The 104101-nt window shown below is 54.9% G+C and carries 95 protein-coding genes, 5 tRNA genes, 1 pseudogene and 1 riboswitch; of the genes and pseudogenes, 57 read left to right on the plus strand and 44 right to left on the minus strand.

Features of this window, described 5'->3' with window-relative positions; translation table 11 throughout:
* Position 1: 1 nt before the first annotated feature.
* From cydA to pnuC, 18 genes are all read left to right on the plus strand, one after another.
* Complete coding sequence (cydA, locus tag OGX81_RS05740; protein ID WP_024130525.1) at positions 2–1570, plus strand: cytochrome ubiquinol oxidase subunit I; 1569 nt, start codon at positions 2–4, stop codon at positions 1568–1570.
* Positions 1571–1585: 15 nt separating this feature from the next.
* Entirely contained in the window at positions 1586–2725 is a 1140-nt protein-coding gene (gene cydB, locus OGX81_RS05745) for a cytochrome d ubiquinol oxidase subunit II (protein WP_012133250.1), read from the plus strand.
* A gap of 14 nt (positions 2726–2739) precedes the next feature.
* Complete coding sequence (gene cydX, locus OGX81_RS05750) at positions 2740–2853, plus strand: cytochrome bd-I oxidase subunit CydX (RefSeq protein WP_003022970.1); 114 nt, start codon at positions 2740–2742, stop codon at positions 2851–2853.
* Positions 2853–3146, plus strand: a complete 294-nt coding sequence (gene ybgE / locus OGX81_RS05755; RefSeq protein WP_012133248.1) for a cyd operon protein YbgE — start codon at positions 2853–2855, stop codon at positions 3144–3146. The genes cydX and ybgE overlap by 1 nt, the downstream gene beginning before the upstream one ends.
* Before the next feature lie 149 nt (positions 3147–3295).
* Positions 3296–3694 (plus strand): tol-pal system-associated acyl-CoA thioesterase, encoded by a 399-nt coding sequence (gene ybgC, locus OGX81_RS05760; protein WP_012133247.1) that lies wholly within the window; start codon positions 3296–3298, stop codon positions 3692–3694.
* Positions 3691–4383, plus strand: coding sequence for a Tol-Pal system protein TolQ (tolQ, locus tag OGX81_RS05765; protein WP_024130524.1), 693 nt, complete (start codon positions 3691–3693; stop codon positions 4381–4383). The genes ybgC and tolQ overlap by 4 nt, the downstream gene beginning before the upstream one ends.
* A gap of 3 nt (positions 4384–4386) precedes the next feature.
* Complete coding sequence (gene tolR, locus OGX81_RS05770) at positions 4387–4815, plus strand: colicin uptake protein TolR (RefSeq protein ID WP_012133245.1); 429 nt, start codon at positions 4387–4389, stop codon at positions 4813–4815.
* Between the two features lie 63 nt (positions 4816–4878).
* Entirely contained in the window at positions 4879–6105 is a 1227-nt protein-coding gene (tolA, locus tag OGX81_RS05775; RefSeq protein WP_047458058.1) for a cell envelope integrity protein TolA, read from the plus strand.
* Positions 6106–6237: 132 nt separating this feature from the next.
* Positions 6238–7530, plus strand: coding sequence for a Tol-Pal system beta propeller repeat protein TolB (gene tolB / locus OGX81_RS05780; protein ID WP_024130523.1), 1293 nt, complete (start codon positions 6238–6240; stop codon positions 7528–7530).
* Between the two features lie 34 nt (positions 7531–7564).
* Entirely contained in the window at positions 7565–8083 is a 519-nt protein-coding gene (gene pal, locus OGX81_RS05785; RefSeq protein ID WP_003022983.1) for a peptidoglycan-associated lipoprotein Pal, read from the plus strand.
* 9 nt (positions 8084–8092) lie between these two features.
* Positions 8093–8881 (plus strand): cell division protein CpoB, encoded by a 789-nt coding sequence (cpoB, locus tag OGX81_RS05790; protein ID WP_012133241.1) that lies wholly within the window; start codon positions 8093–8095, stop codon positions 8879–8881.
* Positions 8882–9045: 164 nt separating this feature from the next.
* A tRNA-Lys gene (locus tag OGX81_RS05795) sits at positions 9046–9121 on the plus strand.
* 36 nt (positions 9122–9157) lie between these two features.
* Positions 9158–9233, plus strand: a tRNA-Val gene (locus OGX81_RS05800).
* Between the two features lie 3 nt (positions 9234–9236).
* Positions 9237–9312 (plus strand) — tRNA-Lys (locus OGX81_RS05805).
* A 145-nt stretch (positions 9313–9457) separates the two neighbouring features.
* A tRNA-Lys gene (locus tag OGX81_RS05810) sits at positions 9458–9533 on the plus strand.
* Positions 9534–9665: 132 nt separating this feature from the next.
* Positions 9666–9741, plus strand: a tRNA-Lys gene (locus OGX81_RS05815).
* Between the two features lie 397 nt (positions 9742–10138).
* Positions 10139–11182, plus strand: a complete 1044-nt coding sequence (gene nadA / locus OGX81_RS05820; RefSeq protein ID WP_104868908.1) for a quinolinate synthase NadA — start codon at positions 10139–10141, stop codon at positions 11180–11182.
* 24 nt (positions 11183–11206) lie between these two features.
* Positions 11207–11926 carry a nicotinamide riboside transporter PnuC gene (pnuC, locus tag OGX81_RS05825; protein ID WP_104868907.1) on the plus strand — a complete coding sequence of 240 codons (720 nt, stop codon included), beginning with the start codon at positions 11207–11209 and terminating at the stop codon, positions 11924–11926.
* On the opposite strand, the gene zitB is transcribed toward pnuC, so the two are convergent.
* Together zitB and OGX81_RS05835 are read right to left on the minus strand one after the other, a co-directional pair.
* The gene (gene zitB, locus OGX81_RS05830) at positions 11923–12864 is read right to left on the minus strand and encodes a CDF family zinc transporter ZitB (RefSeq protein WP_104868906.1); all 942 of its coding nucleotides are present in this window, start codon (positions 12862–12864) and stop codon (positions 11923–11925) included. The genes pnuC and zitB overlap by 4 nt on opposite strands.
* Before the next feature lie 112 nt (positions 12865–12976).
* On the minus strand, positions 12977–13351 hold the full coding sequence (locus OGX81_RS05835; RefSeq protein ID WP_047458049.1) for a YbgS-like family protein: 375 nt from the start codon (positions 13349–13351) through the stop codon (positions 12977–12979).
* Positions 13352–13666: 315 nt separating this feature from the next.
* Between OGX81_RS05835 and aroG the strand changes: the two genes are divergently transcribed.
* The 5 genes from aroG to OGX81_RS05860 all read left to right on the plus strand — a co-directional run bounded on the left by aroG (position 13667) and on the right by OGX81_RS05860 (position 19921).
* Positions 13667–14719, plus strand: a complete 1053-nt coding sequence (aroG, locus tag OGX81_RS05840) for a 3-deoxy-7-phosphoheptulonate synthase AroG (protein WP_012133235.1) — start codon at positions 13667–13669, stop codon at positions 14717–14719.
* 183 nt (positions 14720–14902) lie between these two features.
* Positions 14903–17071, plus strand: a complete 2169-nt coding sequence (locus OGX81_RS05845) for a TonB-dependent receptor (RefSeq protein WP_104868905.1) — start codon at positions 14903–14905, stop codon at positions 17069–17071.
* Positions 17072–17082: 11 nt separating this feature from the next.
* Entirely contained in the window at positions 17083–18069 is a 987-nt protein-coding gene (locus OGX81_RS05850; protein WP_012133233.1) for an ABC transporter substrate-binding protein, read from the plus strand.
* A complete protein-coding gene (locus OGX81_RS05855) occupies positions 18066–19148 on the plus strand; it encodes a FecCD family ABC transporter permease (RefSeq protein ID WP_104868904.1) in 1083 nt (360 codons plus the stop codon). Before OGX81_RS05850 ends, OGX81_RS05855 begins: the two co-directional genes overlap by 4 nt.
* Entirely contained in the window at positions 19145–19921 is a 777-nt protein-coding gene (locus OGX81_RS05860) for an ABC transporter ATP-binding protein (RefSeq protein ID WP_012133231.1), read from the plus strand. Before OGX81_RS05855 ends, OGX81_RS05860 begins: the two co-directional genes overlap by 4 nt.
* A 102-nt stretch (positions 19922–20023) precedes the next feature.
* Here OGX81_RS05860 and gpmA read toward each other — a convergent pair whose 3' ends face one another.
* From gpmA to modE, 7 genes are all read right to left on the minus strand, one after another.
* Positions 20024–20776, minus strand: coding sequence for a 2,3-diphosphoglycerate-dependent phosphoglycerate mutase (gpmA, locus tag OGX81_RS05865; protein WP_104868903.1), 753 nt, complete (start codon positions 20774–20776; stop codon positions 20024–20026).
* 221 nt (positions 20777–20997) lie between these two features.
* A complete protein-coding gene (gene galM, locus OGX81_RS05870; RefSeq protein ID WP_286487533.1) occupies positions 20998–22038 on the minus strand; it encodes a galactose-1-epimerase in 1041 nt (346 codons plus the stop codon).
* Positions 22032–23180 (minus strand): galactokinase, encoded by a 1149-nt coding sequence (gene galK, locus OGX81_RS05875; protein WP_047458033.1) that lies wholly within the window; start codon positions 23178–23180, stop codon positions 22032–22034. Before galK ends, galM begins: the two co-directional genes overlap by 7 nt.
* 3 nt (positions 23181–23183) lie before the next feature.
* A complete protein-coding gene (gene galT, locus OGX81_RS05880; protein ID WP_104868901.1) occupies positions 23184–24230 on the minus strand; it encodes a galactose-1-phosphate uridylyltransferase in 1047 nt (348 codons plus the stop codon).
* 9 nt (positions 24231–24239) lie between these two features.
* Positions 24240–25256 carry a UDP-glucose 4-epimerase GalE gene (galE, locus tag OGX81_RS05885; protein ID WP_024130520.1) on the minus strand — a complete coding sequence of 339 codons (1017 nt, stop codon included), beginning with the start codon at positions 25254–25256 and terminating at the stop codon, positions 24240–24242.
* A 218-nt stretch (positions 25257–25474) separates the two neighbouring features.
* On the minus strand, positions 25475–26947 hold the full coding sequence (gene modF / locus OGX81_RS05890) for a molybdate ABC transporter ATP-binding protein ModF (RefSeq protein ID WP_104868900.1): 1473 nt from the start codon (positions 26945–26947) through the stop codon (positions 25475–25477).
* A gap of 67 nt (positions 26948–27014) precedes the next feature.
* Positions 27015–27803 carry a molybdenum-dependent transcriptional regulator gene (modE, locus tag OGX81_RS05895; RefSeq protein ID WP_012133223.1) on the minus strand — a complete coding sequence of 263 codons (789 nt, stop codon included), beginning with the start codon at positions 27801–27803 and terminating at the stop codon, positions 27015–27017.
* A 128-nt stretch (positions 27804–27931) separates the two neighbouring features.
* Here modE and OGX81_RS05900 point away from each other — a divergent pair, with 128 nt between their 5' ends.
* The 4 genes from OGX81_RS05900 (at position 27932) to modC (ending at position 30845) form a co-directional block, all read left to right on the plus strand.
* On the plus strand, positions 27932–28081 hold the full coding sequence (locus OGX81_RS05900; RefSeq protein ID WP_024130518.1) for an AcrZ family multidrug efflux pump-associated protein: 150 nt from the start codon (positions 27932–27934) through the stop codon (positions 28079–28081).
* A gap of 240 nt (positions 28082–28321) precedes the next feature.
* A complete protein-coding gene (modA, locus tag OGX81_RS05905) occupies positions 28322–29095 on the plus strand; it encodes a molybdate ABC transporter substrate-binding protein (RefSeq protein WP_012133221.1) in 774 nt (257 codons plus the stop codon).
* A complete protein-coding gene (modB, locus tag OGX81_RS05910; RefSeq protein ID WP_012133220.1) occupies positions 29095–29784 on the plus strand; it encodes a molybdate ABC transporter permease subunit in 690 nt (229 codons plus the stop codon). Before modA ends, modB begins: the two co-directional genes overlap by 1 nt.
* A gap of 2 nt (positions 29785–29786) precedes the next feature.
* Positions 29787–30845, plus strand: a complete 1059-nt coding sequence (modC, locus tag OGX81_RS05915) for a molybdenum ABC transporter ATP-binding protein ModC (RefSeq protein ID WP_012133219.1) — start codon at positions 29787–29789, stop codon at positions 30843–30845.
* On the opposite strand, the gene OGX81_RS05920 is transcribed toward modC, so the two are convergent.
* Entirely contained in the window at positions 30846–31664 is an 819-nt protein-coding gene (locus OGX81_RS05920; protein WP_012133218.1) for a pyridoxal phosphatase, read from the minus strand.
* A 163-nt stretch (positions 31665–31827) separates the two neighbouring features.
* Here OGX81_RS05920 and pgl point away from each other — a divergent pair, with 163 nt between their 5' ends.
* Positions 31828–32823 (plus strand): 6-phosphogluconolactonase, encoded by a 996-nt coding sequence (pgl, locus tag OGX81_RS05925; protein WP_104868899.1) that lies wholly within the window; start codon positions 31828–31830, stop codon positions 32821–32823.
* Between the two features lie 59 nt (positions 32824–32882).
* Here pgl and OGX81_RS05930 read toward each other — a convergent pair whose 3' ends face one another.
* Positions 32883–33821, minus strand: coding sequence for a LysR family transcriptional regulator (locus tag OGX81_RS05930; RefSeq protein ID WP_047458020.1), 939 nt, complete (start codon positions 33819–33821; stop codon positions 32883–32885).
* A gap of 198 nt (positions 33822–34019) precedes the next feature.
* Here OGX81_RS05930 and OGX81_RS05935 point away from each other — a divergent pair, with 198 nt between their 5' ends.
* From OGX81_RS05935 to OGX81_RS05945, 3 genes are all read left to right on the plus strand, one after another.
* Positions 34020–35075 (plus strand): 4-oxalomesaconate tautomerase, encoded by a 1056-nt coding sequence (locus OGX81_RS05935; RefSeq protein WP_104868898.1) that lies wholly within the window; start codon positions 34020–34022, stop codon positions 35073–35075.
* An 84-nt stretch (positions 35076–35159) separates the two neighbouring features.
* Entirely contained in the window at positions 35160–36593 is a 1434-nt protein-coding gene (locus tag OGX81_RS05940) for an anion permease (RefSeq protein WP_071259654.1), read from the plus strand.
* 84 nt (positions 36594–36677) lie between these two features.
* Complete coding sequence (locus tag OGX81_RS05945; RefSeq protein ID WP_104868897.1) at positions 36678–38936, plus strand: hydratase; 2259 nt, start codon at positions 36678–36680, stop codon at positions 38934–38936.
* Between the two features lie 72 nt (positions 38937–39008).
* On the opposite strand, the gene OGX81_RS05950 is transcribed toward OGX81_RS05945, so the two are convergent.
* Entirely contained in the window at positions 39009–40292 is a 1284-nt protein-coding gene (locus OGX81_RS05950; protein ID WP_104868896.1) for a putative acyl-CoA thioester hydrolase, read from the minus strand.
* A 231-nt stretch (positions 40293–40523) separates the two neighbouring features.
* On the opposite strand from OGX81_RS05950, the gene hutI reads away from it, so the two are divergent.
* The 5 genes from hutI (at position 40524) to hutH (ending at position 46840) form a co-directional block, all read left to right on the plus strand.
* Complete coding sequence (hutI, locus tag OGX81_RS05955) at positions 40524–41747, plus strand: imidazolonepropionase (RefSeq protein WP_024130514.1); 1224 nt, start codon at positions 40524–40526, stop codon at positions 41745–41747.
* Positions 41744–42685, plus strand: a complete 942-nt coding sequence (hutG, locus tag OGX81_RS05960) for a formimidoylglutamase (RefSeq protein WP_012133208.1) — start codon at positions 41744–41746, stop codon at positions 42683–42685. The genes hutI and hutG overlap by 4 nt, the downstream gene beginning before the upstream one ends.
* Before the next feature lie 88 nt (positions 42686–42773).
* Positions 42774–43493, plus strand: a complete 720-nt coding sequence (locus OGX81_RS05965; protein ID WP_012133207.1) for a histidine utilization repressor — start codon at positions 42774–42776, stop codon at positions 43491–43493.
* Between the two features lie 139 nt (positions 43494–43632).
* Positions 43633–45318, plus strand: coding sequence for a urocanate hydratase (gene hutU / locus OGX81_RS05970; protein ID WP_060815870.1), 1686 nt, complete (start codon positions 43633–43635; stop codon positions 45316–45318).
* Between the two features lies 1 nt (position 45319).
* Positions 45320–46840: a histidine ammonia-lyase gene (gene hutH, locus OGX81_RS05975; protein ID WP_012133205.1), complete on the plus strand. Its 1521-nt coding sequence runs from the start codon at positions 45320–45322 to the stop codon at positions 46838–46840.
* A gap of 42 nt (positions 46841–46882) precedes the next feature.
* Here hutH and OGX81_RS05980 read toward each other — a convergent pair whose 3' ends face one another.
* Both OGX81_RS05980 and bioA read right to left on the minus strand, forming a co-directional pair.
* Positions 46883–47359: a kinase inhibitor gene (locus tag OGX81_RS05980; RefSeq protein WP_047458005.1), complete on the minus strand. Its 477-nt coding sequence runs from the start codon at positions 47357–47359 to the stop codon at positions 46883–46885.
* Positions 47360–47424: 65 nt separating this feature from the next.
* A complete protein-coding gene (gene bioA / locus OGX81_RS05985; RefSeq protein WP_104868895.1) occupies positions 47425–48714 on the minus strand; it encodes an adenosylmethionine--8-amino-7-oxononanoate transaminase in 1290 nt (429 codons plus the stop codon).
* An 86-nt stretch (positions 48715–48800) separates the two neighbouring features.
* Here bioA and bioB point away from each other — a divergent pair, with 86 nt between their 5' ends.
* The 5 genes from bioB (at position 48801) to uvrB (ending at position 55002) form a co-directional block, all read left to right on the plus strand.
* Entirely contained in the window at positions 48801–49841 is a 1041-nt protein-coding gene (bioB, locus tag OGX81_RS05990; protein ID WP_012133202.1) for a biotin synthase BioB, read from the plus strand.
* On the plus strand, positions 49838–50992 hold the full coding sequence (bioF, locus tag OGX81_RS05995; RefSeq protein ID WP_104868894.1) for an 8-amino-7-oxononanoate synthase: 1155 nt from the start codon (positions 49838–49840) through the stop codon (positions 50990–50992). The genes bioB and bioF overlap by 4 nt, the downstream gene beginning before the upstream one ends.
* Complete coding sequence (gene bioC / locus OGX81_RS06000) at positions 50979–51734, plus strand: malonyl-ACP O-methyltransferase BioC (RefSeq protein WP_104868893.1); 756 nt, start codon at positions 50979–50981, stop codon at positions 51732–51734. The genes bioF and bioC overlap by 14 nt, the downstream gene beginning before the upstream one ends.
* Positions 51727–52413 (plus strand): dethiobiotin synthase, encoded by a 687-nt coding sequence (gene bioD / locus OGX81_RS06005; RefSeq protein ID WP_104868892.1) that lies wholly within the window; start codon positions 51727–51729, stop codon positions 52411–52413. Before bioC ends, bioD begins: the two co-directional genes overlap by 8 nt.
* A gap of 567 nt (positions 52414–52980) precedes the next feature.
* Positions 52981–55002 carry an excinuclease ABC subunit UvrB gene (gene uvrB, locus OGX81_RS06010; RefSeq protein ID WP_047457991.1) on the plus strand — a complete coding sequence of 674 codons (2022 nt, stop codon included), beginning with the start codon at positions 52981–52983 and terminating at the stop codon, positions 55000–55002.
* A gap of 102 nt (positions 55003–55104) precedes the next feature.
* On the opposite strand, the gene yvcK is transcribed toward uvrB, so the two are convergent.
* Complete coding sequence (yvcK, locus tag OGX81_RS06015) at positions 55105–56013, minus strand: uridine diphosphate-N-acetylglucosamine-binding protein YvcK (RefSeq protein ID WP_024130513.1); 909 nt, start codon at positions 56011–56013, stop codon at positions 55105–55107.
* Positions 56014–56299: 286 nt separating this feature from the next.
* Positions 56300–56446: riboswitch (molybdenum cofactor riboswitch) on the plus strand.
* Between yvcK and moaA the strand changes: the two genes are divergently transcribed.
* The 6 genes from moaA to OGX81_RS06045 all read left to right on the plus strand — a co-directional run bounded on the left by moaA (position 56434) and on the right by OGX81_RS06045 (position 59896).
* On the plus strand, positions 56434–57423 hold the full coding sequence (gene moaA / locus OGX81_RS06020; protein WP_024130512.1) for a GTP 3',8-cyclase MoaA: 990 nt from the start codon (positions 56434–56436) through the stop codon (positions 57421–57423). (Overlaps the previous riboswitch by 13 nt.)
* A gap of 24 nt (positions 57424–57447) precedes the next feature.
* On the plus strand, positions 57448–57960 hold the full coding sequence (moaB, locus tag OGX81_RS06025; RefSeq protein ID WP_104868890.1) for a molybdenum cofactor biosynthesis protein B: 513 nt from the start codon (positions 57448–57450) through the stop codon (positions 57958–57960).
* 2 nt (positions 57961–57962) lie between these two features.
* On the plus strand, positions 57963–58448 hold the full coding sequence (gene moaC, locus OGX81_RS06030) for a cyclic pyranopterin monophosphate synthase MoaC (protein ID WP_012133192.1): 486 nt from the start codon (positions 57963–57965) through the stop codon (positions 58446–58448).
* Positions 58441–58686: a molybdopterin synthase sulfur carrier subunit gene (gene moaD / locus OGX81_RS06035; protein ID WP_012133191.1), complete on the plus strand. Its 246-nt coding sequence runs from the start codon at positions 58441–58443 to the stop codon at positions 58684–58686. The genes moaC and moaD overlap by 8 nt, the downstream gene beginning before the upstream one ends.
* A gap of 1 nt (position 58687) precedes the next feature.
* Positions 58688–59140, plus strand: a complete 453-nt coding sequence (gene moaE, locus OGX81_RS06040) for a molybdopterin synthase catalytic subunit MoaE (protein ID WP_058668823.1) — start codon at positions 58688–58690, stop codon at positions 59138–59140.
* Between the two features lie 51 nt (positions 59141–59191).
* Entirely contained in the window at positions 59192–59896 is a 705-nt protein-coding gene (locus OGX81_RS06045; RefSeq protein WP_104868889.1) for a Bax inhibitor-1/YccA family protein, read from the plus strand.
* 87 nt (positions 59897–59983) lie between these two features.
* On the opposite strand, the gene OGX81_RS06050 is transcribed toward OGX81_RS06045, so the two are convergent.
* The 3 genes from OGX81_RS06050 to OGX81_RS06060 are packed head-to-tail and all read right to left on the minus strand — an operon-like array spanning position 59984 to position 62945.
* Positions 59984–60946, minus strand: a complete 963-nt coding sequence (locus tag OGX81_RS06050) for a lysylphosphatidylglycerol synthase domain-containing protein (RefSeq protein WP_047457979.1) — start codon at positions 60944–60946, stop codon at positions 59984–59986.
* Entirely contained in the window at positions 60946–62187 is a 1242-nt protein-coding gene (clsB, locus tag OGX81_RS06055; RefSeq protein WP_104868888.1) for a cardiolipin synthase ClsB, read from the minus strand. The genes OGX81_RS06050 and clsB overlap by 1 nt, the downstream gene beginning before the upstream one ends.
* Positions 62184–62945 (minus strand): endonuclease/exonuclease/phosphatase family protein, encoded by a 762-nt coding sequence (locus OGX81_RS06060; RefSeq protein ID WP_012133186.1) that lies wholly within the window; start codon positions 62943–62945, stop codon positions 62184–62186. Before OGX81_RS06060 ends, clsB begins: the two co-directional genes overlap by 4 nt.
* 133 nt (positions 62946–63078) lie before the next feature.
* Here OGX81_RS06060 and OGX81_RS06065 point away from each other — a divergent pair, with 133 nt between their 5' ends.
* Positions 63079–63489 carry a YbhQ family protein gene (locus tag OGX81_RS06065; protein WP_024130510.1) on the plus strand — a complete coding sequence of 137 codons (411 nt, stop codon included), beginning with the start codon at positions 63079–63081 and terminating at the stop codon, positions 63487–63489.
* On the opposite strand, the gene OGX81_RS06070 is transcribed toward OGX81_RS06065, so the two are convergent.
* The 5 genes from OGX81_RS06070 to cecR all read right to left on the minus strand — a co-directional run bounded on the left by OGX81_RS06070 (position 63451) and on the right by cecR (position 69187).
* Positions 63451–64557 (minus strand): ABC transporter permease, encoded by a 1107-nt coding sequence (locus OGX81_RS06070; protein WP_104868887.1) that lies wholly within the window; start codon positions 64555–64557, stop codon positions 63451–63453. The genes OGX81_RS06065 and OGX81_RS06070 overlap by 39 nt on opposite strands.
* Positions 64558–64662: 105 nt before the next feature.
* Positions 64663–65796: an ABC transporter permease gene (locus OGX81_RS06075; RefSeq protein ID WP_104868886.1), complete on the minus strand. Its 1134-nt coding sequence runs from the start codon at positions 65794–65796 to the stop codon at positions 64663–64665.
* Complete coding sequence (locus tag OGX81_RS06080; RefSeq protein WP_012133182.1) at positions 65789–67525, minus strand: ATP-binding cassette domain-containing protein; 1737 nt, start codon at positions 67523–67525, stop codon at positions 65789–65791. The genes OGX81_RS06075 and OGX81_RS06080 overlap by 8 nt, the downstream gene beginning before the upstream one ends.
* Positions 67518–68513 (minus strand): secretion protein HlyD, encoded by a 996-nt coding sequence (gene hlyD / locus OGX81_RS06085; protein ID WP_012133181.1) that lies wholly within the window; start codon positions 68511–68513, stop codon positions 67518–67520. Before hlyD ends, OGX81_RS06080 begins: the two co-directional genes overlap by 8 nt.
* The gene (gene cecR, locus OGX81_RS06090; protein WP_071259642.1) at positions 68510–69187 is read right to left on the minus strand and encodes a transcriptional regulator CecR; all 678 of its coding nucleotides are present in this window, start codon (positions 69185–69187) and stop codon (positions 68510–68512) included. The genes hlyD and cecR overlap by 4 nt, the downstream gene beginning before the upstream one ends.
* Before the next feature lie 229 nt (positions 69188–69416).
* Here cecR and rhlE point away from each other — a divergent pair, with 229 nt between their 5' ends.
* The gene (rhlE, locus tag OGX81_RS06095) at positions 69417–70775 is read left to right on the plus strand and encodes an ATP-dependent RNA helicase RhlE (RefSeq protein ID WP_104868885.1); all 1359 of its coding nucleotides are present in this window, start codon (positions 69417–69419) and stop codon (positions 70773–70775) included.
* Between the two features lie 96 nt (positions 70776–70871).
* Complete coding sequence (gene dinG / locus OGX81_RS06100) at positions 70872–73049, plus strand: ATP-dependent DNA helicase DinG (protein ID WP_104868884.1); 2178 nt, start codon at positions 70872–70874, stop codon at positions 73047–73049.
* Here dinG and OGX81_RS06105 read toward each other — a convergent pair.
* From OGX81_RS06105 to OGX81_RS06125, 5 genes are all read right to left on the minus strand, one after another.
* Positions 73036–73539 carry a fimbrial protein gene (locus OGX81_RS06105; protein ID WP_104869153.1) on the minus strand — a complete coding sequence of 168 codons (504 nt, stop codon included), beginning with the start codon at positions 73537–73539 and terminating at the stop codon, positions 73036–73038. The two genes, dinG and OGX81_RS06105, sit on opposite strands and share 14 nt — an antisense overlap.
* A gap of 5 nt (positions 73540–73544) precedes the next feature.
* Positions 73545–74534: a fimbrial protein gene (locus tag OGX81_RS06110; protein ID WP_049011137.1), complete on the minus strand. Its 990-nt coding sequence runs from the start codon at positions 74532–74534 to the stop codon at positions 73545–73547.
* A 22-nt stretch (positions 74535–74556) separates the two neighbouring features.
* Positions 74557–77100, minus strand: coding sequence for a fimbria/pilus outer membrane usher protein (locus tag OGX81_RS06115; RefSeq protein WP_146209153.1), 2544 nt, complete (start codon positions 77098–77100; stop codon positions 74557–74559).
* A 30-nt stretch (positions 77101–77130) separates the two neighbouring features.
* Entirely contained in the window at positions 77131–77805 is a 675-nt protein-coding gene (locus OGX81_RS06120; protein WP_104868883.1) for a fimbrial biogenesis chaperone, read from the minus strand.
* A gap of 69 nt (positions 77806–77874) precedes the next feature.
* Complete coding sequence (locus OGX81_RS06125; protein ID WP_047457960.1) at positions 77875–78411, minus strand: fimbrial protein; 537 nt, start codon at positions 78409–78411, stop codon at positions 77875–77877.
* A gap of 253 nt (positions 78412–78664) precedes the next feature.
* Here OGX81_RS06125 and ybiB point away from each other — a divergent pair, with 253 nt between their 5' ends.
* Entirely contained in the window at positions 78665–79633 is a 969-nt protein-coding gene (gene ybiB / locus OGX81_RS06130; protein ID WP_012133171.1) for a DNA-binding protein YbiB, read from the plus strand.
* A 121-nt stretch (positions 79634–79754) separates the two neighbouring features.
* On the opposite strand, the gene ybiJ is transcribed toward ybiB, so the two are convergent.
* From ybiJ to mcbA, 3 genes are all read right to left on the minus strand, one after another.
* Positions 79755–80015, minus strand: a complete 261-nt coding sequence (gene ybiJ, locus OGX81_RS06135) for a DUF1471 family protein YbiJ (protein ID WP_012133170.1) — start codon at positions 80013–80015, stop codon at positions 79755–79757.
* A 287-nt stretch (positions 80016–80302) separates the two neighbouring features.
* A complete protein-coding gene (locus OGX81_RS06140) occupies positions 80303–80569 on the minus strand; it encodes a DksA/TraR family C4-type zinc finger protein (protein WP_047457957.1) in 267 nt (88 codons plus the stop codon).
* Positions 80570–80761: 192 nt separating this feature from the next.
* Complete coding sequence (gene mcbA, locus OGX81_RS06145) at positions 80762–81022, minus strand: DUF1471 family periplasmic protein McbA (RefSeq protein ID WP_012133167.1); 261 nt, start codon at positions 81020–81022, stop codon at positions 80762–80764.
* A gap of 286 nt (positions 81023–81308) precedes the next feature.
* Between mcbA and rlmF the strand changes: the two genes are divergently transcribed.
* A complete protein-coding gene (gene rlmF / locus OGX81_RS06150; RefSeq protein ID WP_047457955.1) occupies positions 81309–82235 on the plus strand; it encodes a 23S rRNA (adenine(1618)-N(6))-methyltransferase RlmF in 927 nt (308 codons plus the stop codon).
* On the opposite strand, the gene ybiO is transcribed toward rlmF, so the two are convergent.
* The 6 genes from ybiO to rhtA form a co-directional block, all read right to left on the minus strand.
* Positions 82232–84466: a mechanosensitive channel protein gene (ybiO, locus tag OGX81_RS06155; RefSeq protein ID WP_187305268.1), complete on the minus strand. Its 2235-nt coding sequence runs from the start codon at positions 84464–84466 to the stop codon at positions 82232–82234. The two genes, rlmF and ybiO, sit on opposite strands and share 4 nt — an antisense overlap.
* Positions 84467–84584: 118 nt before the next feature.
* The gene (gene glnQ / locus OGX81_RS06160) at positions 84585–85307 is read right to left on the minus strand and encodes a glutamine ABC transporter ATP-binding protein GlnQ (RefSeq protein ID WP_012133163.1); all 723 of its coding nucleotides are present in this window, start codon (positions 85305–85307) and stop codon (positions 84585–84587) included.
* Complete coding sequence (gene glnP, locus OGX81_RS06165) at positions 85304–85963, minus strand: glutamine ABC transporter permease GlnP (RefSeq protein ID WP_286487534.1); 660 nt, start codon at positions 85961–85963, stop codon at positions 85304–85306. The genes glnQ and glnP overlap by 4 nt, the downstream gene beginning before the upstream one ends.
* A 95-nt stretch (positions 85964–86058) precedes the next feature.
* Positions 86059–86805, minus strand: coding sequence for a glutamine ABC transporter substrate-binding protein GlnH (gene glnH / locus OGX81_RS06170; protein ID WP_012133160.1), 747 nt, complete (start codon positions 86803–86805; stop codon positions 86059–86061).
* A 364-nt stretch (positions 86806–87169) separates the two neighbouring features.
* Positions 87170–87673, minus strand: coding sequence for a DNA starvation/stationary phase protection protein Dps (dps, locus tag OGX81_RS06175; RefSeq protein ID WP_012133159.1), 504 nt, complete (start codon positions 87671–87673; stop codon positions 87170–87172).
* A gap of 305 nt (positions 87674–87978) precedes the next feature.
* A complete protein-coding gene (rhtA, locus tag OGX81_RS06180) occupies positions 87979–88863 on the minus strand; it encodes a threonine/homoserine exporter RhtA (RefSeq protein WP_012133156.1) in 885 nt (294 codons plus the stop codon).
* A 353-nt stretch (positions 88864–89216) separates the two neighbouring features.
* Between rhtA and ompX the strand changes: the two genes are divergently transcribed.
* Positions 89217–89732: an outer membrane protein OmpX gene (gene ompX, locus OGX81_RS06185; protein WP_012133153.1), complete on the plus strand. Its 516-nt coding sequence runs from the start codon at positions 89217–89219 to the stop codon at positions 89730–89732.
* Positions 89733–89883: 151 nt separating this feature from the next.
* On the opposite strand, the gene OGX81_RS06190 is transcribed toward ompX, so the two are convergent.
* Together OGX81_RS06190 and mntS are read right to left on the minus strand one after the other, a co-directional pair.
* Positions 89884–91470, minus strand: coding sequence for a phosphoethanolamine transferase (locus OGX81_RS06190; RefSeq protein ID WP_104868881.1), 1587 nt, complete (start codon positions 91468–91470; stop codon positions 89884–89886).
* 288 nt (positions 91471–91758) lie between these two features.
* A complete protein-coding gene (mntS, locus tag OGX81_RS06195) occupies positions 91759–91887 on the minus strand; it encodes a manganase accumulation protein MntS (RefSeq protein WP_047457949.1) in 129 nt (42 codons plus the stop codon).
* Positions 91888–92073: 186 nt separating this feature from the next.
* On the opposite strand from mntS, the gene mntR reads away from it, so the two are divergent.
* Together mntR and OGX81_RS06205 are read left to right on the plus strand one after the other, a co-directional pair.
* Positions 92074–92547 (plus strand): manganese-binding transcriptional regulator MntR, encoded by a 474-nt coding sequence (gene mntR / locus OGX81_RS06200; RefSeq protein WP_012133150.1) that lies wholly within the window; start codon positions 92074–92076, stop codon positions 92545–92547.
* Positions 92544–93654 (plus strand): annotated as a pseudogene (locus OGX81_RS06205) (anion transporter). The gene mntR and the pseudogene OGX81_RS06205 overlap by 4 nt, the downstream one beginning before the upstream one ends.
* Before the next feature lie 80 nt (positions 93655–93734).
* Here the strand turns inward: OGX81_RS06205 and ldtB are convergent.
* Positions 93735–94655 carry a L,D-transpeptidase gene (ldtB, locus tag OGX81_RS06210; protein WP_012133148.1) on the minus strand — a complete coding sequence of 307 codons (921 nt, stop codon included), beginning with the start codon at positions 94653–94655 and terminating at the stop codon, positions 93735–93737.
* 218 nt (positions 94656–94873) lie between these two features.
* Between ldtB and OGX81_RS06215 the strand changes: the two genes are divergently transcribed.
* Positions 94874–96469, plus strand: a complete 1596-nt coding sequence (locus OGX81_RS06215; protein ID WP_047457942.1) for an ABC-F family ATPase — start codon at positions 94874–94876, stop codon at positions 96467–96469.
* Positions 96470–96560: 91 nt separating this feature from the next.
* Here the strand turns inward: OGX81_RS06215 and OGX81_RS06220 are convergent, their stop codons facing one another.
* Together OGX81_RS06220 and OGX81_RS06225 are read right to left on the minus strand one after the other, a co-directional pair.
* Positions 96561–98924, minus strand: a complete 2364-nt coding sequence (locus OGX81_RS06220) for a glycoside hydrolase family 31 protein (protein WP_146209154.1) — start codon at positions 98922–98924, stop codon at positions 96561–96563.
* A gap of 17 nt (positions 98925–98941) precedes the next feature.
* Positions 98942–100243 (minus strand): MFS transporter, encoded by a 1302-nt coding sequence (locus OGX81_RS06225; protein WP_049010087.1) that lies wholly within the window; start codon positions 100241–100243, stop codon positions 98942–98944.
* Between the two features lie 292 nt (positions 100244–100535).
* Here OGX81_RS06225 and OGX81_RS06230 point away from each other — a divergent pair, with 292 nt between their 5' ends.
* A complete protein-coding gene (locus tag OGX81_RS06230) occupies positions 100536–101609 on the plus strand; it encodes a LacI family DNA-binding transcriptional regulator (protein ID WP_024130506.1) in 1074 nt (357 codons plus the stop codon).
* Here OGX81_RS06230 and OGX81_RS06235 read toward each other — a convergent pair.
* Positions 101606–102868 (minus strand): DUF1479 domain-containing protein, encoded by a 1263-nt coding sequence (locus OGX81_RS06235; RefSeq protein WP_012133143.1) that lies wholly within the window; start codon positions 102866–102868, stop codon positions 101606–101608. The two genes, OGX81_RS06230 and OGX81_RS06235, sit on opposite strands and share 4 nt — an antisense overlap.
* A 150-nt stretch (positions 102869–103018) precedes the next feature.
* Positions 103019–103834 carry a Cof-type HAD-IIB family hydrolase gene (locus OGX81_RS06240; RefSeq protein ID WP_104868877.1) on the minus strand — a complete coding sequence of 272 codons (816 nt, stop codon included), beginning with the start codon at positions 103832–103834 and terminating at the stop codon, positions 103019–103021.
* Between the last annotated feature and the right edge of the window lie 267 nt (positions 103835–104101).

Here is a 104101-nt window from a genome sequence, read left to right on the forward strand (position 1 = left end):
GATGTTAGATATAGTCGAACTGTCGCGCTTACAGTTTGCCTTGACCGCGATGTACCACTTCCTGTTTGTGCCGCTGACGCTCGGTATGGCGTTCCTGCTGGCCATTATGGAAACGGTATACGTCCTTTCCGGCAAACAGATTTATAAAGATATGACCAAGTTCTGGGGCAAGTTGTTTGGTATCAACTTCGCTCTGGGTGTGGCTACCGGTCTGACCATGGAGTTCCAGTTCGGGACTAACTGGTCTTACTATTCCCACTATGTAGGGGATATCTTCGGTGCGCCGCTGGCAATCGAAGGCTTGATGGCCTTCTTCCTCGAATCCACCTTTGTAGGTCTGTTCTTCTTTGGCTGGGACCGTCTGGGCAAAGTCCAGCATATGTGTGTCACCTGGCTGGTGGCGCTGGGTTCCAACCTGTCTGCGCTGTGGATACTTGTGGCGAACGGCTGGATGCAGAACCCTATCGCATCGGATTTCAACTTCGAAACCATGCGTATGGAGATGGTGAGCTTCTCCGAACTGGTGCTTAACCCGGTTGCGCAGGTGAAATTCGTTCACACTGTGGCGTCTGGCTATGTGACCGGTGCAATGTTCATCCTCGGTATCAGTGCTTACTACCTGCTGAAAGGCCGCGACATCGCGTTCGCTAAACGCTCCTTTGCTATCGCCGCCAGCTTCGGTATGGCTGCTGTGCTGTCTGTTATCGTGCTGGGTGACGAATCCGGCTACGAAATGGGCGACGTGCAGAAAACCAAACTCGCCGCGATTGAAGCGGAATGGGAAACCCAGCCAGCGCCTGCTTCCTTCACCCTGTTCGGTATCCCGGATCAGGAGACGCAGGAAAACAAACTGGCTATCCAGATCCCTTACGCGCTGGGTATTATCGCGACTCGCTCCGTCGATACGCCGGTCATCGGTCTGAAAGACCTGATGGTGCAGCATGAAGAACGTATCCGTAGCGGGATGAAAGCCTACGCGCTGCTGGAAGAACTGCGTGCAGGTTCTACCGACCAGGCCGTTCGCGACCAGTTCAATAACGTGAAGAAAGATCTGGGCTACGGTCTGCTGCTTAAACGCTATACGCCGAACGTCACTGACGCGACCGAAGCGCAAATTGAGATGGCGACCAAAGACTCCATCCCACGCGTTGCGCCGCTGTACTTTGCGTTCCGTATCATGGTTGCGTGCGGCTTCCTGCTGCTGGCGATCATCGCGCTCTCCTTCTGGAGCGTCATTCGTAACCGCATCGGTGAGAAAAAATGGCTGCTGCGCGCGGCGCTGTACGGCATCCCGCTGCCGTGGATTGCTGTAGAAGCAGGCTGGTTCGTTGCCGAATATGGTCGTCAGCCGTGGGCGATCGGTGAGGTGCTGCCAACCGCCGTGGCGAACTCGTCACTGACGGTCGGTGACCTGCTGTTCTCCATGATCCTGATTTGCGGCCTGTATACCCTGTTCCTGGTGGCGGAGCTGTACTTAATGTTCAAGTTTGCACGCCGTGGCCCAAGCAGCCTGAAAACCGGTCGCTATCACTTTGAGCAGCCCAATGTGGCCTCTCAGCCGGCACGCTAAGACAGGAGTCGTCAAATGATCGATTATGAAGTATTGCGTTTTATCTGGTGGCTGCTGGTTGGCATTCTGCTGATCGGTTTTGCGGTTACCGATGGCTTCGACATGGGGGTGGGCATGCTCACCCGTTTCCTCGGTCGTAACGACACCGAGCGTCGAATTATGATCAACTCCATCGCCCCGCACTGGGACGGTAACCAGGTGTGGCTGATCACCGCCGGTGGCGCGCTGTTCGCCGCCTGGCCGATGGTTTACGCTGCGGCGTTTTCCGGTTTCTATGTGGCGATGATCCTCGTGCTGGCGTCCTTGTTCTTCCGTCCGGTCGGTTTTGACTACCGTTCCAAGATTGAAGACACCCGCTGGCGCAACATGTGGGACTGGGGCATCTTCGTGGGGAGCTTTGTGCCGCCGCTGGTTATCGGCGTGGCGTTCGGCAACCTGTTACAGGGCGTACCGTTCCATATCGACGAGTATCTGCGTCTGTACTACACCGGTAACTTCTTCCAGTTGCTGAACCCGTTTGGCCTGCTGGCAGGTATCGTCAGCGTAGGGATGATCATTACCCAGGGCGCGACCTATCTGCAAATGCGTACTGTGGGTGAGCTGCACCTGCGTTCCCGCACGACGGCACAGGTAGCCGCGCTGGTTACGCTGGTGTGCTTCGCGCTGGCGGGCGTATGGGTGGTTTACGGTATTGATGGTTATGTCGTGACTTCCGCGATGGATCATCACGCCGCATCTAACCCGCTGACCAAAGAAGTCGCGCGTGAAGCCGGTGCGTGGATGGTGAACTTCAACAGTACGCCGATCCTGTGGCTGGTTCCGGCGCTGGGCGTGGTTCTGCCGCTGCTGACTATCCTGACCTCCCGTATGGAGAAAGGAGCATGGGCATTCCTGTTCTCTTCTCTGACCCTGGCCTGCATCATCCTGACTGCCGGTATCGCAATGTTCCCGTTTGTGATGCCTTCCAGCACCATGATGAATGCGAGCCTGACCATGTGGGATGCGACCTCCAGCCAGAGAACGCTGAACCTGATGACCTGGGTTGCGTTGGTGTTTGTACCGATCATTCTGATCTACACCAGCTGGTGTTACTGGAAAATGTTCGGCCGCATCACTAAAGAACATATTGAAAGCAACACCCACTCTCTGTACTAAGTAAGGAGCTAAAAATGTGGTATTTCGCATGGATTCTGGGAACGCTTCTTGCCTGTGCATTTGGGATAATCACTGCGCTGGCGCTTGAGCACGTAGAATCAGGTAAAGCCGGACAAGAAGACAGCTAATGACCAGTATTATCGCAACGTTGTATGCGGTAATGGATAAGCGCCCATTACGGGCGCTTTCCTTTATGCTGGCGTTAGTGTTGGCAGGCTGCATCTTCTGGGACCCGACGCGTTTCGCGGCGAAAACAAGCGAGCTGGAAATCTGGCATGGTTTTCTGCTGATGTGGGCCGTCTGTACGGGCGTGATTCATGGCGTAGGATTTCGTCCTCGCGCCGTTCACTGGCAGGGGATCTTTTGCCCGCTGCTCGCCGATATCGTGCTTATTGTTGGTCTGATTTTCTTCTTCTTTTGAATAAGAAGTATCCTTAAAAATTTATGGGTTTTCATAAGCCCATAAATTTTTACTCTCCCTTAACTTCCCCCCATTCCCAAGCCTCATTCGCGCGCGTATAGTAGCAACGTTTAAAAGCGTTAACTTTTTTTGCATTACCGGGATGTACAGTGAATATATTTCGATGGCCGGTTCGTGTCTATTATGAGGATACCGACGCCGGTGGTGTGGTTTACCACGCCAGTTACGTCGCTTTTTATGAAAGAGCACGCACAGAGATGCTGCGTCATCATCACTTCAGTCAGCAGGTGCTGTTGGCTGAACGGGTTGCTTTCGTGGTGCGTAAAATGACGCTGGAATATTATGCGCCTGCGCGACTCGACGATATGCTCGAAGTCCAAACTGAAATTACGTCAATGCGTGGCACCTCTTTGGTTTTCACGCAACGCATTGTCAACGCAGAGAACAACGTGCTCAACGAAGCGGAAGTTCTGATTGTTTGCGTTGATCCACTCAAAATGAAGCCTCGTGCGCTTCCCAAGTCTATTGTCGCGGAGTTTAAGCAGTGACTGACATGAATATCCTTGATTTGTTCCTGAAGGCAAGCCTTCTGGTTAAACTTATCATGTTGATTTTGATTGGTTTTTCAATCGCATCCTGGGCTATCATCATCCAGCGGACTCGTATTCTTAACGCTGCGGCGCGCGAAGCGGAAGCGTTCGAAGATAAATTCTGGTCTGGAATCGAACTGTCTCGCCTGTATCAGGAGAGCCAGGGGCGTCGTGATAGCCTCGCGGGTTCGGAACAAATCTTCTATAGCGGGTTCAAAGAGTTTGTGCGTCTGCATCGTGCAAACAACCATGCGCCGGAAGCGGTTGTTGAAGGGGCGTCCCGTGCGATGCGTATCTCCATGAACCGTGAGCTGGAAACATTAGAGACGCACATTCCTTTCCTCGGCACCGTAGGTTCCATCAGTCCGTATATTGGTCTGTTTGGTACGGTATGGGGGATTATGCACGCGTTTATCGCCCTCGGTGCGGTGAAACAGGCGACGCTGCAAATGGTGGCGCCGGGTATCGCGGAAGCGCTGATTGCAACGGCTATCGGTCTGTTTGCGGCGATTCCAGCGGTTATGGCCTACAACCGCCTGAATCAGCGCGTGAACAAGCTGGAACTGAATTACGACAACTTTATGGAAGAGTTCACCGCCATTCTGCACCGTCAGGCGTTTACCAGTAGCGAGAGCAACAAGGGGTAAGCCATGGCCAGAACGCGTGGACGAGGTCGTCGCGATCTCAAGTCCGAAATCAACATTGTACCGTTGCTCGACGTACTGTTGGTGCTGTTGCTGATTTTCATGGCGACGGCGCCGATCATTACCCAGAGTGTGGAAGTCGATCTGCCGGACGCGACCGAGTCGCAGGCCGTCAGCACCAATGACGATCCGCCGGTCATTATTGAAGTTTCCGGTATTGGGCAATACAGCGTGGTGGTTGAGAAAGACAGGATGGATCAGTTGCCGCCAGAGCAGGTTATTGCCGAAGCGAAAAGTCGCCTGGAGTCCAATCCGAAAACGGTCTTCTTAATCGGTGGCGCGAAAGACGTGCCTTACGATGAAATAATTAAAGCGCTGAACTTGTTACACAGTGCGGGCGTGAAATCGGTTGGCTTGATGACGCAGCCTATCTGATCTTCTGCGTCTCCGGGACGTAAAGATAGCAAGTAACAGGCGCACAGTTTTTGGGAACCGAGAGTGTCAAAGGCAACCGAACAAAACGACAAGCTCAAACGGGCGATAATTATTTCAGCGGTACTGCATGTCATCTTATTTGCAGTGCTGATCTGGAGTTCGTTCGATGAGCATATAGAGGCTTCAGCCGGGGGCGGCGGTGGTTCTTCCATCGACGCCGTCATGGTCGATCCCGGCGCAGTTGTTCAGCAGTACGATCGTCAGCAGCAGCAACAGGCGAGCGCGAAGCGTGCGGCGGAACAGCGTGAAAAACAGGCGCAGCAGCAAGCTGAAGAGCTTCGCGAGAAGCAGGCGGCTGAACAGGAACGACTGAAGCAACTTGAGAAAGAACGTTTAGCCGCGCAGGAACAGGCGCGCGAGCAGGCGGAACAGCAGAAACAAGCGGAAGCGGCCGCGAAGAAAGCGCAGGAGCAGCAGAAACAGGCTGAAGAAGCGGCGGCGAAAGCCGCAGCGGATGCGAAAGCGAAAGCGGACGCGCAGGCTAAAGCAGCGGCGGAAGCGCAGAAGAAAGCCGAAGCCGAAGCGGTAAAAGCGGCTGCTGATGCGAAGAAGAAAGCCGAAGCTGAAGCGGCAAAAGCCGCCGCCGACGCGAAGAAAAAAGCGGAAGCCGAGGCGGCTAAGCAGGCTCAGGCAGAGGCCGCGAAGAAAGCCGCAGCAGAAAAGGCTGCTGCTGAAAAAGCGGCCGCAGAGAAGAAAGCTGCCGCCGACAAAGCCGCCGCTGAGAAAGCGGCAGCAGCAAAAAAAGCTGCTGCTGAGAAGGCTGCTGCCGATAAGAAAGCTGCGGCAGATAAAGCGGCTGCTGCGAAGAAAGCCGCAGCCGAAAAAGCCGCTGCCGCATCTGGCGTCGATGACCTGTTGGGCGATTTAAGCTCCGGTAAGAATGCGCCGAAAACCGGTGGCGGAGCGGCAGGAAGCAATGCTTCTCCTGCGGGGAGTGGTAATACTAAAAACAATGGCGCATCAGGCGCGGATATCAGCAACTATGCCGGGCAGATTAAATCGGCCATTGAAAGTAAGTTTTACGACGCATCGTCCTATGCAGGTAAAACCTGTACGCTGCGTATAAAACTGGCGCCAGACGGCCTGTTGCTGGATATTCAGTCTGAAGGTGGCGATCCCGCGCTTTGTCAGGCAGCGCTTGCTGCGGCCCGACAGGCGAAGATTCCAAAACCACCAAGCCAGGCGGTATACGAAGTGTTTAAAAACGCACCTCTGGACTTTAAACCGTAAGCTAAACTTTCCCCGTTACGGCGGGGAAAGGCACGCAACGAGAGTCGCTGGGTTCTGGTAGTTTTGTGTATTTGAGTTTGTTAACATTCTGCTAAATTATCGTGGGCTTTCCGCCCGGATAAGGGAGATATGATGAAGCAGGCATTACGAGTAGCATTTGGTTTCTTAATGCTGTGGGCAGCGGTGCTGCACGCAGAAGTACGTATCGAGATCACCCAGGGGGTGGACTCGGCGCGCCCGATTGGCGTTGTGCCATTCCAGTGGGCAGGGCCGGGAGCTGCGCCTGAAGATATTGGCGGCATCGTTGGCGCTGACCTGCGCAACAGCGGTAAATTCAATCCGTTGGATCGCTCTCGTCTGCCGCAGCAGCCGGGTACGGCGCAAGAAGTTCAGCCGGCGGCATGGTCTGCGCTGGGTATTGATGCGGTTGTTGTCGGCCAGGTGACTCCGAATCCTGACGGTTCCTACAATGTTGCTTATCAGCTGGTTGACACCGGCGGCGCACCGGGTACTGTACTGGCGCAGAACTCTTACAAAGTGAACAAGCAGTGGCTGCGTTATGCTGGCCATACTGCAAGTGATGAAGTGTTTGAGAAGCTGACCGGCATCAAGGGCGCATTCCGCACCCGTATCGCTTACGTTGTGCAGACTAACGGCGGCCAGTTCCCGTATGAGTTGCGCGTGTCTGACTACGATGGTTACAACCAGTTCGTGGTTCACCGTTCTCCGCAGCCGCTGATGTCTCCGGCGTGGTCTCCTGACGGCTCTAAACTGGCCTACGTAACCTTCGAAAGCGGTCGTTCCGCGCTGGTTATCCAGACGCTGGCTAACGGGGCTGTGCGTCAGGTTGCGTCGTTCCCGCGTCACAACGGCGCGCCTGCGTTCTCGCCGGATGGCAGCAAACTGGCGTTTGCGTTGTCTAAAACCGGTAGCCTGAACCTGTATGTGATGGACATTGGTTCTGGTCAGATTCGTCAGGTGACGGATGGTCGCAGCAACAACACCGAACCAACATGGTTCCCGGACAGCCAGAACCTGGCCTTTACCTCTGACCAGGCCGGTCGTCCGCAGGTGTATAAAGTTAACGTGAACGGCGGTGCTCCGCAGCGTATCACCTGGGAAGGTTCGCAAAACCAGGATGCGGATGTGAGCAGCGACGGTAAATTTATGGTAATGGTAAGCTCGGCGAATGGTCAGCAGCACATTGCCAAACAAGATCTGGTAGCGGGTGGCGTACAGGTTCTGTCGTCAACGTTCCTGGATGAAACGCCAAGTCTGGCACCTAACGGCACTATGGTAATCTACAGCTCTTCTCAGGGGATGGGATCCGTGCTGAATTTGGTTTCTACAGATGGGCGTTTCAAGGCGCGTCTTCCGGCAACCGATGGTCAGGTTAAATTCCCTGCCTGGTCGCCGTATCTGTGATAATAATTAATTGATTAGTAAAGGAATCATTGAAATGCAACTGAACAAAGTGCTGAAAGGGCTGATGATCGCTCTGCCTGTTATGGCAATTGCTGCATGTTCTTCCAACAAGAACGCCAGCAATGACGGCAGCGAAGGCATGCTGGGTGCAGGCACTGGTATGGATGCGAACGGCAGCGGCAACATGTCTTCTGAAGAGCAAGCGCGTTTGCAGATGCAGCAATTGCAGCAGAACAACATCGTTTACTTCGATCTGGACAAGTACGATATTCGTTCTGACTTCGCGGCAATGCTGGATGCGCACGCTAACTTCCTGCGTAGCAACCCGTCTTACAAAGTCACCGTAGAAGGTCATGCGGACGAACGTGGTACTCCTGAGTACAACATCTCCCTGGGCGAACGCCGTGCTAACGCTGTTAAGATGTACTTGCAGGGTAAAGGCGTTTCTGCTGACCAGATCTCCATCGTTTCTTACGGTAAAGAAAAACCCGCAGTACTGGGTCACGACGAAGCGGCTTACGCTAAAAACCGTCGCGCCGTACTGGTTTACTAAGAGAATTGCATGAGCAGTAACTTCAGACATCACCTGTTGAGTCTGTCGTTACTGGTTGGCATAGCGGCCCCCTGGGCCGCTTTTGCTCAGGCGCCAATCAGTAGTGTCGGCTCAGGCTCGGTCGAAGACCGCGTCACTCAACTCGAGCGTATTTCGAATGCTCACAGCCAGCTTTTAACCCAACTCCAGCAACAACTCTCTGATAATCAGTCCGATATTGATTCCCTGCGTGGTCAAATCCAGGAAAGCCAGTATCAGCTGAATCAGGTTGTTGAACGGCAGAAGCAGATCCTGCTACAGATGGACAGTCTGAGCAGCGGTAGCGCAGCGACGCCATCGGCGGGCGGCGAGCAAAGCGGGGCGGCAACCGCAACACCTGCGCCTGGCGCGGGCGCGGCGACGTCAGGCGCGCCGGTACAAAGCGGCGACGCCAATACCGATTACAATGCGGCAATTGCTCTGGTGCAGGATAAGTCCCGCCAGGATGATGCGATTGTGGCGTTTCAGAACTTCATCAAAAAATACCCGGACTCAACTTATCAGCCGAATGCCAATTACTGGCTCGGCCAGTTGAATTACAACAAGGGTAAAAAAGATGATGCCGCATTTTATTTTGCCTCGGTAGTCAAAAACTACCCGAAGTCACCAAAAGCGGCTGACGCGATGTACAAAGTCGGCGTCATCATGCAGGACAAAGGCGACGCGGCAAAAGCGAAAGCGGTTTATCAGCAGGTTATCAGTAAATACCCTGGCACTGATGGCGCAAAACAAGCGCAAAAACGTCTTAACGCGATGTAATGCACACCACGCGACCAGAAATCGCGTTATTTCTGGTCTCGTCGTGCGATTCCTAAGCAGTTGAGTGATCTACATCGAAATTTTTGTTGCGCTGAAATCTGAAATCAGTAATATATGCCGCCGTTGCCAGGGGATATCAAACAAACCGAAAGCAGCGCAAAAGTGGGTCGTTAGCTCAGTTGGTAGAGCAGTTGACTTTTAATCAATTGGTCGCAGGTTCGAATCCTGCACGACCCACCACTAATTTAGTTAGTAAGCAGTATCCAGCGTAGTATCGGGTGATTAGCTCAGCTGGGAGAGCACCTCCCTTACAAGGAGGGGGTCGGCGGTTCGATCCCGTCATCACCCACCACTCGGGTCGTTAGCTCAGTTGGTAGAGCAGTTGACTTTTAATCAATTGGTCGCAGGTTCGAATCCTGCACGACCCACCAGTTTTAGCATCACACTCAGATGTTAAGCGTGAAGGATAACGTTGCATCAGCAACGGCCCGAAGGGCGAGGCGAAGCCGAGTCATCCTGCACGACCCACCAATTTTAAATTGGTGCCGAGTAAAATCTTTCAGGTAACACCCGTATGGGTCGTTAGCTCAGTTGGTAGAGCAGTTGACTTTTAATCAATTGGTCGCAGGTTCGAATCCTGCACGACCCACCAGTTTTAAAGGTGGTTACTGGTAGAGAACGTGAAGGATAACGTTGCGTCAGCAACGGCCCGAAGGGCGAGGCGAAGCCGAGTCATCCTGCACGACCCACCATCCTGAATGATTAAGCAGTAAAATCCCGCAAGGGGTCGTTAGCTCAGTTGGTAGAGCAGTTGACTTTTAATCAATTGGTCGCAGGTTCGAATCCTGCACGACCCACCAATTTTAACATTGCACTCAGATGTTAAACGTGAAGGATAACGTTGCGTCAGCAACGGCCCGAAGGGCGAGGCGAAGCCGAGTCATCCTGCACGACCCACCAATGTAAAAAGGCGCCCTAAAGGCGCCTTTTTGCTATGCGCAGAATTTGTGCCTGATGGCGCTGCGCTTATCAGGCCTACAGCGATACACTCGTTCAGGTCGGATAAGACGTCAGTCGGCGACCCGTAGGCCGGGTAAGGCGCTTGCGCCGCCATCCGGCATTATCAAGCGCAATTGTTGTGACTTTTGCCAACCAATCGGCTATCTTGTTTAGCATATAAAACAAATTTAACCGATTGTGGCGTGGGTTACGCTTTATATCGGTTATTTCGTTAAGCCAGTAAAACGAGAAAGCATGATGAGCGTAATGTTTGACCCGGAAGCCGCAATCTATCCGTTTCCGCCGAAACCGACCCCGCTAAGCGTGGATGAAAAGCAATTCTACCGCGAGAAAATCAAACGTCTGCTGAAAGCGCGCGATGCCGTCATGGTGGCGCACTATTACACCGATCCCGAAATCCAGCAACTGGCTGAAGAAACCGGAGGATGCATTTCCGACTCGCTGGAGATGGCGCGATTTGGCGCGAAACATCCTGCCTCCACGTTGCTGGTCGCTGGCGTCCGTTTTATGGGCGAGACGGCCAAAATTCTCAGCCCGGAAAAAACCATCCTGATGCCGACTCTACAGGCAGAATGCTCGCTGGATCTGGGCTGTTCGATTGACGAATTTAGCGCGTTTTGCGACGCCCACCCGGATCGCACGGTAGTGGTGTACGCCAACACGTCTGCTGCCGTCAAAGCCCGCGCTGACTGGGTTGTTACCTCCAGTATCGCCGTTGAACTGATTGAACATCTGGACAGTCTGGGCGAGAAAATTATCTGGGCGCCGGATCGTCACCTGGGACATTACGTGCAAAAGCAGACCGGCGCGGATGTGCTCTGCTGGCAGGGGGCCTGTATCGTTCATGATGAATTTAAAACCCAGGCGTTGACCCGGATGAAAGGTTTGTACCCGGATGCCGCCGTGCTGGTGCATCCTGAGTCGCCACAATCGATTGTCGATATGGCGGATGCCGTCGGGTCTACCAGCCAGCTGATTAATGCCGCCCGCACGCTGCCGCATAAGCAGCTTATTGTGGCGACCGACCGGGGCATTTTCTATAAAATGCAGCAGGCGGTGCCTGATAAAGAGTTGCTTGAAGCGCCGACAGCCGGAGAAGGGGCGACCTGCCGTAGCTGCGCGCATTGTCCGTGGATGGCGATGAACGGCCTTAAGGCAATTGCTGAGGGGTTAGAGCAGGGCGGGCAGGCCCATGAGATTCACGTTGACCAGGCGTTGCGAGAAGGGGCGCTGCTGCCGCTCAACCGTATGCTGGAATTTGCGGCTACACTACGAGCGTAAAACGTAAAACGCTCTGGGGGAAAGATGGATTTTTTTAGCACACAGAACATTCTGGTTCATATTCCAATTGGCGCTGGCGGTTACGACCTGTCATGGATTGAAGCTGTCGGCACCGTTGCGGGTTTGCTGTGTATCGGGCTTGCCAGCCTGGAAAAGATCAGCAACTATTTTTTCGGCCTGATTAACGTGACGCTATTCGCGATCATCTTTTTTCAGATCCAACTCTACGCCAGCCTGCTGCTTCAGGTATTTTTCTTTGCCGCCAATATTTACGGCTGGTATGCCTGGTCCCGCAAAACAAGCCAGCATGAGATTGAATTGAAAATTCGCTGGCTGCCGCTGCCAAAAGCGCTGGCCTGGCTGGCGGTATGCGTGGTGGCGATAGGCCTGATGACCGCGTATATCGATCCGGTATTTGCTTTCCTGACTCGCGTCGCCGTCAACCTGATGCAGGCGCTGGGATTGGCGGTCGCCGTGCCGGAATTGCAGCCTGATGCCTTCCCGTTCTGGGACTCCTGCATGATGGTGCTGTCGATTGTGGCGATGATCCTGATGACGCGCAAGTATGTCGAAAACTGGCTGCTGTGGGTGATTATCAACGTGATAAGCGTGGTGATCTTCGCACTGCAAGGCGTCTATGCGATGTCGCTGGAGTATCTGATCCTGACCTTCATCGCTCTGAATGGCAGCCGGATGTGGATCAACAGCGCGCGCGAACGAGGCTCACACGCGCTTTCCAGTTAGTGGTGATGATGCGAATGGCCGGATAGCCCCTGATTCAGGTGGCAGTCCGGCCCGTTGCACGGCTGATATTCCATCTGAATGGTGGCGTGCTCAATCTGGTAATGGTGAATCAGGAAATGCTGGATGCGCGCCAGCAACGCGTCATGATCGTGCGGCGGGATCACCTGCACATGCAGCGTCATCACGGGTTTTTCTCCTATCATCCAGACATGGACGTGATGCACATTGCGTACTTCGGGAATACCCCGGCTGAGATGGCGACGCAACGCCGCGATATCCAGCGAAACCGGCGCGCCTTCCAGTAATTCATTCACGCTGTCTTTTAACAGACGCCAGGCGCTGCGTAACACCAGTATGGAAACCAGGATCGAGAGAATCGGATCCGCTGGCGTCCAGCCTGTCCAGATGATAATCAGTGCGGCAAAAATGGCGCCGACCGATCCCAGTAAATCCCCCATCACATGCAGCGCGGCGGCACGCACATTGAGGTTTTTTTCTTCATTCCCCCGGTGCAGGAGCCAGAACGCAAACACGTTGGCGAGCAAGCCTGCCACTGCGATAGTCATCATCATGCCGCCTGCGACAGGGCGTGGCGTATAGAAGCGCTGAATGGCTTCCCAGACGATTAAAAGAGTAATCACCACTAATGCGATGGCGTTAACAAACGCGGCCAGCGTTGTCAGTCTCAGCCAGCCGAAAGTGTGGCGAATGGTTGGAGGACGACGGGAAAACTGTACGGCCATCAGAGCGAACAACAGGGCTGCGGCATCGGTAAGCATATGCCCGGCATCGGCCAGCAGCGCCAGCGATCCTGAAAGAATGCCGCCCACCACTTCAACCAGCATAAATCCGGCGGTGACACAAAATGCGAACAGCAACCGACGCGCGTTCTTATCTTCCGGCAGATGCGAAGCAGTATGAGAGTGTGAATGTGCCATCGTGTCATCCCTTTGTTATTTTCATTATTACTGTATGACATCATACAAGTTTTGGGCTGACAAAATAAAAAGGAGAGCGTCAGCTCTCCCGTTACCTGGCCTTTTTTCAGGCTTACTGCGTGGTGCCATCGGTTTTAGTATCAACGTCGTTGTTGATGCCGTCGCCGGTCTCCACTTTCTTATTCACGTCCGGGCAGCGGCCGTCCTTACACATGGTGTTTTTATGCACTTCATCGGAGGTCATGCCGTCGTGGTTCATTGATGAGCCATCCGGGTGAAGCATGGTGCCGCCGGAATTAATTTGGCTGTTGTCCACATTGTTTGGCGCGACGTTTTCGCGGGCGTCAGGGGCGACCTGTCCGGCATCCGCCGAAGAGTTTGCCTGTCCGTTGTTGGACTGCGTATTCGCGTCAGCGGCCAACGCTGCGCCACTGGCAAGGCTGAGTATGGCAGTAAGAAAAAGTGTGGCCAGTTTTGTCATTTTCATAAGATGCTCCTGTTATGGTCGATATGTCGGATAACTCTTCCAACAGTGCATGTGCCAGTAAAATCTCAGAGAGGGGTTAAAGATCCCGCACTGGCGATTTAGCCCAGCAGAGAATCTTGAAAAAACTCACAAAAAGAGTGTTTGCAGTTAAAAATTGTAGGTTAGATCTCGTTTTTCGCTACTTTCTGGTGTTTTTTTTCCTAATTCCAGGATTAGTCCGTTCGAAGTGTAAAAGTCAGTTTACACTTTTTAGCCAAAGAGATAGATTGAAGGGATTGCATTTAATTAGATAAGTATGGCAACACTGGAATAATCATGAATTATCAGAACGACGATTTACGTATTAAAGAGATCAACGAGTTATTACCGCCAGTCGCACTCCTTGAAAAATTTCCCGCTACAGAGAATGCAGCAAACACCGTTGCCCATGCCCGCAAAGCGATTCATAAAATCCTGAAAGGGAATGACGATCGCCTGCTGGTGGTGATTGGGCCGTGCTCAATTCATGATCCGGTTGCCGCCAAAGAGTATGCCGCTCGTTTAATGACGCTGCGTGAAGAGTTAAAAGGCGAGCTTGAAATTGTCATGCGCGTCTATTTTGAAAAACCGCGCACCACGGTGGGCTGGAAAGGGCTGATCAACGATCCGCATATGGATAACAGCTTCCAGATTAACGATGGCCTGCGTATTGCCCGCAAGCTATTGCTCGACATTAACGACAGCGGATTACCTGCTGCGGGTGAGTTCCTTGATATGATCACCCCGCAATATCTGGCGGATCTGATGAGCTGGGGCGCGATTGGCGCACGTACCACGGAGTCTCAGGTACACCGCGAGCTGGCCTCTGGTCTTTCCTGCCCGGTCGGCTTTAAAAATGGCACCGACGGCACCATCAAAGTAGCGATTGACGCCATCAATGCCGCCGGTGCGCCTCACTGCTTCCTCTCCGTCACTAAGTGGGGGCACTCCGCCATTGTGAATACCAGCGGCAACGGCGACTGCCACATTATTCTGCGTGGAGGCAAAGAGCCAAACTACAGCGCGCAACATGTGGCAGAAGTAAAAGAAGGTCTTGCTAAAGCGGGGCTTGCGCCGCAGGTTATGATCGATTTCAGCCATGCGAACTCCTCCAAACAGTTTAAAAAGCAGATGGACGTTTGTGCGGATGTTTGCCAGCAGATTGCGCGTGGCGAAAACGCGATCATTGGCGTGATGGTGGAAAGCCATCTGGTGGAAGGTAATCAGAGCCTGGAAAGCGGCGAACCGCTGACCTACGGTAAGAGCGTTACCGACGCCTGCATCGGCTGGGAAGATACGGATGCGCTGCTGCGTCAGTTGTCGAATGCGGTGAAAGCCCGTCGCGGATAATTCCTCCTGCCAACGCACGTTGCGCAATTGAAAAACCGGCAAATCAGGCCGGTTTTTTTCTACTAACTGTTTGTAATCCAAAAGAGTTAGTTCTTTGTTTAAAAGTTTTGATGTGATCGTGATCAACTTTTTACACTTATATCGGTCGTAATATAAATTTTTACATAACGATTGATAATACAAATGAATAAGCCCACTCAACTGGCAACGCTGTTGCCTCTTCTCATTTCCCTGGCGCCGCACAGCGCACATGCGGCAAACACCTCTGAAGATGAAATTATCGTCACCAGCCAGCCTTCTGCCGATACCACGCATGCCGCTTCCGGCGCTGGATTCAAAACCAATGATATCGATGTCGGGCCGCTGGGCAATAAAGCCTGGGTTGATACACCGTATTCGACCACGACCGTCACCAAAGAGATGATTGAGAACCAGCAGGCGCAAAGCGTGAGCGAACTGCTGAAATACTCGCCCAGCACACAAATGCAGGCGCGCGGCGGCATGGATGTCGGCAGACCGCAGAGCCGGGGGATGCAGGGCAGCGTGGTTGCCAACAGCCGCCTGGATGGGTTGAACATCGTCTCAACCACCGCTTTCCCCGTTGAGATGCTGGAACGCCTGGATGTGCTCAACAGCCTGACCGGCGCGCTGTACGGCCCGGCAAGTCCGGCCGGGCAGTTTAATTTTGTCGCCAAACGCCCAACGGAAGAGACGCTGCGCAAAGTCACTCTGGGTTATCAAAGCCGGAGCGCCTTCACCGGGCATGTCGATTTGGGCGGACACATTGATGATGACAACCGTTTTGGCTATCGCGTGAATGTGCTGAATCAGGAAGGTGAAGGGAATCTGGATGACAGTACGCTGCGCCGTAAGTTGCTTTCCGTGGCGCTGGACTGGAATATTCAGCCAGGCACGCAATTGCAGCTGGATGCCAGCCACTATGAGTTTATTCAAAAAGGCTATCCGGGAAGCTTCAGCTATGGCCCGAACATTAAATTACCTTCCGCCCCCGATCCCAAAGATAAAAATCTGGCGCTCAGCACGGCCGGGAACGATCTGACAACCGACACGGTGAGCACGCGTCTTATTCATTATCTCAATGATGACTGGTCCGTAACGGCAGGCGTTGGCTGGCAGCAGGCGGATCGTGCGATGCGTAACGTATCCAGCAAAATTATCAATAACCAGGGCGATATCAGCCGTTCGCTGAAAGACTCTACTGCCGCAGGACGTTTTCGCGTACTGAGCAATACCGCCACGCTTAACGGTCATGTTGATACCGGTTCTGTCGGGCATGATATTGCGCTCTCGACCACCGGTTATGTCTGGTCGCTGTACAGTGCGAAAGGGACGGGGCCGTCTTATAGCTGGGACACCACCAATATGTACCACCCCTCTGAGATGTACGAAAAGGGCGATGGCAAAATCATAACCGGTGGGGATCGTTATAAATCCAGCGTCAACACGCAACAGAGCATTACCCTTGGGGATACCGTGACTTTCACGCCGAAATGGTCGGCGATGTTCTACTTGAGCCAGAGCTGGATTCAGTCGCAGAACTACAATAAAAGCGGTCATAAAACCGGCCAGATTGATGAGAACGGTTTAAGCCCGAATGCGGCGTTGATGTATAAAATCACCCCGAATGTGATGGCCTACGTCAGCTATGCGGAGTCGCTGGAACAGGGTGGGACGGCGCCAACCAATAGCGACGTGAAAAATGCCGGGCAAACCCTCGACCCGTATCGCAGCAAACAATATGAGATGGGGCTAAAAGCCGATGTCTCCGGGATGAATCTGGGGGCGGCGCTGTTCCGTCTTGAGCGTCCATTCGCCTATGTCGATCCCGGCGACAATGTCTATAAGGAACAGGGGAACCAGGTCAATAACGGTCTGGAATTGACGGCCTCCGGTAATGTCTGGCAAGGGCTGAATATCTACAGCGGCGTGACGCTCCTCGATCCGAAACTGAAAGATACGGTGAGCGATACCACCAGCGATAAACGGGTGGTAGGCGTACCGAAAGTACAGGCGAACGTGCTGGCGGAGTACAGCTTACCGTCGATGCCGGAATGGGTATACAGCGCTAACGTTCATTATACCGGCAAGCGTGCCGCCAACGATACCAACACCGCATGGGCCAGCAGCTACACCACCTGGGACCTGGGCACCCGCTACACCACGAAAATCAGCAGCGTACCGACCACCTTCCGCGTGGTGGTTAACAACGTGTTCGATAAACACTACTGGGCATCAATCTTCCCGTCAGGCACCGATGGCGATAACGGTTCACCCAGCGCCTTTATCGGCAGCGGGCGTGAAGTTCGCGCCTCCGTCACGTTTGATTTTTAAAGGATGGAGTCATGACGCTAACCCGCATTTTTCCCGCGCTGGCCTGGCTGGTGGCGGGGAGCCTGTTTGCCGCGCAGCCGCACAGCGATGTGCGCATCGCTTCACCGTGGCCGGCGCAAAACACCATCATCACCATGCTGGGGTATGGCGATAATATTGTTGGCACGTCGATGATTGCAAAGACGATTCCGCTTTTTCGCCAGAGTCTGCCGCGTATTGAGAATGTCGCCGTTGTCAGCGTCAACAGCGGTCACGAACTGGACCCGGAGCAGATCATCTCGCTCGGTACGCAACTGCTGTTTGTGCCGAAATCGATGACGGTGCCGAGGGCGTCGCTGCTCCAGCAGGCGGGGGTGCGCGTACTGGCGTTTGAGGCGAACTCCATGCAGGCGCTGACCGCCCGGGTGCATAAAACAGCGGAGGTGCTGGGGCCGGATGCGCAGGATAAAGCGCAGCGGTATCAGCAGTATTTTGACCGCAATGTGGCGCGGGTAAAGGCGCGCTTAAGCGATCTTCCTGAAGATCAGCGAATGACCCTCTATCACAGCATGGGCAATCCGCTGACCACTTCCGGCAGGCCGTCGCTTAATCAGGACTGGATGGATCTGGCCGGTGCAAAAAACGTCGCCGAGCGCTGGTTTAGCCACAAGCAAAACCGGACGGGGGAAGTCGCTCTTGAGCAGATCGTCGCGGCAAATCCGGCGGTGATTGTCGCCATGAATAAGCGGGATGCGGATGCCATCCTGACTTCTCCCCAGTGGGCGCAGGTGGACGCCGTGATTCATCATCGCGTGTATGTGAACCCGAAAGGGATGTTCTGGTGGTGTCGGGAGACCAGCGAAGAGGCGTTACAATTCCTCTGGCTGGCAAAAACGCTCTACCCGCAGCGCTTTGCCGATGTGGATATGCGCAAGGAGACCCGCCGCTTTTACCAGGACTTCTTTGGCATTACACTCAGCGACGCGCAGATTAGCGATGTGCTCAATCCGCCGAAATGACTCTACAGGTAAGGAACGTTATGTCGCTATCCGCTAATGCTCCGTCGATCGACGATCGCTACCGTCTTGTGGTACGCAAGCGGTTGATGCTGGCGCTGCTGATTATTGCGGCGATAGTCGCCTCGCTGGTGCTGGACTCTACGCTTGGCCCGTCGGGTCTGTCGCTCGGCGAGCTCTGGCAAACGCTGCTGCACCCGGCAAGCGTTAATGCGGGGACGCGCGTTATCGTCTGGGATATCCGTTTACCCTATGCGCTGATGGCGTTACTGGTGGGAATGGCTTTGGGGCTGGCGGGCGCCGAAATGCAGACAATCCTGAACAACCCGCTGGCGAGTCCGTTCACGCTGGGCGTTTCTTCCGCAGCAGCCTTTGGCGCTGCGCTGGCGATCGTGTTGGGTATCGGCATTCCCGGCATTCCTGCCGCCTGGTTTATTCCCGCGAATGCCTTTGCTTTTGCGCTGCTGTCTGCCCTGCTGCTGGACGGGATTACTCGCTGGACGCGCGTGGCGACCTCTGGCGTGGTGCTGTTCGGTATCGCGCTGGTGTTTACCTTTAATGCGCTGGTGTCGATGATGCAGTTTGTTGCCGATGAGGACACGCTACAGGGGCTGGTGTTCTGGACGATGGGTAGCCTGGCGCGCGCGTCGTGGGAAAAGCTCGGCGTGCTGGCGTTGGTGTTTGCCATTGTGCTGCCGTGGTCGATGCGTAGCGCCTGGCAATTGACGGCGCTACGGTTGGGGGAAGATCGGGCGATGAGTTTTGGCATTGACGTGCGGCGCCTGCGCCTGTCATCGCTGCTGCGCATCAGCCTGCTATCGGCGCTGTCGGTGGCGTTTGTCGGGCCAATCGGTTTTATCGGTCTGGTCGCGCCGCACATTGCGCGAATGCTGTTTGGTGAAGATCACCGGTTCTATCTGCCGGGCAGCGTGTTGACGGGGGGGCTGGTGCTGTCGCTGGCCTCGATCGCGTCGAAGAATATTGTTCCTGGGGTGATCATCCCGGTAGGCATCGTAACGTCGCTGGTGGGTGTGCCATTCTTCCTGAGCATTATTTTGCGCCACCGGGGGAGCATGTCATGAGCGGGTTGATCCTCAAGGGAATAAGCGCCGGTTATCCGAAACATCCGGTTATCCGCGATCTCAGCGTGCCTGAGCTGCCGCGCGGTAAAATTACCGTTCTGCTGGGGCCGAACGGCTGCGGGAAATCAACGTTATTACGCGCGCTGGCCGGGCTGAATAAAGCCCGTGGCGAGGTCATGCTGGACGGTGAGAACCTGATGTCGCTGCCGTTTGCCCGGCGTGCGGAAAAGGTGGTGTTTTTACCGCAGTCGCTGCCGCAGGGCGTACATCTGCATGTGCTGGAGTCGATTATCGTGGCACAGCGGGCGTCCGGCGGGCGGGATGGCGCGAACAGCCACTCGCAGGTGCTGGCAATCCTGGATCAACTCGGCATTGCGCATCTGGCGCTGCACTATCTTGACCAGCTTTCCGGCGGCCAGCGGCAACTGGTGGGGCTGGCGCAGTCGCTGATTCGCTACCCGGAACTTTTGTTGCTGGACGAGCCGCTTAGCGCGCTGGATCTGAACTATCAGTTTCACGTTATGGATCTGATCGCGCGGGAAACGCGGGCGCGCAATATGGTGACGGTTGTGGTGGTGCATGACATTAATATCGCGCTACGCCACAGCGAACATGTGCTGATGCTGAAGGAGGGCAAACTGGTGGCCAGCGGCGCGCCGGAAGCGGTTATTACCGCAGAAAGCCTGGCGGAAGTGTATAACGTTCGGGGTCGTGTGGAACGTTGTTCACAGGGCAGGGCGCAGGTGGTGCTCGACGGGGTTATCGGGGTTTAAGTGCATGTATTGCCGGATGACGGCTTACGCCTTATCCGGCCTACAGGACGCATATTGCCAACCCGTAGGCCCGATAAGCGAAGCGCCATCAGGCAAATCAGATTACTTCGCTTTACCCTGGTTCGCTACGGCCGCCGCTTTTGCCGCGATCTCGTCAGCGTTACCCAGATAGTAATGTTTGATCGGTTTGAAGTTTTCGTCGAACTCGTACACCAGCGGTACACCGGTCGGGATGTTCAGTTCGAGAATCTCTTCTTCGCTCATGTTATCCAGGTATTTCACCAGCGCACGCAGAGAGTTACCGTGAGCGGCGATGATGATGCGCTCACCGCTTTTCAAGCGCGGCAGAATGGTTTCGTTCCAGTAAGGGATCACGCGATCGATAGTCAGCGCGAGGCTTTCAGTCAGCGGCAGCTCTTTCTCGGTCAGTTGCGCATAACGCGGATCGTGGCCCGGGTAACGCTCGTCATCTTTGGTCAGCTCCGGCGGGGTTACGGCAAAACCGCGACGCCACTGTTTAACCTGCTCATCACCGTATTTTTCAGCGGTTTCCGCTTTGTTCAGACCCTGTAGTGCGCCGTAGTGACGTTCGTTCAGCTTCCAGGATTTTTCAACCGGCAGCCAGGCCTGATCCAGTTCGTCCAGGACGTTCCACAGCGTGTGGATGGCACGTTTCAGCACGGAGGTATAAGCAAAATCGAAGCTATAGCCTTCCTCTTTCAGCAGTTTACCTGCCGCTTTTGCTTCACCCACACCTTTCTCGGACAGGTCAACATCGTACCAACCGGTGAAACGGTTTTCGTTGTTCCACTGACTTTCGCCGTGACGTACCAGAACCAGCTTAGTTACAGCCATACTCTCACTCCTCAAGCTTTATTGAATGATAATAATTCTCATTATATTGCCGTGACAGGTCAGCGGCAACGCTTACGCATAACCATAGCGAAAATAGTGACGCAGTGTAAGGTTCTTGTGAACCCGGAGTTGCGATTTTGTCTTTGAGTGGTGGGGATTTGAGCAAAGCGACGCGCCACAGGCCCGATAGCTGGCACCATCGGGCCTGTTATGGCTCATCGTCAGGCCGGAATAAACTGATATTCCGTCAGGCTGGCGTACTCGTCGCCGGGATGCAACACGCAGTCAGGTTGCGGCCATTCCGGGTGGTTCGGGCTGTCTGGCAGAAATTCGCTTTCCAGCGCCAGGCCTTGCCAGTCGGCATAAGGTTCAGGCCCGCGCGACGGTGTGCCGCCCAGATAGTTGCCGGAATAGAATTGCAGCGCCGGAGCGGAGGTATAAACCTTCATCTGCAATTTCTCATCCTGCGACCACAGATGCGCGGCTGGCTGGCTGGCATCGCCTTTGGTCTGCAATAAAAAGGCGTGATCGTAACCTTTTACCTTGCGCTGATCGTCATCGGCAAGAAACGCGCTGGCGATGGTTTTTGCGTTGCGGAAGTCGAACGAGGTTCCGGCAACGGATTTCAGCCCGTCGCGTGGAATACCGCTTTCATCAACCGGCAGGTACGTATCAGCCAGAATCTGTAGCTTGTGCTGGCGTACGTCTGACTGCTCGCCGTCCAGGTTAAAGTAAACGTGGTTGGTCAGGTTCACCGGGCAGGGCTTATCTACCGTCGCTCGATAGGTAATGGAGATTCGGTTATCGTTGGTGAGACGATACTGCGCGGTAGCGCAGAGATGGCCGGGGAAGCCCTGATCGCCATCGTCAGACGTCAGTGCGAACAGCACCTGACGATCGTTCTGGTTGACTATCTGCCAGCGACGTTTGTCAAAGCCGTCCGGCCCGCCGTGCAGTTGGTTTTCACCCTGGCTCGGCAGCAGGCTGACGGTTTCACCCGTCCAGGTGTAACGGCTGTTGGCAATGCGATTGGCGTAGCGGCCAATCGATGCGCCAAGAAAGGCGGCCTGATCCTGGTAATATTCCGGGCTGGCGCACCCCAGCAACGCTTCACGGACGCTGCCATCGGTTAGCGGGATACGGGCGGAAAGTAGTGTGGCGCCCCAGTCCATCAGCGTGACCACCATCCCTGCATCGTTGCGCAGGGTGAGCAGGCGGTACGGCTGACCATCTGGCGCCAGTGCGGGCGTTTCGTTTAGCACTGTCCGGCTCCTTGTGAGGGTTTGCATACGTAAAACGTTTCTTTGATTCCGGTTTTCGCTTCATACTGCGTGGCCACGGCCTGCTGTACGGCAGGAACCAGCGCTTCCGGGATCAACGCGACGACGCAGCCGCCGAAGCCGCCGCCGGTCATGCGTACGCCGCCTTTATCGCCGATGGTCGCTTTCACAATTTCGACCAGAGTGTCGATCTGCGGGACGGTGATTTCGAAGTCATCGCGCATTGAGGCGTGAGATTCCGCCATCAATTCACCCATGCGTTTCAGGTCGCCTTTCTCCAGCGCGCTGGCGGCTTCAACAGTACGGGCGTTTTCGGTCAGTACGTGGCGAACACGTTTGGCGACAATCGGGTCCAGCTCGCTGGCCACCGCGTTGAACGCCGCAAGGCTGACATCGCGCAACGCCGGTTGCTGGAAGAAACGTGCGCCCGTTTCACACTGCTCGCGGCGGGTATTGTACTCGCTGCCCACCAGCGTACGTTTAAAGTTACTGTTGATGATCACCACCGCCACGCCTTCCGGCATGGAGACCGCTTTCGTACCCAGCGTGCGGCAGTCAATCAGCAGGGCATGATCTTTTTTACCCAGCGCGGAGATCAGCTGATCCATAATGCCGCAGTTGCAGCCGACGAACTGATTCTCCGCTTCCTGGCCGTTGAGCGCGATTTGCGCGCCATCCAGCGGCAGGTGGTACAACTGCTGGAATACGGTGCCGACCGCGACTTCCAGCGACGCAGAAGAACTGAGTCCCGCGCCCTGCGGCACATTGCCGCTGATAACCAGATCTGCGCCGCCAAATGCGTTATTTCGTTTTTGCAGATGCTTTACCACGCCGCGCACGTAGTTTGACCACTGCTGGCTGTCGTGGGTAACGATCGGCGCATCAAGGGAGAATTCATCAACCTGGTTGTCGTAGTCAGCCGCAATCACGCGCACTTTGCGATCGTCACGCGTGGCGCAGCTAATCACCGTCTGGTAGTCGATAGCGCAAGGCAGCACGAAGCCGTCGTTGTAATCGGTGTGCTCGCCGATCAGATTGACGCGACCAGGCGCCTGAATGGTGTGGGTAGCAGGGTAGCCGAAAATTTCTGCAAACAGAGATTGTGTTTTCTCTTTCAGACTCATTATTTAAACTCCTGATTCGCGAAAATGAATGTCGCTGACCGCGCGCAGACGCTCCGCCGCTTGTTCTGCCGTCAGATCGCGCTGGGTCTCCGCCAGCATTTCATAACCGACCATAAATTTACGGACGGTCGCGGAACGCAGCAGCGGTGGATAAAAGTGCGCGTGCAGTTGCCAGTGCCCGTTCTCTTCACCGTTAAACGGCGCGCCGTGCCAGCCCATGGAGTAGGGGAAGGAGCACTGGAACAGGTTGTCATAACGACTGGTCAGCTTTTTCAGCGCCAGCGCCAGGGAGTCGCGCTGATCGTCGGTCAAATCGGTAATGCGCAGCACATGCGCTTTGGGCAGCAGCAGCGTTTCAAACGGCCAGGCCGCCCAGTAAGGCACGACCGCCAGCCAGTGCTCGGTTTCAACCACCGTACGGCTGCCGTCCGCCAGTTCGCGCTGCACATAATCCACCAGCATTGGGGAGTGCTGTTCGGCGAAGTAGGCTTTTTGCAAACGATCTTCACGCTCGGCTTCGTTCGGCAGGAAGCTGTTGGCCCAAATCTGGCCGTGCGGATGCGGGTTGGAGCAGCCCATCGCCGCGCCTTTATTCTCAAAAACCTGCACCCAGGGGTAGGTTTTTCCCAGATCGGCAGTCTGTTCTTGCCAGGTTTTGATGATGTCCGTCAGCGCGGGGAGGCTCAGTTCCGGCAGCGTCTTGCTGTGGTCGGGAGAAAAGCAGATCACGCGGCTGGTGCCGCGGGCGCTCTGGCAACGCATCAACGGGTCATGGCTGTCCGGCGCGTCCGGGGTGTCAGACATCAGCGCGGCAAAGTCATTTGTAAAGACATAGGTGCCGGTGTAATCCGGGTTTTTATCTCCGGTTACCCGCGTATTGCCCGCGCACAGGAAGCAGTCCGGGTCATGGGCGGGAAGCGCCTGCTGAGATGGCGTTTCCTGCGCCCCCTGCCAGGGGCGCTTTGCGCGATGCGGTGAAACCAGAATCCACTGTCCGGTTAGCGGGTTAAAACGGCGATGTGGATGATCGACAGGATTAAATTGCGTCATGACATGTCCTTAGTCTGGATATCCCTGCGGATGGCGTGACTGCCAACGCCAGGTGTCCTGTGCCATTTCGTCAAGTGTGCGGGTTACGCGCCAGTCCAGTTCGCGGTCGGCTTTGCTGGCGTCCGCCCAGTAGGCCGGAAGGTCGCCTTCACGGCGTGGGGCAAAATGATAAGCAACGGGTTTACCGCAGGCTTTGCTGAAGGCGTTAACCACATCCAGCACGCTGTTGCCAACACCGGCGCCAAGGTTGTAAATATGCACGCCTTGTTTGCCAGCCAGTTTTTCCATCGCGGTTACGTGGCCGTCGGCAAGATCCATCACATGGATGTAATCGCGCACGCCGGTGCCGTCTTCGGTAGGGTAGTCGTTGCCAAAGACCGCGAGCGATTCGCGACGGCCAACGGCGACCTGGGCTATGTACGGCATCAGGTTGTTAGGAATGCCCTGCGGATCTTCGCCCATATCACCTGACGGATGCGCGCCGACCGGGTTGAAGTAGCGCAGCAGGGCGATGCTCCAGTCCGGCTGCGCTTTTTGTAGGTCGGTCAGGATCTGTTCGACCATCAGTTTACTTTTGCCATATGGGCTCTGCGGCGTGCCGGTCGGGAAGCTTTCGACATAAGGAATTTTGGGCTGATCGCCGTAGACGGTGGCGGAGGAGCTGAAGATGAAGTTTTTGACATTGGCGGCGCGCATGGCGCTGATTAAACGCAGCGTACCGTTGACGTTGTTGTCATAGTATTCCAGCGGTTTGGCGACAGATTCGCCCACGGCTTTCAGACCGGCAAAGTGAATGACGGCGTCAATCGCGTGGTCATGCAGAATTTCAGTCATCAGCGCTTCGTTACGAATATCGCCTTCAACGAAAGTTGGGTGCTTACCACTTAATCGCTCGATAACAGGCAGTACGCTGCGCTTACTGTTGCAGAGGTTATCAAGGATGATGACATCGTGACCGTTTTTCAGTAACTGTACACAAGTATGACTTCCAATGTAACCGCTACCACCGGTGACCAGTACTCTCATAATTCGCTCCGTTAAGCCTATAGTATGGAATAACCATAGCATAACAAAGATGCGAAAAGTGTGACATGGAATATATTAGTGGAATCGTTTACACTTCGGTTTTTTCACCCGCCGGCGACTGTTATTTAATGATAAATCATATGCTTTAAGAATGATTGCGCCTTTTATCTGAAAAAGCAGTGAAAAAAGGGGCGTGGTCGCACGCCCCCAGTGAACCGCTAACGCAGCGTCGTCTGTTGATAGCGGTAACTCTCGCCTTCCGGTACAAACTCCAGCCGATGGGTAATGCAGCCTGGGGCGTCTTCCGCGTGATGGGAGACAAACAGCAACTGCGTTTCTCCCTCGCTAATCAGTACATCGACAAAGCGGCGAACGAGTTGACGATTCAGCGGGTCCAGGCCTTGTAATGGCTCGTCAAGAATCAGCAGCGTAGGGTGTTTGACCAGCGCACGGGCAATCAGCGCCAGCCGTTGTTGCCCCCAGGACAGGCTGTGGAAAGGCGCATCCGCAGTGCGTTTGTCCATTCCCAGAATATCCAGCCATTGCTGCGCCAGCTTGTGTTGTCTGTCGGAAACCGCCTGGTAGATGCCAATCGAGTCAAAGTAACCGGAGAGAATGACATTACGCACCGTGGTGCTGACGCGGTAATCCAGATGCAGGTTACTGCTGACATAGCCGATATGTTTTTTGATATCCCAGATTGTTTCACCACTCCCGCGACGGCGGCCAAACAGCGTCAGGTCGTTGCTGTATCCCTGCGGATGGTCGCCGGTGATTAAACTTAGCAGGGTGGATTTTCCCGCGCCGTTAGGCCCGACAATCTGCCAGTGTTCACCAGGATTCACCTGCCAGCTCAGATGCTTAAGGATAGGGCGGTCGTTATAGGAGACGACGCCATCGTTGAGAATAATGCGCGCCGCGCCGTCCGGCAGGGCGTGACGGGCAGAAGGCTCATCCGGCTCGGGCAACTGTACGCCTTCCAGTCGTTCGCTATGCGCGAGTTGGGCAATCAGCGCCCGCTGGAGCAAATCCGCTTTTTCCCCCGTTTCCGTTAACGTGCAGTCGGCAAGGACTCCCGCATACTGAACGAATTCGGGGATCTCATCGAAGCGGTTTAACACCAGCACCAGCGTGTAGCCCGACTGGTGCAGCGTGGCGAGAAGATTCGCCAGTTGCTGGCGGGAGGCGACATCCAGCCCGTCAAACGGCTCATCGAGGATTAATAAATCCGGCTCTGACATCAGCGCCTGACAAAGCAGCGTTTTGCGCGTTTCGCCCGTAGAAAGGTATTTAAAACGTCTGTCGAGCAGAGAAGAAATGCCAAACTGCTGCGCCAGTTCGGCACAGCGGGCGGGATTGCTCACCTCATCCTGAATGATTTCTGCCGTAGTTCGTCCGGTGTCGTCTTCGCCAGGGCTGAGCAGGTCGGTGTTATTGCGCTGCCATTCATCGCTGACCAGTTTTTGCAACTGTTCGAATGAGAGGCGGGTGACGCGCGCGAACTGAGACTGGCGCTCGCCTTTCAGTAGCGTCAGTTCTCCCGCCAGCGCGCGGGCCAGCGCCGATTTCCCGCTTCCATTGGTGCCGACAAAAGCCCAGCTATCCCCCGCCTGCAACGTCAGCGCACTTAACTGAAGCGTTTTTGTGTCGCTCAGGCGAAACGTACCTTGCGAAATATGCAATGATGACATTTTGTATCCCATTTTTTGCAGCGATGAATGACAGGGATACGTGTTCAAAGAACAGATGTCAATGCACTTAGCACAACGTAGCGATAATCACTCTGTCAGCATTAAAATATGCCGTCACGTTAGCACCTTCTTCCAGCGTGGCGGTCTCTTCAACGGGCAGGGTGGCGCATAACGTCTGGCCGTCAGGTAATGTCATGAGAACTTCGCACTGCTCGGCGCCGCGTTCAATATGACTGATGGTTCCCTGAAGCTGGTTGTCGGCAGCCCGGGCAATCGCCTCGTCCTGGGTAATGCCAACCCACGGCGCTTTCAGCAGGATCAGGACTTCTTTACCTTCATCAAGGCCAAGACGCTCGCCGCTTTGCGCAGTGATGGCGACCTTCAGTCGCGTTTCGCCGTCGGCCAGCAGCACATCGACATGCTGTTGAACCTGATCGTGATCGCGTGCGGTAATGGTGCCGAACCACTGGTTACGGGCGCTGGTTTGCAAAGAGAAACGGGAAATGGCGGCCAGCAGGCTGTCGAGCGGCAGGGCGTCGTCGTCGCTCAGCACGTCGAACGCTTTTTGCTGAATCTGGGCGAGCAAATCGTAAAGCTGGATCAGGCGCTGACCGTAGCGAGTCAGTATCGCGCCGCCGCCGCCTTTGCCGCCCGTTGCGCGCTCGACGAGCGTCTGCTCGCTGAGTTGGTTCATCTCGTTAATGGCATCCCAGGCGCTTTTGTAGCTGATGCCCGCATCTTTCGCCCCCTGGCTGATGGAGCCGGAAAGCGCGATATGCTTGAGCAGCGAAATGCGGCGGGGGTCCGCAAACAATTTTTGTTGAAGTTTGAGTGTAAGGAGGATTTCGGCCTGCATAACAAGATCCTGGCAAAAGGGTTATTGTGACGGAAAACCGCTTCCGCGCAAAGTCGACCGCACAAAAGGGGAGTGCTTTTCTCATTTATGCAGTTAGAATATCAAAAGAATCCTATCTGGAGTTGACCATGTTAGAGTTATTGAAAAGTCTGGTATTCGCCGTAGTCATGGTTCCGGTGGTCATGGCCATCATTCTGGGGCTGATTTACGGTCTGGGTGAAGTGTTCAACATTTTCTCCGGTATCGGTCAGAAAGACCAGTCCAGACAGAACCATTGATTTTTAAACGCCCGCTCAGTCGGGCGTTTTACTTTCTTCGACTTTCAGGCCGCATTTTTGTTGGCTGTGCCTGTGAGTCTCAGCGCAACCCGAAATCCATTGGGTAGCGCCCCTCAAGATCCTGCTTTTCCTGCCGATATTTTCTTTGCGTAACCTCAATTGGGTATCAATAACTTCTGGGAAAAACCTTATTTTCTCGCTATATTTGCGCCTACATAACGACACTCAAAGGAGTTACAGATGGCACGTACATGGTTACGCCTGTTTGCTGGGGCAACATTATCTCTGACTGTTGCCGGACATGCGCTGGCGGATGAAGGGAAAATCACCGTATTCGCGGCGGCTTCGCTGACCAACGCAATGCAGGATATTGCGGTTGAATACAAAAAAGAGAAGAACGTTGACGTTGTCTCTTCATTTGCCTCTTCTTCTACGCTGGCTCGCCAGATTGAAGCGGGAGCGCCAGCGGATCTGTTTATCTCTGCTGACCAGAAATGGATGGACTACGCGGTAGACAAAAAAGCGATTGATACCGCAACGCGTGAAACGCTGCTTGGCAACAGCCTGGTTGTGGTCGCGCCAAAAGCCAGTGAACAGAAAGACATCACCATCGACAGCAAAACCAACTGGACGACTCTGCTGAATGGCGGTCGTCTGGCGGTGGGCGACCCGGAACACGTTCCGGCTGGCATTTATGCAAAAGAAGCGCTGCAAAAACTGGGCGCATGGGATACCCTGGCGCCGAAACTGGCTCCTGCGGAAGACGTGCGTGGCGCACTGGCGCTGGTGGAGCGTAGCGAAGCGCCGCTGGGCATCGTTTACGGTTCTGATGCCGTTGCCAGCAAAGGCGTGAAAGTGGTTGGCACGTTCCCGGAAGATTCCCATAAGAAAGTGGAATACCCGATCGCGATTGTTGATGGACACAAAAACGCAACGGTCAGCGCGTTCTATGACTACCTGAAAGGACCGCAGGCTTCCGAAATATTTAAACGTTATGGATTTACGACGAAGTAATGATACTGACTGATCCAGAATGGCAGGCCGTTCTACTGAGCCTGAAAGTTTCTTCCCTGGCCGTGTTGTTTAGTCTGCCGTTTGGGATCTTTTTTGCCTGGTTACTTGTGCGATGCAAGTTTCCAGGCAAAGCGTTGCTCGACAGCGTACTGCATCTGCCGCTGGTTTTACCGCCCGTGGTGGTCGGTTATCTGCTGCTTATCGCGATGGGCCGACGCGGATTTATTGGTCAGTGGCTTTATGACTGGTTCGGCATTACCTTTGCCTTTAGCTGGCGAGGCGCCGTGCTGGCGGCGGCGGTGATGTCTTTCCCGTTAATGGTTCGCGCTATTCGTCTGGCGCTTGAAGGGGTTGACATTAAGCTGGAGCAGGCCGCCAGAACGCTGGGCGCAGGACGCTGGCGTGTTTTCCTCACCATTACGCTACCGCTGACATTGCCTGGCATCATCGTCGGGACCGTGCTGGCGTTTGCCCGTTCGCTCGGCGAGTTCGGCGCTACCATCACTTTCGTGTCTAACATTCCGGGTGAAACCCGCACCATTCCTTCCGCGATGTATACCCTGATCCAGACCCCTGGCGGCGAAAGCGCGGCGGCGAGATTGTGCATTATTTCTATTGTGCTGGCGCTGATCTCATTGTTGATTTCGGAATGGCTGGCGCGTATCAGCCGTGAGCGCGCGGGGAGATAAACATGCTGGAACTCAATTTCTCCCAGACGCTGGGCACCCACTGTCTGACGCTCAACGAAACGCTACCTGCCAATGGGATCACCGCTATTTTTGGCGTTTCCGGCGCCGGGAAAACATCGCTGATCAATGCCATCAGCGGACTGACGCGCCCGCAAAAAGGGCGCATTGTGCTCAATGGTCGCGTGCTTAATGATGTTGAAAATGGCATCTGCCTGACGCCGGAAAAACGACGCGTCGGTTATGTGTTCCAGGATGCCCGACTGTTTCCGCATTACAAAGTGCGCGGCAATCTGCGCTATGGCATGGCGAAAAGCATGGCCGGACAGTTCGACAAGCTGGTGGATCTGCTCGGTATCGAACCTTTGCTGGAGCGTTTGCCTGGCAGCCTTTCCGGCGGGGAAAAACAGCGTGTGGCGATTGGCCGCGCGTTGCTGACCGCGCCGGAGCTACTGTTGCTTGATGAGCCGCTGGCTTCGCTGGATATTCCGCGCAAACGCGAACTGCTGCCGTATCTGCAACGCCTGGCGCGCGAAATTAATATCCCCCTGCTGTACGTCAGCCACTCGCTGGACGAGATTTTACATCTGGCGGACAGAGTCATGGTGCTGGAAAACGGGCAGGTGAAAGCGTTTGGTGCGCTGGAAGAGGTCTGGGGCAGCAGTGTGATGCACCCGTGGCTGCCGAAAGAGCAGCAGAGCAGCATCCTGAAAGTGAGCGTGCTGGAGCATCATCCGCATTATGCAATGACCGCGCTGGCGCTGGGCGATCAGCACCTGTGGGTCAACAAACTGGAAGAGCCGCTGCAAACCGTGCTGCGTATTCGTATTCAGGCCTCGGACGTGTCGCTGGTATTACAGCCACCGATGCAAACCAGTATCCGTAATATCCTGCGGGCAAAAGTGGCAAACTGTTATGACGATAACGGGCAGGTGGAAGTCCAGCTTGAAGTCGGCGGGAAAACGCTGTGGGCGAGAATCAGCCCGTGGGCCAGGGATGAGCTGGGCATCAAACCTGGCCTGTGGCTGTACGCGCAAATCAAGAGTGTTTCAATTACCGCCTGATTACAGTAGGTGGGTATAAATAAACTTCGCAATGCTGTCCGTGGTGTTATCGCCGATCACGATATTCGCCCGCGTTTTCACCGCGTCGTCAGCATTGCCCATCGCGACGCCGGTGCCTGCCGCTTCCAGCATACTGATATCATTGTAGTTATCGCCAAACGCCACCACATTCTCCATCGACCAACCCTGTGCTTCAATCCACTGGGTAAGGCGCTTCCCCTTGCTGTTCCCTTTACGCGCGATATCCACCTGATCGTGCCAGGACCATTCGCACTCCAGACCCAGCTGATGCTCAACCTGTTGCACGAACTGTTGCAGTTTTGGCAGATTTTCATCGGTCAGCGCGAATTTCCAGACGGCGTTGACGTCGCGTGCCGACTGCGCCAGCGACGGCACCTGAGTAAAGGTCGGACGCTGTTCCGGCGGCAGCGTCTGCGCCCAGTTAGCGGTACGGATCACATGGCCGGTCGGGCGTTCATAAACCATTGCGTCATCAACGTACATCAGACCGTGAATCTGATGCGCATCCAGCAGATCAATCAATTGCAATGCCTGATCGACAGGCAGCGGATCGGCCTCAAGAACATTTTTTGCTTGATAATCATACAAGTAAGTGCCGTTACAGCAAATTGCAGGTGTATCCAGCGCCAGTGCCTGATAAAAAGGATGAATCGCAACGTGATGACGGCCAGTGACGATGATAAGTTGGTAGCCTGCCTCTCTGGCGCGAGAAAGCGCCTCAAGCGAGGAGGGGAGCAATGTTTTTTTCGGCGTCAGTAAGGTGCCGTCTAAATCCAGGGCAATCACACGAGCGGTCATAGGGAGTTCCAGATTAAGGTTGAGAATTTTGCCTGCGGGAATGGTACACCGAGACGGTTGGCCGGACAAAATTCTGAGCGTTAATTCAGCATTCACCGTTAAAAGCGTCTACGTTAAGCTGTATTCCGCAATTGCAGACAGTTGCCATAAGGAAGGAGTAGTCATGAAGCAAACCGTTTATACCGCCAGCCCTGAGAGCCAGCAAATTCACGTCTGGAGCCTGAATCATGACGGCTCGCTGAAGCTGGTGCAGGTGGTTGATGTGCCGGGGCAGGTTCAGCCGATGGTGGTCAGCCCTGATAAGCGCTATCTCTATGTTGGCGTCCGTCCTGAGTTCCGCGTGCTGGCTTACCGTATTGCGCCGGATGACGGCGCGCTGACCTTCGCGGCGGAGTCCGCTCTGCCGGGTAGCCCAACCCATATCTCTACCGATCATCAGGGCCGTTTTGTGTTTGTTGGCTCGTACAATGCCGGTAACGTCAGCGTGACCCGTCTGGATGATGGCCTGCCGGCTGGCGTGGTGGATGTCGTTGAAGGGCTGGAAGGGTGCCACTCAGCGAATATCTCGCCGGATAACCAGACGCTGTGGGTGCCTGCGCTGAAGCAGGATCGCATTTGCCTGTTTACGCTCAGCGACGACGGCAAACTGGTCGCCCAGGAACCGGCGGAAGTCACCACCGTTGAAGGGGCCGGGCCGCGCCATATGGCGTTCCACCCGAACCAGCAATATGCCTACTGCGTGAATGAACTGAACAGCTCTGTTGATGTCTGGGAGCTGAAAGATCCGCACGGCAATATTGAATGCGTGCAGACGCTGGATATGATGCCTGCTGATTTTTCTGACACGCGTTGGGCGGCGGATATCCATATTACGCCGGATGGCCGTCATCTGTATGCCTGCGACCGTACCGCCAGCCTGATTACCGTTTTTAGCGTTTCTGAAGACGGCAGCGTACTGACGAAAGAGGGCTTCCAGCCGACTGAAACGCAGCCGCGCGGCTTTAACGTCGATCATAGCGGTAAGTACCTGATTGCCGCCGGGCAGAAGTCACACCATATTGCGGTGTATGCCATTGCCGGTGAGCAGGGGCTGCTGACGGAGAAAGGCCGTTATGCGGTAGGCCAGGGGCCAATGTGGGTCGTGGTTAACGCGTATTAATATTCCGTGACGTTGTGCCCGGTGGCGCTCGCTTACCGGGCCGTCGGCCGGATACGGCGTTATTGTTGCCGCTGTGGTTCAGCAAAAGGCGTCCACAGCGTGTCTTTATCATCAGCCCAGACATTTAAAAGTAGAGAGAAAAAACGCTCTGCCGGAGGAGAGAGAACGGCGTCTTTGCGCCGGATAATCCCTAACGTGCGTCTGATAACGGGTTCGATCAACGGGATTCCGATAAGCGTGGGATGCACTGTCTGAGGCATTGCCAGCCCCGGCAGCGCAGAAATACCCAGCCCGGCCTCAACCAGGCCAAGCGAGGTCGATAAATGACGAACCTCGTAAAACCAGTCCAGCTTCCAGGGTTTATCCGCCAGATTGTGCTCAATAAGCAGCCTGTTACCGCTGGATGACCGCACGCCAATCAATTTGTAGCCCACCAACTCCTGCCATTCGACCAGTTGCTTACTGGCTAAGGGATGGTTTCGTCGACAGGCCAGAACAAACGGTTCATTCACCAGCGGGGTGAAGTCAATAGCAGAATTTGTGATGCTGTTCATATTTATGCCGAAATCAGCTTCGTTACCCAACACCGATTCCATGCAGTTGTTCGTACCTTTTTCAAGAATTCGTATTTTGATATTGGGGTACAACTCATTAAATTTTCCGATAGCAAGGGGTAGAAAATAGAAAACAGCGGTCGGAATACAGGACAATGTGATCGTGCCGTGGTGATAAGCATTCATTTCGCGAACATTAAAAAGAGCTTCATCCAATTTTCTTATTAATTCTCTGGCTTCCGGTAACAGCATCCTCCCCGCTTTTGTTAATTCTACTTTACGTGTTGTTCTCTCAAAAAGCAGGGTATGTAAATCATCTTCCATCTTTTTTATTCTGCGAGTTAATGCAGGTTGCGTAATGTTAAGTAATTTAGCGGCTTTGTTAAATGATCCTGCCTCTGCCAGTGTGACAAATGCCTTCATACTTGATAATTCGTGTTTCATCATAACTCCAGAAAATAGAATCCAGGGATTCCCTGATTTGCTGCCCCAGGAGAGAAAAACGTAGTTTATATGTAAATTATCCGTCTTGATTAATGCAAATAAATTATCAATCATAAATTTAAAGTCATTAGCCTCTCTATTCTGCGCGTGCAACCATGTCCTCATTAACGCTAATGTTTTTTAATTGAGGGCAATGTTATGAAAAAAATTCCCTGCACGTTGATGCGAGGGGGAACATCCAGAGGGGCGTTTTTATTAGCAGAACACCTTCCTGAGGAGAGACAGCGGCGCGATGCCATATTGATGGCAATTATGGGATCGGGGAATGAACTGGAAATAGATGGCATTGGCGGCGGTAATCCGTTGACCAGTAAAGTAGCCATTATCCGTCGTTCGGATGACTCAAAAGCAGATATCGACTATTTATTTGCTCAGGTTCTGGTACATGAACACCGCGTTGATACCACGCCGAACTGTGGAAATATGCTTTCCGCGGTAGGCGCATTTGCGATTGAACATGGCTTAATTGAGACTACGCCGCCCGTCACGCGCGTGCGTATACGTAATGTAAATACAAATACGTATATCGAAGCGGACGTGCAGACGCCGGACGGCGCCGTTGAGTACGAAGGCCAGGCAAAAATCGATGGCGTACCGGGAACGGCCGCGCCCGTGGCACTCACGTTTTTGAACGCTGCTGGCGCCAAAACCGGGCAAATTTTTCCGACCGGTCATCGTGTCGATCATTTTAATTCCGTTGCCGTCACCTGTATTGATATGGCGATGCCGGTGGTTATTATCGCTGCCGAAGATGTCGGTAAAACGGGTTATGAATCCCCTGCGGAACTTGATGCCGATACTGAATTATTGCGCCGCATTGAATCCATCCGTTTGCAGGCGGGTAAAGCGATGGGGTTAGGCGACGTCAGCAATATGGTTATTCCTAAACCGGTGCTTATTTCCCCGGCCAGACGGGGCGGGACGATCAATGTGCGCTATTTTATGCCGCACTCCTGCCATAAGGCGCTGGCGATTACTGGTGCTATCGCGCTTGCCAGTAGTTGTGCGACAGAAGGGACGGTCGCACACCGGATGACGCAATTGACGGACTATGGCGATATAAATATCGAACACCCGGGCGGGTGCCTTGATATTCATTTAACAAATGAAGGTAATGAGCCTTCTTCAATACGTGCTTCTGTTATTCGCACAGCAAGAAAGATTTTTGCAGGTGAAGTTTATATTCCTGAATGATGTTGATCTCATTTCGCTGTGATTAAGGAAAATTAAACAATGCCTTTTCTGTATAACGAATACAGATAAATCAGGGTGCAAAAAATGAATAAAAAATCCATATGGAAGCTAATTATTATATTAGCGATCCCGTGTATTATTGGCTTAATTCCCGCGCCAGCCGGTCTGAGTGAACTCGCCTGGGTTCTCTTTGGCATCTATCTTGCGGCAATCGTGGGGCTGGTGATAAAACCGTTTCCCGAACCCGTTGTATTATTGATTGCCGTCGCGGCATCGATGGTCGTGGTCGGAAATTTAAGTGAAGGGGCGTTTAAAACGACCAGCGTGCTCAGCGGTTATGCCTCTGGAACGACGTGGCTGGTATTTTCTGCGTTTACGTTAAGCGCCGCGTTTGTCACTACTGGCCTTGGCAAACGCATTGCGTATATTCTGATTGGTAAGATTGGGAATACCACGCTGGGGCTGGGTTACGTCACGGTTTTTCTCGATCTGGTTCTCTCTCCGGCAACGCCGTCAAACACGGCGCGCGCAGGCGGCATTGTTTTACCTATTATCAACAGTGTGGCCGTCGCGCTGGGTTCTGAGCCTGAAAAAAGCCCCCGTCGTGTCGGTCATTACTTAATGATGTCCGTGTATATGGTCACGAAAACGACCAGTTATATGTTTTTTACCGCAATGGCAGGGAACATACTGGCGCTGAAAATGATCAACGATATTTGCCATCTGCAATTAAGCTGGGGAGGATGGGCGCTGGCAGCAATGGTGCCGGGTATCATTATGTTGCTGGTGACGCCGCTGGTGATTTATACCATGTACCCGCCGGAAATTAAAAAGGTTGATAATAAGACGATCGCGAAAGCCGGGCTTCAGGATCTCGGGCCAATGAAAGGCCGTGAGAAATTACTGCTGGGTATTTTTGTCCTCGCGCTGTCAGGCTGGATTTTCAGTAAACAGCTTGGCGTGGATGAATCAACCGTTGCGATTGTGGTGATGGGCGCGATGTTGCTACTGGGCGTGGTGAGCTGGGATGATGTCGTTAAAAATAAGGGCGGCTGGAATACATTAATCTGGTACGGCGGTATCATTGGCTTAAGCTCTTTATTATCGAAAGTGAAGTTTTTTGACTGGCTGGCTGAACTGTTTAAAAACAATCTCTCTTTTGATAATCATGGTAACGTGGCGTTCTTCGTCATTTTGTTCCTGAGTATTATTGTCCGTTATTTCTTTGCCTCCGGTAGCGCTTATATTGTGGCGATGATGCCGGTATTCGCCATGCTGGCGAATGTCTCTGGCGCGCCATTAATGCTAACCGCGCTGGCCTTATTATTCTCCAACTCTTATGGCGGAATGGTCACGCACTATGGCGGTGCCGCTGGCCCGGTTATTTTCGGGGTCGGTTATAACGATATTAAGTCCTGGTGGCTCGTCGGCGCGGTTCTGACCATTTTAACGTTCCTGGTACATATCACGGTTGGTATCTGGTGGTGGAACATGTTGATTGACTGGAACATGCTGTAATCAACCGTCAGCGTTCATTTTTATTATTAATGACATTGTCTGTTGTCCGTGCATGGAAACATGCACGGCAATGTGGAGTAATGAATGATTAAGTTATATGACAAAGGGATTTATCTCTCTGGTAACAATGAGATAATTGCAGAAGAACAGTATTGCGGTAATGTACAAAAAGAGGAAGCCAAAAAAGGCACCATAGCATGGTCCATTCTTGCGTCTCATAATACGTCAGGAAATATGGATAAACTTAAAATCAAGTTTGATTCGTTAACCTCCCACGATATTACCTATGTAGGCATAATTCAGACCGTGAAAGCGTCCGGGATGGCGCGTTTTCCATTACCTTATGTTCTCACAAACTGTCATAACTCATTATGCGCCGTTGGTGGAACCATTAATGGCGATGATCATCTTTTTGGACTCTCCGCCGCGCAGCGCTATGGCGGTATTTATGTGCCGCCCCATATTGCGGTCATCCACCAATATATGCGCGAGATGATGGCGGGCGGTGGAAAAATGATTTTAGGCTCAGACAGCCACACGCGCTATGGCGCGCTGGGGACGATGGCCGTAGGGGAGGGCGGAGGTGAACTCGTCAAACAACTGTTGAATGATAGCTGGGATATCGATTATCCGGGCGTCGTGGCGGTATATCTGACGGGAAAACTGGCGCCAGGCGTTGGCCCGCAGGATGTGGCGTTAGCCATCATTGGCGCCGTATTTAAAAATGGCTATGTCAAAAATAAGGTCATGGAATTTGTGGGGCCGGGCATTAGCGCAATGTCCACGGACTTCCGTAACAGTGTTGATGTCATGACCACGGAGACGACCTGCCTGAGTTCGGTGTGGCAAACGGATGATGAAACCCGTAGCTGGCTGGCGTTACATGGCCGTGAACCGGACTATCGACAGCTGAATCCGCAGCCAATGGCCTGGTACGATGGCTGTATTTATGTTGATTTGAGCACAATTAATCCGATGATCGCGCTACCTTTCCATCCGAGCAATGTGTATGAAATCGACACGTTAAATGAGAATTTGACGGATATTCTGCACCAGGTAGAAATTGAGTCTGCGCGCATTGCCCGTGGGAAAGCCAAAATCTCACTGCTGGATAAAGTTGAGAAGGGAAAATTAAAGGTTCAGCAGGGAATTATTGCCGGATGCTCAGGCGGTAACTATGAGAACGTCATTGCGGCGGCGAATGCGTTGCGTGGAAAATCGTGTGGTAACGAGACGTTCTCACTCGCGGTTTACCCCTCTTCACAGCCTGTATTTATGGATCTGGCGAAAAAAGGCGTGGTGGCCGATTTAACTGGCGCGGGCGCAATCATCAGAACCGCTTTCTGCGGCCCATGCTTTGGCGCTGGCGATACGCCCGTTAACAACGGGCTGAGCATTCGCCACACCACCCGTAACTTCCCGAACCGTGAAGGTTCGAAACCGGGTAATGGTCAAATGTCCGCGGTTGCGCTGATGGATGCGCGTTCTATTGCGGCGACGGCAATAAATGGGGGCTATCTGACCTCCGCCGCTGAACTGGACTGCTGGGAAAACGTTCCTGACTATGCGTTTGATCCCACTCCGTACAAAAACCGTGTCTATCAGGGTTTTGTTAAAGGGGCGACGCAGCAATCGCTCATCTATGGCCCGAATATTAAAGACTGGCCGGCGCTGGGGGCGCTGACGGAAAATATTCTGCTCAAGGTGGCGTCAAAAATTCTTGATGAAGTCACAACGACGGATGAGCTGATCCCGTCCGGGGAGACCTCGTCTTTCCGCTCAAACCCGGTTGGTCTGGCGGAGTTCACCCTGTCACGTCGCGATCCAGGCTATGTTGGCCGAAGCAAAGCAATCGCGACGCTGGAAAAACAGCGTCTGGCAGGCGGGGTGAGTGAGCTGGAGCCGGTCTTTGCCCGTATTCGCACGATTGCGGGCCAGGAAACCACCGATCCGTTAGCCACCGGGATTGGCAGCATGATTTATGCCGTTAAGCCGGGAGACGGTTCCGCGCGTGAACAGGCGGCAAGCTGTCAGCGCGTGATTGGCGGTCTGGCGAATATTGCCCAGGAGTATGCGACGAAACGCTACCGTTCGAATGTGATCAACTGGGGAATGTTGCCGCTGCAAATGGCGGGTGAGCCTGGGTTTGACGTCGGGGATTATATTTACATTCCTGGCGTCCGTACGGCGCTGGATCAATGCGCAACCACCTTAAAAGGCTATGTGATTCATGACGATGAAATCACGGAAATCAGTCTGTATCTGGAAAGCCTGACCGCCGAGGAACGTGAAATTATCAAAGCGGGAAGTCTGATTAATTTCAATAAAAACCGTCAGATGTAAAAAAAGGTCGTCACGCCCGGCGTGACGACCTTTTCTCTTTTATCCGGCCTGAAGAATAATCGTCAGCAGATATTATTGCTTCGGTTCGGCAACCACTTTACTGCCTAAACCCCGGTTGTTGTATTCCCACATCCGGTTAAAGTTCGTGTCGTTCAGGTTACGCTGTACCTCGTCTTTATCATCCTTCGCGCCAGTATTCCCGGCAAAAGGACGTTTGGAGATAACGGCGTCAGCCCACGGTTTCGCCATATTGAACCCTTCGTTAATCACGCTATCGCGGATAACGACCTGACCGTTGGTGTTGGCATCCACATCCAGCGAACGACCCAGTTGCGCGACGCCATCACCTGCGGCGGTAAAGCGGCTGTTGGTGGCGAGGAAACCGTAATAAATATTCGACAGCGTTGCCGGAGCGAAAACATACGCTTCCTGCTGGGTACGGGAGTTCACCACACGGAAATCGGTGTTATCGAACACCACTGCGCCGCGACCGGAAACCATATCCACATCCCCTTCAATGTAACTGTTCGTCACCAGCGTGCGTGGTTGGCGATCGTTTTGCAGGCGGTTCTGCACGCCGCTGTTGGTCACGAAGAAGGTATTCTGGCGACCCAGAATGTTCACTTTATTAATCTGCACTTTGTCGCCGTCAGTGCGTAAGGCCACTGCCGGATGGTTGCCGGCGTCAACGCTGTCACCGAGATTGTTTTCGATGGTCAGATTTTGTAACTGCAAGCCGTCATTCTGTGACCAGACTACCGCAGAACACATCACGCCAATGCTGGCGCCGCGTTTGCTCTGGCAGTTATCAAACATATACCACGCAGGTTTGCCCGGCATGTATTTACCGCCCGGGTTCACTGAACGACGCCAGTCGGTCGTGCTCATTTCGCCGTCAATCGCCTGGCCGATTTTCACATCAATCGCGTTCTCGCCCGTGCCGTACAGCGTCAGGCTGCCAGGCGCCGCCGGGATATACACGGTTCCCTGATACTCGCCCGGCATAATGGCGATGTACAGACGCTTGCTGCTGCGCTGCGTAATTGCCGCATCCACCGCCGCCTGAATGGTGGTGTGCGTCACGCCAGGCGTGCCAGCCGGGCCGACAACGAAGTCAGGTTGCGCAGGCAGCGTAATGGCGGAAGGCGTCCACGGCGCCGTATTCGGCGTCAGTGACGAGAAATAGTGTGCAGCAACGAAATTATGCGCTTCGTTCGCCGACAGGATCGGACGCGAGGAGGTGCCTGGCGCGGTCTGATCGGATGGGATTTGATCGGGCGGCGTAGAGCTACAGGCGGTCAGCGTCACGCCAAAAGCCAGTGCCAGCGCCAGACGGGAAACCGAAAATGTGTTCACAGGTTGCTCCGGGCTTTGAAAGTTAAATTAATTCCATTGAAGCCTGCTTTTTTATACTAAGTTGAGCGAAACGGGAAGGTGAAAAGGTAAAAAGTTCTTTTTTAGACGCCGCACACCCGACGTTCCAGGCAAGTACATCACAAATAAATAACATTCATGGCCTGTAAGATTGACAACCCCGGCAGAATAAAAAATAAATGTATAGACAACCCATGACAAGTGATGAACCCAATGGCGCAACTTTTACCTGATGACACGATCTGGCGGAATGGCCGACTGGCGACGATGGACCCTGAACGCGGTAGCCCTTATGGGATGGTGGACGATCATGCGCTTGTCGTCCGCCAGGGCCGGATACTGGATATTGTGCCTGCGTCGTCGCTCAACGCCGCGCACCGCAATACCGTGGATCTGCAAGGCCGACTGGTCACGCCCGGATTGATTGACTGTCACACCCACCTGATTTTTGGCGGCACGCGCGCCGGGGAGTGGGAGCAGCGGCTTAACGGCGTGTCGTACCAGCAGATCAGCGCGCAGGGCGGCGGTATCAACGCGACCGTCGCCGCGACCCGGACGGCTTCTGAAGATGAACTTTTAGCCGTTGCGCGTGCGCGGATGGCGCGATTGCTGCAAGAAGGCGTTACGTTGCTGGAGGTGAAATCCGGCTATGGCCTGAATTTCGCCACGGAAGAGAAAATGTTGCGCGTTGCCGCTGCGCTGGCGCATGAAAACAGGGTGGAAATCAGTCCTACCCTGCTGGCGGCACATGCGACGCCAGCAGAATACCGCGACGATCCCGACGGCTATATCACGCTAGTTTGCGAAAGTATTCTGCCCGGATTATGGGCAAAAGGGCTGTTTGAGTCGGTGGATCTTTTCTGTGAAAGCGTGGGGTTTAACCTGGCGCAGAGTGAGCGGGTATTTCAGGCTGCTCAGGCGTTGGGCATTCCGGTAAAAGGGCACGTTGAGCAGCTCTCCTTGCTGGGGGGCGCACAACTGGTGAGTCGTTATCAGGGGTTATCCGCCGACCATATTGAGTATCTGGATGAGGCTGGCGTGGCGGCGATGAGTCGCAGCGGCACCGTGGGCGTTCTGCTGCCGGGGGCGTTTTATTTCCTCAAAGAGACGCAGCGCCCGCCGGTGGCGTTGCTCCGCCACTATGGCGTGCCAATGGCGGTTGCAACGGACTTTAACCCCGGCACTAGTCCGTTTATCAGTTTGCATCTGGCGATGAACATGGCCTGCGTACAGTTTGGCTTAACGCCGGAAGAGGCGTGGGCGGGCGTGACGCGGCATGCTGCGCGCGCGCTGGGTCGGCAGACGACGCATGGGCAATTGAAAGCGGGATATGTCGCTGACTTTGCCGTATGGGACGCTGAGCTTCCGGTTGAAATCCTTTATGAACCGGGGCGTAACCCGCTCTGTCACCGTGTATTCAGAGGAGAAGTAACATGACGCAATGGCAACCCGCATCTCCCACGCTCTGGCAGGGGCGTGATGACAGCGCCGAGGCGGCTAACGCGCTGCGTCTCTTTCAGACGGTTACGCGCAGCCCGACGTTTTCTCCCGAAATGTATCGTGAAAAAATCGCCTTGCTCGGCTTTGCCTGTGACGAAGGCGTGAAGCGAAACCAGGGGCGGCCTGGCGCCGCTGGCGCGCCGGATGCCCTGCGCCGGGCGCTGGCGAACCTGGCCTCTCACCACGGCCACGATCGGCTGGTGGATTTAGGTAACATTATTGCGCAAGCTCCCGATCTGGAAGGCGCGCAGCAGGCGCTTCGCGATGCGGTACGGCGCTGCCAGCAGGCGGATATGCGCACGTTTGTGCTAGGCGGCGGACATGAAACGGCGTTTGGGCATGGCGCGGGACTGCTCGATGCGTTCCCGCATGCCAGAGTCGGCATTATTAATCTTGATGCGCATCTGGATCTGCGTCGGGCTGACCACGCCACCTCCGGTACGCCGTTTCGCCAGTTGGCGCAATTATGCGATGAACAACAGCGTGAGTTTCATTACGCCTGTTTTGGCGTCAGTCGGGCGGCAAATACGCAGGCGTTATGGGATGAGGCGCAACAACGCGGAGTGACAATCGTAGAAGACGTGGATTGTGATACCGCTCAGGCGCCGTTGGCGCAGGTTATCGACAGCGTGGATAAGATCTACCTGACCATCGATCTTGATGTGCTGCCCGCCTGGGAGATGCCCGCAGTGTCTGCGCCCGCAGCGCTCGGTGTGCCGTTGGCGACGGTGATGCGGCTTGTTGATGCCGTTTGTCGCAGCGGTAAGCTACAGGCGGTGGATATGGTTGAATTTAATCCGCGCTTTGACGATGATGGCAACGCAGCGCGTGTTGCGGCACGCCTCGGCTGGCAAATCGCACACGGGTGGCGTTAATCGCGATGTTTGTCCGGCACAAAATCGCGTTACAGGCCGGATAATGCCATCCGGCAAATAAAATCATACGCTTAAGGAAGGCTTACGCATGCTCCCATCCCGTTCTGCTCCTGTGCCTTTCTATGAAAAGGTCAAACAGACGATCAGCGACAACATCGCCAGCGGCGTCTGGCGCCCGCATGACCGTATTCCCTCGGAAGCGGAACTGGTGGCGCAATTTGGCTTCAGCCGGATGACAATCAACCGGGCGTTGCGGGAATTAACGGATGAAGGGCTGCTGGTGCGTTTACAGGGCGTTGGCACATTTGTGGCGGAACCGAAAGGGCAGTCCGCACTGTTTGAAATTCGCAGCATTGCCGATGAAATCGCCGCCCGTCACCATCAGCACCGCTGTGAGGTGCTGACGCTGGAACAGACGCAGGCGAATGCGCTTCAGGCCACGGCCCTGAATGTGCGTGAAGGCACGCTGATTTTTCATTCGGTGATGGTGCACTATGAAAACGATCTGCCGGTGCAGATTGAGGATCGCTGTGTGAATGCCGGCGTTGTACCGGATTATCTGGCGCAGGATTACAGTCAGACCACGCCTCATGCATACCTGTCGCTGATCGCCCCGCTAACGGAAGGGGAGCACATTGTGGAAGCCGTGCGCGCCACGGCGGAAGAGTGCGCGCTGCTGAACATTAAGGAGCACGATCCCTGCCTGTTAATTCATCGGCGCACCTGGTCTGCGTCGCACATTGTTTCTCACGCTCGCCTGCTTTTTCCCGGTTCTCGCTACCGGTTGCAGGGCCATTTTATGTCCTGAATGACGGCGCGATAAAAAGCGTGATTGCTGACGCAATATAACAAAAATGTATCTCAGTTGTTAAAATCAGCCTTGCGACAAGTTGTATAGACAAGTATATGTTACTTATCTGTCCGATCATCGTAAGGAGTCTGGTGTCATGCCTCAAAGCAAGTATCGTCAGCAGGATATCCGCGCCCCGAGGGGAACAACCCTGACGGCAAAAAGCTGGTTAACCGAAGCGCCGCTGCGCATGTTAATGAACAACCTCGATCCCGATGTTGCCGAGAATCCGCATGAACTGGTGGTTTATGGCGGCATTGGCCGCGCAGCGCGCGACTGGGAGTGCTATGACGCCATCATCAATGCGCTGACCAAACTGGAGGCCGATGAAACCCTGCTGGTGCAGTCCGGTAAACCGGTCGGCGTGTTTAAGACCCACGAAAACGCGCCGCGTGTCCTGATCGCTAACTCCAACCTGGTGCCGCACTGGGCGACCTGGGAACATTTCAATGAGCTGGACGCCAAAGGGCTGGCGATGTACGGCCAGATGACCGCCGGAAGCTGGATCTACATCGGCAGTCAGGGCATCGTGCAGGGTACCTATGAAACCTTCGTTGAAGCAGGACGGCAGCACTATCAGGGGAATTTGTCCGGGCGCTGGGTGCTGACCGCCGGGCTTGGCGGTATGGGCGGCGCACAGCCGCTGGCCGCGACGCTGGCGGGGGCGTGCTCGCTGAATATCGAATGCCAGCAAAGCCGTATCGATTTCCGTCTGCGTACCCGCTACGTCGATGAACAGGCCACCTCGCTGGACGACGCGCTGGCGCGAATTGAAAAATATACCCGCGAAGGTAAAGCCGTCTCCGTTGCGCTGTGCGCCAACGCGGCGGACGTCGTGCCGGAACTGGTAAAACGCGGCGTTCGCCCGGATCTGGTGACCGACCAGACCAGCGCGCACGATCCGCTGCACGGTTATCTGCCCTCTGGCTGGTGTTGGGAGGAGTATCAGGCGAAAGCGGCGTCAGATCCACAGGGCACGGTACAGGCGGCGAAACGCTCAATGGCGAAGCACGTACAGGCGATGCTGGCGTTCAGTGAAATGGGCGTCCCGACCTTCGATTACGGCAACAATATCCGCCAGATGGCGAAAGAGATGGGCGTAGAGAACGCCTTTGATTTTCCTGGGTTCGTTCCGGCCTATATCCGCCCGCTTTTTTGTCGGGGGATCGGCCCATTCCGTTGGGTGGCGCTTTCCGGCGATCCAGAAGATATTTATAAAACCGATGCCAAAGTCAAAGAGATTGTGGCGGATGACAAACATCTGCATCACTGGCTGGATATGGCGCGCGAACGTATTAACTTCCAGGGCTTACCGGCGCGTATTTGCTGGGTGGGGCTGGCGTGGCGGCAAAAACTGGGTCTGGCGTTTAACGAAATGGTACGCCGTGGAGAGGTCTCCGCGCCGATCGTCATTGGCCGCGATCATCTGGATTCCGGCTCCGTCGCCAGTCCAAACCGGGAGACGGAAGCGATGCGCGACGGCTCTGATGCGGTATCCGACTGGCCGTTACTGAACGCGCTGCTCAATACCGCCAGCGGTGCGACCTGGGTTTCGCTGCATCATGGCGGCGGCGTCGGCATGGGGTTCTCGCAACATGCCGGAATGGTGATTGTCTGCGACGGCACCGACGAGGCGGCAGCGCGTATCGCCAGAGTGTTGCATAACGATCCGGCGACAGGCGTGATGCGTCATGCTGACGCCGGGTATGAGATTGCGGTTGAATGCGCCGCAGAACAAGGGCTGAACTTGCCGATGATCGCGGCTACTCAAGGAAAACGCTGATATGAATACGCTTACGTTAACGCCGGGTCATCTGAGTTTTGCGCAGCTTCGCGCCGTCTGGCAGCAGCCAGTGCAACTGCGTCTTGATAGCAGCGCGGTTGACGGTATTAATGCCAGCGTCGACTGCGTGAACAATATCGTCGCCGAGGGGCGCACGGCCTACGGTATCAATACCGGTTTTGGTCTGCTGGCGCAGACGCGCATCGCCACGGAGGATCTGCAAAACCTGCAACGTTCGCTGGTGCTCTCCCACGCGGCGGGTATTGGCGAGCCGCTGGACGACGCGATGGTGCGTCTGATCATGGTGCTGAAAATCAATAGCCTGGCGCGTGGTTTCTCGGGCATTCGCCTGAGTGTGATTGAAGCGCTGATTGCGCTGGTCAACGCAGAGGTCTGGCCGCTGATCCCGGCGAAAGGTTCTGTAGGGGCATCGGGCGATCTGGCACCGCTGGCGCATATGTCGTTGACGCTGCTTGGCGAAGGGAAAGCCCGCTGGCAGGGGGAGTGGCTTCCGGCGAAAGAGGCGTTGAAAAAGGCCGGACTGGAACCGATCACGCTGGCGGCGAAAGAGGGGCTGGCGCTGCTGAATGGCACCCAGGCCTCCACCGCCTTTGCGCTGCGTGGGCTGTTCGAAGCGCAGGCGCTGTTCGCCTCTGCGGTGGTCTGCGGGGCGTTAACCACTGAAGCCGTTCTGGGGTCGCGCCGACCGTTTGATGCGCGCATTCATGCCGCGCGCGGTCAGCGTGGGCAGATTGACGCCGCCGGGCTGTTCCGCCACGTTCTGACGGAGACCAGCGCGATAGCACAGTCGCACCATAACTGTGAAAAGGTGCAGGACCCGTACTCGCTGCGCTGTCAGCCGCAGGTGATGGGCGCGTGCCTCACACAACTGCGTCAGGCGATGGAGGTGCTGCTCGTTGAAGCCAACGCCGTTTCGGATAACCCGCTGGTGTTTGCCGAAGAGGGGGATGTGATTTCCGGCGGTAACTTCCATGCCGAACCGGTGGCGATGGCGGCGGATAATCTGGCGCTGGCGATTGCGGAAATCGGCGCGCTGTCGGAAAGGCGTATCGCGCTGATGATGGATAAACATATGTCGCAGTTGCCGCCTTTCCTGGTGAAAAACGGCGGCGTCAACTCCGGTTTTATGATTGCGCAGGTGACTGCTGCGGCGCTGGCCAGCGAGAACAAAGCGCTGGCGCATCCGCACAGCGTGGACAGCCTGCCGACGTCGGCCAATCAGGAAGATCATGTGTCGATGGCGCCCGCTGCGGGTCGGCGACTATGGGAAATGGCGGCAAACACGCGTGGGGTCATTGCGGTAGAGTGGCTGGCGGCCTGTCAGGGTATCGACCTCCGGGAAGGGTTAACCTCAAGCCCGCTGCTGGAGCAGGCGCGAAAAGCGCTGCGCGAGCAGGTGCCGCATTATACTCAGGACCGTTTCTTCGCGCCGGATATTGAGTGCGCGACCGAACTGCTGGCGCGTGGGGACTTGTTCCGGTTATTACCTGATTTCTTGTAAAAAAATGCCGGATGGCGCTGACGCTTATCCGGCCTACGGCACTTAGCTGAACATTGCGGTAATCGACGCGCTGGCGAGCGCATGGAAATGGACGTTAAAGCCCACCATCGCGCCGCTGGCGCCTGCATCGACATCAATGCGTTCCACATCCAGCGCGTGAACGGTAAAGATGTAGCGGTGCGTTTCCCCTTTCGGCGGAGCTGCGCCGCCGTAGCCTGCTTTACCAAAATCGGTGCGCGTCTGGAGAGTCCCTTCCGGCATCGCCACCAGGCCGGAACCAAACCCTTGCGGCAGTACGCGGGTATCGGCTGGCAGGTTGGCGACAATCCAGTGCCACCAGCCTGAGCCGGTTGGCGCATCGGGATCGTAGCAGGTCACGACAAAGCTTTTCGTACCGGCGGGCACCTCGTCCCAGGCCAGGTGCGGGGAGATGTTGTCCCCGTCATAGCCCATGCCGTTAAACACATGGCGATGGGGCAGTTTTTCCCCGTCGCGCAGGTCGTTGCTGATAAGTTTCATACCGCCTCCATTAATCTACTGATTAGCAAGGAAGTGTAGCCAGAACCGCTACAGCTTACCGCTGATTAATGGATAAAAAATGTTTCATTGCGCACAGCGTCGTTCACCGCCTGCGTCAGACGATGCAATTGTTCCGGCTGGATGATATAGGGCGGCATCAGGTAGATCAGTTTACCGAACGGGCGCACCCAGACGCCTTGCCCGACAAAGAAACGCTGCAACGCCGCCATATTGACCGGGTGCGTGGTTTCCACGACGCCGATGGCGCCGAGTACGCGCACGTCAGCGACCCAGGACGATGCGCGCGCGGGCGCTAATTCCTGGCGTAACTGCGTTTCAATCGTCGCCACCTGCTGCTGCCACTCGCCTGTTTCCAGCAGGGAAAGACTGGCGCAGGCCACGGCACACGCCAGCGGATTGCCCATAAAGGTCGGGCCATGCATAAAGCACCCGGCTTCGCCGTTGCTGATGGTTTCAGCGACCCGACGGGTGGTTAACGTGGCGGAAAGCGTCATCGTGCCGCCGGTGATGGCCTTACCGAGACACAAGATATCCGGCGTAATGTCCGCATGTTCACAGGCAAACAGTTTACCTGTGCGGCCAAATCCGGTGGCGATCTCATCGGCAATCAGCAGAATCCCTTCGCGATCGCACATCTTACGGATGCGGCGAAGCCACTCCGGGTGATACATCCGCATCCCGCCTGCGCCCTGGACAATGGGCTCCAGAATCACCGCCGCAATCTCATGCCGGTGCGCCGCCATCAGGCGGGCAAAGGCCACCATATCCCGCTCGTCCCATTCGCCATCCATCCGGCTTTGCGGGGCGGGGGCAAAGAGGTTTTCCGGCAGATAGCCCTTCCACAGGCTGTGCATTGAGTTATCTGGATCGCATACCGACATCGCGCCGAAGGTGTCTCCGTGATAGCCGTTGCGAAAGGTCAGAAAACGCTGACGAGACTCGCCTTTCGCCTGCCAGTATTGCAGCGCCATTTTCATCGCCACTTCCACCGCCACCGAACCGGAGTCCGCCAGGAACACGCACTCCAGCGCTTGCGGCGTCATCGCCACCAGCTTGCGACACAGGTTGACCGCAGGGGCATGGGTAATGCCGCCAAACATCACATGCGACATGGCGTCAATTTGCGTTTTCATCGCGGCGTTGAGCTGTGGATGGTTGTAACCGTGGATCGCCGCCCACCATGACGACATGCCGTCGATCAGACGGTCGCCGTTGGCCAAAATCAGTTCGCAACCCTCGGCGCGCGCAACCGGATAAACCGGGAGCGGGGAGGTCATGGAGGTATAGGGATGCCAGATATGGCGTTGGTCAAAGGCAAGATCGTCCGTTGTCATAATCGACTTGTAAACCAAATTAAAAACATTTAGGTTTACGAGTCTACACCGAATCAAGAATTAACAACACCCTTTGGAGAGGCCCTATGGCTCACCACCCACGCTGGACATTGTCGCAAGTTACCGAATTATTTAATAAACCGCTGCTGGATCTGCTGTTTGACGCGCAGCAAATCCATCGTCAGCATTTCGATCCGCAACAGGTGCAGGTCAGCACGCTGCTGTCGATTAAAACCGGCGCCTGCCCGGAAGACTGCAAATATTGCCCGCAGAGTTCCCGCTATAAGACGGGGCTGGAAGCGGAGCGTCTGATGGAAGTGGAGCAGGTGCTGGACTCTGCGCGCAAAGCGAAGAACGCCGGTTCAACCCGTTTCTGCATGGGCGCGGCATGGAAAAACCCGCACGAGCGCGATATGCCGTATCTGGAACAGATGGTGCAGGGCGTGAAGGCGATGGGGCTGGAAGCCTGTATGACCCTCGGCACGCTCAATGAATCTCAGGCGCAGCGCCTTGCCAACGCCGGGCTGGACTACTACAACCACAACCTGGATACCTCCCCGGAATTTTACGGCAACATCATCACGACCCGCTCGTATCAGGAACGTCTTGATACGCTGGACAAAGTGCGTGAAGCGGGGATTAAAGTCTGCTCTGGCGGTATCGTTGGCTTAGGCGAAACGGTTAAAGATCGCGCCGGGCTGCTGTTGCAACTGGCGAATTTGCCGACCCCGCCGGAAAGCGTGCCCATCAACATGCTGGTGAAGGTCAAAGGTACGCCGCTGGCGGATAATGAGGATGTGGATGCGTTTGATTTCATCCGCACGATCGCTGTCGCGCGCATTATGATGCCAACCTCCTACGTGCGTCTTTCTGCGGGTCGCGAACAGATGAACGAGCAAACGCAGGCGATGTGCTTTATGGCGGGGGCGAACTCCATCTTCTACGGCTGCAAGCTGCTGACCACGCCGAACCCGGAAGAAGACAAAGATCTCCAGCTGTTCCGCAAACTGGGGCTGAATCCGCAGCAAACGTCGGTGCTGGCTGGCGACAACGAACAGCAACAGCGTCTGGAGCAGGCGCTGATGACCCCGGATACAGACGACTATTACAACGCGGCAGCAGTATGACCTGGCAGCAAAAAATCGACGATGCGCTTACGGCGCGTCGTTCTGCCGATGCGTTGCGTCGCCGCTATGCGGTGGCGCAGGGGGCAGGGCGTTGGCTGGTGGCTAACGAACGCCAGTATCTGAATTTCTCCAGCAATGACTACCTCGGTTTAAGTCACCATCCGCAGATTATTCGCGCCTGGCAACAGGGTGCGGAGCGCTTTGGCGTCGGCAGCGGCGGCTCCGGCCACGTCAGCGGCTACTCCGTGGCGCATCAGGCGCTTGAGGAGGCGCTGGCAGGCTGGCTTGGCTATTCGCGGGCGCTGCTGTTTATCTCTGGCTTTGCGGCGAATCAGGCGGTTATCGCCGCGCTGATGGCGAAAGACGATCGGATTGTCGCGGACCGTCTCAGCCACGCCTCATTGCTGGAAGCGGCAAACCTCAGCCCGGCGACGCTTCGCCGCTTTACCCACAACGATCCTCAACACCTGGCGCGCCTGCTGGACGCCCCGTGCGGCGGGCAGCAACTGGTGGTGACAGAGGGCATATTCAGTATGGACGGCGACGGCGCGCCGCTGGCGGAGATCCACCGTGTCGCACGGCAGCGTAACGCCTGGCTGCTGGTGGATGATGCGCACGGTATTGGCGTTACGGGCGATGAGGGGCGCGGAAGCTGCTGGCGACAGCAGGTCAAACCTGAACTGCTGATTGTCACGTTTGGCAAAGGCTTTGGCGTCAGCGGGGCGGCGATTCTCTGCTCTGAAAGCGTTGCGGATTATCTGTTGCAGTTTGCCCGCCATCTGATCTACAGCACCAGTATGCCACCGGCGCAGGCGCAGGCGCTGAGCGCGGCGCTGGCGGTGATCCGAAGCCCGGAAGGCGCAGATCGCCGGGAGAAACTGGCTGCGTTAATTCAGCGCTTCCGTTCGGGCGTTAAGGCCAGTGATTTTACGCTGGCAAATTCGCACAGTGCGATTCAGCCACTGATTGTCGGAGATAATGCGCGCGCGTTACGGCTGGCGGATACTCTGCGGGAGCAGGGATGCTGGGTGAGCGCGATCCGACCGCCTACCGTTCCGGCCGGTACTGCCCGGTTGCGCCTGACGCTCACTCAGGCGCATGAAGCGCAGGATATTGATCGCTTACTGGAGGTGCTGGATGGCGCAGGTTGATAAGCAGGCGATTGCGGCCGCGTTTGGACGCGCCGCGTCGCATTATGAGCAGCACGCTGAACTGCAACGTCAGAGTGCGGACGCGCTGTTGGCGCTGCTGGCAGGGCGCGAATGTGCGCACGTTCTGGACGCCGGTTGTGGGCCAGGGCGGATGAGCCGCTTCTGGCGAGAGCAGGGATACGAGGTCACGGCGCTCGATCTTTCGGCGCAAATGCTGGATGAGGCGCGTCGTCAGCAGGCTGCTCACCATTACCTTGCGGCGGATATCGAAGCCATCCCGCTGGCGGCGGCGCGGTTTGATTTGGCATGGAGCAACCTGGCGGTGCAGTGGTGCGGCGACTTGCGCGGCGCGCTAAGCGAACTGTATCGCGTGGTGCGTCCTGGCGGCGTGGTGGCGTTTACCTCGCTGGCGCACGGATCGCTGCCGGAACTGCGTCAGGCCTGGCAGGCGGTAGATAACCGGGGGCATGCCAACCACTTTTTGTCGCCGGAGACGATCGGCAATGCAATGCGCGGCTGGCGCGTCCGTCAGCAGATCCAGGCGATCACCCTGTGGTTTGATGATGCGCTCAGCGCGATGCGTTCGCTTAAAGGCATTGGGGCGACGCATCTGCACGAGGGGCGTGAACCGCGCGTGTTAACGCGTTCGCAGTTGCGACAGTTACAGTTGGCCTGGCCGCAGCAGCAGGGGAAATATCCGCTGACGTATCAGCTTTTTTTGGGAGTCATTGAACGTGATTAAACGGTATTTTGTCACCGGGACGGACACTGAAGTTGGAAAAACGGTCGCCAGTTGCGCCCTGTTACAGGCTGCCGCGCAGAGCGGCTTTCGGACGGCAGGCTACAAGCCCGTGGCGTCGGGCAGCGAGATGACGGCGCAGGGGCTGCGCAATAGCGATGCCCTGGCGTTACAGCGCAACAGCACGCTGACGCTGGCCTATGAAGCGATCAATCCCTACACCTTTGCGGAACCGACCTCGCCGCACATTGTGAGCGCAGAGGAGGGGAGACCCGTTCAGGCCTCGGTGATGTCCGCCGGTTTACGCACGCTGGAACGGCAGGCCGACTGGGTGTTAGTGGAAGGGGCGGGCGGCTGGTTTACTCCGCTGGGCGAAACGCTGACGTTTGCCGACTGGGTTGCGGCGGAGCACCTGCCGGTGATTCTGGTGGTGGGCGTGAAGCTTGGGTGTATCAATCATGCCATGCTGACGGCGCAGGCCGTGCAGCAAGCCGGGCTGACGCTTGCCGGGTGGGTAGCCAATGACGTGACGCCGCCCGGAAAGCGCCATGCGGAATACATAGCGACGCTAACGCGGGTGATTACGGCTCCTTTGCTGGGCGAAATCCCCTGGCTTTCCGGGAAGGCGGAAAGTGCATCGACAGGACAATATCTCGATCTGACGCGCCTGAAGGCGGTGTAAAACGGGTGAAAATGCGAGCAGGATCTCGCCTGCCGCCCGCGTTTCGTTAGCTGATAAAAATCAAAAAAAAGCGATAATTTTTTTTTAGCCCCTCATCAAGGGGCGTCCGCGCGATTTTGCCAGGCGGCAGTCCATACGGGCTGGACGCAGTTATCCACCATTCCTGTGGATAACCTTGTGTATTAGAGTTAGAAAACACAACGTAAGCGAGAGAAGACGCGGCCTGCGACTAAATTGATGCGAAAGGCGTCTTAAGTAAATAGTGCTTATGAAACAATTTGTTAGATAAAAGCAATGGCTGTAAGGAAAGTGTCACGGGTTGCCACAAATCTTTCATCACACATCTTGACAAGTGTTAAAAAAGTCTTTGGTTTGGGGATAACCGCATCTCACTGGTTTTTTATCTCGTCAGGGTCTACATTTTACGTCGCAATGCCGGGTGTTATCCCTTATTTGAGTAATACCTTAAGTCGCCACTGTTTTTTCATCCAGTATATTTTGCTGGCAATATTAGCGGCTCCGGGTAAAATTAGTGTCCTGCCCGCCCATTCCTTCAGGTAGCTGCCCATGAGTAAACCGTTCAAACTGAATTCCGCTTTTAAACCTTCAGGCGATCAGCCGGAGGCGATACGTCGTCTGGAGGAAGGTCTTGAAGATGGTCTGGCGCACCAGACGCTGTTGGGCGTAACGGGATCAGGGAAAACGTTCACCATCGCCAATGTGATTGCCGATTTACAGCGCCCGACGATGGTGCTTGCGCCCAATAAAACGCTGGCGGCCCAGTTATACGGCGAAATGAAAGAGTTCTTCCCTGACAACGCGGTGGAATATTTCGTCTCTTACTATGACTACTATCAGCCAGAGGCGTATGTGCCCAGCTCCGACACCTTTATCGAAAAAGATGCGTCGGTGAACGAACACATAGAACAGATGCGACTGTCGGCGACCAAGGCGCTGCTTGAGCGGCGGGACGTTGTGGTCGTGGCTTCGGTTTCCGCTATCTACGGTCTGGGCGATCCCGATTTATACCTGAAGATGATGCTGCACCTGACGGTGGGGATGATCATCGATCAGCGCGCTATCCTGCGCCGTCTGGCGGAGTTGCAATATACCCGCAACGATCAGGCCTTCCAGCGCGGCACTTTCCGCGTACGCGGCGAGGTCATCGACATCTTCCCGGCGGAGTCTGACGATATTGCGCTGCGGGTTGAGCTGTTTGATGAGGAGGTTGAACGTCTGTCGCTGTTTGACCCGCTGACCGGGCAGGTTGAATCGACTATCCAGCGCTACACCATCTACCCGAAAACGCACTACGTTACGCCGCGCGAGCGCATCGTACAGGCGATGGAGGAGATCAAAGACGAACTGGTGGACAGACGCAGGATCATGCTGGAAAACAATAAGCTGCTGGAAGAACAGCGCCTAACCCAGCGTACGCAGTTCGATCTGGAAATGATGAACGAGCTGGGATATTGCTCGGGGATTGAAAACTACTCCCGCTACCTTTCCGGGCGCGGGCCTGGCGAGCCGCCGCCGACGCTGTTTGATTATCTGCCAGCCGATGGCCTGTTAGTCGTGGATGAATCTCACGTCACGATTCCGCAAATCGGCGGGATGTTTCGTGGGGACAGGGCGCGCAAAGAGACGCTGGTGGAGTACGGTTTCCGTCTGCCGTCGGCGCTGGATAACCGTCCGCTAAAATTTGAAGAGTTTGAAGCGCTGGCCCCGCAAACCATCTACGTTTCCGCCACGCCGGGCAACTATGAGCTGGAGAAATCCGGCGGCGAGGTGGTGGATCAGGTGGTGCGTCCCACCGGGCTGCTGGACCCGATCATTGAAGTTCGGCCAGTGGCGACGCAGGTTGATGATCTGCTCTCTGAGATCCGCCTGCGGGCGGCGATTAACGAACGTGTGCTGGTGACGACGCTGACCAAGCGAATGGCGGAAGATCTTACCGAATATCTCGAAGAACACGGCGAGCGCGTACGTTACCTGCACTCGGACATCGATACCGTTGAACGTATGGAAATCATTCGTGATTTGCGTCTGGGCGAGTTTGACGTGCTGGTGGGGATCAACCTGTTGCGAGAAGGGCTGGACATGCCTGAGGTCTCGCTGGTGGCGATTCTGGACGCAGACAAAGAAGGGTTCCTGCGTTCAGAGCGTTCGCTGATTCAGACCATCGGCCGTGCGGCGCGTAACGTCAACGGGAAGGCGATCCTCTATGGCGATAAGATCACCCCGTCGATGGCGAAAGCGATAGGCGAAACCGAACGTCGTCGCGAGAAACAGCAGTTATACAACGAAGAGCACGGTATCGTTCCGCAGGGGCTGAATAAGAAAGTGGTCGATATTCTGGCGTTGGGTCAGAACATCGCGAAAACCAAAGCGAAGGGCAAAGGGAAGTCCCGCGCAGCGGCGAAATCGGGTGTGGTTGAGATGGATATGACGCCGAAAGCGTTGCAGCAGAAAATTCATGAGCTGGAAGGCCAGATGATGCAGCATGCGCAAAACCTGGAGTTTGAAGAAGCCGCAGAGATCCGCGACCAGTTGCATCAGCTACGTGAGCTGTTTATCGCGGCGTCCTGACGATGGCGGATGGCGACGTAAAGCGTCTTATCCGGCCTACGGTTGTGCCGCCTGTTGTGTGTAGGCCCGGTAAGCGAAGCGCCACCGGGCAAATCTGAACGCTTACCCCAACGCCTGTATCGCTTTCTCCAGCGCGTTATGCAGCAGCTGTCGGTCATGGCGATACGGAATATCGCTGGCTTCCAGCACTTCCTGAATCACAATCCGGCCCGTCACCGCCGAGGCATCCACTTTCGGGCCAACCACAATGGCGTCGATAACTTGTTTCCCGACGTATTGCTCCATAATCGCCAGTTTGTCGACAAGCGTTAAGCTGGCGGCGGGCAGACTCAATTCGCGCCCCAGATTACCGATATAGACCATCGGCGCCGGAGTACGGCGCAGCGCCTGCGCCAGCTCATCAAGCAGCAGAATCGGCATCAAACTGGTGTAGAAACTTCCGGGGCCAATCAGAATCAAATCGGCTTCGCTAATGGCCTGCACCGCTTCCCGGGTGGTGGGGACTTTCGGTGACAGCATCAGCTCCTGCGGCGGCGTCGCCAGTTGATCGATATTCACCTCGCCGTATACTTCATGCCCCTGATCGTCGATGGCCATCAGGTCTACCGGCAGCTCCGACATAGGGATTAAATGCGCATCCACCTTCAATAAGTTGCGAATTAAATTTATCGCTTCGAGAGGCCGCACGCTCAGGTGATCCAGCGCCTTTAACATCAGATTTCCGAGGTTATGGCCGGAAAGTTCACCATTACCGCCAAAACGATACTCAAACATCGCCGACGCGACGCTGGGTTCGGTAATTAACTGGTTCAGACAGTTGCGCATATCGCCCCAGGCGATGCCCCCTTCAGAGCGGCGAATACGGCCTGTGGAACCCCCGTTATCGGTGGTGGTGACAATACCGGTCAGGCGTGAGCCTAATGAAGAGAGTGAAGAGAGAACGCGTCCTAATCCATGCCCTCCGCCGAGAGCGACAACACGATCCAGGTCTGCCAGCGTACGATTGCGCATACAAATTCCTAATATCAGAGGTACTGCGCTACAGTAGCGCAAATAGCGCCTTTTCAGCAATTAGCCAACGAACAACGATGGAAAATAAATCCATCCCCTCTACCTCTTTCGGATAGGGTTAGCCTGATGGCTAACTGATGTATATCAATGCAAAAGTGTGATTTTTGCTTATTCTGTAGCGAAATAGCACGATCATGACGCTATATACATGATTATATAGCGTAAAGTGGGAATGGCAAAAATGCTATTTACACGCTAGTATCGGCATAACCACCTTTTTAAGCGATGCTTAAAAAGACACTCTAGCCTCTACGCCTGTGTCAAATTGATATGGTGTTTTGGCCGTGACAAGCCTCGAAAGAGTTTGCCACCAGGGCGCAGGAAGAAATGACTCCGCCTCCCGTATTTGGAAAGGTGTACATGGCCTCACAACTTACCGATGCTTTCGCACGTAAGTTTTATTACTTACGTCTGTCGATTACTGATGTGTGTAACTTTCGTTGCACATACTGCCTGCCGGATGGCTACAAGCCTGGCGGTGTCACCAATAACGGCTTTCTGACCGTCGATGAAATTCGCCGTGTGACGCGCGCGTTTGCCAGTCTGGGCACCGAAAAAGTGCGCCTTACCGGCGGTGAACCGTCGCTGCGTCGCGACTTTACCGACATCATTGCCGCCGTGCGTGAAAACGACGCGATTCGCCAGATTGCGGTGACCACTAATGGGTATCGTCTGGCGCGTGATGCGGCGAACTGGCGCGACGCGGGTCTGACGGGCATCAACGTCAGCGTCGATAGCCTCGACGCCCGTCAGTTTCACGCCATTACCGGGCAGGATAAATTCCAGCAGGTGATGGCGGGCATTGACGCCGCGTTTGACGCCGGTTTCGCAAAGGTCAAAGTGAACACCGTGTTGATGCGCGATGTGAACCATCATCAACTGGACACCTTTCTCGCCTGGATTCAGGCACGCCCCATTCAACTGCGCTTCATTGAACTGATGGAGACGGGAGAGGGGAGCGAACTCTTTCGTAAACACCATATTTCTGGACAGGTGCTGCGTGATGAACTGCTGCGTCGCGGTTGGATTCATCAACTGCGCCAGCGCAGCGACGGCCCGGCGCAGGTTTTTTGTCATCCTGACTATGCCGGTGAAATCGGTCTCATCATGCCGTATGAAAAAGATTTCTGCGCCACCTGCAATCGTCTGCGCGTTTCCTCGGTCGGTAAACTCCATCTTTGCCTGTTTGGCGAAGGCGGCGTAAGCCTGCGCGACCTGCTGGAAGACGATGCACAGCAACATGCGCTGGAAGAACGCATTTCAGCCGCGCTGCTGGAGAAAAAGCAGACCCACTTCCTGCACCAGAACAATACCGGTATTACGCAAAATCTATCGTACATAGGCGGTTAACGCCTTAACGGACAAGGAGTTTTTATGAGTCAGGTAAGCGCTGAGTTTATCCCTACCCGCATTGCTATTCTTACGGTTTCCAGTCGTCGCGGCGAAGAAGACGACACTTCCGGTCATTTTCTGCGCGACGCCGCGCTGGAAGCAGGGCATCAGGTTGTGGACAAAGCCATTGTTAAAGAGAACCTCTACGCCATTCGCGCGCAGGTTTCCGCGTGGATCGCCAGCGATGACGTTCAGGTGGTGCTCATCACCGGTGGCACCGGGCTGACCGATGGCGATCAGGCGCCGGAAGCGTTACTGCCGCTCTTTGATCGCGAAGTCGAAGGGTTTGGCGAAGTGTTCCGCATGTTGTCGTTTGAAGAGATTGGCACATCGACCCTGCAATCTCGCGCGGTGGCCGGCGTTGCCAACAAGACGCTGATTTTTGCGATGCCGGGCTCCACAAAAGCGTGCCGCACCGCCTGGGACAACATCATCGCGCCGCAGCTTGATGCTCGCACACGCCCGTGTAACTTCCACCCACATTTGAAGAAATAAGTATGTCGCAACTGACCCATATTAATGCCGCTGGCGAAGCGCACATGGTGGACGTCTCCGCCAAAGCGGAAACCGTACGTGAGGCGCGCGCCGAAGCGTTTGTGACGATGCGCAGTGAAACGCTGGCGATGATTATCGACGGTAGCCACCATAAGGGCGATGTTTTCGCAACCGCGCGTATCGCCGGTATTCAGGCGGCTAAACGTACCTGGGAGCTGATCCCGCTGTGCCACCCGCTGTTGTTGAGTAAGGTCGAAGTGCAATTGCAGGCGGAGCCTGAACACAACCGGGTACGCATTGAATCGCTGTGTCGCCTGACGGGGAAAACCGGCGTGGAGATGGAAGCGCTGACAGCCGCTTCCGTGGCGGCATTGACGATCTACGACATGTGCAAAGCGGTGCAAAAAGATATGGTGATTGGCCCGGTGCGCTTGCTGGCGAAAAGCGGCGGTAAGTCTGGCGATTTTAAGGTGGATGCGCATGATTAAGGTTCTGTTTTTCGCTCAGGTGCGTGAACTGGTGGGAACGGATGCGTTAGAGGTCGCCGCCGATTTCCCAACCGTAGAAGCGCTGCGTCAGCATCTGGCGGCGCAAAGCGATCGCTGGGCGCTGGCGCTGGAAGACGGCAAGCTGCTGGCCGCCGTTAATCAGACGCTGGTCAGTTTTGAACATCCGCTGACGGCGGGTGATGAAGTGGCCTTTTTCCCACCGGTGACAGGAGGCTGAGATGGCTGAAACGCGAGTGATCGTTGGCCATGCGCCGTTCAGCGTCGGGGAGGAGTACCCCTGGCTGGCGGAGCGTGATGAAGATGGCGCGGTTGTGACCTTTACCGGTAAAGTCCGCAATCATAATCTGGGCGACAGCGTTAAAGCGCTGACGCTGGAACATTACCCGGGGATGACGGAAAAAGCGCTGGCGGATATCGTGGACGAGGCGCGCTCGCGCTGGCCGCTGGGGCGCGTGACGGTGATCCATCGCATTGGTGAACTGTGGCCGGGCGATGAGATTGTCTTTGTCGGCGTAACCAGCGCGCACCGCAGCAGCGCGTTCGAGGCCGGGCAATTCATTATGGATTATCTGAAAACCCGCGCGCCGTTCTGGAAGCGTGAAGCGACGCCGGAAGGCGAGCGCTGGGTGGAAGCGCGCGATAGCGATCGGCAGGCGGCAAAACGCTGGTAGCAGAATGTGATACCCTTATTCAGGGGTATCACTTTTAATCAGGAGATCATCATGGACCGATTCCCACGATCCGATTCTATCATACAGACCCGTTCCGGCCTGCAAACGTATATGGCGCAGGTATATGGCTGGATGACGGTTGGGCTGCTGCTGACCGCATTTATCGCCTGGTATGCGGCGAATACGCCTGCGGTGATGATGTTTGTCTTTTCCAGCAAAATCACCTTCTTTGGCTTGATTATCGCCCAGCTTGCGTTGGTTATTGCGCTGTCGGCAATGGTGCAAAAACTTAGCGCCGGGTTGGCGACCACGCTGTTTATGCTCTATTCGGCGCTGACGGGCCTGACGCTGTCGAGCATTTTTATCGTTTATACCTATTCGTCTATCGCCAGCACGTTTGTCGTGACCGGCGGGATGTTTGGCGTGATGAGCCTGTATGGCTACACCACGAAACGCGATCTCAGCGGCTGGGGCAGCATGCTGTTTATGGCGCTGATCGGCATTATTCTGGCATCGTTGGTCAACTTCTGGCTCAAAAGCGAAGCGTTGATGTGGGCGGTGACCTATATCGGGGTGGTTGTCTTTGTCGGTCTGACCGCCTATGACACGCAGAAGCTGAAAAACATTAGCGAGCAGATTGATGTTCGTGACAGCTCGACGCTGCGGAAATACTCGATTCTCGGCGCGTTAACGCTGTATCTGGACTTCATCAACCTGTTCCTGATGCTGCTGCGTATTTTCGGTAATCGCCGTTAATTGGCGTTGCGCCAGCGGGCGGCGTGAACGCTGTATCCGGCCTACAGGTTAGGCCGGTAATACACCTGATAAGCAGCAAATAACCTGTCACTTCGCTAAGGCTTTCTCGTTTTTCGCCCGCAGCTTCTTTGCCCGACTTTCCAGCAGCAGATAGCAAATCAACGCCAGCAATAGCGGAATAAAATAATAGAGCACACGCCAGGCGAGCAGGGCGGCGATAATGGTGCCTTGCGACGTATGCTCACCCGCCAGCAGCGCCATAAACACGGCTTCCAGAACGCCGATCCCGGCCGGGATATGCACGATCACTCCGGCAATACTGCTCACCAGTAGCACGCCAAGTACAAAGAAATAATTAACGTCTTGCCCCATCAGCAGCCAGATAATGGCGCCCATCACCATCCAGTTCGCGCTGGAAATCCCCATCTGCGCGAGGGCGAATTTCCATGACGGAAGCATCAGCTTTTGGCCTTTAATCGTGATATGACGCCGTTTCGCAAAGGCGCAAAACCACAGGTAGACGGCAATCACCAGTAACAACACAATACCGAGAATGCGCAGCGTATTTTCATCGATATACCAGTGGGCCGGGAGTTGCACGACGCCGAAGGTAAAAATAATTCCGCCCAGCAGAATATAGCCCAGCCAGTTGGTGGTAATGCTCAGCGAAAAAATACGCGTGATGGTGCTCCCCGGTAAGCCGAGGCGGGAGTACAGACGGTAGCGCATACCGATTCCGCCGACCCAGGTGCTTAACGTCAGATTGAAGGCGTAACAGATAAACGACACCAGCATGACCTGCCGCTTCGCCAGCTTGTGGCCGCAGTAAAAACGTCCCAGCAGATCGTAGCAACCGTAAAGAAGGTAGCTGACAATCACCAGCCCAACCGCGCTCAACAGCGCAATCCGGTTGTAATCCCGGATCACCGTCCAGACATCTTCCCAGTTGACCTTTCCGGCATAAATGACCAGCAGGACAATCACCGCGATAAAAAACAGCCAGGTGAGGATCTTTTTCGCCAGCCGCCATCGCGGGTGTGATGTTGACATCAGGGCTTCACCCCCGTGTTTTCCGCTTCGACCCGATCCTGCGTTTCCATCGTCGGTTGGGCGGGCGGTTCAACCTGCGCCAGATGCGGCGTGTGCGCCGGCAGCCAACCGACCAGCGCCGGGAAGTGGCGCAGGAAGTGGAACGCCAGCACGCTTTTGCTCAGATTCCACCAGGTGCGCTTCGGCAGCATAGACTCGTCCACCTGCTTGCAATCATTGGCGATAATGGCGTTCAGGTTGTCGCGCAGCGTCTGGTTAAACGTGCGGTCATGAATAATGACGTTTGCTTCAAGGTTAAGCGACAGACTGAGCGGATCGAGGTTGCTGGAGCCGACGGTCGCCCAGTGATCGTCCATCAACGCCACTTTGCCGTGCAGCGGGCGACGGCGATATTCATAGACATGGACGCCGCCTTTCACCAGATAGTTGTACAGCAGACGCGCGCCGACTTTGACGATGGGCATATCGGGTTCCCCCTGGATCACCAGTTTTACCCGCACGCCGCGTCGGGCGGCTTTGCGCATGGCATGCAGCAGGCGATAGCCGGGAAAGAAATAGGCATTGGCGATAATCACTTCACGTTTCGCCTGCGTAAGCATCTTCAGATAGTGACGTTCAATATCGTTGCGATGTTCATCATTATCGCGCCAGATAAACAGCACCTGCGCTTCGCCGGGTTTCCGGTTTTCTTCGGCGCGATGATGGCGTCGCCACCAGCGGCGTGCGGCGCTTTGCCCCGGCAAGTTTTCCAGCTCAAACTGCAAAATATCCTCCACGACCGGCCCTTCGACGCGAACGGCGTAATCCTGTTTGGCTTCCGGGCCGTAATCGGACATATGTTCTGCGGAGTAATTCAGCCCGCCGACAAACGCGACCCGATCGTCAATAACCACGATTTTACGGTGCATACGGCGAAAGAGGTTGGTGCGCATGCCGAACAGGGGAGGACGCGGATCGTAATAGCGGAAGATTACCCCCGCTGCGGTCAGCTCCCCGACAAACGCCTCGCTGAGGTCGGGTGAGCCGTAGCCGTCTAACAGCACTTCCGCTTTTACGCCGCGTCTGGCCGCTTTAAGCAGCGCCGCGTGTAGCTGCTTACCTACGTCATCTTCAAACCAGATGAAGGTTTCCAGGATGATCCTCTGCTGTGCCTGCGCGATAGCGTCAAACACGGCGGGATAGAACTGGTCGCCGTTTTCCAGTAGCTGAATCTGATTGCCTTCACGCCATCCACATTTCATAGATGTATCTCCGCGCTAAGAGGGGCATGGTCAGATAAATGTCGCCAGTTACGCAACGGCAACGCCGCAGGAGAGCTGGCATTGGCATTCTTGACGTATATACGATCGAGTCGCAGTATCGGCAGCCTGACCGGAAAGGTGCGCGCCGGGCGGCCATGCGCGCGGGTGAAGATCTCCTCCAGCCCCGCAGACGCTTTTAACGGATAGTTGGCTTTCTGCCGCCAGTCGTTGAAATCCCCGGCGACCACCACGGGTTCGGATTCGGGAAGGGCGTTAACCCATTCAACCAGCATATCCAACTGCGCCTGGCGGTGGCCTTCCCGTAAGCCGAGATGTACGCACATCACATGAATTGGCTGAGCCAGCATCGGCGGAACAATACGGCAATACAGCACGCCGCGTTTTTCACTGCCGCCGACGGAGACATCGCGATTTTCATAGTGTTCAATCGGATAGCGCGACAGCACCGCGTTGCCGTGATGCCCTTCCGGGTAGACGGCATTACGACCATAGGCGAAATCGCTCCACATGGTGTCGGCAAGAAATTCGTAATGGGTGGTATCAGGCCAGTTCTCGACGTGCAGCGGATGAACTTCATGCGCGCCCATCACTTCCTGGAGGCAGACAATATCCGCGCTGACGGTTCTGACGGCGTCGCGCAACTCCGGCAGAATAAAGCGCTTATTAAAGGCGGTAAAACCCTTATGCGTGTTAATTGTGAGCACTTTGAATGAAAAATTTCGCGTTTGTTGGATCATTTTCTTCCTGTCCGCGTCACTATCCTGATTGAAATAGTGTAGTCGTCGTCACAAAAAGATGCGGTCTTACGGAATTTTCCGTAAAGTTCGGTACTCTGAATAATTAGATAAAAATCCTTCAGGAGAAAAAGCCATGAGGTGGCAACAACGTGTTCGTGTCGCAACGGGTCTTAGTTGCTGGCAGATTATGTTGCATTTACTGGTAGTGGCGCTGCTGGTAATGGGCTGGATGAGCGGCGCTTTAGTCCGCGTCGGCCTGGGATTATGCGTGCTTTATGGCGTGACGGTGCTGCTGATGCTGGCGTTACAACGCCACCACGAACAGCGCTGGCGCGACGTTGCGGATGTGCTGGAAGAGCTGACGACCACCTGGTATTTCGGCGCCGCGATGATTGCTCTGTGGCTGCTGTCCCGCGTACTGCACAACAACCTGCTGCTGGCGCTGGCTGGGCTGGCGATCCTTGCCGGGCCTGCTGTGGTTTCGCTGCTGGCGAAGGAGAAAAAGCTACATCACTTTGCGTCTAAACATCGCATACGCCGCTGACCCCGTTGTGGCCGTGATCACCAGTAGCGGCCACAAACTCCCCCAGACGATCTTCAGACTCGCATCTTTCAAATAAATCTGCTTGGTGATGTCCGTAAAATGGCGGATAGGGTTTATCCACGTCAGATTTTGTAGCCATACCGGCATGTTCTCGACCGGAGAAACGTATCCCGATAGCAGGATAGCAGGCATCATAAAGACGAATACGCCGATGAAAGCCTGCTGTTGGGTGGAGCAGAGCGACGAGATTAACAAGCCAAATCCAACCAGCGACAGCCCGTAAATCACCATTGTGAAGTAGAACAGCGCCAGCGAACCGGCAAAGGGGATGTGGTACGCCCAGATGCCAATAGCCAGTACGATCGTGGCCTGAAAAGTGGCGACAATCAGCGCGGGCACCGCTTTACCGATGAAAATTTGCCAGGTAGTGAGAGGGGAAACCAGCAGTTGATCCAGCGTACCCTGTTCGCGCTCGCGGGCAACGGAGAGCGAGGTGACGATCATGACGCCTATCGTGGTGATCATGGCGATCAGGGATGGCACCACAAACCACTTATAGTCCAGATTCGGGTTGTACCAGTTGCGCACCACCAGCTCGCTGTTGTTGGGCTTGGGTTTGCCCTCTGTCAGCTCCTGCTGATAATCCTTGACGATCTGCTGGAGATAATTGGCGGCGATTTGCGCGCTGTTGGAGTTACGGCCATCAAGAATGAGCTGTAGCGGCGCGGGCTGGAGGTTATCCAGGTGACGGGAAAAATCGGCCGGAAAGCGCACCAGCAACAATGCTTTTTGCGTGTCGATCGTCGGCTGGATTTCCTGCGGGCTTTTCAGCAGCAGGATATGGGTAAACGCTTTGGCGCGCGCGAACCGTTGCGTCAGCTCGACGGCATGTTTGCCATTATCTTCGTTATAAATGGCAATGGTGGCATTGGTCACTTCCAGCGTGGCGGCAAAGGGAAACAGCAGCACCTGGATCAGCACCGGTAAGATCAGGATCGCGCGGGTCTGCGGCTCGCGTAACAGCGATTGCAGCTCTTTGCGGATTAATGTCCACAGGCGATGAAACATGTTTCTCTCCCTTATGCCATGCCGGATGGCGGCGTAAATGCCTTATTCGGCCTACAAAATATGTGGTCGTAGGCCTGATAAGCGAAGCGCCATCAGGCAGAAAATTTAATCCAGCCGGCGTTTGGTCTTCATCCACGTCAGGCCGATAAACATGGCTGCCGAAGCGATTAAAAATAACGTATTAACGATCAACACAATGGGGATGTTCCCCGCCAGAAACAGGCTTTGCAGGGTGCTGACGAAATAGCGCGCCGGAATAATGTAAGTCACCGCGCGGATGACGGCAGGCATACTGTCTATCTGGAAGATAAAGCCTGACAGCATAATTGACGGTAAAAAAGCGGCGTTCAGCGCGACCTGCGCGGCGTTAAACTGATTACGGGTAATGGTGGAAATCAGCAGTCCCATTCCCAGCGTACTGAGCAGAAACAGGCTGGTGATAAGAAACAGAATCACCAGCGAGCCGCGCCAGGGCACGCCAAGAATAAACACCGACACCAGCATACACAGCAGCATCGCCAGCATGCCGAGGAAGTAGTAGGGGATCAGTTTGCACAGCAACAACTCTGCGCGCGTCACCTCGGTCGAGAGCAGGGCCTCCATCGTTCCACGCTCCCACTCGCGCGCAACCACCAGCGAAGTGAGAATGGCGCCAATCACCGTCATGATAATGGTGACCGCGCCGGGAATGATAAAGTGCTGGCTGATGGCCGCCGGGTTAAACCAGTAGCGGGTCTGCACGTCGATCAGCGGTTCAAATTCTTCCCCACGATCTTCAGCCCGCTGCATTTGCCAGATCTGCCAGACCCCCTCCACGTAACCCTGCACGAAGTTGGCGGTGTTCGGTTCGCTGCCGTCGGTGATAACCTGTATCGGCGCGGTGTCATTCTCTCGCGCCATCTTTTGCGCAAAATCGACAGGGATCACCACCAGCCCGCGAATGCGCCCGGCCTGCATTTTCTCAATAAGCTCATGGCGGCTATCGCTGATGGTGGCGTCGATATACGGCGAACCGGTCATGGCGTGGGTGAAATCCAGCGCCTCCTCGCTCTGTTGTTCGAGCAGAATGCCGACCCGCAGCTTGCTGGAGTCGAGGTTAATCCCGTAGCCAAAAATAAACAGCAACAGCAGCGGGATCACCACGGCGATCAGCCAGCTACTGGGATCGCGGATAATCTGACGCGTCTCTTTCACACACAGCGCGCGTACGCGCCGCCAGGAGAGCAGGGTGTTACTCATGAGTATGCTCCTTATCCCAGTCGTGAATGAGCGTGATAAAGGCCTGCTCCATCGTCGGGTCCGGCGTGTCGTCGTCTGCCGCCTGTGCTTTCAGATCGTCCGGCGTCCCGCTGGCGATCAGCTTGCCGCGATAAACCAGCCCGATACGGTCGCAGTATTCCGCTTCGTCCATAAAGTGGGTGGTGACCATCACCGTGACCCCTTTTTCTACCATGCTGTTGATGTGCAGCCAGAACTCACGGCGGGTGAGGGGATCGACGCCGGAGGTGGGTTCGTCGAGAAACAGAATGTCGGGCTCATGCATCAGCGAACAGGCCAGCGCCAGACGCTGTTTAAAACCGAGCGGCAGCGCATCCGTCGCATGAGAGGCGATGCTTTTCAGGCCGAAGGCTTCGCTCATGCGGGTGATTTTTTCGTTTTGCGCCCGGCCTCGCAGGCCATAAACCCCGGAAAAAAAACGCAGGTTTTGCTCTACCGTCAGGTTGCCGTACAGGGAAAATTTTTGCGCCATATACCCTAAATGCTGGCGCGCCTTGCCGGAGCTGACTTTCAAATCCATATCCAGCACCAGCGCTTTGCCGGAAGTTGGCACCAGCAAACCGCACATCATCTTGAACGTGGTGGATTTCCCCGCGCCGTTGGGGCCGAGCAGACCGAAGATTTCTCCGCGCTCAACGGCGAAGTTAACGTGGTCGGTGGCGGCGAAGTCGCCGAATTTTTTGGTCAGTTCTTTGGCCTCAATGACCGTCTCACCCGGCGTGCCGTCAACGGTATGCAGGATCGCGCCGAGCGGAGACTCCGATGTACCCGCGCCGCCAAGCAGGTCGATAAAGGCATCTTCAAAGCGCGGCGTGGTGTCGTTAATCGTTATCTCCGGCATCCCTTCGGCCCGGCGGATATCCTCTGCGGTGGCCTCTTTTTTCAGGATCAGCCGTACCGATTTCCCCTGAATCATACCGTCGCTCACCTGCGGCAGTTTCAACGCGCGTTGCAGGAGCTTGCGGTTATTCTCCTGCGGGCTGCTCATTAAGAAACTGCGTCCTGCCATGGTCTGCGTTAGCTTAGTCGGTTCGCCCTGATACAGCAGCTCTCCTTCGTTCATCAGCAGCACGTCGCGACACTGTTCGGCTTCGTCCAGGTATGACGTACTCCACAGGATAAGCATGCCGTCACCCGCCAGTTCATGCACCATTTGCCACAGCTCGCGACGGGAGATGGGGTCAACGCCGACGCCCGGTTCGTCAAGCAGCAGCACTTTCGGCTCGCCGACCAGCGTACAGGCCAGCCCGAGTTTTTGTTTCATCCCGCCCGAGAGCTTGCCTGCCAGCCGTTTGGTGAAGGGGCCGAGGGCGGTAAATTCCAGCAGACGGGCAAACGTTTTTTGCCGTTCTTCGCCCGTTACGCTGCGTAAATCCGCATAGAGATTGAGATTCTCCATCACGGTCAGATCTTCATACAGACCAAATTTTTGCGGCATGTAACCGAGTACCGCATGCAATTCACTGTCGTTTTTGATCGGATCGAACCCGATCACCGACGCGCTGCCGCTATCGGGCTTGAGAAGCCCTGCCAGCATCCGCATCAGCGTGGTTTTGCCTGCGCCATCCGGCCCGACCAGACCCGTGACATAACCGGCGTGGATCGTACAGTCGAGCGGGGCGACCGCCGGTTTTTCCATTCCGGCGAAGCGCTTCACCAGGCCGTTTAACGTAATGACGGCGTCATTCATGCCGCGCCTCGTCGCTGAACGTCAGCGTCACCGGCATTCCCTGACGCAGCGCATCGTCCGCGTCAGTCACCACAATGCGCAGTCGATAGACCAGGTCTGTGCGCAGATCCGGCGTTTCAACGGTTTTCGGGGTGAATTCAGCGGTCGGCGATACGAAGCCGATTTTGCCGTGGTAAGGCTTGTCAGGGCGGCCATCGGTGTAGAGTAAAATTTCGCGGCCGGGCTGCGCCTGGCTGAGGTTGCGTTCATCCACGTAGGCGCGAACCCATACCGGGCGAGTCAGCGACAGCGTCAGCACGGTGCTGCCTGCGTTGAGCATACTGCCGGGCTCTACCGCGCGGGTTAACAGCGTACCGTCAGAGGGGGCGATCAGCGTTGTATCCTGTAAATCGAGTTCTGATTGCGCCAGCTGCGCCTGCGCCTGTTCGAGGCTGGCTTTTGCCTGGGCGATATCCTGCTGGCGGTTACCGGTACGGTACTGGCTCAATTTGTCCTGTGCGGATTTCAGCTGCGCCTGCGCCTGATCGCGGGACGATCGGGCGTTCTCCAGGTCGTTGGCGGAGATCGTGCGGCTTTTCCACAATCCCTGCTGGCGCTGATAAAAGTTCTGCGCATAGTCAAATGCGGCCTGCGCCTGTTTCACGGCGGCAGCGGCCTGGGCTATCTCTTCATCGCGATACCCCGCGAGCATCAGATCATACTGCGCCTGGGCGACGGAGACGCCTGCTTTAGCCTGCATCAACGCGTTCTCGTACGGGGCTTTATCCAGCACGCCCAATACCTGCCCGGACGTAATGGCGTCGCCTTCGTCAACGGCCAGCGAAGCCAGCCGGCCTCCGACGCGAAAACTCATATTGACGGTGCGAATATCCACATTGCCGTAGAGCGTCAGCCCGTTATCCTGCCGACTCTGATACCACCATGTACCACCGGCAAGCACGGCGGCCAGCGCCGCGACAGCCAGTGCGATAACGACAGGTTTTTTCATTGCTCCTGACTCCTTTGCGTTAAGCCTTGCAGAATGAGATCGATATGACAGGTGATCGTCTGGTAAATCTGTTCTGTTTTCTCTTCATCAAACGTTGACCAGCCGGTACGCAGCAAAATGGTTTCTTTTCCCAGGCGGAAGGCCAGCACTTCGCCCAGCAGCGCGTGCGTGTGGAGAATGGTTTGCGTATCTCCCGGATCGCGGCCGGTATACCCTGCAATCAGGCGCGTCAGATGCGTGTGAAGGGGGTTGAGAACCTGATCGTGCACCCGTTGGTAAGCCGCCGTCGGGGAGAGCTGTTCGCGCGAAATAAATTTGCTCAGGTTGACTGTGTCGTCCTGGGTTAACAGCATGATCATATTTTTGCAGGCGCGCAGGATCAGCTCGCGCATAGCGGCGCGATCGGGCTGCGGCTGGGCGAACAGTCGTTCCGCTTCCTCGGCATGAGGGCGAAACTGGGCGCCGATGAAATCGGCTATCCACTGGGCGCAGGCGAGGTATAAATCCTCTTTGGAGCCAAAATAGTAAGTGATGGCGGCGATATTTTGTCCGGCCTGGGCGGCAATGTCGCGCGTGGTGGCATGGAGGCCGTATTCGCCAAACTGCGCCAGCGCAGCGGCGATAAGCTGGCTTTTGGCCTGTTCGCCTTTCGTCGTCATGGTTGGGGTATTCATCGCGCAACCCAATTATTAATCAATCGATTGATTAAGATTATGACTGATAATTGTTCTTGTCCAGTGTGGTGGTTTATTTTGTTTTTTCCAGTCACGGGGATAATTTATGCGGTATGTCACAAAAACTGCTACACTCCGCCCCTTCATGACATTGTGGTTTTTGTCATCCCTCTTGTGAGTATCTCCCTGAAAACTACACCGGTAACGGTCGGGGCGGTTCGGAGTAGTTATGTCTTTTGATTCCCTTGGGTTGAATCCTGATATTTTGCGCGCGATTGCCGAGCAGGGTTACCGTGAACCTACCCCTATTCAGCAGCAGGCGATCCCTGCGGTGCTGGAAGGCCGCGACCTGATGGCCAGCGCCCAGACGGGGACGGGTAAAACAGCCGGTTTTACGCTGCCGCTGTTACAACATCTGATCACGCAGCAGCCGCACGCGAAGGGCCGTCGCCCGGTACGCGCGTTGATTCTGACGCCGACCCGTGAGCTGGCGGCGCAAATTGGCGAAAACGTCCGGGATTACAGTAAATACCTGAACATTCGCTCTCTGGTCGTGTTTGGCGGCGTCAGCATTAACCCGCAGATGATGAAACTGCGAGGCGGCGTTGACGTGCTGGTGGCAACGCCGGGGCGTTTGCTCGACCTGGAACATCAAAACGCGGTGAAGCTGGATCAGATTGAGATTCTGGTGCTGGATGAAGCTGACCGTATGCTCGACATGGGCTTTATCCACGATATTCGCCGCGTGCTGGCAAAACTGCCGCCGAAACGCCAGAACCTGCTGTTCTCCGCCACATTCTCCGATGACATTAAAGCGCTTGCTGAGAAGCTGTTGCATAACCCGCTGGAAATTGAAGTGGCGCGCCGTAATACCGCTTCTGAGCAGGTGACCCAGCACGTTCATTTCGTGGATAAAAAACGCAAGCGCGAACTGTTGTCGCAGATGATTGGCAAAGGCAACTGGCAGCAGGTGCTGGTCTTTACCCGTACCAAACACGGCGCCAACCATCTGGCGGAACAACTGAATAAAGACGGCATTCGCAGTGCGGCGATCCACGGTAATAAATCTCAGGGCGCGCGTACCCGCGCACTGGCTGATTTCAAATCCGGCGATATCCGCGTCCTGGTGGCAACCGACATCGCGGCGCGCGGGCTGGATATCGAAGAGCTGCCGCATGTGGTGAACTATGAGCTGCCAAACGTCCCGGAAGATTACGTCCACCGTATCGGCCGTACCGGTCGTGCCGCCGCGACCGGCGAAGCGTTATCGCTGGTCTGCGTTGATGAACACAAACTGCTGCGCGATATCGAGAAGCTGCTGAAAAAAGAGATCCCGCGCATCACCACGCCGGGTTATGAACCAGACCCGTCAATTAAAGCGGAGCCGATTCAGAACGGTCGCCAGCAGCAGCGTGGCGGCGGTAGTCGCGGCCGAGGTCAGGGACAGGGACAGGGCGGAGCAGGCCGTGCCCAGCAACCGCGTCGCAATGATGGCGGGGCGCCGAAAGCCAAACCGCGCAGCGGAGAAGGTAAGCCAGGCGGCGATAAACCGCGTCCGCCGCGCCGCCCGCGCAGACTGGCGGATTAATTGCGAGCCCGGCCGAAAGGTCGGGCTTTTCTTTTTGCGACCCGCGCCAGAAAGTGCCACAATAGTGGCTGTTTATACAGTATTTCAGGTTTTCTCATGGCATTGACCGCTGCGCTTAAAGCGCAAATCGCCGCCTGGTATAAGGCGCTTCAGGAGCAGATCCCCGACTTTATCCCCCGTGCGCCGCAGCGGCAGATGATTGCCGATGTCGCCAAAACGCTGGCGGGTGAAGAAGGGCGTCATCTGGCGATTGAGGCGCCGACCGGGGTCGGGAAAACCCTCTCTTACCTTATTCCCGGTATCGCCATTGCCCGCGAAGAACAAAAAACGCTGGTGGTGAGCACCGCCAACGTGGCGTTGCAGGATCAGATCTACAGCAAAGATCTCCCGCTGTTGCGCAAAATCATTCCTGACTTGCAGTTTACCGCCGCGTTTGGTCGTGGGCGCTATGTTTGCCCGCGTAATCTGGCGGCGTTGGCCAGCAGCGAACCGAATCAACAGGATCTGCTCGCGTTTCTGGATGACGAACTGACGCCGAATAACCAGGAAGAGCAAAAGCGCTGCGCCAGGCTAAAGGGCGATCTTGACAGCTACAAATGGGACGGGTTGCGCGATCATACCGATATCGCCATTGACGACGCGCTCTGGAAGCGCCTGAGCACCGATAAAGCCAGTTGCCTGAACCGCAATTGCCATTACTACCGCGAATGCCCTTTTTTTGTCGCCCGACGGGAAATCCAGGAAGCTGAAGTGGTGGTGGCGAACCATGCGCTGGTGATGGCGGCGATGGAGAGCGAAGCGGTGCTGCCGGAGCCGAAAAATCTTCTGCTGGTGCTGGACGAAGGCCACCATCTGCCGGATGTCGCGCGCGACGCGCTGGAGATGAGCGCTGAGATCTCCGCCCCCTGGTATCGCCTGCAACTGGATCTGTTCACTAAGCTGGTGGCGACCTGCCTGGAACAGTTCCGCCCGAAAACCACGCCGCCGCTGGCGAATCCTGAGCGCCTGAATGCGCACTGCGAAGAGTTGTACGAACTGATTACCTCGCTCAACAACATCCTGAATCTGTATATGCCCGCGACGCAGGACGCTGAGCACCGCTTTGTGATGGGCGAGTTACCGGATGAGATCATGGCGATCTGCCAGCGGCTGGCGAAGCTGACGGAAATGCTGCGTGGGCTGGCAGAGCTGTTCCTTAACGATCTCAGCGAGAAAACCGGCTCGCACGATATTGTGCGCCTGCACCGGGTGATTTTGCAGATGAACCGCGCGCTGGGCATGTTTGAGGCGCAAAGCAAGCTCTGGCGGCTGGCGTCGCTGGCGCAGTCTTCCGGTGCGCCGGTCTCGAAGTGGGCCACGCGGGAGGCGCGCGATGGGCAGATACACGTCTGGTTCCACTGTGTGGGCATTCGCGTCAGCGATCAGCTTGAAAGGCTGCTCTGGCGCAGCGTGCCGCATATTATTGTAACGTCGGCGACCCTGCGTTCGCTTAACAGCTTCTCGCGCTTGCAGGAGATGAGCGGCCTGAAGGAGAAAGCGGGCGATCGCTTTGTGGCGCTGGACTCCCCCTTTAATCATGTGGAGCAGGGTAAAATTGTCATTCCGCAGATGCGCTATGAACCGTTGATTGATAACGAAGAGCAGCATATTGCGGAGATGGCGGCCTATTTCCGTCAGGCGCTGGAAAGCAAAAAACACCACGGCATGTTGGTTTTGTTTGCCAGCGGACGGGCGATGCAGCGCTTTCTGGAGCATGTGACCGATTTGCGTCTTTTGCTGCTGGTTCAGGGCGATCAGCCGCGCTATCGCCTGGTGGAACTGCACCGTAAGCGGGTGGCGAACGGCGAGCGCAGCGTGCTGATTGGCCTGCAATCTTTTGCCGAGGGGTTGGATCTGAAAGGCGACCTGCTGACTCAGGTGCATATTCACAAGATTGCGTTTCCTCCCATCGACAGCCCGGTGGTGATCACCGAAGGCGAGTGGCTGAAAAGCCTGAATCGCTACCCGTTTGAAGTGCAGAGCCTGCCAAGCGCGTCGTTTAACCTGATCCAGCAGGTGGGCCGTTTGATTCGTAGCCACGGCTGCTGGGGAGAGGTGGTGATTTACGACAAGCGTCTGTTAACCAAAAGCTACGGGCAGCGTTTGCTGAATGCGCTCCCGGTATTTCCGATTGAACGCCCGGAAGTGCCGGAGGTAAAAAAACGCCCGACAAAAGTGGTTGCCGGGCGTAAAAAAAGCATCCGTGCGAAGGGGCGCTCTCCTACTGATAGGTAAACGTGACCTGTATGACACTATCGAACGAGCCCGCGCTGACGGGCATGGACGTGGCGTAATAGCGGGCGGCTAACGGGAAAGTGGCCGTGTGATCGCTTTGGTTGATCAGCACGTTAAAGCTTGCCTGCGGGGCGATGAGAATATTGTCCTGCCGATCGGCCAGCTCCAGCGCAAGCCCTTTCGCATTGCCGCTGTTGGCAAATTTGGTCGGGTGTACGCTATCGGCCTGTCCGTAAAAAAACGCGTTGGCCAGCGTGAGTGTTTTTGGGCAATGCGTTACTTCCAGGGAAAACGCTTTCCATTCGCCGGTATCGCCTACGTCTTTGAAATCACTCGATGACGCCTGCCCCAAATCGACGGTTAAATCTTTACTGGCGCTGTCCACGGAGCAGGTGTTGGCATAGATGTTACCCACCATTTGCACCTGGATATCATCTGCGCAGGCATACGTCATCAGACCTGCGGTGAGTAAGAAAACCATTTTTTTCATCGCGATCACTTATAGGCCAGCGTAATCGTGGCGACGGTATTTGCCGGGCCTGGCGTAACGTCGTCGCTGATTTGCTCATAGCGGACCTGGAACGGAATATCCAGCGTTTCGTTGGCTTTTGCCTCGCTTTGCGTGTTGACGTAGTTGTCGAAGGTGGCGATATTGCCATCAAACAGCATTCTGACGCCGACGCCGGTCGCCATCCCACTTTGCTGAGTCAGCTTCATCACGCCGGCAAAACCCGATTCGTAGCCATTCGCACTGGTGATCTTCACTTCAGGCTGTACGGTGGAATTACAGTTGACCGTAACGTTAAAATTCTGTGCTGGCATCGAGAGGGTGCCTACTCCCATAAAATCACTGATCGGAAAGTCGCCCAGATTGACGGTCAGGTTTTTCGGTAACACGGAGCAGGTTACGGTTTCAAGATCCACATTGCCGGCATAGGCAATGTGGTTAGGACTCCCGATACCTTCGTGACCAAACACGCCAATCCCAAACTCTGTTTGCGCCTGCACCAGTGTACCGGAGGTCACGTCACTGCCGGTTTTCACCAGCTCAAGCGTGACGTTGAAGTTAAATGACTGCTGCCCATCGCTGGATACATAACCGATCGGCGTGCCGCGTGAATCGCACTGTACGCCGCCTGCGCCGCTGATCCGCTGGCCTTGCTCGTTCATCAGCGCGATGCCAACGCCGGGCACCCCAGAGTCGTACACCCCTCTCAGGCCTGGTATCTCAGCGCCTGTTCCGTAATAGCAGGAGACAATTTCCAGACCGCTATCAATACTTTGATCGCACTGTCCGGCAACGTGTACGGTTTGCTCTGTTCCTGGAATGGTCTCACCAATCGCCAGCGTCGTCGGTACGGAAACAGATGCCACATTGATCATTTTGGGCATATCCGGCGTTGTGCAGGCCGCCTTTGCATGCGGCATAAACAAGGCTGCGCTGGCCAAAATCAGGAGGAAAAAACACTGTTTAATCATTTGCATAATGTTGAGTCTGCATGGTGAATCAATGACACTGCGCGGCAGCGTTAATGATGCTGGTTTTATGTCTCTCATCCGTTAGCGTGTACTCTGCGATGCAGTGTTCGCTGGCATCCTGACCCCACGACACGAAGAGCGTTCCGTGCTGAGGTAAACCGGAGAGATAAGTCTGACCGCCGTTGCCAACAATAAACTCGCTGTCTTTATCGTCGGTGGTGACGGTTGCGCCAAAGGGCAACGGCTTACCGTTTTGCGTGAGCATCATTAAAACCCTGCTGCCCACGCGGGTGTTAAAACTGGCGCGGACTACCGCGCCGCGCGTTGGGGTTACTATTCGCGCGGCATGGGTTACGTCGGCATCGTCTGGCAGTGTTTCTGTGTCCAGGGCAATCGTGTTGTGGCGGTAGGCTGATACAAATGGCACAACGGTATAGCCGCGAAAATCGGTTTTGACGCCGGTCTGATTGGTAATGTGTGTGCTATGTGTTCCCGGTGCTTTCACCAGCGCGATGGTTTCACCGAGCGGTTGCGTCAGAGTGATGCCGTTGGCGTGCGCCACAACGCCGCCTTGCAGACCCATATTAACGCTCCGTTGATGGCTGTCCTGGCTGACGCCGCCGCTCACTTCGCCATAGGTTCCTTTGTAATCGGCATTCATACTGGTTGAGTTGCCGCTTCCGGTATTGCTCACGCCTTCCTGGATATTCCAGTTCAGGTTGTCTTCGGCCAGAGCAGTACCGTTAAGGCCAATGTTTTGCGTGGCGCCGTCTTGACTGTTGTTCAGGTTGTACGTCGCCCAGGTGTTGTGCATCCAGTGGTCGAGTGGAACCGAAACGCTCAGCGCGAACTGGTTGTCATGGGTAACGGACTCACCGTTTTCATCGCTGTCGCTGGTGTTTTTGTTCATGCTGTAACTCAGGCTATAGCTCACGCCATGCCAGCTGTTGTTGTAGCTGAGGCTCATGGAGGTCATATCCTGGCGCTGGCTCCAGTAGGTCTCTTTGACCAGACTCAGCGTAAAAGACCCCCAGCTTTCGCCGAGCGTCTGATCGACAGTGGCTTCGGTACGCGCGCGGCGCTGCTGCGGGGCGGACCAGTCGCTGGCGCGGGTATAGGACTCCATTGTGTCTTCCAGGGTGTAAAAACCCTTACTGTTATAGCGATACCCGGCCAGGGAAAAGTTGGTGCCTGCGCCTGCAAAATCTTTGCTGTAACGCACGCGCCATGACTGCCCCGTGCTGGCCTGCTGCTGTTTCAGCAATGCTTTGGCCCGCGTGACGTCGACAGAAAACGCGCCTAAATCCCCCAGGTTTTTCCCGGTGCCGATCGCCTGCGACTGGTAATGGCGGCTTTGCTGTACGCCGCCATAGGCGGTAAAACTATAAGGTAGGCCATAGATTGCGCTCCCCTGAGCAAATGGAGTTTGCTCGACGTCTTTGTCATAGGCGCGATAGCGACCGGCAGTTACGCTGTAGCGCAGATTTTTTTCACGCTGCAACACGGGTACGGAGGCATAGGGCACCACGAAATGGCTTTCGCTGCCGTCCGTCTCTTTGACGGTGACCTGCAAGTCGCCGCTGCTGCCCGTCGGGTAGAGATCGTTAATTTCAAATGCGCCTGGCGCTACGGTGTTCTGATAAATGACGTAGCCGTTCTGACGAACCATCACCAGGGCGTTACTGTGTGCGGTGCCACGGATAATCGGCGCATAGCCTTTTTCGCTATCCGGCAGCATGTCGCTGTCGGAATTGAGTTGTATGCCGGTATAAGGCACGCTGTCGAACACGTCCGCCGGAGAGGTGCTTTGCCCTACCGTGAGATCGCTTTTCATCGCCACGATATCGCGCTGCGCGTAGGTATAAACAGACGAGAATTTCTGCTGTTCGTCATGGCCCGTGATGTTACGATTCCAGGTTGAGTAATTGCGCACGCGCCAGGCGCCGATGTTGAACCCGGGACGCAGGTTGACATACTGGCTGCTATTATCCTGTTCACCCTGTCGGCGGGCGTCGCTCTGACTGGCGTTGGCGCTGTAGTTCAGTAGACCGGCGGTAATGCCTTCATCGAACGTTTTTGGGTCGATATAACCGCGCGGAATCTGGCCCAGCGCTGACTGGGGAATACTGAGCAATAGCTGCTGGTTGCGCACGCGAAACGTGGCGGAGGCGGCGGGAATGGCGCTTAAATCTGCGCATTTTCCTTGTGCCATGAGCCTCGGAAACGCCTTCGTTTTAATGCCGAGACTCTTTAAATCATCCAGGCTGAAACAGGGCTGGAGTGAACGGTTGCCCTTAACATCTTTCTGTAATTTAAATGTGACATCGCGGGTGTCGACTTTATTATTATCAATAAAGATTGATACCTGGTATTTTCCTGGTGCTTGTCCTGGACCTTTTTCATATACCGATAAATCGGTTTTTTCCTGTCGGGGATTATCAATATCCAGGAGCGCCGGGTTAAAATAATCATCTGCCCGCGTTTGCTGCGCAAAACAGAACACTGCCAGGCCACATAACAGGGGCAGCAGTGTGAATAATTTGCAGGAAAATGGCTTTTTATCGCGGTACATGATTATTTTAGTTGCCTGTGCGCCGTTATCTTAATGGACAGGCTTAGACCAGGTTCGGCTGATGCTGCCGTAATCAGTAATAATGGAATAGGTCACGGTGTTACCGTCAGTATTGGCGGGCAGAGCCATGTGGGTTGCCGTTTCAGGTACTGCCCAGGTCGCTTTACTGATTTTATGACCATTAATCATCACGCTCTGGAAATTCATATAAAACGGCGTCGGGTTATTGACGACCAGATCGTGACCTTCACGATACCATTCCAGTTTGTCAGCAACCTCTTCTGGCTTACCTTTCACGGAGGATGGGCGATACAATAATTTAATACGCGTGTTGATCGCGATTTGCAGGGTATTTACCCCCTCAACGTGTTTTGAGGATGGAATAGCCTTGATATTCAGCCAGTACAGCGATTCACGATCCTCGGGCAGATTGCCACCTGTGCGAATAACCCGCAGAACGTTGTCTTCTTTCGCATTCAGGCGAAACAGCGGCGGCGTAATCAGAAAGGGGGTGTTGCCCGGATTTTTACTGCCGGAATCGACCCAGGATTGTACCAGATAGTCCGTTGAATCTGGGTTTGAAAGACCAAGCGAGGATTCCTTTTTGTCTCCCTGGTAAACAAGACGGGTGCCGTTAATAATAACGCCAGCATGCGCTGTCGCTGCTACCAGAAAAAGAGTGCTCAGTAAATAACCGTGACGCATAAATATTTCTCAGCATGAATAAAAGATATTAGCCCTGAAGAAAGGGCTAATATCTTCGGATGGATAATATCAGTTATAGATAACGGTAAAGGTAGATACGGAATTTGCCGGGCCGGCCGTAACGGCAGCCTGAGTCTGAATATAACGCGCTGCAAATTCCAGATCGTTTACCGTGCTTCCTGCCGTCAGTGGATATTGACGGGAAGGGGTATATAAGCTGACGGGTTGCTCTGACGAGTCGAGCAACTGAATTGCCACACCGGTAGCCGTCTCCGTGTCTGGCGTTAATGCCAGGGTCGTGCTGTTATCCGTATCCGGCGTACCGCCAAAATTAATGGCGGCAGAGGTCACCGTTTCCGGGCAGTCTTTTAGCTGAATATCGAATTTCGTTGGTGTGCTGGTAGAGCCTGCGCCAGAAAATACGGTTTTAGACACTCTGCCCAACTCGACATTTAGCGGGTTACTTAACCCATTAACGACCTGACAAGCGGAGTCAATGATTTCACCCGTAAAGTTAATCTGACCTTCGCCATTTGTTGCCGCAAATGCGGATGCGGAACATCCTACTGTTGCAGCGATGAATAAACCTAAAGCAACCTTGTTCATCATAAATCCTGGTGTATAAGTGGTGAAAACCAGCCTGAACGTTTTCACCGTGGACCCTCAATAACTCTTCGCCGGATATTTAATCAGATTGTTTACGGATTAGAATCGTGTATAAAAATCACAAATATTTGAACTAATGCTTGCGTTTTAATAATTACTACAAAAACAGGTGATTGATGGCTGAGATAAAAAACTAACGGCCGGGTCTCCAGAGGGGCTATATTGTTAAAAAAATGTCGCAGTGGAGAATGTCATGGATTATCGCAAAATCATCAAAGAGGTCGGTCGAGGTAAAAATCATGCCCGCGACCTGGATCAGGATACCGCGCGCGGCCTGTATACCCATATGTTGAATGGCGATGTGCCCGAACTGGAAATGGGCGGCGTGTTGATCGCGTTGCGTATTAAAGGGGAAGGCGAAGCGGAGATGCTGGGCTTTTATGAAGCCATGCAAAACCACACGATTACGCTTACGCCGCCGGTCGCCAAACCGATGCCGATTGTCATCCCCAGCTACAACGGGGCGCGCAAACAGGCGAACCTGACGCCGTTGCTGGCGATTCTGCTGCATAAACTGGGCTTTCCGGTGGTGGTACATGGCGTAAGCGAAGATCCGACGCGCGTACTGACGGAGACCATTTTCGAACTGATGGGGATTGCGCCGACGCTGCACGCCGGTCAGGCTCAGGCGAAGCTGGATGGGCACGAGCCGGTGTTTATTCCTGTCGGTACGCTGTGTCCACCGCTGGAAAAACAGCTGGCAATGCGCTGGCGGCTGGGCGTGCGTAACAGCGCGCACACGCTGGCGAAGTTAGCGACGCCGTTTGCGGAAGATGCCGCCTTGCGGTTGTCCAGCGTCTCGCACCCGGAGTACGTTCCGCGCGTCGCGAAATTTTTTGCCGACATCGGCGGGCGCGGTTTGCTGATGCACGGCACGGAAGGGGAGGTGTATGCCAATCCACAGCGTTGCCCGCAAATCAGCCTGATCGACCGTTCCGGCGTGCAGGTGCTTCAGGATCGCCAGAGCGAGATGCCCGACGAGCCGGTGCCGCTGCCTGCGGCAAAAGACCCGGAAACCACCGCCCGCTGGATTGAGCGCTGCCTGGCGGGAAGCGAGCCGATACCGGCTTCCCTGAAAATTCAGATGGCGTGCTGCCTGGTGGCTACGGGAGAAGCGGCGACGTTAACGGAAGGGCTTGCGCGGGTAGCGCAGCATTTTTAAACGTCAGGCAAAAAAAAGCCCGTCCAGTGGCGGACGGGCGAACAAGGGTAACACAGGTTCAATGAGGGTTGGAGCAGTGTGTCTGTCGGCAAACAGACGGGTATAACAGAAACGCGTGAAATTATTTGTAGATAACAGCAGTGCCGCTCATTTTGTTGTTGTTGGTTGCGGAAGTGATGCTATAACCGGTTGCGCCGGCAGCTGCCGCTTTCTCAGCCAGTTTCGCTTCCAGGCCATCCAGAGTGGTGGCGCCTTCCGCAGAAACAACACCGATTTTATTCATGCTTTGCGCCTGGGAAGCCGTTACCGGCTCGGCAGCGAAAACGCCAAATGACAGGGTAGACAGAGCGATAGCAGCAACAGCATATTTGATATTTTTCATGATTAATCTCTCGCAGGTTATTCTTGTGTAGTAAGACGTTATTCCGTCGATGTGATAAGTATCACGGTTTTTTGCGGGAGATAAAATCGAATAGAATTGACGTCATCCATCAAATAATTTGAATGACAAATAACTTATTGATTATTAATAAATTCAAAACATGGATTTACGCTTCTTGCCGTTTCACTTTACAGAAGAGAGAGTAACGGCACATTTTGCCACGCAGAAGGTGAAAAAGCATGAGAGTAAAAGAACATGCTTACGCTGTTGTTTTACGTAAAGAAAAGTTAGCGTAACTGGCTGTCTTTCGATCCTCTGCGATTATATCCTGAGAATGTTGCGTTATGTAAATCTTTCTCCTGCTGGCAGGCAATGCATAGCCTTACTCCCGGAACGGCTTTACGCCGCGCTTCCGGGATAGGATCGCCGCACTCTTCACACTCATACAGGCTTTCGCCTTGAGGAATTTCGCCGCGAGCGCGGGCGACAGCATCTTCAATGGTATTGTTGATTTGTTCATTAACGGCGTCGTCGTTCGCCCACCCGGATGCCATATACCTGTTCCTCCCCCTTTATTCCACACGGTAAGTGTAGTGAATATGGGGTCAAAAATCGTACAGTCAATAGCGCAGAAGCAGGCCGGTATATCAGTCAGCGAAAAACGTCAGCGAATGAAAAAGACGGGGGGACGTTTTCCATGCTAAGGAAAACTGCATTCGGTGGGAATGCAGTTACCTGGTAGGGGGTTATTTGTAGATAGTGGCAGTGCCATACATTTGGTTATCGCCACCGGCAGAATTGACGACAAAACCTTTGGCGCCTTGTTCACGCGCTTTTTCTGCCAGTTTATTTTCAAGTTCGCTCAGCGTCGTCGCGCCCGTTGCTGAGACGGTCCCGGCGGGTCTGAGCTGGCCTGCTTCTGAGCTGCTAAGCGGCTGCGCGGCGAATGCACTAAAACTCATGCCAGTGAGCAGAGCAGCAGCCAGTACGGTGAGGCATTTTTTCATAACGGCATCCTCTTAGAAACAACAGGTGGTGCCTCATAAGTTTAGGACGTTGATGACGCAAAATTAACGCAAAAAATTGATTATGATGTGCTTGTTTTTTGAACGATATTTTTTGACGAATATTGACAAATCAATGACATACAGATTGTTGATTTTCCAGGATTTTGTCGCTAAGCCTGCGGAGCGACCCGTGTTCGTTTGCGGTATAAGCGGGCTTTCTCCGTCAGGTTTGTTTACCACGTTGCGTTATGCGAGTATCTTACGCCGCTGCTAAAAGGAGAATGCCATGTCTGCCCAGAAACCGGGATTGCACCCACGTAATCGCCATCATCATCGTTACGATCTCGCGACGTTATGCCAGGTCACGCCAGAACTGGCGCAATTTCTTACCCGTACGCCTGCGGGTGAGCAAAGCGTTGATTTCGCGAATCCTCTGGCAGTCAAGGCGCTCAATAAAGCGCTGCTGGCGTATTTCTATCAGGTGGCAAACTGGGATATTCCCGAAGGCTTTCTGTGCCCGCCGGTGCCAGGCCGCGCCGATTATATTCACCATCTGGCGGATCTGCTGGGCGAAACCACAGGCGCGATTCCGGCGGATGCGAGCGTGCTGGATGTGGGGACAGGAGCGAACTGCATTTACCCGCTTATCGGCGTGCATGAATACGGCTGGCGCTTTACCGGCAGCGAAGTCCATGCGCAGGCGCTGGCCAGCGCCCAGGCGATCATCAGCGGCAACCCAGGATTAACCCGATCGATTCGTCTGCGTCGGCAGAAAGATCCTGCGGCAATCTTCAACGGCATCATTCATAAGAATGAACAGTATGACGCCACGCTGTGCAATCCGCCGTTCCACGATTCGGCGGCTTCTGCCCGTGCGGGAAGTGAGCGCAAACGTCGCAATCTGGGGCAGGATAAAAACGATGCCCTGAATTTTGGCGGCCAGCAGCAGGAACTCTGGTGCGAAGGCGGGGAAGTGGCGTTTATCAAAACGATGATCGCGGAAAGCCAGGCCTTTGGCCGCCAGGTGATGTGGTTCACCACGTTAGTGTCGCGCGGCGAAAATTTGCCGCCGCTGTACCGCGCGCTGACGGACGTCGGGGCGGTAAAAGTGGTCAAAAAGGAGATGGCCCAGGGGCAAAAGCAGAGCCGCTTTATTGCCTGGACCTTTATGGATGACGATCAGCGTCGCCGTTTTATGGCGCGTAAGCGCTAAAGCGTGGGTTCGCTCGGCGGCAGGGGGTCTGTCGCTGGCGCCTGACGGGTCGTCGGTGCGGGCAGTACCTGATACGTTTGCACCGGCGCGCGAACGCCCGCCAGATCGAAATGTTTTTTCACCTGGCTGTCGAGCGCGAAGCGTACCGTCCACTGTTTTAAGGGCAAGGTGGTAAAGGAGACCCGCAGCGTAAAAGCGGTATTGGTCAGCCCGACGATCCCGGAGAATGACGGTTCTCCGATAATCAACCCGCGAATATCTTCCGTCTCCATCACCGCAGCCACCGCGTCCTTCAATGCCTGATTGGCTTTATCCGCATCTTCATGGCGATCCACGTCATAGTTAGCCACGACCGAACCAATGCCGCGCACAAAGTTCGCGAAGGTGGTAATCGAAGACCACGGAATAATGTGGTACGCCCCGGTATCCTGACGCACGCCTACCGAGCGAATCGACATTCGCTCCACCGTACCGGTCAGCGGGCCGATAGTCACCAGATCGCCGGTATTCATCCCATTTTCAAACTGGATGAATACGCCGGTAATTATATCTTTCACCAGCGTTTGCGAACCGAACGAAATCGCCAGCCCCAGCGCCCCGGCGCCGGCCAGTAAGGGGGCAATGTTCACGCCAATCTCCGACAGCACGATCATGATAGTGATTGTACTGATGATCACCGCCAGGGCGTTACGAAACAGCGTAAGCAGGGTTCGGGTACGCGCGCTGGGCAAGGGGCGGCCGTGAATATCTGATGCCAGGCGGTTCTCGATCAGGCTGGCGAGGATGGTCCATCCGACCGCAGAGAAAAAGAGGATCAGCGCAATGCGGATCAGAATATCGACGGTTTTCTCTCCCGCGCCGTTGTGCAGCCAGTTCCAGAAGTCGAATAACCCCCAGGCGTTGAGCAACAGCATGATCGCCACGCAAACCGTCAGGATTCGCGCGGCTTTCAGGGCGGTTGACAGCCAGCCGTTCAGCCGTTTTTGCAGCTCAGGGTAGTTGCGCTGCGTAGGGGGCGACAGCGTAATGGTTTTGGCTATCCAGCGTGAGAACATGCCGGAAACAAACGCGGCGACACCGATAATGAGCAGGCTGCGTACCGTCGCGCCCATCATAAACTTCAGGCTGTTGCCCGGGTCGAACAATGAGAAGAAAAACAGCACGATAAAATAGGCGCTGGCCAGCCAGTGCCACACCAGCGCGAAGGCGCGAATAAACAGACTGAAAAAGGCCAGCGACCGTTCCGCGAGATTCAGCAGATGTTGGGTGATCTCTTTTTTGTTTTTGAAGATCAGATACAGCGCCCACAGCGTAATGCACAACATGATGATGACGTTCGCCATCGCGCCGACCTGGACGTTGACCTGGTTGGAGATAATCGGCACGGCGACGATCAGACCATAGCCGATCAGGCTACTGAGCGAACTCAGACGGCGATTCCAGTAGCGCGCGCTGGCGTCCTGAATCGTGAACGGACGCAACTCCGCTACGTTAGGGCAAAAGATCAGACGCAGAATGGCTTTGAAAAACTCAATCAGGGCAAACGCGTTCAGGAACAGACTTTGTTGAAAGGCGATGGTTCGGCTGCCGGCGTTCATTCTGTCGCTCAGTATCTGCCCGACAAACAGGGTCAGCGCCAGCAGGAGCAGATCGATGATAAATGCGCCGATAATCATTGCGGGAAGCTGTAGCCAGTTGCTGCGGTCGCGATTTTTTTTGCGCGCCCACTGACCCATTTTGCGATACAGCGGCAGTGCGCAAAGTCGTATCAGCCAGTAAAAGACAAACACCGAGGCTGCCAGCATCAGGAAGTGGGTCAGGGCATTGGTAAATGCCTGCGTGTTAAACGGCTTATGCGGCGAGTCGGTGATGTTACGATAAAGCTGGGCAAAGCGCCCGGAGAGGGCTTCTCCGTAACGCCGGCTGATGTCGGTTACGTTCTCCAGCACCGTTTTTTCTTCCGTAACCGTGGGCGGCGTTATCGTGGGGACGGGCTCTGGCGGCGGCGTGGCGGCGACTTTTCGTAGCTGGTCGATGAGCTCCTTGCGAGAGGTCTCGTTCTCCAGCACATCCGCCAGCGCCGCGTAGGCGGCTTTCTTTTGTTCGACATCGGGTTCAGCCGCAGGCGCGGCCTCCTGACTGCCTGAGGCGTCCGTTGTGACGCCGGGGATCGCGACCGCATGCGCGGGGGCGCCCAGCAGTAAAAAGAGGATGAACAGGATCCGCCGCATGACTCCTCCTGTGAGAAATATAAGCAAAAAGATAAGTATAGATGCTTAAAGGGGAGGGATTTGAAATGGGAGGATTCCGGGGAAACCCTCCCTTCCGGGCGGAAGGGAGGGGCGTGCCTCAGGAAACGTGCTGCAAGAACTCCTGCAAACGCTGGCTGGGTGGATTTTCAATCAGGGTTTGCGGATTACCGTCTTCCGCAATGCGCCCTTTATCGATGAAGATCAGACGGGAGGCCACTTTCTCGGCAAAGCCGATTTCGTGGGTCACAATGACCATTGTCATCCCTTCTTCCGCCAGATCCTGCATGACTTTCAGCACTTCGTGACGCAGTTCCGGGTCCAGCGCGGAGGTCGGTTCATCAAACAGCATCATTTTCGGCTTCACCGCCAGCGCGCGGGCAATCGCCACACGCTGCTGCTGACCGCCGGAAAGTTCGGAAGGGTAGTGATGCGCACGCTCTGCCAGCCCGACTTTCGCTAATAACTCTTTGGCCTGCTTTTCGGCATCTTCTTTCTTCGCGCCGCGCACGCGCAGCGGCCCGAACATGACGTTTTCCAGCGCCGTCAGATGCGGGAAGAGATAGAACTGCTGGAACACCATGCCGGCTTCCTGACGGATTAACCGCTCATCCACCTTCGGATCGTTCACTTTCAGACCATCAACAATCAACTCGCCGGACGTGATCTCTTCCAGTTTGTTGATGCAGCGCAGCAGAGTGGACTTCCCGGAGCCGGATGGCCCGATGATGACCACCACTTCACCCTGTTTGATGTTCAGATCAATATTGTGCAGCACCTGGGTTGGCCCAAAATGCTTGGAGACGTTTTTAAATTCAATCACAGGATTTTCATCCTTCTTTCCAGACGACGCAGAATGAAACTCAGCACCAGCGTAATGATCAGATAGAACACCGCAACGGCACTCCAGATTTCCAGCGCGCGGAAGTTACCGGCGATGATTTCCTGCCCCTGACGAGTCAGTTCAGCGACGCCGATAACAATAAACAGCGAGGTATCTTTGATGCTGATAATCCACTGATTACCGAGCGGCGGCAGCATACGGCGCAGCGCGAGCGGTAAAATAACGTGGCGAATGGTTTCGCCGCGAGACAGCCCTAACGCCAGGCCCGCTTCGCGAAAACCTTTGTGGATAGACAGCACCGCACCGCGCGTGATTTCTGCAATGTACGCGCCCGAGTTAATCATGATGGTGATAACGGCAGCGCTGAAGGGATCAATTCGCAGATCGTTAAACGCCATCGGCAGCGCGAAGTAGATAAACATCACCTGCACAACGATAGGCGTACCGCGAATCACTTCGATAAAGACCAGCGCAACGTGGTTGGCGATCCAACCACCAAAGGTGCGCGCAAAACCCGCAAGCAGCCCGATGACCAGGCCGCCAGCCAGACCAAGGATTGAAATCCACAGGGTCATTTTGGCGCCTTCAATCAACAGCGGGATGGCGGGCCAGATGGCACTCCAGTCAAACTCCATAAATTGTTCCTGTTACCGTGGTGAAAATACTCAAAGGCCTGTACGCCCGGTAAGCGCAAGCGCCACCGGGCGTAACGAGCTAAAATACAGCGTTATTATTTAGGTTCAGTACCGAACCATTTTTTGTAGATTTCGTTATAGGTGCCGTTTTCACGCAACGTTTTCAGCGCGCCGTTCACTTTCTCACGCAGTTCGTCGCTGCCTTTCGGGAAGGCGATGCCGTATTGCTGCGCTTCCAGAGACTCACCTACCGCTTTGAACTGACCATTGCCCGCGGTTTTGATGAAATAGAGGATGTTTGGCGTATCGTGCAGAACGGCGTCTGCGCGGTTGGTGCCCAGTTCCATGTAGGCGTTATCGATGTTCGGGAACTGACGCAGATCTTTGGTTTTGATGTTTGCTTTCGCGTAATCGACAGAACCGGTGCCGCTCTTCACCGCAACCACTTTGCCGTCGAGGTCTTTCACGCTTTTCACATCGTTGTTATTGGCTTTCACCATGACCAACAGACCGCTTTTGTAATAGCCGTCAGAGAAGTCGATCGCTTTTTTACGTTCGTCGGTGATCGTGATGCCTGCCAGCGCCAGGTCGACGTTTTTGGTTTGCAACGCCGGGATGATGCCGCTGAAATCCATCGGTTTCAGGGTGTAGTCCAGATTCAGCTCTTTCGCGACAGCGGCCCACAGATCCACATCAAAGCCAACGTATTTGTCGCCCTGTTTGAATTCAAACGGAACGAACGCCGTGTCGGTTGCCACGACGAGTTTCTTATCCGCGGCGTGAGAAGACACCGCAAAAGCCAGGGTAAGTGCAGCCAGTGAAACTTTTAATACAGACTTCATAGCATTTCCTTTTATATCCACGGGGCGATCCCCTGCGAGAACATATGGCGTAATGAAAGAATCGTGCCAATTATGCAACTCATTGTTTTAAAAAGAAGGCGTTTCATTTTAATGCACAATAAGCGTGGCAAAACTGACGGATTGCACCGTTTTGGGGCACTGATTTAGTGCAGACCGAATCGGGTGCAAACGGTATGACTATTTAGCGCAAAAATTGTTGCTAAAACAATCTCTCGTTAACGATTGTGTGAGGTGATTATTACAAATATTTTACTTTACGGCGGGGCGGAAGAAATTTGATGCACTATAAAAGTGCAAAACCCCCGCCGAAGCGAGGGTTCATAGGTCTTACTTATCATGCTGCTTATTCGATGTTGGCTTCGATGAACCACAGGAATTTATCGAGGTCGCGGGAAGCAGCGGTAAAGATATCAGCAGTGTCTTCGTCTTTGGCTTCGCTGATGGCTTTACGGACGTCATTGGCGACAACAGAGTAACGATCCGCCAGCTCTTTCAGGTGATCCTGAACGCTATGGATATCCAGCGGGTAGCTTTTCAGCGGTGTTTTGCTGTTAATCACTTGCGTTGTCCCTAATGCCACGCCACCCAGCTGTACGGCACGTTCTGCCATGGTATCAAGGTGGTCGGTCAGCGCTGTACGGAAGCCATCCAGCATCTCATGTACGGCAATAAAGTTAGCACCGCGCATATTCCAGTGAGCCTGCTTAGTGATCAGTGACAGGTCAATGAACTGGATCACCTGACGATTCAGCAACTCAACCGTCGCTTTCTTATCGCTGTCTGATACATCGTTGCGGGTATAAAGCAGATTAGACGCTTTCGTTTTTACCAGTTTAGCGGTACTCATAATCTCATATCCTCTTGATGTTTTGTGTCCCAGGTAATTAACGAAACTAAGTATAGCACCGGTTTTTCATTTTGCTTTTCTGTCTGTGCCTATCACTTTAATAGCGCAGAAAGTGTTTAATATTGAAAACGATTAAAAATCAATATGTTATTAAATTAAGCGTCAGCATGTTAATAATTCTCATTCACTATGAGCGATAAACATAAATAGGTTTGCAGACAGCAGAAAAATAGCGGAGATAATAATAATGAGAAGGATAAAAGCAATATTCTGCATGATTATGCAAATCATGCAGAATTGTAACGTTAATTAATGTCGACTTGCTGAATTTTCGTTTCTCGCCGGATGGTGAGCGTGGACCCCATCGAGGCGGCAATGATGGCGGCCAGGGCCAGAAGCTGCACCAGCGTCAGCGTTTCTCCCAGGAAAATCATCCCCGAAACGGCAGCCAGCGCGGGCTCCATGCTCATCAGCGTCCCAAACGTTCGCGTGGGCAGTCGCGTCAGCGCGATCATTTCCAGCGAGTAGGGCAGCGCCGTTGACAGCACGGCGACAGCCAGACCCAGTGGGAGAATCGACCAGTGCCATAATGCTTCTCCCGCCTGTAGTGCGCCAACCGGAACGAAAACGATCGCCGCAATGAGCGAGCCTACTGCCACGGTCGCGGGGCCGTGTTCTTCACCCGCCCGCTGCCCGGTCAGAATATAGATAGCCCAGCAGGCGCCTGCGCCGAGCGCCAGCGCGGCACCCGTTAAATCAACATGCGATACGCCCTGACCAAGCGGCAACAGGAACCAGAGTCCAAGCACGGCCAGCACAACCCAGATGAAATCGACAGGCCGTCTGGACGAGAACAGCGCGACCGCCAGCGGCCCGGTGAACTCCAGCGCAACGGCGATGCCGAGCGGCACCGTCTGAATCGACAGGTAAAACAGGTAGTTCATCCCGCCAAGCGACAGACCGTAAAACAGGAGCGGCAGCCGCTGTTCTCTGGCAAAGCGCAGACGCCAGGGCTTAAAGAACGCAATCAGGATTAGCGTGCCTAGTGCCAGACGCAGTGCGGTAACGCCCGGCGCCCCGACGAGAGGGAACAGCGATTTCGCCAGCGAGGCTCCGCTCTGAATAGAGGACATCGCAATGAGCAAAACCAAAATAGGCAGCCAGACTGGCTTACGTGACGACCCCGGCATCCTTTCTCCTGTCAATTAATGTCAATAGAAGTAAAAAAGGCAGTGTAATAGAAATAACCTCTGACGGTTGAGTATTCGTTGAAAAAAAATCCCGGAGAATCCGTAAAATATCGATGAATTGATGGATTAATAAACTGCGTAATTAGGAATTATCTGGATGAATGTACCATATTGTGCGCGTAATAATGGTGCGCTTCACCGGAAAAGTGATGTTATTTGAAAGAGATAGCGGGTTATGGAAATGTTCTGTTACACGAAAAGACCCGTTAGACATCGCGAATCGCAAAGAGTTTCTCATCAATTTTTGATATATTTATAACTTAGGATTTACTTGAAGCACATTTGAGGTGGTTATGAAAAAAATTGCATGTCTTTCAGCACTGGCCGCTGTTCTGGCTATTTCCGCAGGTACTGCTGTAGCTGCTACTTCTACCGTTACGGGTGGTTACGCTCAGAGCGATGCTCAGGGCGCAGCGAACAAAATGAACGGTTTTAACCTGAAGTATCGCTACGAGCAGGACAACAACCCGCTGGGCGTAATCGGTTCCTTCACCTACACAGAAAAAGATCGTACTAACGGTGCTGGCGATTACAACAAAACTCAGTACTACGGCCTCACCGCCGGTCCTGCTTACCGTCTGAACGACTGGGCAAGCATCTACGGTGTTGTTGGTGTGGGTTACGGTAAATTCCAGACTGCTGCCACCCCGGCTGACAAACACGACACCAGCGACTACGGTTTCTCCTACGGTGCCGGTTTGCAGTTCAACCCGATCGAAAACGTTGCGCTGGACTTCTCTTATGAGCAGAGCCGTATCCGTAACGTGGACGTCGGCACCTGGATCGCCGGTGTTGGTTACCGCTTCTAATCACTTCGGTGATATGAAAAATCCGCCCCGAGGGGCGGATTTTTTTTGTCTGATGTGTAGGCCGGATAAGGTATTTATGCCGCCATCCGGCAATGCCTGATGGCGACGCTGAGGCGTCTTATCAGGCCTACAACATTATCAGGACTACAGGTTAGCGCTGTTTGGTACTAAAAATATCCGTACCCAGATGGTTGTAATCCACCTTCTGCAACTTGAAGTTGGTGATGAAGACCGGTCCGGCTTTCTGCTCAGAGATAAAACGGTATTTGGTTTTAATCTCTTTCGCGCTGATCCCCGTCCATTGCGAGAAAAAGCCTAAGAAATCATTTGCCGAGCGGCGCGCTTTAATCACGCGATGCGCTTTGTCATCGCTGGAAAGTACCATAAACGGCACCTGAAAATTCTGCTGATACCTGTCGTCATGCGCCAGATACTGCACCTCTTTCCCGCGCTCTTTAAATGCGAGGCCATGATCCGAGAAGTAGACCATAGAGAAGCTGTCGCCGCTGTTACGCAACTGCGCGTACAGTTTTCCCAGCAACGCGTCCGTTTGGGTCATGGTGTACAGGTAGCAAGAGGTCTCTTTCGACTGCACGAAAACGTCGTATTTTCCCTGCGTGCGATCGCAGGCCTGCGGGTGCGAGCCCATCAGGTGCAGCACGATTAACTGCGGCTGCGTGCGTTCTGTCTCCAGTACCTGAGCGGTCATTTTTAACAGCGCATCGTCACGCGTATTCTTGTCAGCTTCGAAGTCTCCGCTTTTCAGGAAGTGCGCTTCATCGGCACGTTTCGCGATGCTGGCGATAGCCGTATCGTATTCGCCGATTTGCCCCTGATTCGAGAACCACCAGGTCTGGAAACCGGCACGGTTGGCCAGCGTCACAAAGTTATCCTGGAATTGCGGCTTGTTGTCGACCACGCGGTTGAGCGTTAAACCGAGCGATTTTTGCGTTGAGCCGCTGGCGGCAACGTAATCCATGAAAAAATAACCGTTGGCGGTACTGGCGAACGGGGTGTTATCCCAGTGACCGCCGAATGCGCCCATTGCGTCACGCCGCGCGCTTTCACCGATCACCACCACGTAGGTATGGTATCGGGGCTTAACCGCAGTGACCGTCCAGGTATCTTTCATCCCGGACAGCTTCGCCATCCGCTCTTGCTCCTCAATCACCTCATTGTTGTTGACGATGACATCCTTCACGAAGCGAAAAACCGGGTAGCCGGTGTCTTTTAATTTAAACACGCCGCCCCACGCCAGGTTTTGCACCGGCGCGACAAAGAAGGCGATGACGCTGAACAGCAGACACACGCTGTCCACAATGCGCCAGGCTTTTTTCTCCGTCTCTTGCTTACGGCGAACGGCAATCACGCCCAGCGCAAAGATAAAGAGGCCTACCAGATAGTTGTACCACGGGAAGATGGTCAGGATTTCGGTGGACTCTTCCACATTGGTCGAATGCAGCGCCAGCAGCGTATTAAAGTTTGGCGAGCCGTAGGCCTGGCCGAACGGAAAATACATGGCGGCGATCAGCGAGCATAGCCCGAACAACACCTTTTGCGCGCGCGGCGCGGTGCGCCAGAGCAACAGCAATAGGCAGGTAAAGGCCGCTGTATAGAACAGGCTAAACGGGTAGCCCGACGCGAGGTTAATCAGCAGCGACTGTAAAAAGTAGAAGCCAGTCCACGGGCTAATGGCCCTGCTGCGGGCAATAAGCGAGTCTTTGAGGGTTAAATTCATATGCCACTATTGCAAAAACGCCATGTGCTCACCCTGGCGTTAAGGGTCAATACCTGCCGGAAAGTGCGTGAAGAGGGGATGGGGTCCGCATCTGCGAGCCGCAATATATGCAGGGCTGCGCAACGATAGAGCGTGTGTATAAGAAGGTCAACTACTACAAGGAAAATGTTTTGCGAAGGGGGCAGCAAAACCGACAAAAAGAAAGGGTATTGAGATAAAACACAGCGCAGAGCGCGCCTTGATGCGAGAAGATGGCGTCAAAATGGAGCGGCGTACCGCGACGCCGCGTTATTTTGACGAGGGCTGATCCTGCTCGGGTTTGCCGTTGATCATGTCACACAGCATGGACAGCAGCATTAACCGTACTTTAAAGGGAGAGTGGCTAAACACGCGCATACACCTCTTAAATTCGTTCATAGAAACCTCCTGACTTTACGATCCCATCGATCCGTGAGGGATGCCTGCATTACATACAGATATAGCACAGGCTATATTATATAGCTATTGCTAAAACGTTAAATTTTTGAGCCTGTGCAACTCTGGTTTACAATGGGCCCACTCCAGCCAGATGCAATTAACGCGTCACAGTAACGAGGAAGCAGAATGAGTCGTCGCGCAGGTACGCCAACAACAAAAAAAGTGACGCAATTAGTGAATGTCGAAGAACACGTCGAAGGGTTCCGCCAGGTCAGGGAAGCGCATCGCCGTGAACTGATTGATGACTACGTTGAGCTGATTTCCGATTTAATTATCGAGGTCGGTGAAGCGCGTCAGGTTGATATGGCGGCGCGACTTGGCGTTTCCCAGCCGACGGTCGCCAAGATGCTCAAGCGTCTGGCGTCGGTAGGGCTTATCGAAATGATCCCCTGGCGCGGGGTATTCCTGACCGCAGAAGGCGAGAAGCTGGCGCAGGAAAGCCGTGAACGCCACCAGATCGTGGAAAACTTTTTACTGGTGCTGGGCGTCAGCCCGGAAATCGCACGCCGCGATGCGGAAGGGATGGAGCACCATGTAAGCCAGGAAACGCTTGAGGCTTTCCGCCTGTTTACGCAAAAGCACGGAACGCCTTCTGAATGAGTTTTCCTTTTCTGCGGGCATTAAGACGCGATCGTTTCCTGCTGTTATTACTCCTTGTCGGGGCCGGACTCAGCCTGTTCGTCCCGTTTACCCCCCCGCACCTGGCCGGGTGCAATTGACTGGCACACCATTATTACGCTGAGCGGTTTGATGCTGCTGACCAAAGGCGTTGAGCTGAGCGGATATTTTGATGTGCTGGGCCGCAGAATGGTTCGTCGTTTTAAAACGGAACGCCGTCTGGCAATGTTTATGGTGCTGGCGGCAGCGGTGCTGTCAACGTTCCTGACCAACGATGTGGCGCTGTTTATCGTCGTTCCGCTGACCATTACCCTGAAAAGACTGTGTGCGATTCCGGTAAACCGGCTGATTATCTTTGAGGCGCTGGCGGTCAACGCCGGTTCGCTGCTCACGCCGATTGGCAATCCGCAAAATATTTTGTTGTGGGGGCGTTCCGGTCTCTCATTTGCGGCTTTTGTCTGGCAGATGGCGCCGCTTGCCGCCGTGATGATGCTGACGCTGTTGGTGCTGTGCGGCCTTTGTTTTCCGGGGAAGGCGTTGCAGTACCATACCGGTACGCGCGCCCCTGAGTGGCAACCGCGCCTGGTGTGGAGCTGCCTTGGGTTGTATATCGTGTTTCTGACCGCGCTTGAACTGAAGCAGGAACTCTGGGGGCTGGCGATTGTGGCGGCAGGGTTCATCGTCCTGGCGCGCCGCGTGGTACTGAGCGTCGACTGGACGTTACTGCTGGTGTTTATGGCGATGTTTATCGACGTGCATTTATTGATACAGCTACCGGTGTTACAGGGCGTACTGCGCCATGTTGAAACGCTCTCTGCGCCGGGGCTTTGGCTGACTGCGCTCGGTCTGTCGCAGTTTATCAGCAATGTGCCCGCCACGATTTTATTGCTCAACTACGTTCCGCCGATCGCGTTGCTGGCCTGGGCGGTCAATATCGGTGGTTTTGGTTTGTTACCGGGATCGCTGGCGAATCTGATTGCATTGCGGATGGCAAATGATCGGCGTATCTGGTGGCGGTTTCATTGGTATTCGTTGCCGATGCTGCTCTGGGCGGCGCTGGTGGGATATGGATTGTTGCTGCTGAAGTGATGGCCCGATGGCGCTATGCTTATCGGGCCGACGCGGTAGGCCGGGTAAGGCGAGAGTCGCCACTCGGCACATTGCTCTGATCAGTTCAGACGAACCGGCATACCGGAACGGTTCTGAACGGCCTGCTCAACCACAGACTGATCGACATCAGGCTGGCTGGTGACGCTCTGAACGCTTTTGTTCAGGTTAATCGGTACGATCTCGCCGCCTTCGAACTGCGCTTCCGTGGTAGACAGAGGGTTATGGACTTCAATGTAACGGCTGCCATCTGGCTCAGTAGTCGCTTTCACCGGCTCGTCGATAAACTGTACGCGGGTGCCGACCGGCACATTTTCAAACAGGAACTTGATGTCGTCGTTACGCAGACGGACGCAGCCGTGGCTGACGCGCAGGCCGATACCGAAGTTGGCGTTGGTGCCATGAATCGCATACAGACGACCAATGTACAGCGCGTACAGACCCATCGGGTTATCCGGGCCAGCCGGCACGACGGCAGGCAGCGGTTCGCCCGCCGCGCGGTATTCGGCATGCATTTTCGCCGTCGGCGTCCAGGTCGGGCCTGCTTTCTTACGCTCAACTTTCGTTGTCCAGTTGATTGGCGTGTCTTTCCCTAACTGACCGATACCAATCGGCAGGACGATCACCGTGTTGGTGCCTTTCGGGTAGTAGTACAGACGCATTTCCGCACTGTTAATGACAATGCCTTCATGCACGGTGTCCGGCAGGATCAACTGCTGAGGAATGTTCAGCACCGTACCGCCTTTTGGCAGGAAGGTATCAACACCCGGGTTCGCTTCCAGCATGTTAGACAGCCCCATCTGGTATTCAGCCGCAAAATACTCCAGCGGTTGGGTATTGCCTTCCGGGATAGTGATCACCTGGTTTTGACCAACGACGCGACTGCCATCGGTCGGTAAAGGATAAGTCACCGCTGAGGCGGTGCTGCAAAAGCCAACTACAGCGAGGGCCGCCGCGAAAAACGTTGTTAATTTCATATTCATGTTATGCGAGATTCAGTGCCTGGCAGGCTATTGGGTTGAGAATTCTGTCATGTTGGGAGCGCATTATATGTGCATTCCCGTTAAGTGGGAATTCAGATGTGTACGAAATCACATTTTTTTCCCGTGAGGACAATTTTAGCGGCTTACCGTGAGGCGCGATCTTATTTAAGACTTGTGGCATAATAAGCGGTTTGTCACATATTTTTCAGGATACGCCAGTGTTAGTTTCCAGCAACGTCACCATGCAGTTCGGCAGCAAGCCGCTGTTTGAAAATATTTCCGTCAAATTTGGCGGCGGCAACCGTTACGGCCTGATTGGCGCCAACGGTAGCGGTAAATCCACCTTTATGAAAATCCTCGGCGGCGATCTCGAACCGACGCTGGGCAACGTCTCTCTCGATCCGAACGAGCGTATCGGTAAGCTGCGCCAGGATCAGTTTGCCTTCGAAGAGTTCAGCGTACTCGACACAGTGATCATGGGGCATGTTGAACTGTGGGAAGTGAAACAGGAACGCGACCGCATCTACGCGCTGCCGGAAATGAGCGAAGAAGATGGCTATAAAGTGGCCGATCTGGAAGTGAAATACGGCGAAATGGATGGTTACTCTGCCGAAGCGCGCGCGGGCGAACTGCTGCTGGGCGTGGGTATTCCGGTTGAGCAGCACTACGGCCCGATGAGCGAAGTCGCGCCAGGCTGGAAGCTGCGTGTCCTGCTGGCGCAGGCGCTGTTTTCCGACCCCGATATTCTGCTGCTTGATGAACCGACCAACAACCTCGACATCGACACGATCCGTTGGCTGGAGCAGGTACTGAACGAACGTGACAGCACCATGATCATCATTTCGCACGACCGTCACTTCCTGAATATGGTGTGTACCCACATGGCGGATCTGGATTACGGCGAACTGCGCATTTACCCGGGTAACTACGACGAGTATATGACCGCCGCCACCCAGGCGCGTGAACGCCTGCTGGCCGATAACGCCAAGAAAAAGGCGCAGATTGCAGACCTGCAATCTTTCGTCAGCCGCTTTAGCGCTAACGCGTCTAAGTCTCGCCAGGCAACGTCTCGTGCCCGTCAGATTGATAAAATTAAGCTTGATGAGGTGAAGGCCTCCAGCCGTCAGAACCCGTTCATCCGTTTTGAACAGGATAAGAAGCTGTTCCGTAACGCGCTGGAAGTGGAAGCGCTCGCGAAAGGCTTTGATAACGGCCCGCTGTTCAAGGGCGTTAATCTGCTGCTGGAAGTGGGCGAAAAGCTTGCGGTACTCGGGACTAACGGCGTGGGTAAATCCACGTTGCTGAAAACGCTGGTGGGCGATCTGGCGCCGGACAACGGCACCGTGAAATGGTCAGAGAACGCGCGCATTGGGTATTACGCGCAGGATCACGAATATGAGTTCGAAAATGACCTGACGGTGTTTGAATGGATGAGTCAGTGGAAGCAGGAAGGCGATGACGAGCAGGCTGTACGCAGCATTCTTGGCCGTCTGTTGTTCAGCCAGGACGATATCAGAAAACCGGCGAAGGTGCTCTCCGGTGGTGAAAAAGGGCGTATGTTGTTCGGTAAGCTGATGATGCAGAAACCGAATATCCTGGTGATGGACGAACCGACCAACCACCTGGATATGGAATCGATCGAATCGCTGAACATGGCGCTGGAGATGTATCAGGGCACCCTGATTTTCGTTTCTCACGACCGTGAGTTTGTTAGCTCGCTGGCGACGCGCGTGCTGGAAATTACGCCGCAGCGTGTGGTGGACTTCAGCGGCAACTACGAAGATTATCTGCGTAGTAAAGGGATCGACGGCTAAAAAAAAGCCCGGTGGCGCTACGCTTACCGGGCCTACGCTACAGTTTGTAGGCCGGGTAAGGCGAAGCCGCCACCCGGCAATCAACAACTCACTACAACACCCACTCACTCCCTTCAACGCCGTTCACCCGCAGCGTACGTTTTTCCCCCGCCGGTAACGATACCTTCAACGCGTTCCATGCCGGACGATAGTCGCCACGCGCGTTGATCCTCAGGTTGACGGTCGCCCCATCGCACACCATCTCCCATTCCACCCACAGGGCATTGCCCGTCTGATAACCCCAGCTTTCGCCATCGTCTTCAAACAGCAGACCGGACGTTGTCCCCACGCCTTTGACCGGGAACAGTTTCAGCTCGCGGGTATCGTCGCGTTCAGCGCTGACATGGGTGATCCGTTCGCTCAGCGGCAGACCTGCACCGGCGCGTACCAGCAGCGGCAGTTTTTCCAGCGGCGCGTTCAGCGTGATCCACTGGCCGCCAGAGAACCATTCGTGGCTATCGAAATCGTACCAGCCGGTTTCGTTATCCGGCAGCCAGACGCGGCGTTCACGTTGACCGGGTTCCACCACGCTCGCCACCAGAATATCGCGGCCAAGCAGGAAGTCGTCGCACTCTGCGAAGGTTTGCGCGTCGTGCTCGTGGTCGAGGAAAGTGGGGCGCAGCATCGGCTCGTCGTCGGCGTGCGCCTGCCACAGCAGCGTGTAGAAGTAGGGCAGCAGACGGTAACGTAGCTCAATCGCGCTACGAATCGCCGGCGTCACGCCCGGGTACATCCACGGCTCATTCACCGTATGATCGTCATTCCATGAGTGGATGGTAAAGCGAGGGTGCATCACGCCGTTCTGTACCCAGCGCACGAACAGCTCCGCATCCGGTTTATCGCCAGAGAAACCGCCGACGTCGTGACCCACGTTATACAGCCCGGACAGACTCATCCCCAGCCCCATGCGGGTGTTGTAGCGCAGGGTATCCCAGCTGGTGCGGTTATCGCCGCTCCAGGTTTGCACGTAACGCTGCATCCCGGCGCAGCCGGAACGGGAGATCAGGTACGGGCGTTTTTCCGGCGCAAAGCGCTGCTGCGCTTCCAGCGAGGCGCGCATCATCAACAGCGGCATGACCGGGCGAATATGTTTGATGGCGATTTCGCGGCCAAAGCCGTGGCAGCGGGCTTCGCCATCCCACACTTCGAACTCGTTGTTGTCGTTCCAGGTGGAGTCGATCCCCATCTCCAGCAACTGCGTGGTGACGCCTTCCTGCCACCAGGCGACGGTTTGCGGATTGGTGAAATCAAGGTTAGAACCTTCGTCATCCCAGAAACTTGAACGTTCCGGCGCGTCGGTTTCCGAATCACGGATAAATAACCCTCTTTCCGCGACTTCGTTGTAGCGCGGGTGATCCTGCAACAGACACGGTTTAATGTTGGCTGCCAGCTTCAACCCCGCATCGTGGAATGCCTGGGTCATCACTTTCGGCTGCGGCACCTTGTCGTAGTTCCAGTTAAAGACATAGCGTTTGCCGTTAATGGAGGTGTAGCCAGATGAAAGCTGGAACGAATCGCACGGAATCGCGTGTTCATTGCACAGACGGATAAAGTTCATCAGCTGGTTTTGCGCGTCCGGCGCATCGGTGTAATGCATGGTTGAGCCGCTGTAACCCAGGCTCCACTTCGGCCCGAACAGGGTTTTCCCCGTCAGGCGCACAAAGGCTTTGGTGACATCCAGCACGCGCTTGCTGGTAAAGATGTAGTAATCGATATCGCCCGCTTCCGCCTGCCAGCGGCGATAGGCGGTGTGATAGTTGTCGATTTCATTGCCCAGATCCAGCCAGCAACTGCTCAGGTTGTCGTAAAACAGACCGTAGCTGACGTCATCGCGGCGGGCGATGGTGAATGGAATATGTTTGTACAGCGGATCGGTGCTGACCGCGTTATAGCCCATCGCGTCAAGGTTGCGCATCTCATAGCGTTGGCCGTTGCGTTGCAGGTCGCCCGCTTTCTCGCCCAGGCCGTAAAAACGTTCATCTTTACGGCGGCTTAAATAGTGCGCCACGCCGTCGCCGTGAGCGTTCAGCAGATAGGCGCTGGTGGGGCGGTCGTTGACCAGCGGCTGCCAGTCGCCCGCCTCGTCGCGATAGTGCCACTCCAGCCACAGCGGCTGGTGGACGGTCACGCGCAGTTGCTCAGTGGCGACAATCAGCGCGCCATCCTGCTGCGTCAGTTGCCAGGCCGGGCAGCTAAAGCCGCTGACATCCTCACGGCTGCGGCCTTCCCACGGCACATCCTGCGCCGGGGCGATACTCCAGGTTCTGTCTAATGCCAGTTCGCCTTTACGTTTGATCAGCACGCGAAACAGATTTTCTTCCAGTACGTACAGGCACAGATGGTGTTGACCATCGACCAGCAGTTCCAGATGATGGGCCGACTGTTTCTCTACAATCCAGTTTTTCAGGGTTTTCATACGCAATACATCCACTATCAGGCGCGCTTGGCGCGACGTTCAGCAATAAATGCCACCAGGAAAACAGCGCCAATCAGGTCAAAGAACCCCATGGCGATAAAGAGCGGGTTAAAGCCGATTTTGTCGGCGGTAACGCCAATTAACAGAGAGAAGAGGAAGCTGGCGATCCACGCCGCAGAGCCGCGCATTCCGTTGACGGTCGCCATCTGGCCTTTATCAAACGACTCCACGACCAGCGCGCTCAGCATGCAGGAGATGATCTGATGACCGAAGCCGCCAATGGAGATCAGCACGATGGTGATATACGGATCGCGGGTAATGGCCACGATGCCGAGAGAAATCATCAGAAACGCGCCGGTCACGGAGCTTGCCACCACGGAGTTAACGCGAGAGCAGCCAAACAGACGGGTATACAAGCGGGTGAGGTAGCCGCTCGCCACGCTGCCGAGATCGGCGGCGAGGAACGGCAGCCAGGCGAACATGGCGATCTGCTTCAGATCCATACCGTGTTCCTTCGCCAGATACAGCGGTACCCAGAAGCTCAGCACCGCCCAGGCCGGTTCTGCCATAAAGGCCGGGATCGCGATACCGTAGAAACGTTTATTTTTCGACACGGTTTTCAGCGCGGTCAGGAAGGGCAGTTTCACGGCTGGAGGCTCGTTATCCTGCTTGATATACTCCAGCTCCTCTCCACTCAGGTTCGGGTGCTGTTCCGGGTTATGGTAGAACGCCCACCACAGGATCACCCACAGCAGCGCCAGCACGCCGGTAAACATAAATGCGCCCTGCCAGCCGAATGAGGCGTGCGCGAAGTAGATGATTGGCGGCGCCAGCATGGCGCCAATTGAGAAGCCGACGCCTGCCCAGCCCGCAGCGACCGGACGCTCTGATTTCGGGAACCATTCGCCGATGGTTTTGGCGTTGGCTGGCGTAGCGGCCGCTTCAGATGCGCCCATAAAGAAGCGCAAAATTGCCAGATGCAGCCAGCTTCCGGCGCCCGCGTGGAAGATACACATCAGCGCCCAGATCCCGGCGCAGACCATAAAGCCAATCTTCAGGCCAATCACATCGATCAGCCAGCCGCACAGGGGCTGGAAAATGGTGTAGGCAATCTGGAACGCGCCGACAATCCAGGAGTATTGCTCGGTGGTGATCCCCAGACTCTCTTTTAGCTCCGGCGCCAGGATACCCAGCGAGTTACGCGTGATGTAGTTAACGGTCACACCCAGTAAGAACAGCACCAGCACATACCAGCGCAAATTTTTGATGACGCGGCGGGTTTTACTCGCGGCGACAGTGTTATTGATGTCCTGACTCATTTCTTTTCTCCACAAGACGGACGGTAGGGGAAATAAACGTTTGGGTGTCACACAAATATTGTTATCTTATTGAAAGTTATCTTTTTATTTATTCTTAGTTGCTATACAACTAGTATGTAAGTTGTGTGACAAGTTCAGGTTAAGTGAGAAAATGGGCGGGCAATAGCGGATTTTGTGCAAGTTTTCTCATTACTAACGGTATCGCTCTGGCAAGATGGGCGTTAAGCCAGTTATTTCCCTGTTTGTGCGTTATGAAAATTTTTTCATTTAGCAAATGGAGCAAGATCACAAAATGGATAAAAGGCTCAAAATCAGCGAAATTGCCGCGCGGACGCAGCTTTCCGTCAGCACCGTTTCCCGCGTGCTGGCGGGGAAGGCAAATACCAGTGAAAAAGCGCGCAACAAAGTGCTGGAGTGCGCGCGGGAGCTGGGCGTCATGGACGGGATGGCGGCAGGCAGGCTGTTGCTGAATAGTCTGGTGGTCTTTGCGCCGCAGCGGGCGTTTGATGAGCGGTCCGACATCTTTTACTACCGCGTGATTCAGAACGTGAGTAAAGGACTGACGGCGTATGAAGTACGGCTGCGTTATTGCGCGCTTGAGGAACTGGACAGTGACGCGCAGCTTTTCCTCGCGCGGATGAACGAAGCGGAAACGCAGGCGGCGATTTTGTTAGGGATTGACGATCCGCATATTCACGATTTGGCGGTGGACGTGGGGAAACCCTGCGTACTGATTAATTGCCGCGATCAGCGAATGCGTTTGCCAGCCGTTTCGCCCGATCACCGCGCCATTGGCGAACTTGCCGCTGATTATCTTTTTTCAATGGGGCATCGCGACGTGATGACGGTGCTCTGCCTGCGTCGCTACACGATGGAGCTGCGTCTGGCCGGCATTCGCGACGCCTGGCAAACCCATAATCTGAAATTTAACGATAAGCGGGATTTACTGGTATCGCCGAGTTTCAGTGCGAAAGAGGCGGAGCAGCGGGTCAGCGAATGGCTGGCGAATACGCCGGATAAGGCGTTGCCGACGGCGTTTTTGGTCGGCGGTGATTTTATGGCGGCGGGCGTCATCAGCGCGTTGCAAAAGCGCGGCCTTCGCGTGCCGCAGGATGTGTCGGTGATGAGTATTGACGGCTTTAATCTGGCGGAAATTCAGGATGTGCCGTTAACAGCAGTGCATGTGCCGCGCGATGAGCTGGGGACGGAGGCGGTACATATGCTGCAACAACGTCTGGTTCGTCCGAATGCGCCAATCGGTACGCTGTTGCTGAACGGCACGTTAACGGTGCGGGAGTCGGTGCGGCGGATACGTCCAGGGAAACGACGCACCGCCGTCGAACGGGAAGGGCTGTATGACGCTTAACTCATGCCCAGCGCGCGTTTTCCGTGAATGTTCAGATCGCTCAGCGTAAAACGGCCTTCCCAGTTTGTTTCGTAATCTTCACGCGGGAAATCGCCTGGCGATGCGCCCGTTTCCAGCGCGGCTTTGACCTTGTGCGCGTAAGCCAGGTTTTTCTCGCACATCGGCGCGGCGGGGATGTACATCACGTTCCCCCAGCCTTGCTGATTTTCCACCGGCGCGACGGAGTGGATCACATCGCAATGCCACCAGACGGAGTCCCCGGCCTCCAGTTGCGGAATACTGGTCAATGCCTCAATCAGCAGCGGATGCCATTGTTGCGAAACCGGCAGCACCCGGCCTGGTGCAACGCCGCACAGTTCATCTTCAGGAACGTCATCCAGCAGGGGGCGTAACAGGATATACGCCATCGCTTCTGGAATCGGCACCACATGCAGCAAGCCCTGGCCCGGCAGCATATCTGACAGCGCCGTCCACCCCTGGAAGGTGCGGAAAACCGAGCATTTGGTGGTGTTATCGACCGTATACTCTTCGACTTCGGTACGGTAGGCGGCATGCCAGGGATCGTACTTCTCCAGCTCGCCGTTAAAGATACTGGCGAAAACCCGTTGATAGGCGGGCAGCAGCCAGCGTTCCAGCGCGCCGGAATCGGTATGCGCCCCCAGACCTTTTGAGGTGGTGCCGGGCGGGCGGCGGCGGATGCGATCCGGGTAGATCACGCTGATATCCGGGTTGAACCACTGTCTGCCGTCGCTTTCAAATGTCCACAGCCGATTAAGGAAAGACTGAACGTTCGCCATCTCTTCGCTCTGACGAGCCTGCATCTGCGCCTGCGACCAGTAAATCGGATAAATTTCAGGGCGGGAGGCGGTTAACGTGCCGAAGAAGTTATCGCCGGGACCTTTGTACACCTCATCAAAATGGTTGCGATCCAGATAATCCAGCATGGATTGATCCCATGCCAGCGCCTGTTCCCGCGGGAAATGGCCCTTAATGACCGCGCATCCACGCCGTTTGATCTGTTCACGCTGCGCTGCTGTGATGGCGCCGGACTGGATATCCGCGTAAGACAGCGCAGGCCAGACGGCATCGCCCTGCGCTTTGAGCGTATTGATTTCCGCCACGCGTGTGGCAATCACCTCGCTGAGCCTGTCAAAAACGCCCTGCACATCACCGAGCTGCGCCCGCAACGCCTGCTTCATCTGCCGGATCGCCGCTTTATGATCGGCCGGTAATGTATCGCTTGTGAAGGTTAAAGCCATAACCACCTCGCATTGACTTTCATTCGAAACTTAAATTAATTACAAATGACAATATAAGTTATAAATAAGTTAATGCAAGTTTAAAAACTTGATGCGGTACGCAGAATAGAAAAGCAGGAGGGAACCGGAGCAGCGCTCCGGTATCTGGAATCAGACGTTAAAAGGCGGGGCGTTATCCAGTACGGCCTGAATCACGTTTAACGCTCCCTGATGGTTGTTATCATCGGTATGATAACGGCTGAGGGCTTTGATGTTGTCTGCGGCGTTCGCCATCGCGAAAGCATACCGCGCCATTTTCAGCATTTCCGCATCGTTGTCGCTGTCGCCAATCGCCACCACATTTTGCGGCGAAAGATCCCAGCGTTTCAACAGACGGCTGATGCCGTTCGCTTTGTGTAATCCCGGTATGATTAAGTCGATGAAGCCGAAGCCGCTGGTCACGGGTTTCATAATGCCGTCCAGCGACGTATGCAGCGCATCAACCACGAAGGGGATCTGCTGGTCTGGCAGGTTCAGTGAAAACTTAAACAGAACATCGTCAATGTCCTGGTAATCCTTCACGGGTTGCAGACGGTGGTAGTGCTTCGACATCAGCGCCACAAAAGATTCCGGCGCATGTTCGCTGACATAAGCGCTTTTCAGGCCGCAGGCGACAAAATTAAGCTGCTTATCTTTTAACAGCTCGCCAATCACAATACGGGATTCATGCCGGGTCAGTTCGCCATGAAACAGCTGCTTGCCATGCTCATAAACCAGCGCGCCATTTTCCGCGACGAAGGAAATTTCGTCTTTCAGCTCGGGGAAAAAGGAAATAAGTTGGTAATACTGATTGCCGCTGGCGACGACAAATTCGATGCCGCGTTTTTTTAGTTCCTGATACTGCGCCATAAATCGTGCGTGATCGTACTTTTTGGCGTCGTCGAGAAAAGTTCCGTCCATATCAATGACGATAACTTTAACGGTCATACATTGCTCCTGGGTCACTGCGTTTTGAAACATTCTAATAACAAGGTGACGGGGAGCACAAATTTAATTTCATTCGAAAGTGAAACGGCAACTGAAGTCGCCGTATTTGTAGTTGCCTGTCGGGTAAGGATATTGTTAATCCCAGTTTCCATACGGGTAGGTTTTGCCTTTAATGAAATCCTGCGTTGACTGAATGAAATTAAACGTGCCGCCGGGAACGACGTAGTCTTTGCAGAGCGTCATCTCGTTGCCTGCGAGGGTCCACAT

This window comes from Citrobacter sp. CK206, assembly GCF_030333125.1.
GTDB lineage: Bacteria > Pseudomonadota > Gammaproteobacteria > Enterobacterales > Enterobacteriaceae > Citrobacter_B > Citrobacter_B koseri.

Excerpts from the sequence above, each read along its gene's own strand:
- cydA (WP_024130525.1), top strand. The coding sequence starts at position 2 with ATGTTAGATATAGTCGAACTGTCGCGCTTACAGTTTGCCTTGACCGCG.
- cydB (WP_012133250.1), top strand. The coding sequence starts at position 1,586 with ATGATCGATTATGAAGTATTGCGTTTTATCTGGTGGCTGCTGGTTGGC.
- cydX (WP_003022970.1), top strand. The coding sequence starts at position 2,740 with ATGTGGTATTTCGCATGGATTCTGGGAACGCTTCTTGCCTGTGCATTT.
- ybgE (WP_012133248.1), top strand. The coding sequence starts at position 2,853 with ATGACCAGTATTATCGCAACGTTGTATGCGGTAATGGATAAGCGCCCA.
- tolR (WP_012133245.1), top strand. The coding sequence starts at position 4,387 with ATGGCCAGAACGCGTGGACGAGGTCGTCGCGATCTCAAGTCCGAAATC.
- tolB (WP_024130523.1), top strand. The coding sequence starts at position 6,238 with ATGAAGCAGGCATTACGAGTAGCATTTGGTTTCTTAATGCTGTGGGCA.
- pal (WP_003022983.1), top strand. The coding sequence starts at position 7,565 with ATGCAACTGAACAAAGTGCTGAAAGGGCTGATGATCGCTCTGCCTGTT.
- cpoB (WP_012133241.1), top strand. The coding sequence starts at position 8,093 with ATGAGCAGTAACTTCAGACATCACCTGTTGAGTCTGTCGTTACTGGTT.
- nadA (WP_104868908.1), top strand. The coding sequence starts at position 10,139 with ATGAGCGTAATGTTTGACCCGGAAGCCGCAATCTATCCGTTTCCGCCG.
- pnuC (WP_104868907.1), top strand. The coding sequence starts at position 11,207 with ATGGATTTTTTTAGCACACAGAACATTCTGGTTCATATTCCAATTGGC.
- zitB (WP_104868906.1), bottom strand. The coding sequence starts at position 12,864 with ATGGCACATTCACACTCTCATACTGCTTCGCATCTGCCGGAAGATAAG.
- OGX81_RS05835 (WP_047458049.1), bottom strand. The coding sequence starts at position 13,351 with ATGAAAATGACAAAACTGGCCACACTTTTTCTTACTGCCATACTCAGC.
- aroG (WP_012133235.1), top strand. The coding sequence starts at position 13,667 with ATGAATTATCAGAACGACGATTTACGTATTAAAGAGATCAACGAGTTA.
- OGX81_RS05845 (WP_104868905.1), top strand. The coding sequence starts at position 14,903 with ATGAATAAGCCCACTCAACTGGCAACGCTGTTGCCTCTTCTCATTTCC.
- OGX81_RS05850 (WP_012133233.1), top strand. The coding sequence starts at position 17,083 with ATGACGCTAACCCGCATTTTTCCCGCGCTGGCCTGGCTGGTGGCGGGG.
- OGX81_RS05855 (WP_104868904.1), top strand. The coding sequence starts at position 18,066 with ATGACTCTACAGGTAAGGAACGTTATGTCGCTATCCGCTAATGCTCCG.
- OGX81_RS05860 (WP_012133231.1), top strand. The coding sequence starts at position 19,145 with ATGAGCGGGTTGATCCTCAAGGGAATAAGCGCCGGTTATCCGAAACAT.
- gpmA (WP_104868903.1), bottom strand. The coding sequence starts at position 20,776 with ATGGCTGTAACTAAGCTGGTTCTGGTACGTCACGGCGAAAGTCAGTGG.
- galK (WP_047458033.1), bottom strand. The coding sequence starts at position 23,180 with ATGAGTCTGAAAGAGAAAACACAATCTCTGTTTGCAGAAATTTTCGGC.
- galT (WP_104868901.1), bottom strand. The coding sequence starts at position 24,230 with ATGACGCAATTTAATCCTGTCGATCATCCACATCGCCGTTTTAACCCG.
- galE (WP_024130520.1), bottom strand. The coding sequence starts at position 25,256 with ATGAGAGTACTGGTCACCGGTGGTAGCGGTTACATTGGAAGTCATACT.
- modF (WP_104868900.1), bottom strand. The coding sequence starts at position 26,947 with ATGTCATCATTGCATATTTCGCAAGGTACGTTTCGCCTGAGCGACACA.
- modE (WP_012133223.1), bottom strand. The coding sequence starts at position 27,803 with ATGCAGGCCGAAATCCTCCTTACACTCAAACTTCAACAAAAATTGTTT.
- OGX81_RS05900 (WP_024130518.1), top strand. The coding sequence starts at position 27,932 with ATGTTAGAGTTATTGAAAAGTCTGGTATTCGCCGTAGTCATGGTTCCG.
- modA (WP_012133221.1), top strand. The coding sequence starts at position 28,322 with ATGGCACGTACATGGTTACGCCTGTTTGCTGGGGCAACATTATCTCTG.
- modB (WP_012133220.1), top strand. The coding sequence starts at position 29,095 with ATGATACTGACTGATCCAGAATGGCAGGCCGTTCTACTGAGCCTGAAA.
- modC (WP_012133219.1), top strand. The coding sequence starts at position 29,787 with ATGCTGGAACTCAATTTCTCCCAGACGCTGGGCACCCACTGTCTGACG.
- OGX81_RS05920 (WP_012133218.1), bottom strand. The coding sequence starts at position 31,664 with ATGACCGCTCGTGTGATTGCCCTGGATTTAGACGGCACCTTACTGACG.
- pgl (WP_104868899.1), top strand. The coding sequence starts at position 31,828 with ATGAAGCAAACCGTTTATACCGCCAGCCCTGAGAGCCAGCAAATTCAC.
- OGX81_RS05930 (WP_047458020.1), bottom strand. The coding sequence starts at position 33,821 with ATGAAACACGAATTATCAAGTATGAAGGCATTTGTCACACTGGCAGAG.
- OGX81_RS05935 (WP_104868898.1), top strand. The coding sequence starts at position 34,020 with ATGAAAAAAATTCCCTGCACGTTGATGCGAGGGGGAACATCCAGAGGG.
- OGX81_RS05940 (WP_071259654.1), top strand. The coding sequence starts at position 35,160 with ATGAATAAAAAATCCATATGGAAGCTAATTATTATATTAGCGATCCCG.
- OGX81_RS05945 (WP_104868897.1), top strand. The coding sequence starts at position 36,678 with ATGATTAAGTTATATGACAAAGGGATTTATCTCTCTGGTAACAATGAG.
- hutI (WP_024130514.1), top strand. The coding sequence starts at position 40,524 with ATGGCGCAACTTTTACCTGATGACACGATCTGGCGGAATGGCCGACTG.
- hutG (WP_012133208.1), top strand. The coding sequence starts at position 41,744 with ATGACGCAATGGCAACCCGCATCTCCCACGCTCTGGCAGGGGCGTGAT.
- OGX81_RS05965 (WP_012133207.1), top strand. The coding sequence starts at position 42,774 with ATGCTCCCATCCCGTTCTGCTCCTGTGCCTTTCTATGAAAAGGTCAAA.
- hutU (WP_060815870.1), top strand. The coding sequence starts at position 43,633 with ATGCCTCAAAGCAAGTATCGTCAGCAGGATATCCGCGCCCCGAGGGGA.
- hutH (WP_012133205.1), top strand. The coding sequence starts at position 45,320 with ATGAATACGCTTACGTTAACGCCGGGTCATCTGAGTTTTGCGCAGCTT.
- OGX81_RS05980 (WP_047458005.1), bottom strand. The coding sequence starts at position 47,359 with ATGAAACTTATCAGCAACGACCTGCGCGACGGGGAAAAACTGCCCCAT.
- bioA (WP_104868895.1), bottom strand. The coding sequence starts at position 48,714 with ATGACAACGGACGATCTTGCCTTTGACCAACGCCATATCTGGCATCCC.
- bioB (WP_012133202.1), top strand. The coding sequence starts at position 48,801 with ATGGCTCACCACCCACGCTGGACATTGTCGCAAGTTACCGAATTATTT.
- bioF (WP_104868894.1), top strand. The coding sequence starts at position 49,838 with ATGACCTGGCAGCAAAAAATCGACGATGCGCTTACGGCGCGTCGTTCT.
- bioC (WP_104868893.1), top strand. The coding sequence starts at position 50,979 with ATGGCGCAGGTTGATAAGCAGGCGATTGCGGCCGCGTTTGGACGCGCC.
- uvrB (WP_047457991.1), top strand. The coding sequence starts at position 52,981 with ATGAGTAAACCGTTCAAACTGAATTCCGCTTTTAAACCTTCAGGCGAT.
- yvcK (WP_024130513.1), bottom strand. The coding sequence starts at position 56,013 with ATGCGCAATCGTACGCTGGCAGACCTGGATCGTGTTGTCGCTCTCGGC.
- moaA (WP_024130512.1), top strand. The coding sequence starts at position 56,434 with ATGGCCTCACAACTTACCGATGCTTTCGCACGTAAGTTTTATTACTTA.
- moaB (WP_104868890.1), top strand. The coding sequence starts at position 57,448 with ATGAGTCAGGTAAGCGCTGAGTTTATCCCTACCCGCATTGCTATTCTT.
- moaC (WP_012133192.1), top strand. The coding sequence starts at position 57,963 with ATGTCGCAACTGACCCATATTAATGCCGCTGGCGAAGCGCACATGGTG.
- moaD (WP_012133191.1), top strand. The coding sequence starts at position 58,441 with ATGATTAAGGTTCTGTTTTTCGCTCAGGTGCGTGAACTGGTGGGAACG.
- moaE (WP_058668823.1), top strand. The coding sequence starts at position 58,688 with ATGGCTGAAACGCGAGTGATCGTTGGCCATGCGCCGTTCAGCGTCGGG.
- OGX81_RS06045 (WP_104868889.1), top strand. The coding sequence starts at position 59,192 with ATGGACCGATTCCCACGATCCGATTCTATCATACAGACCCGTTCCGGC.
- OGX81_RS06050 (WP_047457979.1), bottom strand. The coding sequence starts at position 60,946 with ATGTCAACATCACACCCGCGATGGCGGCTGGCGAAAAAGATCCTCACC.
- clsB (WP_104868888.1), bottom strand. The coding sequence starts at position 62,187 with ATGAAATGTGGATGGCGTGAAGGCAATCAGATTCAGCTACTGGAAAAC.
- OGX81_RS06060 (WP_012133186.1), bottom strand. The coding sequence starts at position 62,945 with ATGATCCAACAAACGCGAAATTTTTCATTCAAAGTGCTCACAATTAAC.
- OGX81_RS06065 (WP_024130510.1), top strand. The coding sequence starts at position 63,079 with ATGAGGTGGCAACAACGTGTTCGTGTCGCAACGGGTCTTAGTTGCTGG.
- OGX81_RS06070 (WP_104868887.1), bottom strand. The coding sequence starts at position 64,557 with ATGTTTCATCGCCTGTGGACATTAATCCGCAAAGAGCTGCAATCGCTG.
- OGX81_RS06075 (WP_104868886.1), bottom strand. The coding sequence starts at position 65,796 with ATGAGTAACACCCTGCTCTCCTGGCGGCGCGTACGCGCGCTGTGTGTG.
- OGX81_RS06080 (WP_012133182.1), bottom strand. The coding sequence starts at position 67,525 with ATGAATGACGCCGTCATTACGTTAAACGGCCTGGTGAAGCGCTTCGCC.
- hlyD (WP_012133181.1), bottom strand. The coding sequence starts at position 68,513 with ATGAAAAAACCTGTCGTTATCGCACTGGCTGTCGCGGCGCTGGCCGCC.
- cecR (WP_071259642.1), bottom strand. The coding sequence starts at position 69,187 with ATGAATACCCCAACCATGACGACGAAAGGCGAACAGGCCAAAAGCCAG.
- rhlE (WP_104868885.1), top strand. The coding sequence starts at position 69,417 with ATGTCTTTTGATTCCCTTGGGTTGAATCCTGATATTTTGCGCGCGATT.
- dinG (WP_104868884.1), top strand. The coding sequence starts at position 70,872 with ATGGCATTGACCGCTGCGCTTAAAGCGCAAATCGCCGCCTGGTATAAG.
- OGX81_RS06105 (WP_104869153.1), bottom strand. The coding sequence starts at position 73,539 with ATGAAAAAAATGGTTTTCTTACTCACCGCAGGTCTGATGACGTATGCC.
- OGX81_RS06110 (WP_049011137.1), bottom strand. The coding sequence starts at position 74,534 with ATGCAAATGATTAAACAGTGTTTTTTCCTCCTGATTTTGGCCAGCGCA.
- OGX81_RS06115 (WP_146209153.1), bottom strand. The coding sequence starts at position 77,100 with ATGTACCGCGATAAAAAGCCATTTTCCTGCAAATTATTCACACTGCTG.
- OGX81_RS06120 (WP_104868883.1), bottom strand. The coding sequence starts at position 77,805 with ATGCGTCACGGTTATTTACTGAGCACTCTTTTTCTGGTAGCAGCGACA.
- OGX81_RS06125 (WP_047457960.1), bottom strand. The coding sequence starts at position 78,411 with ATGAACAAGGTTGCTTTAGGTTTATTCATCGCTGCAACAGTAGGATGT.
- ybiB (WP_012133171.1), top strand. The coding sequence starts at position 78,665 with ATGGATTATCGCAAAATCATCAAAGAGGTCGGTCGAGGTAAAAATCAT.
- ybiJ (WP_012133170.1), bottom strand. The coding sequence starts at position 80,015 with ATGAAAAATATCAAATATGCTGTTGCTGCTATCGCTCTGTCTACCCTG.
- OGX81_RS06140 (WP_047457957.1), bottom strand. The coding sequence starts at position 80,569 with ATGGCATCCGGGTGGGCGAACGACGACGCCGTTAATGAACAAATCAAC.
- mcbA (WP_012133167.1), bottom strand. The coding sequence starts at position 81,022 with ATGAAAAAATGCCTCACCGTACTGGCTGCTGCTCTGCTCACTGGCATG.
- rlmF (WP_047457955.1), top strand. The coding sequence starts at position 81,309 with ATGTCTGCCCAGAAACCGGGATTGCACCCACGTAATCGCCATCATCAT.
- ybiO (WP_187305268.1), bottom strand. The coding sequence starts at position 84,466 with ATGCGGCGGATCCTGTTCATCCTCTTTTTACTGCTGGGCGCCCCCGCG.
- glnP (WP_286487534.1), bottom strand. The coding sequence starts at position 85,963 with ATGGAGTTTGACTGGAGTGCCATCTGGCCCGCCATCCCGCTGTTGATT.
- glnH (WP_012133160.1), bottom strand. The coding sequence starts at position 86,805 with ATGAAGTCTGTATTAAAAGTTTCACTGGCTGCACTTACCCTGGCTTTT.
- dps (WP_012133159.1), bottom strand. The coding sequence starts at position 87,673 with ATGAGTACCGCTAAACTGGTAAAAACGAAAGCGTCTAATCTGCTTTAT.
- rhtA (WP_012133156.1), bottom strand. The coding sequence starts at position 88,863 with ATGCCGGGGTCGTCACGTAAGCCAGTCTGGCTGCCTATTTTGGTTTTG.
- ompX (WP_012133153.1), top strand. The coding sequence starts at position 89,217 with ATGAAAAAAATTGCATGTCTTTCAGCACTGGCCGCTGTTCTGGCTATT.
- OGX81_RS06190 (WP_104868881.1), bottom strand. The coding sequence starts at position 91,470 with ATGAATTTAACCCTCAAAGACTCGCTTATTGCCCGCAGCAGGGCCATT.
- mntS (WP_047457949.1), bottom strand. The coding sequence starts at position 91,887 with ATGAACGAATTTAAGAGGTGTATGCGCGTGTTTAGCCACTCTCCCTTT.
- mntR (WP_012133150.1), top strand. The coding sequence starts at position 92,074 with ATGAGTCGTCGCGCAGGTACGCCAACAACAAAAAAAGTGACGCAATTA.
- ldtB (WP_012133148.1), bottom strand. The coding sequence starts at position 94,655 with ATGAATATGAAATTAACAACGTTTTTCGCGGCGGCCCTCGCTGTAGTT.
- OGX81_RS06220 (WP_146209154.1), bottom strand. The coding sequence starts at position 98,924 with ATGAAAACCCTGAAAAACTGGATTGTAGAGAAACAGTCGGCCCATCAT.
- OGX81_RS06225 (WP_049010087.1), bottom strand. The coding sequence starts at position 100,243 with ATGAGTCAGGACATCAATAACACTGTCGCCGCGAGTAAAACCCGCCGC.
- OGX81_RS06230 (WP_024130506.1), top strand. The coding sequence starts at position 100,536 with ATGGATAAAAGGCTCAAAATCAGCGAAATTGCCGCGCGGACGCAGCTT.
- OGX81_RS06235 (WP_012133143.1), bottom strand. The coding sequence starts at position 102,868 with ATGGCTTTAACCTTCACAAGCGATACATTACCGGCCGATCATAAAGCG.
- OGX81_RS06240 (WP_104868877.1), bottom strand. The coding sequence starts at position 103,834 with ATGACCGTTAAAGTTATCGTCATTGATATGGACGGAACTTTTCTCGAC.